This is a genomic window from Saprospiraceae bacterium, assembly GCA_026129545.1.
Classification (GTDB): Bacteria; Bacteroidota; Bacteroidia; order Chitinophagales; family Saprospiraceae; genus M3007.
This window is the reverse complement of record JAHCHX010000001.1, coordinates 1,400,425-1,515,767: the sequence shown is the minus strand read 5'-3', so window position 1 is coordinate 1,515,767 and position 115,343 is coordinate 1,400,425. Positions and strand designations below refer to the sequence as shown.

Genomic DNA, 115,343 nt, shown 5'->3' with positions numbered 1-115,343 from the left:
GTGGCAGGTGCACTCATTCAGGGGGATGCCCGCCGTGTCGTGTGCGTGTTGAATGAAAAAATGGAGTATCAGTGCGCGTTGCTGCCTAAGGGAGATGGTTCTTTTTTGATAATGGTCAACAAAAAGACCCGCGATAAATTGGGGCTGCAACCCGGTTCGATGGTACGCGTCAGCCTTCGCAAAGACGAGAGTGAGTATGGTTTGCCCATGCCCGAGGAATTGGCGGAGGTGCTGGCGCAGGATGAGGAGGGCAGCCGCTTGTTTCATGCGCTCACTCCCGGCAAAATACGCACCCTCCTCTACATCGTTGGCCAAGTGAAAGCCTCGGAAAAGCGCATTGAGCGGGCGCTCATCATTGTGGCGCACTTAAAAAGCAACGGTGGGAAAATCAATTATCGGCAATTGAACGAAGACATGAAAGGGCGTTAAGTGGAAAAGGCTCGTGCTCCCAACCGATGGTTGGGAGCACGAGCCGTGTGGGCACAACGTTCTTTTACTGCTTGGGCAAAGGCGCTCCGACGGGGGTGCCACACACATGACCCGGTTGGCCGTGAGGCGGGTTGGTGCCCGGCTCGACGGTCACGTTCGCGGCGGGTTGCGGTGTGGGAGCAGGGGGGGGCGCGGACGCGGGCTGGGGGGTAGCTGCTGGTTTGGCAGCGGCCGAGCCGTCCAACGGAGACCCAACAGGCACTCCGCACACATGGCCCGGTTGGCCGTGTGGCGGGTTTGTCTTTGGCGCGGCACCGCTGCCGCCAGTAGCGGCGGGTGCGGGTTGTTGCGTCGCAACTGCCGAGCCGGGAGCGGACAAGGTGGGCATGTTGCTCTCTGGAAGTGCAATTTGTGCGGCGTCTTCGGTAGCGATAGCATTGCCTGTAGCGGCGGCATCAGCCGGAGGTGTTGTCTCTTGTTTGGGGGAGTCGTTTTTGCACGACGCAAACGCAAGGGTGATTGCGATGATGGCGGATACGATTCTGATGGTCATTTTAAAAAAATTGAAAGTGGTGAAAACAAGCCGCAAAGTTAGTGTGCGCCGATTCAGGATTTTTCAAAAAGTTAGACTGACATCGGCTCCACTTTCTCACTCTCCACGCCGTATTTTTTCATAAATTCTAGCACGGCTTTTTCCGTCACCTTGCCTTGTTTTTGCAAAAGGCGCACCGCCGCGAAGGCGATGTATTTGGGCGAAATCTCGAAGTAATCGCGCAGGTTCTCGCGGCTGTCGGAAAGGCCGAAGCCGTCTGTGCCGAGCGCGGTGAAATCCTGTGGCATCCAGGGGGCGAGCTGGCCTGCTGTGAGTTTAATCCAGTCGTTGGCGCTGACGAACACGCCATGTTCGCCTTTCAAAGCCTGCTGTATGTACGGCACTTTTTCTTCCTTGCCGGGGTGCAGCATATTCCAACGGTCGCAAGAGACTGCATCGCGGTAAAGTTCTGTCCACGAGGTGGCGCTCCACACGTCGGTGCTGACTCCTTCGCTTTCGAGGATTTCAGCTGCTTTGAGTACCTGCTCCATGATGACGCCTGAACCCAAGAGGTGTGCCTTTGCGCCGTCTTTTGCGGGTTTTTTATCGGATTTTTTGTAACGATAAAGCCCTCGTTTGATGCCTTCCTCGACCCCTTTTGGCATGGGCGGCATCAGGAGGTTTTCGTTGTATAGCGTGATATAGTAGATTTTATGCTCGTTCTCCACAAACATCCGCCGCAGGCCGTCGTGTATGATGACCGCTAGTTCGTAGGCAAATGCCGGGTCGTACGGAATGACGGAAGGAACCGTCTGGGCGATTAGCACCGAGTGGCCGTCTTCGTGCTGCAAACCCTCGCCATTGAGCGTGGTGCGGCCAGCGGTGGCGCCGAGCAAAAAGCCTTTGGCCATCATGTCGGCAGCCGCCCATACCATGTCGCCCACGCGCTGGAAGCCGAACATGGAGTAGTAGATGTAGAAAGGCACCATCGGCAACCCATGCAAGGAGTAGGCTGTGCCAGCAGCAGTGAAAGAGGCTGTCGCGCCGTCCTCGTTGATGCCTTCTTGGAGCACTTGCCCTGTTTTGGACTCTTTGTATTTGATGACCGAAATGCCGATTTCGAGCGGGGTGTAGAGTTGGCCTTTTTGATTCCAGATTTGTAAGGAATTGAACAGTGACTCCATGCCGAAGGTCTGTGCCTCGTCGGGCACGATTGGCACGATGTATTTGCCAACTTCCTGATTTCGAGCCAACTGAAGCATGATGTCCACCATTGCGCCAGTAGTGGAAAATGTTTTGCCAGAATCGCTGCCTTTCAGCTGTTTGTCAAAAAAATCGAGCGACGGCAGGTTGAATTTTTCAAAGGTTTCGGAGCGTTCCGGCAAAAAACCGCCTAATGCCTTGCGGCGTTCCAACAGGTATTTTGTCTCTGGCGCATTGGCATCTGGATACCAAAACTTGGCGGCCTTTGCTTCCTCGTCGGAGAGCGGGATGCCGTAGCGGTTTTTGGTCTCCACGCGGCTGTCGTCGCTGAGGTCTTTGGTTTGGTGCGCCTTGTTTTTGCCTTCGGCGGCTTTTCCCATGCCGTAGCCTTTGACGGTTTTGACGATGATGGCGACAGGCTTGTTGGATTTCACGGCGCGGTCGTAGGCTGCGTATATTTTTTCCGCATCGTGGCCGCCGCGCCGCATTTTGGCCAGCTGCTCGTCGGAGATGTCGGACAGCAGGGCACTAATCTGCTCGCTCAGTTCGTCACTGCCGATGAGCATTTTGCGCGTCAGTGCGCCGTCGTTGGCAGAAGCCATTTCCTGAAATTGGCCATCCACGAGGCGCTCAAAGCGCGTGAGCAAGATGCCTTCCTCGTCTTTTGCCAACAATTCATCCCAATCGCTGCTCCAAATCACTTTGATGACTTCCCATCCCGCGCCAAAGAAATGGCGCTCCACTTCTTGAATGACTTTTCCGTTGCCGCGCACGGGGCCATCGAGGCGTTGCAAATTGCAGTGAACCACAAATATCACGTTGTCCAGATGTTCGCGGCTGGCCAGGCCGATGGTTCCGTACACTTCGGGTTCGTCAATTTCGCCGTCGCCAATGAAATGCCATACTTTGCCGCCGTTTTGGGGTTTCAATCCTCTGTTTTCCAAGTATTTGTAAAAACGCGCCTGATAAAGCGCGGTCATGGGGCCAAGCCCCATGCTGACGGTGGGTGCTTGCCAAAATTGGGGCATACGGCGCGGGTGGGGATAACTCGACACGCCGCCAATTGTCTCTTGCCGGAAATCGGCAATCGCCTGCAAGGGCAAGCGGCCTTCCCACACGGCGCGGGCATAGATGCCGGGCGAAGCGTGGCCTTGAAACATGAAGAGGTCGCCGCCATAGTCTGCCGAGCGTTTGCGCAGGAAGTGGTGAAACAGCACCTCCGTCATGGTGGCGGAGGCCGCATAAGTGGCAATGTGACCTCCCAATGCAAGGTCTTTGTCCTGTGCTTGCAACACCATTGCTTGGGCATTCCAGCGGATGACGTTCTCGATGCGTTGTTCGAGCGCGAGGTCGCCGGGGTATGCGGGTTGGTCGTCGGGCGCAATTGTGTTGAGGTATGGTGTGTTCAAGGCAGGGCCGCCGTTGGCCACGCCCCTGCGGGCAATGAGGTGACGAAGGCGTTGAAAGAGCTCTTCCGTGCGGCCTTTGCCCTGATTTTCAAGGACTTCCTCGATGGCTTCGAGCCACTCTTCCTGTTCAAGTTTCCAGTCGTCAAGTTGTATATCTCCCATAGGTGTAGAGCGATGAGCAATGAGTGCGAATGAAAAAAATCTTGTGAAATGGTGTTTGGGTCGTGTTGATTAAGATGGGGCGAAAGTAGGTGTTTTTGCCAAAATAAGAAGGGCGAAACCAGTGATGGCATCGCCCCAGATGGGTGAAAAAGGTGTAAAAACTTAGGCAGGTCAGCGGACATTCAATTTTTGACAGGATTTACAAGATTTACAGGATATGATGAAGTGGCTTAGCCGCCAAAAATCCTGTAAATCTTGTAAATCCTGTAAATCCTGTCAAAAACCTATAAGCCTGTCAACCGAGTCCTCTGCGCTTGAAGGCTGACCAAGTTTTTACAAAAAGGTTATGCACTTTGTTTTCCAAGCCAGCATAGTTACACCTTCCACAATCTCAAAAACAACACTTCCAGTGCCAAAAACAGCAGGGCAAACATGACGCACCAGCGCCACAGCACGATGCCGCGTTCGCGCTCGTCCACCACTTGCCCAAAATTGGCTTCGGCGGTTTCCGCAATCAATTTTATGTTTTTAGGCAGGTTCTCCGCGAGTTTTTCATTGGTCAAATAGCGGAGGTCGCTTTCTTTTCTGTCATAATTGAACGCGAACACCGCAAGTGTGCTGTCGCCCCGCAGACGGAGCCGATACCAGCCGGCATCGCGCATCTGTGTGCCGGGGGTAAGCAGCACTTTAGAGCCGAGAATGCGTTGTTCGGGAATGAACTCTTCCGTAGTGGCTGGCGCGACATTTGGGTCGGATGTTGGGGTGTTTTCCGCTACTCTTTGCAGTTTGTATATGCTCTCGCCGCTTATGGAGACTTGGTGCTTCGATTCCAACACTTCGTCTTTGCCGATGGTGTAGGCGACTTGACGGCCTTTGGTGCCAGCAATCGCCATTTTGAACAGCATGGGCACGAAAATTTCTCCGTTGCGGACAAGGTCGTTCAGCTGTTCATTGAGCGGTGCGGCATTGAGGTAGAGCGCCCCTTCTCCTTGCGTGTATTTGGCTAGCATCGCGGAGCCATCGCGATAGGTCAAAATGTATTCGCCACGAGCGGGGGCGATTTTGAAATTGCCTTGCGTGATGGGCAGGCGCAGGTTGGAGCCTTTGTTCAGAAACACGTCTTTGAACACGAACTCTTCGGTGTTGATGTCGCTGGCTTGCCGGGGGGTGGGTTCGTATGCGCCGAGATTGCCAGCGTCGAAGTTTTGGAGAAAGGCATTGTACGAATTGAGGTCGGCAGTCTGGCTTGGAAATACCAACACATTGCCGCCGTTCTGAACAAAATTCTTCAATTCGTTGGCCAAACCTGACGACACGACACCCAGCTCGTTGAGCACGATGAGTTGGTAGTCGGAGAATTTGGAATAATCCAAGGCACCCGCGCTGACGTTGTTCAGTAGAAAGTATCGAGCGCCCAAAAAGGCGTTTTCCAGATACTTGTTGGGTTGCAAGCCGTTGATGGACAACACGTTGATTCGCTCGGCGACATGAAAGGCAAGATAGTAGTTGTCGTCGAATTGGATGGGGTAGTCCGTTACCGAGATTTTGGCCTCATGCCAGCCGGAGCGCAGGATGTTGAAACTCACTGTGTCAATTTTGCTGCCGCGCGCTGGGATATTGAGGGAACCGACGGGCTTCGACTGGCCGTCGTGCTGGAGGCTGAGCCGAAGTTCGGTCGCTTCACCTTCGCTGCGGTTGCTGAGTTTTACGAGCAGGTTCGCGGGTTGATTGAGGATTTGGACCGGGCTTTCAAACCACACACTATCCACCGACACGTTTCGCTCTTGCACTGCCCGCATGGGCACGAGATTGACCTCTATCAAAGTGTCGCGGAAATCGGCGACATCGGCGATGTTGGCTTGAAAGTCACTGACGACGTAGGCTGTTTTGTTTTCTTGTTTGCCAGAGTTGAGGCATTGTTGTTGGCGGATGAGCACTTTTGAAATATCGCGCGATGCCGGGCTGGTGCGGATTTCCTCGATTCGGTCAAGTGCGTCCTCTTTGCTGATGAGGCGTTGGTCGCGTCCTTCAAAGTCGTTGGTCAGCACCTGAAAGCGGTCTTCCACGCCGTATGCGTTCACGATGTCGCGGGCGCGTTGTTTGGCCAATTCGAGCAGTGGCGCGTTTTTCGACAAGGCATTCATGCTGAACGAGTTGTCCACATATACGCTCACTGCTCGCTCACCCTTTTTCACGCCTGCGGACAAGGGGATGAATGGCTGCGCAAAAGCCAACACCATCGCGGCAATGGCTAGGCAACGCATGAGCAGCACGAGCAGGTTGCGCAGTTTCTGGCGATTGCTTGTCTCTTCCTTCACCTCTTTCAAAAAACGGACATTGGTGAAATACACTCTCTTGAATCGCCGGAAATAGAAAAGGTGGATGATAATCGGAACGGCTAAAACGGCAAGGGCGGCGAGAAACGCGGGAAAAACGAATTGCATACTTAGTAGGTCGCGGACTTTCTGGTTGCGAGGTTGGTAAATACGTTTTTTTGATAGAATTGTTTTTGTGGGGGCAAAAATGAGGCAAGTCTAACTTATTTCCACGAGTTCATCGCCGGATTGCAGGAATTGTGGCGCGATTGGCAGAAAGTACAGGATGTTCAAAGCGGCGAGCGACGTACGTCAGTGGTGATTCGCTTCAGCAAATCCTCTTGTTTCATGTCCAAAAAAAAATTTCCACAAAAATAAAGCAAACGGCCAATCAATAAGGGCTTCGGCAACTTTGTCTTTCGCTGCACCCATCAGTTTGCGAGCCTTCTAAAAATTAACATTAAACGACTCACGGTTTTTTTTTCTTTGCAAAAAAATTCACATGAAAAATCTTTTCTCAATCGCTGTGGCGCTTCTGTTTATGCTTCTTTTCTTGCAGTGCAAGGAGGAAAAGCCCGTGTTCACAAACGTTTTGCTTGAATTCCCTTCTCTGCGCCCTTTGGCTGAAGTGTCAGTCGTTATGCTTGGTTGCCGTCAAGATAATTTGCACCCTGACTCCACCTGCAAAGACCTTGCATCACTTGGCACTGCGGTTACTGACGCGGATGGGAGATTTATGAGTGCCGAAGAGGTGCATCGGGTTTGGATGGAAGATGATGGTTATCTTGACATAAAACACATCAATCGGAATGACCCTGCTCAGACCATTTTTTATGCGGGCAAACCGGGTTGGGTGCGCGTAGTCTTCGAGCCGCTTGTGCCCAACGATTCTTATTTTCAGGCAAGTGTTTTCCTTTCTCAAAAAGTCCCGGTTGATGCCACAGACAAGGATAGCACTCGGTTGAGCCCGAGTCAGGCAGGCACGGCTACCTACACCTCGCAGGGAAAAGTCAATGGCCAGTTTGTGGCCGGAGTTCCAGTAATGGTTAGTCTTTATTTCCAAAAGAAAGATAAGCCTACGGAAACGACTGTGTTATATGTGCCTTGCTACGAGGGCGACACCAATGTGGTAAAGTTGTTTTATTGACTTTTGGAGTTTTTCCCAGACTACAGCTATTCTCGGTTTGTAAGAGGTGTCATCTTTTGAGGAACGAAAAAGGTGACACCTCGGCCTGTCCTTGAGGTGTCACCCCTCCATTCTTCCGGGATGACACCTCAGAGCCCGACAAAGCGAGAATCGCTGAAATCAGGGAGGGCAATCATGAGCATCTGACAAATTCTAACGAATCAAGGTATAAGTTTGCCTTACCTTTGTAAGTGTTTAAAAATACGGATGTCATGCCCCGATTAAAGAGGAGTTGAACCTAGTTGGCGAGGCAGGTTCAATTCCTCCTTAATCGGGGTATGCGTTTGGAAACAGCCCAATCCGACACCTTGAGACTTTTGAAAGAATTGATGGATTTGCCGATGTGCCGTCTTTCAATTTAACAAGCGGCACAACTTCCGTACCCCTCCAATTTTTCAGATAAAGAAATGCAAGCCTACCACGACCTCCTCCGACACATTCTCCAGCACGGCACCCGAAAATCCGACCGCACTGGCACTGGCACCATTTCGGTGTTCGGCTACCAGATACGGTTCAACCTTGCCGAAGGTTTCCCGCTCGTGACGACCAAAAAAGTGCATCTCAAAAGCGTCATCCACGAACTTCTGTGGTTTTTGCAAGGCGAAACCAATATTCGGTATTTGAAAGAAAACGGCGTGAGCATCTGGGACGAGTGGGCCGATGCCAACGGCGACCTTGGTCCAGTGTATGGAAAACAGTGGCGCTCATGGGCTGCTCCCGATGGCAGGACAATTGACCAGATTTCGGAAGTCGTGAACACGCTGAAAAAAAATCCCGACAGCCGACGCATCATCGTGTCGGCGTGGAATCCGGCGGACATTCCCGACATGGCGCTGGCACCGTGTCATTGCTTGTTTCAATTTTATGTAGCCGACGAAAAGTTGAGTTGCCAACTCTACCAACGCAGCGCCGACGTGTTTCTCGGCGTACCGTTCAACATCGCTTCCTACGCGCTTTTGACCCTGATGCTCGCCCAAGTTTGCGCCTTCGAACCGGGCGATTTTGTCTGGACGGGCGGCGACACGCACCTCTACGTCAACCATTTGGAGCAGGTTGACCTGCAACTATCCCGCGAGCCGCGCCCCCTGCCGACCATGCGGCTCAATCCCGCCACACGCGATATTTTTTCTTTCCGATACGAGGATTTCGAGTTGTTGAACTACGACCCGTGGCCGGCGATAAAGGCACCAGTGGCAGTGTGAGGGACATTGGGATTTTAGATGGACGTGAAAAGATTGAGAAAGAACATGGAAAATCAGCCAATCTCAATCCAATACGACCCTCCATGCCGCTCCACATCTTTCAAGTTGGGATGTTCCCAGAGTGGCTTCACCATGTCGCTCAAGGTCTCATCCTCGGAGATGAAGTAGTTAGGCAAAATGGTCTTGTATCGCTTTGGGTTGGCCAATATGAACATCGCCAAGCCATACTGTTCGGAATAGAACCTATCGCACATGAACTGAGGGTAGTCGTAAGGCAAATAGATATCGTGGATGTGAACGAGTACCCCCTGTGGCAAGCGTGGGAGCACCTCCAAAAAAAACACCATCGCATCGGAGTTGGGCAAAATGCGGTGCGAGTTGTCAATAAACAATATATCCCCCGCCTTGAACTCGGCCAAAAAGGGTGCAAAATCAACATTTTCAAAGGGTTGTCGAATGATGCTGTTGGCCAGATGGTCAATTTCCGCTCGTGGGAAAGGGTCAATCGAGATAATTTCGGTGGGTAGGTTTTGCTCTTTTTTTGCCTTGAAAGCCACTTTGGTTGAGTTCCCGGAGCCGACTTCCACATAACGCGCAGGCCGATATTTGGCGAGCATGGTGTAGATGCCCGCGATGTCGAGGCCGGGCAAAAAGCCGTTGTTCCAACCCGGGTTGTCTGGGTTGTTTTCTCGTGCCATTGGTTTGATGGCCTGCAAATTTTCTTTGAAACTCAGCATCGTGCGCAGGTTCTCCACATATTCAGCGCGATTGGCTTGGATGATTTCGTAGAGTTCGCGGTGAGGCGGGCTGCCGTGTCCGTAGCGCGGCTTGAACGCCACGCGGTATTCCAAAAAAAGGGTTCTGAAACGCGGATGGAGGAAACGGTATATCTCTTTCAGCATAATATGGCAACGGTGCGGTGGCTCGGTTCTATTTTCTTTTTCGGCGCAAAGACACAGAACCCCGACAGGCTTTCATAATTTTGCCCCCGAATTTTAAGCGACACCATGTTTACTATCAATATCTATCTTCGTTTTGCCCTCATTGTGGGCGGCATTTTGGGCGGTGCCATCTTGTGGGCTGCTTACGGATTCTGGTATGGGTTCCCGTTTCTTTTGCTGGGCATCGTCATGCTGGCTGGTTACCTGATGCTCGGCACCATTCTATCCGCCAATCAGCTAATCGCCCAACAACGCCTCGATGAGGCAGAAAAAAGGCTCGGCCTTACTTTTTTCCCAAAAACATTGCTCGTTGGCTACAAAGGGGTCTATTACATGACTTATGGCGCACTGGCCATGCAACGCCGCGATTTCAATGCAGCGGAGGCGTGGGTGAAAAAATCGCTCGACGCAGGCCTGCCCTCCGAAAACGAAAGGGCGACCGCCTTGCTTCAACTGGTGATGATTTATGCAAACAAAAACAACTTGAAGCAGGCTCAAGCGCACTTCAGCGAAGTGAAAAAACTCCACGTCACCGAGTCCATGCTCAAGGAGCAAATCAAGGAAGTGGAAAAACAACTGAAAATGGCTGGCCAAGCCATGAGTCCTTCCATGATGGCCATGATGGGCGGTAAAGGATTTCGCCCCGGCGGCAAGCGCAGGCAGCCTAAAATGCGATAAATCAACGGGTTCATCGCTTTTTCCCTTCCGAGTCGTACACGATGACCTTTTCCCAAAGGTGTGCGTATTGCTCCACGAACTTCAAATGGGCTGGATGCTTTTGATAGACTTCCTCCGCTTCGAGCGTGTCGAAAAAAAGCAGCCAAGAAATGGCATACGAACGTTCTATCACGCTTCGGTTGGTAGAGGCAGGAGTGCCAATATGAGCCAAGCGAACGCTTGGTATCTTCACAAGCGTTTCGAGACCCTCCACCAACTTGTTTTTGTCGGCCTCGCTACTCGGATTTTTCAGCCAAAAGAAAACGTGATGCACGAATATGTTCTTCTTTTTCCCGCCTTCATTGGGTAGCGGAACCGCGACGGCGGCAGCGGCAAGGGATGTGTTTTTCATAAAACCACGTCTTGATACTTTTTTCATTGTCAGAAAGTTAGATTTTTTTTCAAAAAAAGGACTTGCCCTTGTCCGGCTTTCTCCATTTGAAGTTTTAACGTGTCGGCAGACAAAAACAGGATTTTCAAAGCGCGTTCTTTGGGTTGTTTTGCGGTCGTGTCGGTCAGAAACAAAAAACTGTCTGCCACCCTGAACGGCCCCGCCTCGCGGTAGAAACCTATGGTACGAAATTCGTTGCGGCTGTCTGCTAAAAAAGAAATAGCGATGGAATCGAGTGGCGCTGGCGCATCTTGGCCGTTTTCATAGAAAGCTATGGCCTGCCATTGCCCTTCCAACAGGTTGACATCCAAGCCGCAAGCGGCGAAGAGCAACGGCAACAAAGACAGGAGGTTTTTCATTCTATTGAGCCAAAAATCGACGGCGAAAATAGAAAAACCACCGACACCGAGAGTCGCTAAGAATTTTTCAAAAACTTTGCCCGTCCAACAAACTCACATACCTATGCCAAGAGTCCGATTTTTACTTTTCTTGTTCTTGATGTCTGGGCTTCACGCCTGTGTGAAACCCAAAGTGTACCAAGCCGAAATCGCCACCCGCGCCGCGGCGGAAGCCCGCGAAAAAGTGCTGGTAAAAGAATTGCTTGAGCGCAGGCAGGAAAATGCCAATCTGATAAAGCAGCTCGGCGAGCTCAACCGCACCATTGGCAATCAGGAAGAAGAAATCAAAGACTTAAACGCAGAACTATCCGCCCGCACCCAAAAATTGGGCGAATCGTCAAGCAAATTAGCTGGCGAGAAAGCGGCTGTCGAAAACGAATTGGCCTCCACGCGGGCCACCCTTGCCAAGCGCAACGCCTTGCTTGAGAGCGTTCAAAAAGCACAACAGGAGCGCAAGAAGGCATTGGAAGAACTTCGCGCACAGCTAACCAAGCAGTATGCTGGTCAAGCCGATGTCAGTGTGGTGGTGGAAGGAGAAGCCGTGCTGCTTTCTTTGCCCGACAAAACTTTGTTCGATGCGAAAAACGGTCAGGAAATCAGCAACTCCGGCAAGGCGTTGTTATCCCCTTTGGCCCAAATCCTGACGGAACGCCCGGAGGTGTCTGTAGAGGTCGTCAGCCACACCGACAACGCCCTGCCGAAGGACAAAACCCTGCTCGACACTTGGGATTGGAGCCTGCGGCGTGCCACCAATCTCGTGCGGCTCCTTGTGCGCGACTTCAACGTGAATGCCAACCAGCTCACGCCAGTCGGCAAAGGCGAATACTATCCGCTCACATCCAACGCCACTGCTGAGGGGCGCCAAAAAAATCGCCGGACAGTCGTGATGCTCAAGCCAGCGGTACCTGCCGTGCCAATGGTGGAGTGACAGGCTTTACATGTGTTGATTTTTCACAGCCACTATTTGCGCCATGATGCTTAGCGCGATTTCTTTCGCGGTGCGCGACCTGATGGGCAGGCCGACAGGCGCGTGTATGCGCCGAAACTCGTCCTCCGAAAATCCCGCGTCCAGCAATCGCTCGCGCCGGCGCTCGTTGGAGGCTTTGCTCGACAGCGCACCGATGTAGGCAGCGCGCGAACGAAGCAGCAAATGCAATGCTTGGTCGTCTATTTTAGGGTCATGTGCCATCACTACCGCAAACGAGTATTCATCAAGCGAATAATCGGGCAGCACCTCTGCTGGATATTCCTCCACGATTCGGTCTGGCGGCGTCGGGAAGTGGGTGTTGCGAGCAAAAGCCGCTCGCGGGTCTATCACAATGGTCTCGAAATCAAAATATCGGGCGAGATGCACCAGTTCCGCCGAAGCATGTGCGGCCCCGATGACGAAGAGTTGCAGTTTGCGCGGGAAGACCCGCAAAAACCACTGCTCATCGCTCTGTTGCACTGTTTGGCTTTTGCGCTCGCGCCAAGCACGACGCGCGTGCTCGTGCAAATCGAGCGGTGATTCGTGTGTGCTATTTGAGGAATCCGGCATGAAAAGGTGATGCGCCGCTGGCCCTTCCGAAATGCGGGTGGCCCACACGCAACTCTTGTTCTCGATCAGGCATTGACGCAATGTTTGCCAAAAAGCGGCATTGTCGCAGCCGGGAAATTTTTCCAAAAAAATCTCGATAGTGCCGCCGCAAGTCAATCCGACCGACCAAGCATCGTCGTCGCTGACACCAAATTTCAACAATCGCCCCGCTGCTCCGGCAGTCGTTTCTTCTGACGACCGCAACACGATTCCTTCCACACAACCGCCTGAAACGGAGCCGAGCATCTCCAAGGCTTCGCCGATAAACATGGTGGTGCCTACAGGTCGTGGCGCGCTGCCCCAAGTGTGGATGACGGTGGCAACGCTGAATGGCTTGCCCCCGGCGAGCCATTGGTCTAATTCGTTCAGATATTCCCTCATCGAATGGGTTGGCGGGTTAAGTATACTTCGCTCTGCCAGGTTTTGGGCATGGCAAAAAGCGCAATTTGTTCAAAATCAGGGAGAGCAATCATGGTCATCTGACAAGTTCTAGCGAGTCAAGGTATAATTGGCGGGTTTGCGGGGTTGGCGGGACTTGGATGAAAAACCATGCGGGGCATAATTTGTTTCGTGAGCAAAATTATCAATTTGAAATGCAGCCTCAGTTAATGAGCCTCGCAAACTCGTCAACTCACCATGCCAATCTCCATCTTTTGGTTTCGCCGCGATTTGCGCCTCGATGATAACGCGGGGTTGTATCACGCATTGAAAGGCAAGAACCCCGTGTTGCCAGTCTTCATTTTTGACCGCCACATTCTCGATGATTTGCCTCGAAAAGATGCGCGTGTGGAGTTTATCCATCAAGCCGTGTCGGGTTTGAAAAAGAGACTGGAGGAGTTGGGCAGCACCCTTTTGGTTTTTTACGGCCATCCAGAAACCGCATGGTCACAACTGTTGGCCAACTACGATATTGAAGCGGTATATACCAACCGCGACTACGAGCCTTATGCGTTGGAGCGCGATGCCGCTGTGAGGGCTTTGCTTGCCGAACGCGATGTCGCGTTCAACACCTTCAAAGACCATGTTATTTTTGAAAAAGACGAGATACTGAAATCGGATGGCACGCCTTACACGGTATTCACTCCATATAGCAAAAGGTGGTTGGAGAAATTGCAAACCAAGTGGATGCTCACCACGAATGAACATGACGAGGAGGAGCGCAATTCGTTTTATCTCAGTTCCTACCCCAGCGCCAGATATTTTGCCCAATTCCAAAAAACTTCGCCGTACCCGATGCCCACGCTGGAAGAAATGGGCTTTGAGCCAGCTGATGTGCCCTTCCCTCCCGCGACGGTGGCGCGAGGACTTATCAAACAGTATGACCAAACGCGCAACTTTCCCGCGCTACATGGCACCTCTCGATTGGGGGTGCATTTCCGTTTTGGCACCATCAGTATTCGGGAAAAAGCCCGCCATGCGCAAAAACTCAACGCGACGTATCTCAACGAGTTGGTCTGGAGAGATTTTTACAGCCAAATTTTGGCACATTTCCCGCACGTCGTCCATCGCCCTTTTCAACTAAAATATGAGCGAGTGGAATGGCGAGACTCGCCTGAAGATTTTGAAAAGTGGCGGGAAGGGAAAACGGGCTATCCCATCGTGGACGCGGGTATGCGCGAGCTGAATCTCACAGGCTATATGCACAATCGCGTGCGCATGATAGTCGCCAGTTTTTTGGCCAAGCACCTATTGCTCGATTGGCGACTTGGAGAGGCGTATTTTGCCCAAAAATTACTCGACTTCGACCTTGCCAGCAATTCTGGCGGTTGGCAATGGGCAGCGGGCTGCGGCACCGATGCCGCGCCGTATTTTCGCATTTTCAACCCCGCCGAGCAGGCCAAAAAGTTCGATTCGGAAAACAAATACATCCGCAAATGGGTGCCGGAGTTCGGCACTTCTGCCTACCCGCCTCCTATGGTCGAGCACACGTTTGCGCGGGAAAGGTGTCTGGCAGCTTACAAGAAAGCTTTGGGATAAGGCTTGGTTGGCAAGCTCGATTGATTTCAACGCCCGATTCGCGCGAGTCCGTTACAAATACCACCCATGCGGGTAGTTTTTCGGTTGCACCGTGTGAAACGCCTCTGTTTGCTTGAGCATCCGCTGACGCAGGTATGCGAGGCGCGGGGGGGGCAACACGGGATGACCTTTCACCAACACGGGCTGGTAAAGATTTTGGAAGCGGTTCATGCGGAGCTCGGTCGGTTGGCCCGTGTTTTCGTCCATGAAACGAACACTGGTCTTGCTCACGCTGGCTTCTTCCTCCTGACTTTGCGTGAGCCACACGTCGCCCAATGGCTGATTGCCCTTGAACAGTCGGCGAATCTGCACCATTGGCTCGCCTGTTTCGTGTTGGATTTTTATCAAGCCCTCTCCCGGTAGCGTCTCTCGGATGTGCTTGCGCACGTTTTTCAGGATTTCGTCAGCCGAAGCCCCTCCGATATATGCCGCTCGGATTTTCCAGCCCTCTGGATTGAAGGGGTAGGGCGGTGGAGAAGGGGTGTCCTCTTCCGTCCATTCGCCGCGCTTCCACCTAGCCATGGCCGCCATGGTTGCCCAATGTGTTGATTCCCATAGCAACAGCCGGAAAGCCGAGGCCATCAATTGGATTTGCGCCCAGGGGCCTTGCACGACCAAGATGGGTTCTCCGGGCATCAGGAGGGCACCTTCCGGCGCGATATTTACCTGCACCCGTAGGCGTAGCCGCTGCAAATAGTTCAAGAAGCTTTCCCGGAATACCGAGCGGCCATGTTCATCTGTCACTTGACCGAGATGCTGTATCACCTCTGCCGAAAATCGGAATCGTCGAATATGCTCGGCCAGCAACCCCGCGCCGCAGGATATGGCAAAGGCACCCTCTGATTTATACATCAGGTGAAAAAGTGCCTCTCGATTGTAGGAGCCGTCAAGCCACGACGCTTGGGCGGCAAAAGCAGGTTGGAGGTCTGAGAGCCAATCGAATGGAGCGGGTGAAAAGTTGGATTTAATCATGCTGAACTACAAGGTGTTGCCAAAGATATTGACACCTAATGCGAGGTAAAACATATCGCCGCGCAAGGCATCGTTTTTCTTGTCCCAATTCAACCAATTATAGCCGATTCGGATGCGGGCGCTGAGGTAAGAAGCGTCCTGCACCCTGTCGTCGTAGCTGCTGAAGTATTTCAGTTTGATGTCTGCGGTGAGGGCTGCGCCGAGATAACCTTTCGTGTAAACAAAGTTGGAGTAGTAGTCTGGCAGCGGGTCGTCCTCCTCTTCGTCGGGGCTGGGGGGCTTCAGTATGCTGAGACCCGCCACGACCGAGGGGTAAACCCTTAGTTTCTTATTGTTTAAAACATCGTACCCTACTTCCAACGCAGGCATGATGAGCGAGCTGGGGTCGTTTTTCGGCCACTCGAAGTTGCCCTCGAAGATGGGGCGATTGAGTTTTTGCCAACTGAAATTGCAGCGCAAGCCAAAGTTCCATCGCTTGAGCCAATAGTTGAGGCCGATATCGAAACCATAAGGTGAGCGGAGGGTTCGCTCCAACTCATCGCGCCAGCGACCACTTGTGAACAGAAAGTCTATCCCAAATCCTTGATTTCTGTTGACCTGAGAACTTTGGGTTTTGTCTGATTCTGGTTTAGGGGTGTATAGGTTGGCTTGAATGTAGTTTTTGAAAGGCGATTCGGGATGCAGTGCCAAAAAAGCATCAAGGCGTTTGTTCCATTCGCCCGCCTCTACCTCATCCTGATTCAAGCGAAGCAAATAGTCAAACAGAATAAGGGCAAACTGCTTCTCCTCCGCTGTCAAAAAACCTCGACTGATGTTTTCATAGACTTGAAAACGATTTTCATAGAGGATATAGTCCAGCCATTCAAACAAGCTGTCTTTAGGAGGCGGGGTTTTGAGTGCCAGCTGCCGCCGGGTTGCCGCGTCGAGGCGCGGCACTTCGTCGAACAAGTTGCCGTAAGCCTCTTCCCAGTAATAGAGAAGCCAGCGTTCATCCCACACCAACGCGACGCGGACACTATCTTCCAAGCGCATGAGCGAGTCTCGCCAGAGCGAGGTGGCAGCGGGGTCGTTGTTGAGGAAAGATGCGAGGAGCTCTTGCCGAGTTGCTGCAATGCGCTGCGGCTTGGGTACTGGCAAGCTGTCGTTTTGCGCTTGCAGCGCGTTTGAGAGCAGGATGAGGCTAAACAGTAGAAGCTTTGCCATTGATGGGTTGTTTTTGTTTCAAGATGTTGGAAATGAATGTTTGCGCTATGGATACTTCACTTCGTCAAATTTTCAGCGTGGTTGAAATCGCAATTCGTTTAAAATCAAGGGCATCAATCATGGTCGTCTGAAAATCTTGACGAATCACAGTAGGATTTCGCCCTCGAACACGCGCTCGGCTGGCCCGCAGAGCCATACGTCCGAAAAAGAGCCATCGTTGTTTGCTTTGAACCGCACGGCCAAGTCGCCACCTCGTGCGTGTACTTGTATGTCGGCTGCCCCGGCGCTCGGCGTACGGAACAAGAACGAGGCAATGGCTGCTGCCGTGACACCTGTGCCACAAGCGAGTGTCTCATCCTCGACACCACGTTCGTAAGTGCGGATGTCGAGACTTCCGTCGCTGTTTAATTGGACGAGGTTCACGTTGATTCCTTGCTCCTTGAATCGCTCCGAATATCGGATGGCGCGGCCTTCTTGCACCATGTCGGCATTTTGCAAGTTTTCTTCAAAACGCACATAGTGCGGCGAGCCTGTATCAAGCACAAAGATGTTCCCCGCGCGCTCGACGTTTCGCACATCCGACATTTTGAGCTCTACCCAGTTGCCCCGCCCCATTTTTACCTCATGCTCGCCATCAATGGCAAGAAATCGCCCAAACTCCTCTATGATACCCAGATGTTTGGCAAATGCCGCGATGCAGCGTCCGCCGTTGCCACACAAGGTGCTTTCGCGCCCGTCGGCATTGAAATAAATCATCTCGAAGTCGAAGCCGGGGCGATTTTCCAGCAAAATTAACCCATCCGCTCCGATGCCGAATCGGCGGTGGCAGAGATGGGCGATTTTGTCTTTACTATCGCGTGTGAGCCATCGGCGATGCCGTTGGTCGAGCATCACGAAGTCGTTGCCAGCGCCTTGGTATTTCCAGAACTTCATTTTTGTCAAATTTTCACCACAAACGAATGGTGTATATTCCTTGTTTCCAACTTTTTCGGCAGAGAAATTGTCCATCCAAACTAAAAACCAATGCACTGCGTTTTCGTTTAAATTTGCAATGCCCATCAAAACAACTGGCTAAGTTCTATGAGAAAGTACCTGCCATTTATCCTCATCTCGCTCAGCAGTTCCTTGCTGTCCGTTGCTTTTTACAGCCATTTTGTGCGCCCCAACCGAGTTGTATGGAACAACAACGACGGAGAGGTGCGCTATACGGGGCTGGTTGACAAATTGTTCAACGCTCGCTCCAACGGCAATTTCTATTCTGCCGCTCCCAATCATTTCACCGATGCGGCTGAGGTTGCTACGCCTGCGGTGGTGAACATACGCGCGCTGTTGGAAACGGGTGGCGGTATTTGGGGAGGGGGCACACTTACTGGCTCTTCCGGGTCGGGGGTTATTCTTTCGCCCGACGGTTACATCGTGACGAACCACCATGTCGTGGAGCGCAGCACCGACATCAAGGTGACGTTGGCCGACAAGCGTGTTTACAAAGCCAAGCTGGTTGGCTCCGACCCTTCCACCGACATTGCACTATTGAAAATTGATGAGGTGGAATTACCTTTTCTTTTGTTTGGCAATAGCGATTCTATTCGCATTGGTGAGTGGGTGTTGGCCGTTGGCAACCCTTTCAACTTGGAAAGTACGGTCACTGCGGGCATTATCAGTGCCAAAGGGCGCAACATCAACATTTTAGGCGGGGCGAGCATCGAGTCTTTCATTCAAACGGATGCGGCAGTCAATCCCGGCAACAGTGGGGGCGCTTTGGTCAACACTGCTGGCGAATTGATTGGTATCAACACGGCCATCATCACGGAGTCGGGAAGCTATGAGGGCTATTCGTTTGCGGTGCCTTCCAATTTAGCTCAAAAAGTTATTCGCGATTTGCGCGAGTTCGGAGAGGTGCAACGAGCTTACTTGGGGGTCGGTATCCAGGACTTGGATGGTGAGACTGCGCGCGATATTGGTTTGCCCAATGCTCAAGGGGTGCTCATCAACCGCATTGCCCTCAATGGCGCAGCTGCGGATGCGGGCATGAAGGTGGGCGATGTGGTGACGGGCATCAACAATACGCGGGTGAAGAGCACGTCCGAATTGCAGGAATATGTTGGCCGATTCCGCCCCGGCGACCAAGTGAGCATTGAGTATTGGCGAACTGGCAAGAAATCGCGCATCCGGGTGATATTGAAGGATTTGAACAACTCAACCTCGTTGGCGCGGGTGCGCGGCGATGAATTGGAGGGACAGTTGGGCTTTGAGCTGCGCGACCTTTCGCGCGATGAGGAGCAGCGGCTGCGCTTGAAGGGGGCTATGGTGACGAGCGTGCGGCGGGGCAGTATTGTTTTTATGACCAATATGCAACCGGGCTTCGTGATTTCGAGCGTCAATGGGGACCGGGTCAACAATGCCGCAGAGGCAATTGATGCCATCAGAAACGCTTACAATAGTCTTGTGCTTGATGGCTACTACGAAGGCGAGACGGATTTGTATTCATATCGTTTCAAAAAAGAGGAGTGATTGGGCCGTTATCGTCATATCCATATTTTAGGGGCGCCCGGCTCGGGTGTCACGACGTTGGGGAAGGCCTTAGCCGAGCGGCTGGGCTTTTTTCATTTTGATACTGATGACTACGTTTGGTTCACCGACGACGATTTGCCTTTTCGGAGAAAAAGAAATGTGGAACATCGCAGGAAACTTATGGGGAGAGATTTGGCAGATTCGGATGCTTGGGTGCTTTCCGGTGCCGTGTGTGGTTGGGGCGATGTGTTTGCCTCGCGTTTTGATTTGGTCGTGCATCTCGGTTTGCCAATGACGGTGCGGCTTGCTCGCATCCAAGAACGCGAAGTCCGTCGCTATGGGCGGGAAAGGCTGTCGGAAGGAGGTGATTTACATTTGGTTTATGAGAAGTTTCTGACGTGGGCCAAAAGGTATGATTTTGAAAATGACAACCTAAGAAACCGGGCAAGTGAGTTGCGATGGTTGGAACAACTTGCCTGCCCGGTTTTAAAATTCGAGGAGGATGCGCCTGTGGAGAATTGGGTGGAGACCATCCTGCAATTCATGGACTTATGAGACAGATATCACTCCTTCTTCTTCAATTTTTCTGTCTCTTCCTTTAGCCTGCGCAACTCGTCTTCTGCCTTTTTCACCTCTGCTTGGAGCTGTGTCAATTTCTGTGCTTCGGTGGCGTGTTTTTTCTGCGCCTCCTCCGCTTTTTGACTTTCGGCTGCTTGGCGTTGCTTGGCTTCCTCCGCTTTTTTGTTTTCGGCAGCTATGATTTGCGCGGTTTCATTTTTGACCTTGGCCACCTCAGCTGCGCTTTGGGACTTTATGCTTGCTATTTCCTTGGCTTCATTCTCACGGGTTTGCGCGATGGTAGCCGCTGATTCTTGCCTTGCCTTCTGCACGGCGTCGGCGGTTTCTTTTTGCACGGCTGCAATTTCCTCGGTGGTGCGTTTGCGGGCTTCGGCTGCTTCGGCTGCGTATTGCTTGCGCTTGTCTTCGGCATCTTTGCGTGCCTCGGCCACGGCGGCGGCGGCTTGTGTTCGTGCTTCGTTCACTTCTTTGCGCGAGCGTTCTTGAGCATCCATCACTTCTTTGGCATAAGCCGCTTTTTTTTCATCGGCATCTTTTTTGGCGGCTGCTATGGCCTCGATGGACTGTTGCTTGATAGTGGCCACTTCCTTGGCTGCGTTTTCGCGGGTTGAGGCGATTTGTTCGGCGGCTTCTTGCTTGGCTTTGCCGACTGCTTCTGCGCTGAGTTGTTTCTCGCGTGCCGCATTTTCACGCGCTGTTTTCACTTCGTTGGCTGCTTGTTGGTTGGCCGCTGCTATCTCGGAGGCTGCTTTTTGGCGAGCCTCTGCTACCTCGTTGGCAAGGCTTTGGCGTTGGGCGGCGCTGCTTTCGCGGGCTACCCGGATACTGTCGGCTTCGGCAGTTTTCACGGCGAGGATAGCTTGCGCGCTTTGTCGTTTTGCCTCGGCGACGGCGTTGCTGCTTTCCTGTTGCGCTCTCACTTGTGCCTCGCGGGCGGCGGCGATTTCCTGCGCTGCTTTCTCTTTGGCTGCTGCTATTTCTGCCGCGGCTTTTTCGCGCGAGCTCGCCACTTCGCTAGCGGAGGCGGTCATGGTTTCCTGCTGTTTCTTTTTGGCCTCCGCTACTGCTGCGGCGGCTTCGGCTTGGATTTGTTTGATGCGCTCTTCCGCTGTCTGCTTGGAGCTTGCTACTTCGTCGGCATAAAGTTTTTGTGCTTGGTCTGCTTTGGTGTTGGCTTCCTGCACTTTGGCGCGGGCTTCTTCTTGGGCTTTGATGGCTTCCTGCGCGCTGCGCTCTCGTGCTTTTTGCACTTCTTCGGCGCTTTGCTGTTTGATTTTGTTTTCCTGTTCTTTGGCGGCTGCGATGGCCTTGTTCAATTCTTCTTGGATGCGTGCAATTTCTTCATCTGCTTTCTTCTTGGAGACGGCGACTTGGGTAGCGATGGAGTCGCGTTGTGCTTTGCTGCGTGCCTGTGCATCCGCGATGGCCTTTCGCTCCTCATCTTGCACTTGTTGGATGGTTTGAGCCGCTTTTTGCTTGCTGTCCGACACCTGTTTGGCAATGTCGGCTTTTTCATCTTCTGCGGCTTTTTGTTGGTTGGCCACCTCGCTGCGGATGCGGCCTACTTCTTCTGCGGCGCGTTTGCGCGCCTCTGCCACTTCGGTGGCGGAGGCTTCTTTTTGCTTGGCCACGTTCTCTTTGATTTCGGCCAGTTCATTGGCGGAGTTTTGCTGCACGAGCGCCTTTTCTTCGGCGGCTTTGCGGCGGCTTTCGGCGAGCTCGGCTGCGAGCCGTTGTTTTTCGAGCACGGTGTTTTCTCGTGTCTTGGCTATTTCATTGGCGGTTTCCTCGCGTATTTTGAGGATTTGTTCTGCTGCGGTTTTTTTGCTCGTCACCACATCCTCTGTGGTTTTGTCTTGCTCGGTTTTGGCTCGTTCGCGGGCCTCGGTGATGGCGCGGGTGTTTTCTGCTCGGATGCGCTTGAGTTCTTCATCTGCATTGCCGCGGGCGGTGGCGATTTCGTCGGCATACTGGAGTTTGGCTTGTTCGAGTTTTTCCTTGACGGAGGCGATTTCTTTGGCTGCGTTTTCACGCGCTTTTTGCACTTCTTCGGCAGAGGCGAGCCTTGCTTTTTGTATTTCCTCGCCAGCGTTGCGGCGAGCCTCTTCCACATTTGCGGTGATTTTGGTGACTTCGGTCTCTGCTTTGGAGCGTGTTTGAGCGATGTAGGACTGCGCCTCGGCTTTCGCTTTTTCTATCTCGGCAAGGCTGTTTTTGCGGGCTTCGAGTACCTCGTTGGAGTATTCCAGTTTTTTCTGGTTGGCTGCTTCGCGTGCTGCGGCCACTTCTTGTTGCAATTGGGCCTTGATGGCCTCTGCGCGTTCTTTTTCCAATTGGATTTCTTTGCGCAGCGTCTCTTTGGTCTTTTCCAGTTCGGCCCGCAGGTTGGTCACTTCGTTATCGCTGGCGGGTGCGCCGCTTCCTGTGGTGGCGGCAGTTTTTGCACCAGGCTTGCCGGTTCCTGTGGTGGATGCTCCTGATTCGGCTGTTTTGCCGGGTGGTACGATAGCTGCTCCGGGGGTGTCTTTCACCGAGCCTTGGTCAAGGGCGGTCAAGAAGCATGAGGCAAGTGTTTTTAGTTCTGATTGGCGATTGGGGTTGATGGTAAACTTGTACTTCTGGCGATCCACGAAGTTGATGAAGTTGATGCCTGTGATGGTTGTGCCTGCAATCCATCGGAGGGCATCGAGGTCGAGGCGCAGATTGTTTCGGTGGGTAGGGACGGTGCCTGTGACCACTTCATCCATTCCAATGAATTTGTAAATCTGCTCTTTGCCGTTGGCATCAACGAATGCGACTTGGTCGTCTTGATTGAACTCGATGCCGCCCACAGAGGTGAAACGAGCAAAGATGCCTTTTTCGTCGGTGAAGAATTCGATGCCATAGTTGTAACTGCCACGCACGACGACGGTCAGCGAAGAGGTGCGAGCTAGCTGAACACCCGATATTTTTTTGTTTTCGATAATCAGGCTGGCGCAGTCTTGTGCGAAAGCGATATGTGAGAAAAGAGAGAGGAGTATGGGGAGTAGTGTGCGGATGGAAACTTGCATAAAACTAAAATAGGGCTTGGACGACAATGCGTTGTGAAAGTTGGCGCGGCAATTTATATTTTTTCCAGCAAGAAAAAAAAGATGCCTCGTTGAATGGCGGGTTTCCCCAAACTTTTGGCCTTTAAAGGTCGGCTTTGACAATATATTTTTCGGAGTGCAAATTTTATGTTTTTGAAAACACATCAAGTGTTTCAATGTTTTTTCTGATAAATCTCGACCCACACTGAGGCTGCTGTCCAACTTTTTCGCAGCGTCCAATCGCGTTGCAGGATGTGAAAATCCTCGTCGGAAATGTCGTTGAAGACATTGGATGCGAAAACATATTGATTGCGCACAAAGTCTTTCCCTGAAAAACGTCGTGGGTCGCCATTGAGTAACAGGTGCTCTCCGGTGTTCAGATTGGGGAAATATGAGCCGACGAGCGCAAAATCAATGGATTCTTGTTCTAGAAATGAAACGGCCTCTGCCCGCAGCCGATGGTAAGGTATGTGCGCCAAGGTAGCATCCCAACCCACAGAGATACCGCGAGGATAGACCCATAAGTTGCTCAAGGCAAAGAGGATGATGAGGGTCGTCAGCAAATGATTTGGTCGAATTTTCTTGAATCTGATGGTGGCAACTAATTGAAAAACAAGCAAATGCAGCGCGATAAACCCCGGCAAAAAATAACGATGCGCAGATACGTTGGCGAAGAGCAACGCAGATGGTGACAAAAATGCAACGAGGCACAACAACAATAAGACGAAATGGCGGGCGGTATGGTTGCTCTTTATCTGTGGCCAGTATCTCCAGCCAAGCCATGCCAAAAGGAGCCATTCGAACAATCGGCCAAAGTCGAGCCAGCGCCAGCCAACGACCATTAGGTTTCGGAAAAGCATCGCGTCCTTCGCAGGCTCGAAAGTGGGTGCCCAAGGCGAGTTCGGATGCATGCCTATCCATCCGGTGGCCGCTTGGTGCCACCCAAAAAACCAGGCGGCGAAGGCAAAGCCCGGCAAAAAGGGGGCTGCGCCCCCGACGAGCTTGCTCAAATTACGTCCATGCAGTATTGCCTGCCACATGAACAAAGCGCCAGCGGTCATCATGCCGCGCAGGCTAATCATACAGAGCATGAGAATGCCGAACACGACAAATGTTCGGTGTTTGTCCAATATGCCATTGAGGGCGAACAAGAAGCCGCACGTTAGCACTATGTCTGGACTGACAAGGGTGCTTTGGCTGGCCACCACGGGGTCTAAGAGGACGAGGGGAAGCAGCCAAAAGGCCCAACGGCCATCGCCTATTTGCTGCCCCAAACGATAGAGCAGCCACACATTTAGCAACAAAAAAGGCAGCATGGCCCAATGACTGACGGGCAGAGTTTTGCCGAAAAACGACCACGCGCAGGCCAGATAATAGCCAAAAGTGGGTGGGTGGCCACTGTCAATGTCTTCGGGGAGGGGCAGCCACAGCAGGTCGTTTTCGTAAAAGTGATGGGCGTGTTTGGAGGCTAACTGCACCGTGTCCCAGAAAAAAGGGTCGTGTTGTGCGGAGCCGACGAAGGCAATGACGCAAGCAAAAAATGGGAGCAGTTGGAAAAAAGGCTTAGAGATGGCTACCGTGATTTTGGGGCGAAATTAGTGGAGTTTCGCGCCAATCAAACGAAGAAACTCGCTTCTTGTCTCTTCGTTTCTAAATTCGCCAGTGAAGGCTGAGGTGGTGGTCACGGAGTTTTGTTTCTGCACCCCGCGCATCATCATGCACAGGTGCTGGGCTTCCACTACCACAGCCACGCCGAGCGGTTGGAGGGTTTCTTGAATCACATCCCTTACTTCAAGGGTAAGCCGTTCCTGTACTTGCAGGCGTCGTGCAAACACATCCACCACGCGCGGGATTTTGCTCAGACCAACAATATAGCCATTCGGAATGTAGGCAACGTGAGCTTTCCCAAAAAATGGCAGGATATGATGTTCGCACAAGGAGTACAGCTCAATGTCTTTCACGATGACCATCTCGCTGTAATCCTCCTTAAACATGGCGGAGCGGATAATCTGGGCCGCATCCTGCTTGTAGCCTTGTGTCAGGAATTGCATGGCCTTGGCGGCTCGTTCGGGTGTTTTCAGGATGCCTTCCCTGGAAACATCCTCGCCTAAGCCAGCCAGCATTTCGTGGTAGCCATTTTTGAGGAGATTGGTGAGCGAATCGTCGTAATGGTCTGATTTCCGGTAAGCCATGCGGTCGTTGAGTTGTGGCGCGTTCAGATCGAGAGACTCGGCAGGAACGTTCTGTCAATGAGGAATTTGCGAAAGGCGCATCTGCATTTTTCCCAATCGGCGTTTCCGCTTTATTCCCCGTAATACTCTGCGTAAATAGTCTCTGTTTCCCAAAGTTTAAGGGCGTGTAATTGGCAGGGGAAAGGCTCAATGGCCTTAGCCAAGCGTTGCCAAATCACCATAACAAGGTTCTCCGTGGTTGGTTGCATCCCCTTGGGGATAAAATCAACGTCGAGATTGAGGTTGCTGTGGTCAAGATGCTCAATGACGTGCGATTTGATGAGGTCGCTCAATTTCTTCACGTCCATGATAAACCCTGTGACGGGGTCGGGGCGACCTTTCACCGTGACGTGGAGCGTGTAGTTATGGCCGTGCCAGTTTTTGTTGGAGCATTTGCCGAACACTTCGCGATTCTGTTCTTCTGTCCAGTCGTCCACCCAGAGTTTGTGGGCGGCATTGAATCTTTCGATTCTTGTGATGTAAACCATTGGAAAATCCCTTCTTTTTTCGGGCACAAATGTATGTCTAAAACCGCTTTCATGCCTTTAGTCGTTGATGCCGTTTGGAAGTCACGAAACCGCTGCTTCATCCGCATGGTTTCCCGTTTTATCTAAAAATAAAAACCACGCGACACGTCAGCGGTTTTTTTGCAGTCAACTGTCACAAACCACCGACCACCATTCCTCTGAACGGTATGAGAACCCGTCAGCTGCTCGACAATATCTATCGCTTCCTCAACAGGCGACCTGTCTATCACGGGTTGTTCTGGCTGATGTTGTTCAGCATCATGCTCTGGTCGAATTACCTCAAAAACGGCGACCTCCAAATGGCCATGATAGACGAGGCCATTCACCTGCTGTTCTATGCTTTTTTGGTCTATGCGAACCTGCTGTACTTGATTCCCAATTATTTGGCCAAACACGGATTTGTCTATTTTGGATTGGTCATCGCGCTCTGCGCCATCGTCACGCCCATCATGGTGTTGGTTTTTTACCTGAAATACTTCGATGAGCCAACATATCGCGTCAATCTCATAGAAGGGCAGTTCTTGCTTTTCTTGGGCAACCTCTTTGTCACGCTGCTTTCCACCGTCCTGCGGGTCATCATGGATTGGTGGCACTATCAGACCGAAAAACAAGTGCTGCTCACGCAGAGCATGCAATCCGAGCTGCGTTTTCTGAAAAGCCAAATCAACCCCCATTTTTTGTTCAACACGCTCAACAACCTATATGCCCTCACGCTCAAAAAGAGCGACAAAGCGCCAGAAATCGTGCTGAAGCTCAGTGAAATCATGCGTTATATGCTCTACGAGTGCAACGAGCGGCGCGTGCTTTTGAGCAAGGAAATTCAGTACATCCACAATTATCTCGACCTTGAGCGCCTGCGCCAGCCAAAAGAGGCCGACATCCGCTTTGTCACCGAGGGCCACATCAGCGACCAAATGGTTGCTCCGCTCTTGTTTGTGCCCTTTTTGGAAAATAGTTTCAAGCACGGCCTCAATCATCACGTTCAGGGCGGAGGGTTCGTGCGGCTGCGATTGCGCGTGTCAGGCGAAGACCTCGAGTTTTTTATCGAAAACAGCAAAGCCGCCGAAAGCGTGCCGCGACAAAATCACCCTCGAAGCGGCGGCATCGGGCTGGCCAATGTTCGTCAGCGCCTACAGCTGCTCTACCCCGAAAACCACACGCTCAGCGTGCAAGACGAGCCACACCGATACGCCGTGACCTTGTACCTGAAAATGATTTAGCAAAAAAATCCTTTCCCAATATGTTTTCTTGAAAGTTGTAAATTTGACCCTGCTCAAATCACAATCACCGTTTTCAGAAACCGAAGACAAGACCGAAAACCCTGCTGCTCATGCTAAACGTACTCATCGTTGACGACGAACCCCTTGCACTTGACGTGCTCGAAACTTACATCGGCCAGATGTCCGAACTCAACCTCGTGAAGCGCTGCACCAATGCTCTTGAAGCAAACGATGCACTCAAAAACAACGACATAGACCTCATGTTCCTCGATATTCAGATGCCGCAACTCACCGGCATTGATTTCGTGAAGACGCTCACCAAGCCTCCCATGATAGTGTTCACGACAGCTTATCCCAATTATGCCATTCAGGGTTTTGACCTCAACGCGCTCGATTATTTGCTCAAGCCCATCTCGTTGGAGCGATTCGTGAAAGCGGTGAACAAGGCAGTGGAACACGCGGACATGGCCGTTCGAGATAGCACCCCCGTTCAGCACCACGACGGGCAGGAGTTTTTCTTCGTGAAAGCCGACAAAAAGCTTGTCAAGGTCAATTTCGACGACATCATCTACATCGAAGGGCTGAAAGATTACGTCATCATTCGGCTGCTCAATGGGCGCGTCATCACGCTGCAAACCATGAAAAGCTTGGAAGACAAGTTGCCACAAGGGCGCTTTAAGCGCATCCACCGCTCCTACATCGTGGCGATGGACAAAATAGCGGCCATCGAAGGCAACATGGTGGAGGTGCAGGAGAAAGACAAGCCAAAACTTTTGCCCATCGGCAAAAACTACCGCGAAGACCTCTTGGAACTCATTGACAGGAACAGGTTGTGATGTTGCGCGACCATCCACAGCCCACCCCTCAAAACTTATTACTCGACCGAGCGACTTTATGCAATTTGGAACCCATCAATCGCAAGCACCGCAAGAAAGCGGGGAATTCAAACGCTGGAAATTCCGCGAATTGAAGATATACGCCTCCACCGAATGGCTGGCCGACAACAAGAAGAAGTATCGCCAAGTATTCGACCGCTTGGAGACCACCTATATATACGCCGAGCTCTCGTTTTACAACAAATACTTCGACATCGAGGATTGGGAAGTAAACGTAGAGATTCGCTGCTACTCGGTGAAAAAACAACGCAAGGAAATCTGCAACCTGCCTTTCCGCCGCAAAGTGAGTAAATACGACCCAGTGGGCTACATCCGCGAAGGGTGGGGCAACAAGCAAGAAGGCGTTTTTTGGAAAAAAGGAACCTACTATTGGGAGGCTTGGATTGAGGGAGAGAAAGTCGCCACCAAGTATTTCTACATCGAGGACGCAGGTCGCCAGCTTACCAAGACGGAGAATCCATATTGCCAAATCACCTCTCTGCGAATGTACGAAGGGCCTTACGACGACACGCCCGAGTTCGAACGTGCCTACATGAAGCGATTTCACAGCGAGGACACGCGCTACATATACGCCGAAGTGGCGCTCAAAAACCTACTGCCGAGCAAGCAATGGCAGTGCGAGCTGTTTATCAAATTTTACAACGATGCTCGCGAGTTGAAGGGGCAAGTGGTGCGGCTTCATCGAGTGGAAAAAAGCGATGACACTCTAAAAATCACCGCCGGATGGGGGAGCAACGTGAAAGGTTCGTGGCGTAATGACCGCTACACCGCCGAAATCGTATTCATGGACCAACTGCTTGCCATCATGCCATTTGAAGTGGGGCTGGACTGGGAAGAAGGTGTGAACAGCGTGTGGCTGCCCGACAAAGGCCAACATATTTTCTTGCAACCCGAAGTGGAAGACACCGAGACATTCGAAGAAGTGTTGCAAAAATTGGACGCGCTTATCGGCCTCTCCGAAATAAAAATGAAAGTCCGCGAACACGCGCAATACATTCAATTCCTGCAACTTAGAAAGGAAAAAGGCTTCGAGGAGAAAGATGGCATCAACGTGCATTCCGTGTTCATCGGCAATCCGGGAACGGGCAAAACCACCGTCGCCAAAATGATGGGCCGCCTCTACAAAAAAATGGGGCTGCTTACCAAGGGCCACGTCCATGAAGTGGACCGCACCGATTTGGTGGGAGAGTACATTGGCCAGACCGCACCTAAAGTGAAAGATGCGATTGAGATGGCACGGGGCGGCGTACTGTTCATTGACGAAGCCTACGCGCTGGCACGCAGCACCGAGGATTCCAAGGATTTTGGACGCGAAGTTGTTGAGATTTTGGTGAAAGAACTCTCCAACGGCCCCGGCGACATTGCCATCATCGTGGCAGGCTATCCGAAAGAAATGAAAACTTTCTTGGACAGCAACCCTGGCCTCCGCAGCCGTTTCAAGCTCACCTTCGAGTTCCCCGACTACCTGCCGCAGGAACTCAGCCAAATCGCCGAATACGCCGCCCGCGAAAAAGAAGTCACCCTTTCCAAAGAGGCCAAGGAATTGGTGGATGAACTTATCACTGAGGCATTCCGCAGCCGCGACCGCGCTTTTGGCAACGCCCGTTTTGTGCACGACCTTATTGACAAAGCCAAAATACAACTCGGCTTGCGCATCATGGCCCATCCAGAGGTGCGCGATTTGCCGCCAGAAGCACTGCGGGTGATACTCAGCGACGACGTGGACAAGGTGCGTGTGGCACGCAAACGCATCCTGCCGCACATCCCGGTGGATGAAAACCTGCTCATCAAGGCACTGCACGAACTCGACAGCCTCATCGGGATGCAGAATGTCAAAAAAGACATTCGTGAACTTGTCCATCTGGTGCGCTACTACCGCGAAACAGGGCGCGACGTGCTCGGGCGCTTCTACCTCCACACCGTATTTGTGGGCAACCCCGGCACCGGCAAAACCACGGTCGCCCGCATACTTGCCAAGATATACAAGGCGCTTGGAGTGCTGGAGCGTGGCCACACTGTCGAAACCGACCGTCAGGGACTGGTAGCGGGCTTTGTGGGCCAGACGGCTATCAAGACCGCCGAGCGTGTGGACGAGGCAATGGGCGGTGTGCTTTTCATAGACGAGGCATATTCCCTGACCACCCCCAGTCGCGGCTCGCATGGTGGCGACTTTGGCGACGAGGCTATCCAGACCTTGCTCAAACGCATGGAAGACAAGCGCGGCGAGTTCTTCGTGTTTGTGGCCGGCTATCCCGAAAGCATGGACAACTTCCTAAAGGCAAACCCGGGATTGGCCAGCCGATTCGACAAAGTGCTGCGCTTCGAAGACTATAGCCCAGAGGAATTGCTCGAAATCGCCCTGTTCATGTTCCAGCAAGAAAATTACCGCGTGGAAGAAGAGGCCCGCGAACACTTGGGCAAATACATGGCCTTCCTCCACCAATTCCGCGACAAATACTTTGGCAATGCTCGCACCGTGCGCCAAGTCGTGTTGGAGGCCATCAAAAACCAAAATCTCCGTGTCGCAGCAGCCAAAATCAAGGAAGAGCCACTGACCCACACCATCTCGTTGGACGATGTGGCAACGTTCACCTTCGACAAGGATAAATTGAACCTGTTTGTGCGCAGAGGAATAGGGTTTGGAAAGTAGCGCCCCCCCCTCCCAATTCTATTACTGAACAGAAGCACCCAACCAAACGCGGGGGATATGCCGTCTTTTTCCCAAAAACAATGCGCGATGAAAAAAATATCTCTCCTGTTGTTGCTCTTGCTGATTCTTGGCTGCAAAAAAGACACTACTTCTCCCATAGACCTTGACAAACTCGACTACTTCATCTTTGGAAGGGCTTCTGGTTTTTGTGTGGGTAGCAGCTGCGTGATGCTGTACAAATTAGAGAACCAGCAACTTTTCCCTGATGCCGACATCACCTACACTCAATTTTCGACGGGCAACATCGCCTTCGGCACCACGAGCCTTCCTACCGATAAAGTCCTCGTTGCACAGGCGCTCTTGTCCGAGTTTCCCTCAATTTTACTTAACGAACCCAACGGCACACTTGGATGCCCCGACTGCGCTGACCAAGGTGTCTATTACATCAAAATGAAATCAGGCAAAACTGTGCGTGAGTGGCAAATAGACCCTTTTCTAGACCAATACCATCCATATTGCAATGCCATATCAATCACGTTGAGTCAACTAAAATAGAGGCGATGATTCAGTAAAACCTCACTTGATAATCTCCGCCCAATCCACCGTGTCATTGTGCGAGTGAGTGAAGCCCATTGCCCGCTCTTCGGCGATGGTGTTGGCATCGCGGAAAGCCATGACATAAGTTTTGCGCCATGCGTCGGTGTAGTTGCCTCCGGAGCCGTGCACAATGCGCTCATCGTGGATGGTGACGCTGCCGCGCTTGACGGGCAGGAAAATGATTTTATCGTCGGGTTTCATTTCAATGACGAGGGTGTGAGAGTCGTCGCGGCTGACTTCGCCTTCTTGCTGGTAACCATAATCTTTGGGGCGGTGGGGGCGCAGTTCAGGCTCGCGGTTCGAGCCGGGCACGACTTGGAGACAGCCGTTTTCCGTCGTCGCGTCGTTGAGCGCGAGGGAAAAAGTCGCCGTCCAGGTGTTTTTCGTTTTCGGCCAGTAGCCCAAGTCTTGGTGCATGGCAAATTCCGCTTGTGCCTTGTTGGGTTTTTTCGCCAAAAACTGCTCGTAATCCATCGCTGCCTCGCCTTCGTGGTAGAGTTGGTCGGCAATACTTTGCGCCACTTGGTGGAAAATGTTGTTCTTGAATTCCGGGCGATAGACGCTCGGCAGCATAGCATTGACGAGGCGAAATTCCTCCACCGGCGTGCCGTAAGGCTGGCTCATGTCGCAAAAATCCCGGCCCATGTTTGGCTCTTTGCCCGTGATAAAATGCTCGAACCACGGGTCGAGCGTCGCCATTTCTTCCTCTGTCAGCACGTCGTGCAGCACGAGGTAGCCTTGCTCGCGGTATTGGCGGATTTCTTCGGGGCTGAGGCGGTAGGTGGTGAAGTGGCGGCGGGACATGGTGATGCGGTTTATTTTTTCTAAAATCCTCTGTGCCGTTGTCGTGCGTCTCGCCGACAACATTGCGCGTGAGAGGCCAAGCGCATCTGAGTTTCAGGTTTGGCCGCTGACTCCGCCGCTTGTTGTTGGCGGGACGCCAACAACGGCAAAAAAAATTTTTTTCTGTATCTCTGTGCCGTTGTCGTGCGTCTCGCCGACAACACCGTGCGAGCGATGCCAAGTGCATCTGAGTTTCAGGTTTGGCCGCTGACTCCGCCGCTTGTTGTTGGCGGGACGCCGATAACAAACGGCGGAGTCAGCGACCAAACTCAGCGAACCCAAATCGCACCTCCAACTCAACCCAATGTCACGAAATCCCAATAAGGCTGTCCGTCCACTAAGTACGCCGAAGAATACTTGTACAGTTCAGGTGATTCAGCCAATCGCCATTTCTCCGTGCAGGGATTCCAATGAATATACTGCACCTTCTGCCAAAACACTTCGTCGTGGTAAATCGCTACCGACAAAGGGTTTCTCTCCCAAAACTGATAAGTTCGGTCTGACAAATCTACTCGGTATCGCTCTAATTCTGTCGGGTTTTCAGCCAATAAAATTTTTCTGAACTGGTGCGCAGTGAAGGAGAGCAGCGAGGCTTTTACATTTGTCAATGTGTGTTCTTCAGGGATGTGCCACACCAAATGGATGTGGTTGGGCATGATGACAAATGCGTACACGACCGCTCGTTTCTCTTTCACCAAAAACCGCAAGGAGTTGATTATCAAATCCTTCATGGCATTTTGCCGAAGCAGGTGTTTCCATTCGAGAATGGTGGCGGTGGTGAAATAGATGTCGTAGTAGCGGTGGTACATCTGTTCGCTTTCGCATGGATTTTTATTCAAGTTTCAGGTTTGGCCGCTCACTCCGCCGTTTGTTGTTGGCGGGACGCCAACAACGGCAAGAAAATCCTCTGTGCCGTTGTCGTGCGTCTCGCCGACAACACCGTGCGAGCGATGCCAAGTGCATCTGAGTTTCAGGTTTGGCCGCTCACTCCGCCGCTTGTTGTTGGCGGGACGCCAACAACGGCAAAAAACGATAAGGTCTGGCTCGTAGGCGATTTTTTGCCGTTGTCGTGCGTCTCGCCGACAACACCGTGCGAGCGATGCCAAGCGCATCTGAGTTTCAGGTTTGGCCGCTCACTCCGCCGCTTGTTGTTGGCGGGACGCCAACAACGGCAAAAGTCGTACATCGAAGGTCACAACTCCTTCAACTCTCCCACTAACTTCTGCAAAGTATCCTTCGCGTCGCCGAAGAGCATCTTGGTTTTGGGCAGGAAAAATAGTTCGTTTTCGATGCCCGCGTAGCCTGCGCGCATACTGCGTTTGAGCACGATGGTGCTTTTCGCATCCCACACTTTCAGCACAGGCATCCCGTAAATCGGGCTGCCGGGGTCGTTTTCGGCGGCTGGGTTCACCACGTCGTTCGCGCCGACCACGATAACTACGTCGGTCGAAGGCATTTGCGGGTTGGCGTCTTCCATTTCCACGAGTTTCGGGTACGGCACGTCGGCTTCGGCAAGCAACACGTTCATGTGCCCCGGCATCCGGCCTGCCACCGGGTGGATGGCGTAATAGACTTCCACGCCTTTTTCTTCGAGTTTTTTCTCCAGTTCATGGCATATATGCTGCGCCTGCGCCACCGCGAGGCCGTAGCCCGGCACGATGGCGACTTTGCTGGCATACGCGCAAGTGATGGCCGCGTCGGTCAGGTTGATTTCTTTGGCGACTTGTTCGCCCGATGCGCCTTTCGCGCCTGCTGCGCCACCGCCGCCGAAGGAGCCGATGATGACATTCAGCAAGGAACGGTTCATCGCTTTGCACATCAAAACCGTCAGAATCGTACCCGCCGAGCCGACCAGAATACCGCCCGTGAGCATGACCTGGTTGTTGTACAAAAAGCCGCCGAAGGCCGCCGCCATACCCGTGAACGAGTTGAGCAGCGAAATGACGACCGGCATATCCGCGCCGCCGATGGGCATGACGAACAACACGCCGTAGAGCAGTGACAAGGCCAGCAAAATCCATACAACAGTGTGGCCGAAGGTCGCCGCCGAGAATATCGCCACGCCCAGCACGATAAAAATCAATGCCAACAAAGCGAGATTCAGGTAGGTCAGGTAAGAGGCGTTGATGTCTTTTATTTTTTCGTCCAACTTGCCATAGGCCACTATGCTGCCGCTAAACGACACGCTGCCGATGACCAGGCCGAGGAACACGGTGAGCAGGTAGCCCGCCGACCCTTCGGGGTGCGCGTTGTATTCGACGATGGAAATAATCGCCGCACACGCGCCGCCCATACCGTTGAAAAACGAAACCATTTGCGGCATGGCGGTCATTTTTACTTTCATCGCCATGAGCCAGCCGATGACCGTGCCGATGACTATGGCCGCCAGTATCCAAGGGATGTTGCCAATAGGTTGGCCGTCTTTTTCATGAAAAAAAATCGTCGCGACGATGGCGATAAGCATCCCGGCTGCCGCTACGAGATTTCCCTTGCGGGCACTGTCGGGATGGCTCAACATTTTAAGCCCCACAATGAAGGTGATGGAGCCGATGAGGTAGGAGAATTCGAGTAAGAATTTTGACATTTTCGGTAGGTTGATGAGGGTTGATGAGGGTTGATAAGGGTTGATAAGGGTTGATAATAAACCTTCATAAACCTTTATCAACCTTCATCAACCCTTCTTTTTCTTAAACATTTCCAGCATCCGGTTGGTGACGACGAAGCCGCCGACCACGTTGAGCGTGCCGAGCAAAACGGCGAGAAAACCCAACGTGAGCGCGAGATAATCGTCACTCGAGGCGTGGCCCATCACGATGATGGCACCGATGATGACGACGCCGTGAATAGCATTCGCGCCCGACATGAGCGGCGTGTGCAGGATGGCCGGCACGTTGGAAATCACCTCGATACCCAAAAGGATGGACAGGATGACGATGTAGATAAGGGATTGATTTTCAAGAAAAAATTCTGACATTGGACGTTTTATTTTTTTGTCATTCTGTAAGAATCTACCCAAGATTCATTCATCGAATCATCCGAAAAGTGATTGTCTGGTAGATTCTTGCAGAATGACAAACGTAGAGTGTTCGTAGAGCGGACAGTTCCTTACAGGATGACAAACGTAGAGTGTTCGAAGATACAAAAATGACGCAATGGCTTCAATGACTACAAAGGACGAATTACGCAGTCGCCATCACCTGCTTCAACCTTTCACTTAATATCTCGCCCTTGTGCGCCACGCAAGTCGCCGCCACGATGTCGTCCTCGAAATTGAGGCTCAACTCGCCTTTGAGCATGATGAGTTTGAGGAAGTTGATGATGTTTTTGCCGTACATCACGCTCGCGTCTTTCGGAATTGAAGCCGGAAGATTCGAGTCGCCGATGATGGTCACGTTGTTGTGGCGAATCGTTTTCCCGTTCTCCGTCACCTCGCAGTTGCCGCCGGTGGAGGCTGCCAAATCCACGATGACCGCGCCGGATTTCATGGCGGCGACGGTGTCTTTGCGAAGCAAGAGCGGCGCTTTGCGACCCGGAATCTGCGCCGTGCAAATCACCACGTCGGCTGCAACGGCGTGGTCGTGAATGAGTTGCGCCTGTTTTTGTTTGAATTCTTCGGTTTGCTCCACTGCATAGCCGCCTGCCGATTTGTCGTCCACCGCGCCTTCCACTTCCACGAATTTGGCGCCGAGGCTCAGCACCTCTTCTTTCGCGGCAGCCCGCACGTCGAAGGCTTCCACCACTGCGCCGAGGCGTTTGGCCGTCGCGATGGCTTGGAGGCCTGCCACGCCCGCGCCGAGGATGAGCACTTTGGCGGGTTTAATCGTGCCTGCGGCAGTCATGAACATCGGGAAAAAAGTCGGGAGGTGGTTGGCCGCCGTCAACACGGCTTTGTAGCCCGCCACCGTCGCCATCGAGGAAAGCACGTCGAGCGCCTGAGCGCGGGTGGTGCGCGGCGCGAGGTCGAGGCTGAAAGCCGAAATGCCTGATTTCAGCAGGTCGTCCACCACTTCTTTTTGCACGAGCGGGTTGAACTGGCCGATGAGAATTTGACCTGCGGAGAGTTTGCCGAGTGCAGCTTTCGGGAGCGGATGGATTTTGACCAAAAGGTTCGATTCTTTCAGAACCGTCGCTGTGTCAGCGATTTGCGCGCCTTGTTTGGTGTAACTTGCGTCGTCGAAAAAAGCCGTGTCGCCCGCGCCGCTTTCAACCAGAATTTTTTGAAAACCTAATTTTAACAAGGTCGGAACCGCATCGGGCGTGACGGCCACACGCTGCTCGCCGTCGCCTTCTTTCAAAATGCCAAGCGTCATTTTCGTTGTTTGTTGTTCGTTGAAAGTTGTTCGTTGCGCTGCCGATAGATTTCACCATCATTTCTTTGGTGGACCGCCAACGAATTGTAGCGCCGAAAGTAGGAGTTTTCTGAAAAGTGAATAATCGAATGAAGTGACTTATTTTTGAAAAATAAAATTTTGCCAATGGGAATCATTTTCACCACCGTCGCCACACCTGATGAAGTGCGACAAATTCTCGATTTGCAGGCGCAAAACCTGCCGACCTCGCTTTCTGCCGAAACGATGGCGAGCCAAGGGTTCGTCACCGTGCGCCACGACCCTGCGGTGTTGCAGCGCATGAACGAGGTCGCCCCCGCTGTCATCGCCAAAGACGGTGAGCAAGTGGTTGGCTATGCGCTCGTGATGCCGCGCGAATTCGCACCGCAGGTGCCGATTTTAGAGCCGATGTTTGAAATGCTGAATGGTTTGTCCTGGAAAAATAAGTCTTTGAAAGATAACCCGCGCTGGTTTGTGATGGGTCAAATCTGTGTCGCCGAAGGGTATCGCGGCATGGGCATTTTCGATGGTTTATACCACAAAATGAAGGCGGAGTATCGCCTGCGCTACGATTTTACGGTGACGGAAGTGGCCGAGCGAAACACCCGTTCCATGCGCGCGCACGAGCGGGTGGGGTTTCAGACTTTGCACATTTATCCTGACGCGACGACGGGTGAAGTTTGGCGGGTGATTGTGTTGGAGTTTTGAGGTTGGAAGGTTGGAAGGTTTGAGGTTCATAAGCGCACAACCATCAAACCTTCCAACCAGAAACCTTCAAACCCACTATTCCTCATTCTCAAAATACACCTTATAATATTTCTTCCCCTTCTCCTCGTCGAAACCGCGCTCGATGAGGTCGCGCCGCCCGTGGACGTAGATGTGGAAGTTTTTGTCCAATTTCAAAACGCTCTTGAACACCTTGAATTCCTTTTTCACCGCCTGACCGCTGATGTCGAATTTGTCCTCCAATGGCACGGCGTAAGCCTTCGCGTACTGGTCGCGGAATTCGCGGAATGCCTCCTGCTGCTCTTCTTCCGGGAACAGGCTTCCGGCAAAGTCGTTCAACTCAAATTGCTCATTGTCTTTGAAATAGTCGCCCGAACGGTTGAGCAAGTCAATCGTGTCCGTGCGGTCGAGACCGAATTTGAACGGCGCTTTTTGGGTGATAAATTCGCTCGACAGGCTGATGTAGTGCCGCGTGTTGAAGTAGTTGTCCTCGATGGGGCGCAGGCGCAAAAACTCGTCTTTCCAGAACGAGCGCTCGTCTTTTTTCGACACCGTGTCGAGGGCACAAATTCGATAACCTTCCGCTTCGTCGAGGCTGAAAATCAGCGCCGCGACTTCGGGCTTGCCCGTCACAGGGATTCCCTCCAACACATTGAGCGCGAAGGACTCGGCGGTGCGCTCAGTCTTTAAATACGGGTCTTTCGATTGGATTTTCCAAAGGCCGATGGCGTTCACCGGCTCGCCTTGCAAGAGCAAGTCTTCAAAGTAAGCGACGAACAATTCGCCGCCTTGCACCTTCGGGTTATCGCAATGCTCATAGAGCATCTGAGCGAGTTTGCCCGCTTGTTCCGACAGCGATTCGGGGTCTTGAAAGACCGACATACACGCTTGATAAACAAGGTGATTGCTCACATCCTCCTCGTGGTGGAAGTAGAAGAACTCCTCCGTTTTTTCAAAGGGTTTGAGAAATGCCGAGATGAGCATTTCTTCGGCCACGTCGTGCAGGGGGACGAGGGTTTGTTTCGGGATGACCACGCCTTCGTAGCGGTTTTTGTTGCCGACCCAAGTGGCGGCGAAGCGAGAGAGCCGGGCTGCGGAAAAATCGAGCATCAGGGGAAAATGAGGAATGATGAATTATGAATGAGGAATTTTGCGGCGGCAAATGTAGCAAAGCCGCAGAGGGATGGGGGCAGGATTTTCAAGTCCAGTAAAAATATGTGTCAAGTTGCCACTCCTATCATTTTGCCATAACTTCTGAGCGCCAAAGAACTCTTTTTAAAATACTGGAAAAATGAACAAGGTTGTGCTAATCAATGAAATAGAATCGCTGCCCGTCGAACTGCAAAAACAGGTTGCCGATTTCGTCGCTTTTTTAAAACCCAAAAACCTTCGCCAACAGCAAGCGGATGATTTTGAATTTACGGAAGAAGAATTGGCCGAACTGGAACGCCGTTGGGAAGAGTGCAATGATGAGCCTGAATCCGCGATGGACGCAGGAAGTTTCAGAAATTTGATGTAATACTGGCGTTATATTCTTTGAACGTAGTGCTTGCACAGTTGAAAAAATATTACGTCAGACTTTGTCAACATATAATTTGTTTGTTTATTTGTCCGGTTTCACATTCACTCTTCACTAAAATTTCAAACTTATGAAAAACATTTTGTTTGAAAATGGGGGGGGCAATCCAAACTTACTGCCCTTTTTCATTTAGGCTTCCACGGCCTTTCGCTTACCTTAGTTTTGTCCTGTGCGGCTTTCAAGGCAAATGCCCAAACTTCCACTTCTTTTCTCAATCCTGTTTATCTAACTGATGCGCAGTTGACCTCCACACAGTTGGCTGTCAAACAAAAGTATCAAAACTCTCCGCACGCCGAATCGCTTCAACTCGTACAGTTGGGGAGTCTTCCACAAATTCAGACAAACGGCATTATGGCAATTCAGATTCCTGGCGACTCTAAGCTCTACGAGTTCAGAGCAAAACACGTCGAATCATACACCAGCGGCGATTTTGTCTGGATGGGAGAAATCATTGCCCGAGACACATGTGGGGAGATAATCACCGACGACGAATGTTACTCTGGTTACTTGCGTGTCCTGAAAGAAAGCGATAGAGTATATGGCGAAGTGCAAATTGACACAAACTACTACGATATCAAGTATCTTTCACGCTCAAATTTGAAATTGGCATGAAAACGTTATGCACCTTGGCGTGCTTCCTGATACTGTTTTATTCCTGTAAAAAAGAGCCGCTTCCCTCCGAGCCTCAGGGGCCTTGGTGGGGGGATGCGGCTGCTTCAAAAGACAACATTATTTGGGAAGCGCGTCCTTATGCCGTAGTGAGCAAGAATTTTCCTGACAGAGTGAGTATTTTGATTGATTCACTTGATAGAAACAATTTTCTTAGAGAAAGACTGTCATTTTACAGAGTTCCACCAATTAAAGGCACCTACCCCGTACTGGATGCCCCGTCTGGAGTGGAAGACTCGCTGGTCAGGAGCAAATTCTTCTATGTGGATGTTGACATACTATACGGTGTCTATAAGATACTGGAAGCCGACAGTTCGAGTTTCATCACGGTCACATCCTACGACACGGTCTCGAAGGAGTTGAAAGGTACCTTTGATGTCACGTTCATCACGGAAATCAAACCTTACGCAGGAGCACCAGACACTATTCGGTTGCGAAACGGCTCGTTTCACACAAAAGTGATTAAGTGAGATACTTTGAGCCAAACCTTAACGGGATTTTCAGCGCCATCCTCCACAAAAAGGGGATGGCGCTTTGGTTTTGCGTTACTTTTGCCCGCCATTTCGTGATGCTCGGATTTGTTTTGTCATCTATCGTCAAGCACTTGAAAATCGCCCTCAACACCCGATTCCTCCTGCCCGGCCAACTCGAAGGCTTCGGCTGGTACACGCACGAAATCGCGCGGCGAATGGCGGTGCAACACCCTGAAGATGAGTTCTTTTTCCTGTTCGACCGACCTTTCGACGCGCAGTTTGTCTATGGGAAAAATGTCACGCCCGTCGTGCTGCCGCCTCGCGCGCGGTTTGCCCCGCAATTCTATTTTTGGTTCGAATGGGCGGTGCCGAAAGCCTTGAAAGCAATCGGCGCCGATGTGTTTTTCTCCCCCGATGCCATGTGCAGCCTTTCGACCAAAACGCCGAGCGTGATGACTTGCCACGACCTCGTGCCGCTGCATTACCCCGCACAAATTCCCTTGATTCACCGCCACTACCTCCTTCATTTTTTGCCCAAACACCTGCGCCGCGCCGACCGGGTTTTGACCGTTTCAGACTATGTTCGCCAAGATATTTTTCAAACTTGCGGCATCCCGTTGGAAAAAATCACGACGGTACACAACGGCTGCCGCGAAGGTTTTTATCCCCTTCAAGATTTTGAAAAACAACAAATTCGGAATGAATACGCCAACGGACAAGCCTTCTTTTTTTATGTCGGTGCCATTCACCCGCGCAAGAACATTCCCCACCTGATTCGTGCTTTTGATTTGTTTATCAACAAAACCGCCGCGCCGGTGAAACTCTTGCTCGCGGGGCGCTTCGCGTGGGAAACCGGCGAGGTGAAAACGGCCTTCGAGCAGGCGAACAGCCGCGCCAACATTCGTTTTCTCGGCCACCTTGAAAATGAAAAATTGCCGAAACTCATGGCCTCGGCGCTGGCGTTGACCTACGTTTCCATCAGCGAGGGGTTCGGCCTGCCGGTGCTCGAAGCGATGAACACGGACACGCCGGTGCTGACCGCCAACACGACTTCGCTGCCCGAGGTGGCCGGCGATGCGGCTTTGCTCGTTGACCCTTTTTCCGAAATTGCCATTGCCGAGGGCTTGGAAAAACTTTGGCGCGACGAAAATTTGAGACAGAAATTGATTGAGAAAGGGCGCGTGCAGCGCCAAAAATTCAGTTGGGATGTGGCGGCGCAGCGGATTTATCAAATTCTAAAAGAAACGGCAGCAAAATGAGAGTGCTCCACTTGTTCGACATTTATTTGCCGTCCACGCTCAGTTGGGTGGCGCAACTGCTCGATTCGCTGCAAGAGGTCGAAGTGGAAATCGGCTCGCCGTGGATGGTTCGCAACCAATTTTTCAACCCCAAGTTCAAGCACCACATCTTTCCGCCGCAGCGCCTCCTTGTACGCCGGAACAGCGTTCCGACGAGGGCGCTGCCGGAACAGCGTTCCGGCGTACATTTGCCTGCCACCGAGTTCGATTTTCCTTTTTGGCAAAAACTTTTCACCGCCTCGCAGCGCCGCCTGCCGATGTATCCTTTTTTTCTCGAAAAAAACCTGCAAAACGCTCCGCCCGACCTTCTGCACGCACATTTCGGTCCAACGGGGTGCCTCTATTTGCCGTTGGCAAAAAAATTGAACCGCCCGCTCGTCGTCACGTTTTACGGCTTCGATTATTCCAAACTTCCCAACTTGCGACCCGTTTTTCGGGAAAAATATCGGCAACTTTTTGCGGAGGTGGCCAAAGTGGTGGCGGCAAGCGAGGCAGGTTGCGAAAAACTGAAAAGCATGGGTTGCCCGGCGGAAAAACTCGCCATCGTGCCGCCCAGCCCCCGTATCGAAGCGTTTCCTTTTTTTGAAAGAAAAAAAACGGCGAGGCAATTGCGTCTCGTGCAAGTCGCCACTTTTACCCCCAAAAAAGGCCACCTGACCACGCTCGAAGCCTTCCGCCTCGCTTTGAAGGATTGTCCCGACCTGCATTTGACTTTGGCGGGCGAACAACAAGACAAGGCGCTGGTCAGCAGGTTGCGCGACTACATTGCGACGCATCGTTTGGAAGGCAACATCACTTGGCTCGACTTCATCGGTCACCACGACATGGCTGGCTTTCTTCGGCAATTCGATGCCTTCATCCATCCCAGTTGCCATGCGCCCGATGGCGACCACGAGGCCACGCCCGTCGTGTTGCTGGAAGCGCAGGCCACCGGGCTGCCGGTGCTGGCGACCGACCATTTTGACCTGCCCAACGAGGTGCTGCACGAGCGCACTGGCCTGCTCGCTCCCGAAGGCGACGCGCAGGTTTTGGCCGCCTACATCCGCCGCTTCTACTTCATGGAAAATGCGGAATACCGGCAGTTTAGCCAAAATGCCCGCCACCACGTAGAGCAAAATTTCGACGTAAAAAACAGCGCCCAAAAACTCCGCGCTCTCTACGAAACCCTCACGCCTCGCTCCTCACACCTCACACCTTGAAACTACTCATCGTCACGGCTTGGTATCGCCCTTTCGTCCATCCGCGCGCGCATCGCTGGACGGCGCTGGCGGAGCACTGGGCGGCGGCGGGGCACGAGGTTCATGTGGTCACGGCTCGGCACCGTGATTGCCCCGACGAGGCGATTGTCAACGGAGTTCACGTCCGTCGCTCAGGTTTTGATTCTTTGAAGGAAGTGGCGTATTATTATTTTAGAAGCAAAAACGCGCGGGGCAGGGTAGGGGTGTTGCCAAAAAAGCCGGGCGCATTCACTGGTCTGGCGACTTGGCTTTACAACGCCGTTTGGAAAAAAATTTATTTCCCCGACGATGCCTGCCTGTGGTACTTTCCGGCAAAAAAGAAGGCGCGAAAACTGCTCGAACAAGAAAAATTCGATGCGCTGATTACGGTGTCGCTGCCGTTTACGGGGCATCTCATCGGGCTGCGTTTACGAAACTTTCAAAGTTTCGTAAACGGACAAACAGTATGGTTAGCCGACATCGGCGACCCTTTCAGTATTCAGGCCAAACCGTTGAACAACAATTTCTTGTATGGAAAAACAAGCCGTCGCCTCGAGCAAAAAGTCCTCGAAAGTGCCGATGCCGCAATTGTGACGACTGTCTTCACTCTGAAAAAATACCGCGAGCAATTTGGAGAAAAAGCCGTAGCGAAAATGCACGTCATTCCTCCACTGTTACACCCTGCACCCAACCCTCAAACCCTCAAACCTTCAAACCTTCAAACCCTCAGACTCGCCTACTTCGGCGCTCTCTACGCCCCCGTCCGCACACCCGACGCTTTTTTGGATTTGCTGGAAAAAACGTTTTCTATTCGACCAGATTTGAAAGGAAAAATCGAAGTCCATTTTTATGGAGAGGTTTTCCCTGAATTTTTTGAAAAGCTGGCCGCGCAACCAGCCATTCGCCTACATGGGCTTCGCTCGCGCGAGGAAGTGCAAAAGGCTTTATACGACATAGATATTTTGCTGAACATCGGCAACACGACCGATTTTCAACTGCCGAGCAAAGCGGTCGAGTACTTGGCGGCAGGCAGGCCGATTCTCAATTTGTCCTACACCGACGACGACCCTTTTGCCGCGTTTTTCGGAGGCGACGATTTGGTTTTCAGTTTAAAAATAAAAAACGGGAGGGTGGGAGAGGAGGAGGTACGGCGCTGGCTGGCGTGGCAGGAAGGAGAGAAAAAATTGCCGAGCGAAGCCGATTTGGAGCGGGCGATTTCGCCGTACAGGGTGGAAGCAATTGCGAGGCGCTATCTCGATTTGTTGGCGGGGTAGAGCACTTCCCGAATGAGTTGAAGATACTGCGGCAACACGACGCGGTTGCTGAATTCGGTCTCCACTTTCTGGCGGCTGTGCAGCCCCATGGCCAATTGCTGGTCGGGCGGGAGCGATAAGTAACGGAGCATGGCTTCGGCGAGGGCTTCAGCATTTTCAGAAGGGACGATGAAGCCGTTGTGTCCTTCGTCCACCGTTTCGCGGCAGCCCACGCTGTCGGTCGTGATGACGGGCTTGCCCATCGCCATGCCTTCGAGCAGGGCGCGTGGCATCCCTTCGCGGTACGACGGCAGCACCACGACGCTGGCGCGGGCGATAGACGGGCGCACATCGTCGCTTTGTCCCAAGTACTCCACGCGCTGGTTTTCTACCCAATGCGCCAGTTCTCCCTGCTCGATGGAGGCTGGGTTTCCGATGTCCACGCTGCCGAGAATTTGGAAGCGGGACCAGGGGGCTACCTCTTTCACCTGCTTGGCCGCTTGCACAAATTCGCGGATGCCTTTGTCGCTCAAGAGCCGCCCGATGAACAAGAAGACAGATTCCGTCGCGGCGTTTTTTTCAGGATAAAAATAAGTCGTGTCAATGCCTGTTCCTTTGACGACCAAGGTTTTGTCGGCAGGCACTGCGTGGTGAGAAAGAAATTCGGAGCGGTCGTCGTGATTGAGGAAAACGACTTTTTCGACAAAACGAAAAGCGAAGCGATAGAGGGTGAAAATGATTTTTCTGAAAAAAGGTGAGGCAGTGGCTGCGTAACCCAGCCCTTCCACTGTCGCAATGGCGGGCGTATCTGTCAATCGGGCGGCCAAGGCACCGAATATGTTGGGCTTAATTGTATAAAAAATGGCAAGGTCGGGGTGCTCGTGGCGCAGCAGCCGGGCGAGCTCGGTGAGGGTTTGTAGGTTGCTCAAAGGTGACAGGCTTTTTCGGGACAACTTATTGAGGGGGACAAACCGAACACCTGTCAAGGCTGATATTTTCTTCGAATAGTCATCTTCGGGTGCTATGCAAATAACTTGAAATCCTTCGCGCACCAATAGCTCAATAAGCGAACGCCGAAAATTCCAGAGGTTCCAAGCCGTGTTGGCGACAAGAGCGATGGTGTGTGGTGACTTTTTGGTCATATAAAAAAATCGCTCCGAACCGACCCTATGAAGGGCCAATTCGGAGCATATTTTTTCAACGGAAACAAATGACGAGTCGCTTAGGTTAAGCGCGGCCGCCCACCACATCGGGGCGATTGAGCGGGCCTGTCACAAGTGATTTGATTTGGTCAACGGTGTAATGCTGCTTCACAAGGTCGTGTACTTCTATGGCTTGGTCGCGTGTGATGGAAGGGAATTCTTCCAGAAACTCGCTGACACTGACACCAATTCGCATGAAATCATAGAAGGTTTCTATTCGAATGCGCGTACCGCTGAATACGGGGGCTCCATCCTGAATTTCGGGGTGGACTGAGATTGCGGTGAAGTTTCTCATCCGGACTGCCGTTTGTGTGTAAGTGAACAAAATAAACCAAATCAGGCCGGGACTTTTACAAATTCAACGGAGTAAAAAAAGCGGATTAAAGTGTTAAGAGCAACGGACGAGGCAACAAAATATTCGTTGGTTTGCCCGTAAAACAATTACAGGGGCTAATGTATGCAAGTTTTTGATTGCCAAAAATTTTGCAAGGAAATTTTTTTTAAATTGTGTTAACAGACGCTTGGCAAGTGTTTCACAGATAGGTTTCGCCAAACTTTTCCTTGACTATGGCGGTCACTTGTTTGATTTCCTGCTCCTTGGATTTTGGATAGACAAGCAGCGCGTCGCCTTCATCCACGACGATGTAATCGCGCAAATCTTTCAACACCACAAGCTTTCCTTTTGGGGTGCGCACCAAGCAATCCGCGATATCCATTGCCAAGATGTGGTCGCCTTGCAGCACGTTGCCGCGCTCGTCTTTCGGGCATTCGGCGTAGAGGCTCGCCCAAGTGCCGAGGTCCGACCAACCGAATTCGGCGGGCACGGTGAAGACGTTTTTTGCTTTTTCCATGATAGCGAAATCCACCGAGATGTTGGGCGTGGTAGGGTAGTTTTTATCAATAAAATCCTGCTCGTGCGGGGTGTTCCAAAGGCCGTCGCCTTGTTGCAAAATATTGAAAATGTCAGGCGACAGGTTTTCAAAAGCAGAGAGGATGGAGCGCACGCTCCAGACGAAAATGCCCGCGTTCCAGAGGTATTCGCCGGAAGTGACGAATTGTTTGGCGGTCTCCAAATCTGGTTTTTCGGCAAACCTTTTCACTTTAAAGATGCCAGTCGCGGACTCATTTTCCATTTGAATGTAGCCGTAACCCGTGTCGGGGCGGGAAGGCTGAATGCCGAGCGTGACGAGGGCGTCGTTTGCTGCTGCGAAGTCGAGCGCGAGTTGAATTTTTTCGAGAAATGCTTGCTCTTTCAACACGATATGGTCGCTTGGCGCGATGACGAAATTGGCTTCCGGGTCGAGCGCGGCAAGTTTGAACGAAGTGTAAGCCACGCAAGGGCCAGTATTATTTCGGCTCGGCTCGCAGAGGATTTGGTTATCCGTTATTTCAGGAATTTGCTCCTTAATCAGCGCCTTATACGCCACATTCGTGACGATAAAAATATTGGAAGCGGGGCAAATCGGCAGGAAACGCTCGAAGGTGAGGCGCAGCAGGCTCTTGCCCACGCCGAGCATATCGAGGAATTGTTTGGGACGCGCCTCCCGGCTGCCCGGCCAAAAACGGCTTCCGACGCCGCCGGCCATGATGGCGACGTAGGTGTGGTTGGTGTTTTTCATAAATTTAAACAGGAAAGATTAAGGCTTGGCAAGTGCCTCGAAGTTGAGCAAATCCATGTAGTCCCACTCGCGGTAGGCCATCATGTAGATACCTTCTTGAGTGCCGACCTCTATCAAATCTTCTTCAAAACGGAGGCTTGAAAAGACGGGGGTGAGTTGCAAGTGGTGGTATTCGGGGAAAAGTTGGCGAAAGCGAGGGATGACCTCGTTTTTGAAAGTGGATATTTGTTCCTTCTTGGGGCTGCTTTTGGTTTCAATCAAAAAAACACGGGAAGCCGATGCAGCGATGACATCGAATTCGCCTCGGAGATTTTGAGCCTTGTCTTTTTTCCGAACATTGACAGCCAAATAAGTTACCTCTTCCTTGAAGTATTGTTCCATTACCGGACGCACGGCTGGCGCGATGATGTCTTCCACCAAGGTGCCCATTTTGTTGGCCAATTCGCCCCATTGTTTCTTCATTTCCCGAAACTCTTGACGCGATTCTTCCTTGTAACCTTTCATTTCATCTTTGAACTCTTTCATTTCCTTGGACAACTGCTCCAAAGCGCGTTCGAGCCTGAGCTGACTGCGGTTGGTCGTGATGATATACTCAGCCAAGGCTGCCTCCACCGTCGTGAATCTTTCTTCTATTTCCGGGCTTGTCATGTGCAAGAGAATTTTACGACACAAAAATACATTTTATTCTGGGATTTGGTTCCTTTACAATTGCTCTTTCACGTTGTCGTACACGGCACTTATGCCCTCTGCCAGTCCAATTTTTGCCTTCCAGCCAAGTGCGTTCAATTTGGCGACATCTAAAAGTTTGCGCGGCGCGCCATCGGGCTTTGAGGTGTCACGGCGTATTTCGCCCTCGTAGCCCACGACGCGCTGCACCAACTGTGCCAGTTCCAAAATAGCGATATCCTCTCCCGTTCCGACATTGATGAACCCCGGCTCATCGAAGTGTTGCATTAGGAAATAGCAAGCGTCGGCGAGGTCGTCCACGTGAAGCAGTTCGCGGCGCTGATTGCCTGTGCCCCAGATGGTGACGAAAGGCTCGCCCTTCATTTTTGCCTCGTGAAATTTGCGAAGCAAGCCCGGTACCACATGGCTGTTTTCAGGGTGAAAATTGTCGTTCGGGCCGTACAAATTAGTGGGGGTCAGGGAGATAAAATTGCAGCCGTATTGGGCGCGGTAGGTGTCGCAAAGTTTGATGCCTGCGATTTTGGCGATGGCATACGGCTCGTGGGTCGGCTCCAAAAGACCGGTCAGGAGGTACTCTTCTTTCATTGGTTGGGGCGCCAATTTTGGGTAAATCGTGGAAGAGCCGAGTCTCAAGAGTTTTTTCACGCCATTTTGCCGAGCCGCCTCGACGACGTTGGCTTCAATCATCAAATTGTCGTATAAAAATTCGGCGCGGAAGGTGTTGTTGGCGAGGATGCCGCCCACTTTGGCGGCAGCGAGGAAGACGTAGTCGGGTTTTTCTTTTCTGAAAAACTCGTTGGTCTCCAATTGGTTGCGCAAATCGAGTTGCCGCGAATTGGCGAGCGCAAAATGCTCGAAACCCTCTCGTTGCAGTTTTCTCAAAATCGCCGAGCCGACCATCCCTTTGTGCCCTGCGATGTAAATTTTGTCGTGCCTGTTCATGTTGCGTTGTTCGCCGCAAAGAACGTCAATTCGACCAAAACAATGTCATTCAGGCTATTTCAATTGGTCCACCAAAGATTGCAGGTTCAGGGTGTGTCCCATGACTTCCACGTTTTCGTGCCAGTTGACTGTGAGCCAAGGCCCCTCGTTTTTCGCCGAAGTGATTTTGCGCGGGTCGGTAAAAACCCATACGACTTGTTCCACCCCAAAGTCGAGCAGGCGCTGGGTTTTGCGCTGATAATAATTTGGAATGGTAAATTCCGGCTGATGGGCTTTGGTATCTACTTCGATGATGACCTTCGGCGGGAAGTCGAAGTATTTGTTTTCCAACTTGTCAAAAGACAACTTGGCTTTCTCATAAATCGCTATATCAAGCGAAAGATTAGTGCGGTGGGAAAGATGGATGCCGCCTTCGCCTTGCAACAGAATTAAGTCATTGCTTAAAAGCGGACGGAGATAATCGGCGATTAGGGTCAACAAAACCCATTGTTTGCTTCCGTAACCTATGATATCGTCAAGCGTTTTTTTGTTTTTCAAAACCTGCTCATAGCCCGCATAGTAAAGGGGGATGCCGTCCAATACCTCGTAGATGAGGTATTCCGGCACCGCTTTGGGCTTGCGCGGTTTTTTCAACAAAGGCGCTTCGGCTGCTGTCGTCGTCATAATTCCTGATTTTGAGCGCAAGTTAGTTTTTTGAAAAAAATCTTGCTGAAAAGAAAAAGCCCGCTTTGCGAAGTTCCCCTTCACAAAGCGGGCAGACCCCTTACAGGGTGACGAATAATGAGGGACATCATTCAAACTGATTCTGAATCGCAAAACCGCCGCTTTTCAAATACTCTTCGCGCTCGAACAATTTCAAGTCCGACTGCACCATGTCCTGCACCAGTTCTTCCAGCGAGTGTTTTGCCGACCAGCCCAATTTTGCTTTCGCTTTCGAGGGGTCGCCGATGAGCAAATCCACCTCCGCTGGTCGGAAATAGCGCGGGTCAATGGCGACGACCTCTTGGCCGACGCTGACGTGAGGGCTTTTTGAAGAGACGACCATGCCTTTTTCGTTGATGCCTTCGCCGTAAAAATCCACTTCGATGCCAGCCTCACGGAAAGCCATGCGAACGAACTCGCGCACTTCGGTCGTCTTGCCGGTAGCGATGACGAAATCTTCGGCCACAGGCTGCTGGAGCATGAGCCACATGGCTTCCACATAGTCGCGGGCGTGGCCCCAGTCGCGCTTGGCATCGAGGTTGCCGAGCCAGAGTTTGTCTTGGAGGCCGAGCGAAATTTTGGCGACGGCACGGGTGATTTTACGGGTCACGAAGGTCTCGCCGCGAATCGGGCTTTCGTGGTTGAAGAGGATGCCGTTGCAGGCGAACATCCCGTAGGATTCGCGGTAGTTGACCGTAATCCAGTAGGCGTACAGTTTTGCTACCCCGTAAGGCGAGCGCGGGTAAAATGGTGTGGTCTCTTTTTGCGGCACTTCCTGCACGAGGCCGTAAAGTTCGGAGGTGGAGGCTTGGTAAAATTTTACTTTATCGGTCAGACCCAGCAGGCGAATGGCCTCCAACAGCCGCAAAGCGCCCACCGCGTCGGCGTTGGCGGTGTATTCGGGCGTGTCGAAACTGACTTGGACGTGGCTTTGCGCGCCGAGGTTGTAGATTTCGTCGGGTTGAACCTGCTGCACGATGCGAATCAGATTCGTCGAGTCGGTCAAGTCGCCGTAGTGCAGCACAAAGTTCCGGTGATTGACGTGCGGGTCTTGATAAAGGTGGTCAATGCGGTCGGTGTTGAACAAGGAGCTGCGGCGCTTGATGCCGTGCACTTCGTAGCCTTTTTGCAGGAGCAGTTCGGCGAGGTAAGCCCCGTCTTGCCCAGTGATGCCGGTGATTAAAGCTTTCTTCATCGAGTTGATTTTTTTGCTGCGGGCAGGCAAAAACCTTGCCCTTCAATCGGATTGAGGAGACAAATTTACCAGAATTTCCGCAATTCGTCGTCCGGCTTGCCCGTCCCAGAGCGGCGGCACGGCGCCGGGTTTCCATTGGCCTTCGAGGGCTTGGCGAATTTTTTTTCTGACGAGCTCTGCATCGGGTGTCGGCATTAGCTCGTTCGTTCCCAGTTCGATGGTCACGGGTCGTTCGGTCGTGGTGCGCAGGGTCAGGCAAGGAACGCCGAGAAAGGAGGTTTCGTCTTGCACGCCGCCCGAATCGGTGACGACGAGGGCTGCATTTTCCATGAGGTTCAAAAATTCGAGATACCCCTGCGGTTCGAGGAGTTGGAGGTTTTTCAATGATTTTAAGCGCCCTTTCAAACCAAATTTTTCCAAAGAAAATCGTGTGCGCGGATGCAGGGGAAAAATGACTGGAACTTCTTGGCAAACTGTTTCCACCATTTTTACGACGGCCTCCAAGCCTTCGGGGGTGTCCACGTTGGAAGGGCGGTGCAGGGTGACGAGGGCGTAGTTTTTTGCCTGCAAACCAAGTTGTTGAAACGTCGAAGTGGCGGTGGCTTTTTCCCGAAAACGCACGAGCGTGTCGAGCATGCAGTTGCCGGTGAAAAATATTTTCGGCATCGAACTTTCCGAAAGTTGCGTTCTGAGATTGTCCAACCCTGCCTGTTCCGTCACGAACAAATAGTCCGCCACGTTGTCAATCAAAATTCGGTTGATTTCCTCTGGCATCGCGCGGTCGCCGCTGCGCAAACCCGCCTCGACGTGGGCGAGGGTGATTTGCATTTTTGAAGCGGCCAGAGCGCCAGCGAGCGCCGAGTTGGTGTCGCCGACGACGATGACGAGCGCGGGTTTTTCTTTTTCAAAAATGGGTTCGAGGCCGAGGAGCATTTGCGCCAACTGGCGGGCGGGGGTGTCGCTGCCCACGCCGAGGCAATGGGCGGGTTCGGGGATTTCGAGTTGTTGGAAAAAAATTCGGTCGAGCGCCGCGTCGTAGTGCTGACCTGTGTGAATGATGTCAAGATTGAGTTCCGAGTATTCGCGGAAGGCTTGCCACAGCGCAGCCGCTTTGACGAAATTGGGGCGAGCGCCGACGATAAGGTGGATTTTCAAGGGTTAAAATTCTTGCTCCAAGACCTTGATTTTCTTGGCAGTTTCGACACGTTTTTTTACAAAATCAAGGTCGCGCAGGTAGAGCGTGTTCCCGTCGTTTGGCCCCGAAAGCGGCGAGATTTTTCGGGAAAAAGGCTCGTACTCGAAAGGGCGAAAATTTTGCTCGACCAATAATTGATGCACCTCGTCGCTGTTGTGGCCATAGCGATTGGAGGCGCTGTTGATTTCAATGATGAGCGCCTTCAGCGACGGGTTCGCCAATGTTTTGACTGTTCCTTTCAGGACGGACATTTCGAAGCCTTCCACATCAATTTTGATGAGTTGCGGCGCTTCCGGCAGGGTCTCGTCGAGCGTTTGCACGGGTACTTCGAGGGTGTCGGTTTCGCCCTCCATTGCGACGTGGTTGGTCGTGTCGAGCGATTTTGTAAAAGGCAACACGCCGTTTTTTTCGCCGAGGCCGATGTTTTTCAAAATGACTTTTTCGGCTAAATAGTTGATTGCCACATTCTCCGCGAGTATTTTAAAAGTGTCGGGCAAGGGTTCTGCGGCGAGGGTCTTGCTTCCGCAAACGCCGGCAGCCAGCACGGTGTAACTGCCCACGTTCGCCCCGATGTCGGCGAAAAAATCTTTTTCACGGAGAAAATGAAGTAGAAACGCCATGTCCTCGAACTCGTGCAGTCCTGCGTAAATGTTGCCCGTGACGCCTGTCAATCCTTTCCACGCCAGCAGTTTGGTGTCGCCGACGAAGGGATAAGCGACGGGGTGGGGGTTCAAGCGGGCATTGATTTGCCATTTGATGAAACGACTGAACGCCGCAGGGCGATTGCGGCGAGCGAGCGGGTGGGTGAGCAGGAATCGAAGCGTGTTGGCGAGCGACATTACAGGTATTGCGGGATTTTCAGGAGCGGTTTGAGGTAGAGCGTGTAGAATTTGGGGCGCAGGCCGTTCATTTTCCAAGCCCGGCGGTCTTCGAGGTTTGCTCGAAAGCGGTTGCGCCAATTGGCGTTGCTGGCACCGCCCGCCCGCATCCGCACGATGACTTCGGGGAGGTAGCACGTCGAGACATTGTTTTTTAACAAAAAACGGAGCATCAATTCGTAGTCTGCCGAGAAGCGGAGGGAGATGTCAAAGAGGCCGAATCGTTCGTACAAATGCCGTCGCACGAAGAAGGTAGGGTGGGGGGGCATCCAACCGCGTTGAAAATTTTTGGGGTGAAATGCTCCCGCTTTCCAATGCCGCACTACGCGGCTCGTGTTTTCGGGGTGAACGTACTCCAAATCAGCGTACAAAGTATCTGCGTTGGTCTCCCGAAATTTGGCTGCCACGCGGCTAAGCACCTGCGAATGGGCGTAAAAATCATCGGAATTCAAAACCACCACCACCTCGCCGGTTGCCATGCTCACCCCCTTGTTCATGGCATCGTAAAGCCCTCTGTCGGGTTCGCTGATGATTTTACTGACGCGGGGAAATTCGGCTGCAATTTTGAGGGTGTCGTCCGTCGAGCCGCCGTCCACGATGATGTGCTCCAAGTTTGGAAAATCTTGCTTTTCAATACTCTCCAGCGTGTCGCGGATGGTCGCGGCGCTGTTGAAGGCGGGGGTGACGATGGAGAGTTTCAAGTTTTTGTTTTTTAAACACAGAGACACGGAGGCACAGAGTTTTTTTATTGTGTTTGTAAAAATTTGCTCTGTGCCTCTGTGTTCCTTAGATGGTTAAACACAGAGACACGGAGGCACAGAGTTTTTTTATTGTGTTTGTAAAAGTTTGCTCCGTGCCTCTGTGCCTCTGTGTTCCTTAGATGGTTAAACACAGAGACACGGAGGCACAGAGTTTTTTTATTGTGTTTGTAAAAGTTTGCTCCGTGCCTCTGTGCCTCTGTGTTCCTTAGATGATTAAACACAGAGACACGGAGGCACAGAGTTTTTTTATTGTGTTTGTAAAAGTTTGCTCCGTGCCTCTGTGCCTCTGTGTTCTTTATCTTCTCACCACCCAATTTTCCAAAACGAGCATATCCATTTTCGTGCGCAGGAAACATTCCAGCGCGTGTTCGGGCGTGTTCACAATCGGCTCGTTTTCGTTGAAAGAAGTATTGAGCAAAATCGGCACGCCTGTTTTTTCAAAAAAACGATGAATGAGGGCGTGATAGCGCGGATTGTCTTGTTGCTCGACGGTTTGAAGGCGCCCTGTGCCGTCCACGTGGGTCACGGCGGGAATGCTCAGGCGTTTTTCGGGTTTGATTAAAAACACCTTTTCCATGAATGGCACACTGTCTTCCTGCTCGAAATATTCGGCGGCAAACTCTCTCAAAATGGAAGGCGCGAAAGGGCGAAAACTCTCGCGGCGCTTGATTTTGGCGTTGAGCAAATCTTTGGCATCGGCGCGGCGGGGGTCGGCGAGGATGGAGCGGTTGCCAAGCGCGCGCGGACCGAATTCCGCCCGACCTTGAAACCAGCCGACCACGCCTCCGCCGAGCAGGCAATCGGTCGCGGCGTCAAAAAGTTGCGCATCGTCGAGGCGTTCGAAGGCGATGTTGCGGCTGCGCAGGCATGCTTCGATTTGCTCGTTGGAAAATTGCGCGCCCGTGTAGGCTTGGTGGCGAAATGGCGAGCGCGGATTGCCCAGCATTTGATGATAAAAATACAAACCCGCGCCCACCGCCGTGCCCGCGTCGTGGCCTGCCGGAGGGACGAAAAGGCGCTCGAAGGAGGTGTTCTGCACGATTTTGCCGTTGGCCACCGAGTTTTGCGCCACGCCACCCGCGAGGCAGAGGGCTTTCAAACCCGTGCGGTGTTGCAGGTCGTTGGCAAGGTGAAAAATCACCTCTTCGCAGACTTTTTGCACCGAGGCGGCCAAGTCGCGGTGGTGGTCGTCGAGGGGTTCGTCTTTTTGCCGCGCCGCGCCGAATTTTTTGACAAACTCATTTGAAAAAAGCGGCTCTATGTGCGGCGCTCCCCCTTCCCAACTCATGTTCACGCCTTCGCGGAAATGGCGGAAATAGCGGGGGGAGAGTTCAAACAACCCGTTTTTTTTCAAAAAAATAGTCTCTCGAACCTGCTCTACGAGCGAGGGTTTCCCGTAAGGCGCCAAGCCCATGACTTTGTACTCGTCGCCATAGTGCGGGAAGCCGAGGTACTGCGTGAAAGCCGTGTAAAAAATGCCGAGTGAATGGGGGTACGACACGCTGTCGAGCACTTCGATGCGGTTGCCGCGACCGACGGCACGCATGGTGCTGCTGAAATCGCCGAAACCGTCAACGGAGAGCAGCGCGGCCTCTTCAAAAGGCGACACGAAGAATGCCGAGGCGAGGTGGCTGCGGTGGTGTTCGATGAAATGAGTGGGGGAAGATTTAGAGGATTTAGAATTATTGAGGGCGGCAGCCAAGTCTTGGGTGATTGACCTGATTTTTAGCGAATTGGCGGCGCGGCTGCGAAGGGCGCCGAAGGCCGTGCCGCTTTTGAGGGCGTAGATTATTTTTTCCAAAAACTTTGCTTTCGGGTCGCGGGAGACGGTGATGAAATCTACTTCATCCAGCGAAATACCAGCCTCCTGCAAGCAAAATCGAGCGGCTTCGACGGGCAGGCCTGCCCAGTGTTTCACGCGGCGGATGCGCTCTTCTTCGGTGGCAGCGATGAGTTCGCCGTTTTTAAAAATGGCGGCTGAGGCGTCGCCGTGGTAGGCGTTGAGGGAGAGGATGAACATGAAAAAGTGAGGGGGCGAGGATTACTCGTTAGGGAGTTTTATTTCAAAATTCTCAGTCAAAACTTGCCGTACGCTCTTGCCTTGTTTTTTTGCCAAATACTTGATTTGGTAAATTTTGGCATCCACCAGAAACTGGAACCAGAAGCCTTGCAGGACGTGCCAAATCAACCCCGGCTTGCCTTCGAGGAAGCCAAGGCGCAGGAAATAGCGATAGAAAAAGTAGAGAAAAGGTCGGACAAACAAGGGCAGCCGCGTGTACAACTGTTTGTGCCACTTGGTTTTGCTGTCGCTCGTTTCGCCCGGCGCTTTTTCCAAAAAATGGTGCTGTGCGTTCAGCCGCTCCACTGCTTCGCGGGTGGCGTAGGCATTGTGCTTGGCCGTCCACCAAGTCAGGTTGTTGAGGTTGTGGTCGGCCATGTCGTATTGCAGCACTTCCATTCGTCCGTGTTTCAATCGGATGTGTTCGTCCATCCACTTTTGCTCGATGTAGGCCGCTCCGTTGCGCCACACGCGGAGCAGCACCATGGGGTAGTAGCCGCGCCGTATCCATTTGTCCATAAAAAAAACGCGGCGCTTGATGCCGAGGCCGGTCGTTTCGGGGGGGAGTTGCGAGAGCCGGGCGGCAAGTTCATCGGCCAGTTCGGGGAAAATATACTCGTCGGCATCCATGCGCATCACCCATTCGGAGCTGACGGGGATGTTGTCCAATGCCCATTGGAATTGCTGCGCCTGATGGACGAACGGGTTTTGAAACACCTCGGCGCCAAGCGATTGCGCGATTTCCAAAGTTCCGTCGGTCGAATAAGAATCTACGATGACGATGCGCTCTGCCACCGGCTGCACGCTGCGGATGCAGCGTTCGAGGTGCAATTCCTCATTGTAGGTGAGGATGATGACGGTGAGGGAAAGTTTCAATTTTTCAAATGTTCTGCCAGTCGAAACCCCAACGCGATAGCCGCCAGACTTGGGTTGGAATGTCCGCCGGAAGGGAAAACGGAACTTCCCGCTATGTAAAGATTCTCAGTGCCGAACACCTTGCAGTTGGTGTCCACCACTCCCTCTGAGTCGGAAGCGGCCATGCGAGTTGTGCCGATGTGGTGAAAAGCGTCGCCCAATTGTTTGCGCCAAGTGTCCTGTGGCTCATTTAGCCAGTCGTCAAGTTCCACTTTGCAAAGCCCGGTTTTTTCCAATTCCTCTTTTGCTGCGCGGCTGAAATGTTTTAGCGTGCGGAGTGTCAAATCACTTGGTTTCCAATTGATTGCAGTCTTAGCCTGTCTCAGCGCGTCCAATTTTTCAGACAAATAAATTCGACTTTCAGGGTCAGGTTCTTGCTCCATGATGACCGCCAATCGGTATTCTGAGCCGGGCAAATAAACCCGTTGGCTCAACAGATAATCGGCTGCGGTAGCGGCAGCGGCGGGCAACTGTAAAGCGGCTTTCCATGCGTGGGCGAACAGTGAAGTGTCGAACTGCCGCCGGCTGATTTTTCTGAAAATGCTCCGCAATTGTTCGGCAGCATTTTCCGACGGCACGATGAACTGAATGGTAGAAGATGCGCTTAAGAGACGGTGTTTCTTCTGGTATTTATCGCTCAAAGAGAGGCGTGGCAAGAGGCGAGTTGTGTTCAAAAAACGGGCATTGAAGTAGGCTTGAACTCGGTCTTTCTCCAATGGTTTCAGCGTAGCAATTTGAACGGTGGGATGGTCTTGAAAAAAACGTCCGACCAAATCGCGTTGATTACCTATGCCTTCGGGCAGTTGTTTGTTCGATAGCAGCAGCAAGCGAGCGTTTTCGATGCCGCCACAACAGAGGATAAATCGTTTGGCCGATGCTTCACCATTTTTCCCTTCCAAGGATCGCAAACTCGCTCGACAAACTGTTTTTAAATCTTTGGCTAATTCCAAATTTGTCACGTTGGCGTGCAGCACGACCCGAACGTTGGGTGAGGCGGTGAGTTGATTGAGATATTCTCTCCCCAAGTTGGGGCGCGGGCTCCATTTAGAGAAATGATATTGCAAAACCTGCTCATCGAGATTCAGATTTGGCAACTTGAACTTGGCAAAATAATCTGTCTCGAAGGGCAGGGGGGCAAGTCCCAAATATCGTTCAGCCATCGGATAAAAAGGCTCAATATCAGAGTGTTGAATCGGCCAGCCGCTGTGTTGGATCCAGTCTCGTTCTTCAAAAATTATCTCCGGTAACGGAAGTGCTTGGCCACCCCAGCGGTTGGAACTTCCGCCGAACATCCTGAACCGACCTTCCAGATGCCCGCTGAACGGTTGTCCGGTGATGTCGGCATCGTAGAGCGATTGGTAAGAGCCATTTTGCTCCATGTCGCCGGATTCGAGCAAGAGAATTTGTTTGCCTGTTTTTTGCAACTCCAGCGAGATTGCTAACCCGACGACCCCACTGCCGACGATGCAATAATCGGCTTCCAAATGGGCGGGAAGGGCAGTATCATTGAAGTCAATTATCACTTGTAGGCTGCTAAGTGGGAAGCGTCTATCCAATTTTGCTGCTTGAAACCGCAGGATTTCAACAACTCCATGATTCGCTTTGGAGCGCCGTCGTCACCATTGGCCGCCAAGATGGAAAAATGAACTTCACAGACGACAGCTTTACAGGCGAGGTCAGCGAGTGTGTCTTTCAAGCCCAGCAACACATTTTCTTCTTGACCCTCTACGTCAACTTTAATCATATTCGGTACTGAGAGTTGGTTCGCAGCACGAAACTCATCGCCTGACCAAACCTCTACTTGCTGTACGTTTTCTTTTTTCTCCGAATGCCCCGAAGTCACCAAACGGTGAGTGCCAGCACTTGCGGCGGTCGCCAGTTCCAAATCAAATTGACCCTTTTCTCGACCTAATGCGACTGGAAATACGCGAATATTTTTCAGTTCGTTCAAGGCAATATTTGCCAGCAGTTTTTCCCGCGAGCGGTTTTCAGGCTCAAAACTCACCACTTGCCCACCCACTCCGACGGCTTTTCCAAACAAAGCGGAATACAACCCGATGCTTGCCCCGATGTCCCAGCAATTGTCGCCGGGTCGCAACTGCCGCATAGCTGCGCTGATGATGTGCTGGTCGTCGTGGAAAGATTGTGCGCGCATCCATTCATAGAGATTTTCCGTGCGCATCTGGACGGACAAATTATCGAAACCGACGATTGCCACAGTAGGTTTTGTGCGTTCGTATTCGAATTTGCGCTGTGAGCGTTTCCAATGGCTGGGCAACGATAGCAGCCAAACCAAGCCGGTTTGTCTGGCAAAATTGCGCAAAGGAGCGATTTTTGAATAGTCAATGCTCATGTTTCAAATTAGACTTCGCCAAATGCGAGCATTGTGGCGAATGTGCTCAATGTTGGTGGAACTGAAGAGAGTAATACCGTTGGGGTTGCTGCTGCGGGCATATTCGAGCGCGGTGTCGGGGTCTTTGCTTTGGCTGGTGTTGAACACCCCGTGCGTTATCAGCAGGCGCTCATCGCGGTTGGCGAACTGCTGAATCGCGTTTTGCTGTATGTTGTTTTCAAGCTGAATGACTGAATATTCGGATGCGATGTCGTGAAAATCAATCGGTAAATTGCGCCAATGCGTGCCGAGGCCGGACAGTCGGATTTTGCCTGCTTGAACGGCGGAGTCTAAGAATTTCAATATCTCTGGTTGATTGGCATCTTCCAGCGAACACTCGTGCAACAGCAAAATATCCACATAATCGGTTTGCAGTTCTCGCAGGCTTGTGTTCAAACTTTCCTCTGCTTCTTTTGCTGAAAAACGACCTCGAACAGGCGAAAAGGCAGCCGAATCTACAACTTTGTTTTTGAGCGAAGGTATTTTGGAGACAACTCGCCGCGCCAGATTGAGCAAACGCAAATTGAAAAAAGGCAGCCGAGGGGGGTGGAGGCCGAACTTGGTCGTCACTGTCACCTGACTTCTTTTGTCCCGGATAAAACGCCCCAACATTCCTTCCGCTTGGCCAAACCCGTAGAGCCGAGCCACATCGAAATGTCGTATGCCCTCCTCAAAGGCGACTTCCAATGTTCGCCGCGCAGCCTGTTCGCTGTCGTGTGCTGTCAATTTTGCGCAGCCGAAGCCAAGAGAGCTGGTGGAGAAGTTTTTGAAATTGGCAGGTTTCATTTCGCGCTGTTTATCAACTTCTCGTAAGCCTCAATCCAGATGTGGATGTTTTCGTAAATGTTATACTCCTGCGTGGCTAATTGAAAAGCATTTCTCCGATATTGTTTATATTCTTCTTCATTCATTTCAATAGCGCGTTCAATTTGGCGACTCAATTCAGCAGGCTCGTTGCCGCACCAAAAACCTGCTTTTTTTTCTTCTAATTTTTTCCATGGCGTACCAGTTGAGGCGATGACCGGCGTCCCTTGCGCCAGTGATTCGATAACGACGTTTCCAAAATTCTCCGTGTGCGAAGGCATCAGGGTGAAGTGCGCGCCCGCATAGAGCTCCTGTTTTTCCAGGCCTTCCACATGGCCGATGAATTTGACATTATGGGTAATGTTCAACGATTCAGCCATTGCTTTTAGGCTATCGGCGTATTCGTTTTTGTCGTTGCCCGCAATCCACAAGCTGAAACCGGAGGCTGTAAATTTCTTTGATAGTCCGATGGCTCGTATTAGGTTATCCACCGCTTTTATAGGGTGAATTCTGCCTATGAATAAGATATATCTCTCGCTGGACTTTGTGCAACGTTTTTCGGGAAGTTCCATATAGTTTGGGATTTCGATGATTTGTACTTTATCGCCCATTACATTTTTTATATCAAACCACTCCATTGGACTTGTCGCATGAAAAAACACCTTTTTGGCAAACACTCTTTTTACTAACCACAACACCCATTTCTTTTTGTGAAAACTATAAATTAATGCTTCTTTGTCGAATTCTCCTCTTGGTGACCAAACAAGGGGCTTTCCGACAAGAGTGCTGCAAAAAGCCATGAACAACGACCCAGTGTTGAACACAGAAGTAAGATGCACTGCATCGCAGTGGAACAGTTTTTTGAACGACTCCCACATCATCCGAACGGCGAACATTGCATGGCGAGTGCTGCAATAAATTACCTCACCATAGTCTGTGGAGAGCCATTTATCTCGCGGCACGCCTTGTGTTAGTATGTCAGTCGTCACGCAAGTCACCTCAATACCCGCTTTCACCAGCGCCTTCGCCAGCCAATATACCGTGTTGCTGGGGCCGCCTTGCTGCGAGGGGTAGAGTGTTCCGATGGGGAAAAGGATTTTCAAGCGACGACGTCGTTGCGTTCGAGCCAGTCCTCCAAAACAGCCATTTGAAAGACCTGCACCCATGTTTTGCCGTTGGAGGTTTGGAAAAAATGGCGGCTAAGTTGTTGGATTTCATCGGCGTTGAACTCCGAGCGTTGGCAGAGGTTGTCCAATTTTTCTTTGCACCAGCCGCTCAATTCATTGCGCAGCCAATACTTCCATGGCATGGAAAAACCCTTTTTGGGACGGTGGACAATTTCGTTGGGCAGGAGCGGCGACATGGATTCCACCAACAGGCTTTTCGGGTAATGCGGATATTTGAGCGCGTCGGGTATTTGCAACACATACTCCACGAGTTTGTAGTCGAAAAACGGCTCGCGCACTTCGAGCGCAGAGGCCATGCTCATTTGGTCGGTGTCTTTGAGCAGCACATTGAACGTGTAGCCGAGCAGCTCGGCAGCGGAATATTGGCTCAATAAAGGCAAACGATGCAATGCTTCACGACGGGCTTGAAGGATGCTTTGCAAAGGGTCCTCGATATGCTCCACGTTGCGCATCAATTTCATTGCCTGATGGGGTGCCAAAACCTGCCGCATAGAGGGGTAAATATGCTCGATGTCGGGCGATTTCGCGGAAGCAATATCGCTCAGGCGCATCATGCGGGCGGTGCGACTGTATTGGTGCAGCGTTTGCCCGACGAGTGTGCGCAGCCCGGCAGGCAAATACCACCACCATTGCCGGTGAATGCGCAGCCAATACAAGAACGTCGTATATCCGGCGAACAACTCATCGCCACCAATGCCGGAGAGCGCCACGGTGATGCCTGCTTTTTTGGTGATTTTAGCAACCAAATAGGAATTGAAACCATCGGCGCTGGGGCTGTCCAAGGCGGCCAAAGCTTCGGGCAAGGTTTCCAAAAAGTCGTTGGCGCGAAGCAAGAGGGGTGTGTGATGCGTCTTGAACCGCTTGGCAATCAAGGAGGAATACTTCGATTCGTCGAACTCTCGCTCTGCAAAATTGATGGAAAATGTATTCACGGGTTGCGCCGAACATTCCGCCATCAAACCTACCACCGTGCTCGAATCTATGCCGCCCGACAAAAAAGCGCCCAACGGCACGTCGCTCACCATGCGCCGTTCCACCGATTCGGTCAGCAAGCGGCGGATTTGTTTGCCTACCCTCGCAGGGTCGTCGTCCACATTAGTCTCACCAGAGTGCTCTATTTGCCAATACAACCGCTTGTTGAATTCTCCATTTTTGAAAATGCCACATTCGCCCGGCAACACACGAAACACGCCTTCCACAATCGTCAGGGGAGCGCACACCGATTGATACATGAAATAGTTGCAAGTGGCGGCGGGGTCAAGTCTTGCTCGGATGAGACCTGAGGCGAGCAAAGAGCGTATTTCAGATGAAAAAGCAAAAACACCGCCATCGTGGAAATAGTATAATGGCTTCACGCCGAGGCGGTCGCGGGCGACGAAGAGTTCTTGCTGCTTCCTGTCCCATATAGCGAAGGCAAACATCCCGTTGAAATGTTGGAGGCAATCGGCGCCCCATCGGGAATATGCGGCGAGGATAACTTCCGAATCGGAATGGGTGCGGAAGGGATAGTCGGGCAGCAAGGCTTTTACCTCGCGGTAATTGTAGATTTCGCCATTGAAAACCAGCACGTAACGCCCGCTCGCATCGAACATCGGTTGATTGGAATCGTCGGAAAGGTCAATAATGGAAAGGCGGCGATGCCCCAGCGCGGTTTCGTTTTCAATGAAAAAGCCTTCCGCATCGGGGCCTCGGTGGGCAAGCCGTTGTGTCATGCGCCGGATGCGCGCTTGCTTGCCGTCAATCGGCTCTGAGCCGATTATTCCGGTTATTCCGCACATACTGCGGATTTGAGGGTGGGTTATACGATTGGGTAGGTTTCCCTGACGGTTTTTGGGGCTTTGGGGTATAAATTATCGTACACCTCGGCGTATTGGCTGGCAATCTGCTCGACCGAAAATCGTTGCACGTTTTCCAACCCCTGCCGAATAAGTTTTTCCCGAAAATCGGCATCATACAACACCTTGAGCATCCCGGTGCGAATGGATTGCACGTCTGTCGGGTTGACGAAGCAAGCGCCACCCTCGCCAGCCACCCACGTCATCGGCTCGATGTTGCTCGTCACCACAGGCCGCCCGGTGGCTTGAGCCTCGATGATGGGCATTCCGAAGCCCTCATACAAGGAGGCAAATACTACCAAATCGGCGGCGCGGTAGCGTTTGGCCAGCGTTTCGAGGCTCAGGTTGAAGCGATTTTCGTAGCGAACACCCGAAGCGGCGAGCATGGCCTGTTGTTCCGTGTTCAATTGGCCTACGATTTCCAACACGCAGTTAATCCCTTTCAAAGCAGCGACGACGCGGGGCAGGTTTTTGTGCGGCGCGGTCCCGATGTGCAGAATGCGTGGGACATCTGCTCCAAATGGCTGCGGCGAATAGCGATATATCGGGTTTACACAGTTTGGGATGACTTTTATTTTTTCAGGCGAGCAGCCCGTGTAGCGCACTATTTCTTCTTTGGATTTTTCAGAAATGGCGGTGATGACATCGGCCTTCCGAATCGGCCATTTGTACCAAAGCCATTTATACAAGTGGTATTTGAGGTTATGGCGGGGCGTACGCGCCAGCAGGACGCAGTCATGCACTGTCAGCACCGTTCGTCCTCGATTGATGCCCAGCACGACATAGTGCGCATCGCCGGTGATGTGGTTCACGCCATGTATGGCGTTGCGGCGCGCAGATGCAAGGTTGCCCAACAAATTCCAGATGCTGTTGGTAGGGTAGGGAAGCTCCAATTCGGTCACCAGCCTTTGTTCGGCCAATGCTTTTGCAAGGCTCTCGAAAATCTGGCCGATGCTGAAAGCTCCTTTGGTCTTTTTGCGGGAAAAAAATGCAAGTTCAGTCATGGCGAAGGAGGAAGATTTAAAAGATTAGGGAAGGGGATTATCAACCATTCTCGGTTTGTAAGAGGTGTCATCTTTTGAGTAACGAAAAAGGTGACACCTCGACCTGTTTTTGAGATGTCACCCCTCCATTCTTCCGGGATGACACCTCAGAATCCGCCAAAGCGATAATGGCCAGTGGATTATAGCGATATTTTGAAAAGCAAGTTTGCCGACTTAAACATGACAAAAACAAAAAAGGCGCTTTTGACGAACGAGTTTAAAAAACTGAGCACATCGTTTTCCATTGTAAAAAAACTGATGAACAACAGCGGAAACCACAGGATGAGCGAAGGCGTGTTTCTGGCAATCAACAATGCCTTCTTGAATAAAAAGTTGAACAAGATGCCGTAAAAAAACATGAAAACACAGCCGCCTATTTTGCCAAAATTGATATATGCCTCTCCGATTGGGCCAACATTGTAGCTGATGCCGCGCAGGACTGATTCGCAGTCTCCCACATAACGACACACCATGTCCGCTCCACCAGCCCGTGGTTTGTCGGGCCACAAAAAACGAGGCGCCAAAGAGGCCGTCACAGCGTCGAGTACGGTGCGCCCTTGCGCAAACGGCTCGAACTTGGGCACATAGTTCATCACTTTGGAGACAATATTGCCCTGATTGGCCCTAACGGCCATGTTGAAAATGCGTTCGGGCTGGAAGATTTCCGAGGGGTTGGTGAGGCGCTGCCAAATCAACTGCCCGAACAATGAAGGGTCTGCGCTTCTTTCCAAACCTGACCAAGTGCCGGCTCTATATTCAAATTTGATAGATTGAATAAGAAATATCAAGAAGACCCCACCTCCCAACACAAGTGTTTTTGTGCGCCATTTGATTTTTTTCCCTGCCAACAGGATGAGCGTGCTAATGACCGTCATAAAAATCAATTGGCCATACATTCCCGAGCTGATGGATTGTGCCAAAGTAAGCCCCACACAAAATAACACGACTTTGGTTTTATGCTTAAAAGGCGAGTAGAGCACATAAAACATCCCCACATAAGTGAGCAGCGCAAAATTCTGGACGATGTTCCTAAGTGACTCTGGTGTTACTCTTATCAAAAAAGTAGCCGCGATACCGATGGCTATTAAATAGATGCCTATGTAGGATTTGCCGGCAAGATAGCTTTTTAATCGCGCGTTGTAATGCGGCATTTTCCAAATGCCTCCCATCAAAGGCATTTTTAACCCTAAAACAAACAACAAGGTAGCCGGAAGCGAATATGAGAAGTATTCGGGGGCCGGGGTCGGCATGAATGTTATCCAAAGTTTTGCCAGCGCATCGTACTCATTGAAAATTTCATAGGCCACTACGGGCATGGCTACCCAAGTCAGGAATGCAATGGCCACCACTATCTCCAAAAAAGGCATTTTTCTGCCGATTGAATCAATTAAATCGAGCAAGAAATACAGCGACAGCGCCAATGCAATCGCTTCATACCAAACAATATGTGCGACAAGGAAAATGAACAGGACGGCAGATATGAATGACCTGAAAATCATTTCCAAATGAGCCTTGGTTTGGGCAAAGTCAAAGTCTGTCGCACAAAATCAAGTGCTGGCTGCTGTAGCCAACCGAGACTTGTCCGCAACACTATCAACGAAAACACGACATCGGACAAAATCAGCAAAATCGGCAAGATGCTAAGACCCATGGAACCCACACACAGATATGCCGATACAAGCACAAAGAGGCTCGTCATCAAATAGTATCGAGTGATTTTCTGGTGGCGATTGCAGCCCAGCAGCAATGTCCAACTGCCGAGCCAAAGGCTGTTGACCAGTATGTAACAAAGATAAAGCGTGAAAAAAGGCTCTTCCGCCGTCACCTGCCCTTTGGTCCAAAAGTCAAGTATGAACGGGCCGAAGATTTTAAGGCCTAACACGGAGAGCAAAGTAAGCCCCACGATGGCCTGCACCGAACGGGCGTGCAAGCGGCGCAGCGCATCGAAATCTTGCTTGCCGAGGCTGAGCGCATATTCCGAAAAAACCGAGAGATTGATAATGCCGATGACCTGTTTGGCAAAGTTGCACAATGTGCGCACGGTGGAAAAAAGCACCACGCTTGCCGCCCCGAGGGTGATGCCGAGAATGGTGACCAGTCCTTGTGTCAAAAAATTTTGCCCCATGTAAACAGTCATCATCGAAAGCGACGGAGGCAACAAACGACGTACGATTGGCCATTCAAAATCAATTTTTTCGACACGAAGCCACCCCGCCAAGCGTCGAATGTCGAACCAGATAACACTTGCGTACATGATGCGGGCTGCCAAGAAAGCGCCTGCCGCCGCAACTACTCCTGCTCCTGATATTACTGCAGTCAACAAAGCCACAAATTCCAACAATCTGAACAAATTGGAGATTACCTGCCCGCGTGCATAGCGCCCGACGGTTCGATAAGCGCCTAACAGCAACGTGAGAAAAATGGCAAAAAAAATATACCATGTCAACAGAAGCATGGTCAAATTGAGTTCGGCAGGGGCGACTTGTTGAAGTTTGAGCCAATCGTGCCACGGCAAGGCAAAAATGAGGATTGAAAATGTCGCACAAACCGTCAGCCCGATTCCCACGATGCTCAGGAATGCCCCGCGAAAAATGCGTTTGGCCTGCTCATAGTCTTGTTTCGCTGCGCACATGGACATTTCGGTGGTCGCCACCGTGCCAAGCCCCAAATCGCTCATGCCCAGATAGCCGGGTATTGTGAAAATCAGTAGCCATTCGCCGTAGTATTGCATTCCCCAATAATGGAGCATGAGCGGCACACCGGCCAACTGCACACATACCGTGACGAATTGGCCGAACACATTCGCCGAGATGCCGGCGAGGATTCTGCTTTTGCGGCTGCCGTGAATCATGTGAGGACGCGCGTGGTGAGTAAAGAGTCGGTTGGGGCGCAGTTAGAGCGAGGCGAGATTCTTGATGGCAACAGAATATGAATACTCTGCTATTACCTCGTGAGAGACTTGACGGGCTTTCAGCCGCCATTCATCGTTTTGTAGGATATAGAGTAGTTTTTCGGCCAGTTGCTCCACATCGCCGGTGGGGACGACAAACCCGTTTAGCCCTTCCTTCACCAAGTCATCGGTACAACCAACCGCGTCGGAGACAATGACAGGCAAGCCAAAATTCATGGCCTCGTTGACGGCAAGCCCCCACGCCTCGCTCGAAGAACACAGCACCAAAACATCTGAAACGGCATAGAATTGAGCAATTTTGGATTGGTTGACGAAGCCGAACAGGCGTACCTTGTCATCTAAACTGTATGCTGCGATTTTGGCTTCTATTTCCTGTTTCATTTCTCCATCACCCACTATCGCCAACACCGCATTGGCATCATTGGCGATGGTTTTAAAGGCCATTATCAAATCAAGTGGACGCTTGATGGGTATGAGTTTTCCTACAAACAAAATTACTTTTTTGTCAGGAGGAAAGCCAAGTTCTTGTTTAAGGGATTGTTTGTTTTTCAGTAAATCGGTGGCTTGTCGGTGAAAGCGTTCATTGTCAACCGCGTATGGTGAGTTTGCTAATTTTGATTCAGGCACGCCATAACGTTGATAGAAAAGTTTGTTTTGCTTGCCTATGTAAAGGAAATGGTCAATGAGCGGGAACAGCAAGTGTTGCAGCAATTTTCTTTGAAATCGGGACATAAAGCCCCTACGCAGTTTTTCTCTTAAAAATGGGGTATCGCAGCGAATCATTACTGCCTGACCACTTAATTTGCAAGCCATGACGGCTGCGAGGTAGGTGAAGTTGTTCCAGCCGAACAACACGACGGCGCTTTTGCGGGGGAGCCGAAATATCTCCTTGAAGATGCTTGGATTGATAATTCCCCAAATGCTGTATAGAGATGGTTTGGGAGCATGGTTTTTGAGAAATTTATGTGGATAACCTTCCAAAATTGGGATATCCCACTTCACTGCTTTCCCAAATTGCTTGTCAACTTCGGCGTTTAATCCATGTCTCGTACAGTACCAGACTTCAAAATCGAACACTTTTTTAGCAGCCATTTCCTGGTACATGGGGGCGAAATACTGAATAGGATGGGTGTTCAAAAAAACAATCTTACGATAGTTCATATTCAGGTTTCGCTTGTGGCACCCTCCAAGATTTCAGGATTCGCTTAAGTCCTTCTTCCAATGGAAGCAAATCTCTCTTTATTATGCTCCTCATTTTGGAAATATCGGGTTGCCTTCGGGTCATGTCGCCTTCTTTCAACGGCGGGAGATAGACTATTTTCGATGTTGAGTTTGTGACTCGTACAATGATTTCGGCCAGTTCGGCAATCGAGTATTGTTGGTCATTGCCAACATTTACGACCTCGTTGATACAAAGATTTTCCTCCAATATCTTTCTCGTAAATTCCACATTATCTTCTATGTAACAAAAAGTGCGGGACTGGCTTCCATCGCCATATATCGTGATGTCTCTATCTTCCAAAGCTGCCCTGATGAATTTGGATATGACGAAATCGTCGCTTTGTTTTTCTCCGTAGGTGTTGAAAAAGCGGAATATCGTGTAATCCAAGCCAAATGCTTGATGATAGGCCCTACAAAAGGATTCGCCCAAGTTTTTGACAACGGCATAAGGCAGCCTCGAATTCAATGGAGTTGTCTCTTCGTGTTGAGGCGTGTTTACCGGTTCTCCATACACTTCCGAGGAGGAGGAAAAGAACACTCGCTGCACACCTGTTTTCCTGCATAGTTCCAAGACGTTTTTAATGCCGTCTATGTCTTGAAGCACCATAATTGGATTGTCCAATGTGCGCTGTACTCCCACTACGGCGGCATAATGAAAAACATAGTCGAATTTATTACGGAGCATGATTTTTTCCATTGCTCCGTATTCATTCACATCTGCTTTTATGAATGTCACGTTTTCTTTGTGGGGGATGTTTTTTTCTTTTCCCGTTAGCAAGTTGTCAACCAATACAATCTGGTTTACACTGTTTTTTTGAAGTTCATCGGCCAGCGAACTGCCAATAAATCCTGCCCCTCCGGTGATGAGTATTCGTTTCATGTCGTTGTTTGCAAGAACAAATCAATGATGCTTTGTGCGCGATGCAAGTAGGTGTTTTTGTCAACCGTAATCTGATAACCGGATTTTCTAATCGCCAGACACCTTTTCTCATTAGACAATGCACTTTCTATTTTCGTGCATAAGTCTTCCTCGTTGTTGAAGTAGAGCAAATGTTTGGAATCAATATACTCGTCTTCCCACTCCGGGCATTTGCTCGATAGTTGCAGCGATTTCGCCACGCAGGCTTCAAAGAAGCGCATATTCGCTGCCGGATAATTCGTGTCATCTATGATATTCATAGCAATGCGCGACTGGTTCATCAGTCTTGCAAACTCATTTCCAAACAAATGTCTGCTCACGATGTGTGGTTTCAACTCGTTGGAGTTGCTTTTAGCCCATTCCGCGCCGTATATCCCCAACTTCAATGTTGGAAAATTTTTTGAAATGGACTCAAGTGCCTTAATCCTTTCGGGGCGCGGGTTGCCGATAAAAATCACATCGTGTTCAAAATGTTGGGGCAAATCAAATCCACCGTGCAAAGCTTCATCGGCAGCCAATGGCACCCAATGAACATTGGAAAACCCCATTTGCTTGAATACTGGAATAGCATCCCGACTATAAGAGGCCAAACCATCATAAAGCGGCGCGGCGGTTGCTACATGGGCGCTGATGTTGAACAGTGTGTCAGGCCACAACAAGATAATTTTTCCCTTGATGATTGATTTCAAAAATGCCAGTGCGTTGACATGAATGGGCGCGTTGCAAAACACTATAACCAAGTCGGGGTCTATGGACTTTACTTGAACAACAAATTCTCGTTGCATTTTCTTAATCCACGCATTGATGCCAATAAAGCTGTTTATGTATTGTCCAACTTTTCCTAACCGAACATACTTTTGCTGAGTGGCAACGGTATCGAACCAATGCACTTCAAAGCCTAAACGCTGGAATGCTCTCCTGTATGAGGCTTCCAAACAATAGTCATTTATTGATGAACCAGCAAAAACAACTTTTTTCATGAAGTCCCTCTTTTTTCGTCGCGGCTTTTTATATCTACGTTCTTGAACATCTGCATACCGACTATGTAAATGATAGCGATGAGTAGTCCAATGCCCAAGCCCAATGCCAGCGCCACTTTTTTCGATGCGTTGACGGGTTTTATCGGTGCCAATGGCCTGTCAATTTCCATAAAAACAGGCGTGGCGTTTTTCAGCAGGAAAGAAGCCGTTTCAAGGTTTTTGATAGCCTCTGCGTACATGAGGTTGAGGATTTGTATATCGGCGCCGAGGCGCTTTTGCGGCACTTTGTCTTCTTTCAGAAGCAATCCCAATGTGCGGTCTTCGGTGCGGGCGAGCGTCGTTTCGGCGGTTGTCAGCACTGCGCGGATGGAGTCGCGGCGGAGTTCGAGATTGCGCACGGTCTGGCGCGACTGGGCGGTACTTTGTTCTATGTAAAACTGGCTCAAATGACGGTAAAGCGATTCGACCAACGCGATGGAGAGGTCTTCTCTACGGGCATACGCGGTGATGTTCAAAATGCTGGTTTGCTTGGAATAGCCAGCTTTGACAAAGGCGGTTTTTTCGCCGACCATGTATTGATGCAGGTGCTTGAGCGCCTTGTTTTCCCTTCTGTCAAACTGCTCCACATTGCCATGCGCGAATCGAAAATCTCGCAGCAACTTGTCGTCGCTCCATTTTCTGTGGAAATTATAGGTCTCGATGATGTGGTTGGCCAGATAATCGGATTTCTCTTGAATGGTGGCCGAGTCGAAAAGGGCGGCTTGCAGGATATGGCGCGACTTAGCCAATTCGGTGATTTTGTCAAGGTTGAGGTCTCCGCTACTGCCGCTCCCAAAGCCAAACTGGCCGAGCAAGTTCGCCACGCTGCTCAAGCCATTCTTCGAATCTTCGCGCACCATGAAAGTCAGTTGTGCGGGATACTTGGGAGGGGTCAGCAAGGCAATGAGCAGGAATGTGCCCGAAAAGAGAGAAACGGAAAGCAACACAAGTTTCCACTGTGCCCGGAGCATTCTATAAATGTCAATAACCTTGGCGACCAAATCGCGCAGCGTCATTTCCTGCTCTTCCTCAGGGCTGTCTTGTCGCTTTGTTGTTTCCTCGTTCATGGATTAGTAAGTGCAATGGACGTGGCTTTTCGCTGGTTCTAATTTCTCCTAATGGCCGCCACCGCCACCACCACCGTTGCCAACGTGGCCGCTGTGGAAAGTATCTGCGTGAAGGCTTTGTCCCAATCAAAGGGCTTTTTCTCTCCGGCGGCTTTTTTCTGCTTCACGGGTTTGCTGCCGACGGTGATGATGGAGCCGGGTGTCACTTTGGGATAACTTTTAAATAAGAGGTGGTTGCGCGTGTGATTGATTTTGCCGTTGGGTTGCTCCACCGTCACGCGGGAGCGTCTGGCGTTTTGGCCAAACCCCGCGGCGTATTGGTGCACATACCAATCGGCGCGTTTGCGAGGGGTGTAAGCCGAATTTATCAAGCCATTGGCAATGAGTGGCGCGGAGATGATTTCGGCTGCCCTGGTATTGATGGTGCGTATGCTCACGAGGTCTTCGCGTTTGGGGACGGTGATGATGTCGCCTTCTTTGAGGATATGATTGTGCAAAGAGCGTCGGTTGCGCATGGCTTCGGCAAGGTCGGTCACGACGTATCCCTTCTCTCCTTCTGTCCGAAAGAGCGATGCGCCTTCCGCGAAAGCCTCCGAAGTGAGGCTGCCCGCGCGGAGTATCACGTCGGAGAGGGTCTCGTTGTCGCCCAACAAGGCATAACGACCGGGATAACGCACTTCGCCTTGCACCTCCACGAAGCGTTGAAAATCAAATTCCGGCGCTGTGCGCACCACAATTTCGTCGTAAGGAAAAATAGCGAACCCGCCCGGCGTGACGAAGTTGTTGTCCACTTGCAAAGTAGCCACAATGACGCGGGTGGGCTGATTGTCCCGAATTTGAACCCTAAAAACATCCACGCGATTTCGAGCCGCTTCGAGCTTAAGGCCACCCGCCAGCAGTAGCGCCTCTCGCAAGCTCATGTTGTTGCCATAAACAAATTCCCCCGGCCTGCGCACGGCACCACTTACTTTGATGGTAGCGGTATCTGTAAATGTTGAGCGCGACATGACTTCCAAGCGGTCGAAGGGTTGCAACAAGATATTGGCAGGCGATTCGGGGGCATCGAATGCTGCGGCAATATCCACTTCCAAATACTCCAATTCTCTGACGCTGTTCAGGTTGCTCCGAGTTATCAGCCCCATGCCGTTCGCGTCGGGTCGCAAGCCCCCTGCGAGCAAGATGGCGCGCTGAAGCGTCAGGGAGGAATCTCGCGTGTACGGGTAATTCACCACCGAATCGCGCACGGCGCCGACAATGCTTATGCTGCTCAAGTCGGTGTATCGCCCCTTTGAATAAATGGTGAGCACGTCTTTGGGTTGTAGCAGCAAGTCCTTATCCGTACCCGGAGCGGCAAGCACTTCTGCAAGGTCGAGTTGGAGCAGTTGGGTCGTGTTGTCGGTGTGCGTGCGCAACAGAAAGGCGGCGTCGGTGCGAGCCTCCGGGCGCAGCACGCCTCTTTTCACCAAATCGCTCAGACGAACAGCCTCGGTCACGGCATATTTGCCGGGCAACTCCACCGCACCTTCGATGGAAACCGTGTTTTCGATAGGGGAGGGGATGGTCCGAATCTCCACTATGTCGCCGTTGAGTAGCGCGAAGTCCTGCTTTTTTTCCAAAATCTCTTTCAAATTCACATCGAGCAACACTTGTCGGTCGTTCACAAAACGTTGTACCTGAATCACCTCGCGATAAGCATTGGCGTTCAGCCCCCCCGCAAAATCGAGCAATTTGACCAATTGTTCCGCGCCTGCCAATTCGTAGCGGAACGGGCGCCGCACAGCCCCGCGAATGGAGACCACACGTTCCGCCACCGGGACGTGGATGATGTCGTTGTCTTCCAAAAAAAAGTCGAATTGAACGGCGGGGTTGTTCATGAACTCGTAAATGTCGAGCCGTTTGGATTCGCGCCCGCGAATGACTTTGATGTTGCGCACTGTGCCCAAATCGCTGGGGCCGCCAGCGGCGACCAGCGCGTTGAATGCCGTGTTAATTGCCGACATGGAAAAGCTCCCATAGTTGACGGTCTCTCCAAAGATATTGACCGTGATGCTGCGGGCGGTGGTGAGGCTGACGGCGAATTGCTCTGGCGCAAACCGGTAAAATTGGGCGAAGCGGCTTCGCAACAATTCCCTTGCTTGCCCCAATCGCACCCCCTTCAGGAAAATCTTGGGCATTCCGCTTGGCGCGATGTTGCCGTCCTTGCTTATTTCAAACTGGCTGTCGAACTGCGAGGCGCCGAATATGCTAATGGTGATGATGTCGCCCGAGCTCAGCACATAGCTATCGGGTGGTTTCACCTCGTTGGTGGTGCGGAACACCGAGAGGGATTTTTCGCGGAAAAGATGTTGGCCATACACCACCGCAGGGGGCAGGCTGTCGGTAGCCAACGCGGCAGCCATTTCCTCCGCTATGGCCTCCTCGATGCTCACCCCTTGCTTCACTTTTTGCTGAATGGCCTCTGCGCGTTCGCGGGCGATGCGGGTTGTGCGGTCTTCGCTTGGCTTGGGCGATTCAGGCGGTTTGGTACCAGTACCAGTGTCGGTAGTTGGGGGTTTTGCGGTGGGCGCTTGCTCTTTTTGGGTTTGAGATGCTTTTTCAGCCTCCAGTTCTTTTATGACTTCCTCGATGGTGTTCTGCAATTGTGGCAATTGTTCGGGCGTCACTTTGTCCATGTCAATGCCGCGCTGGAGCAAACGGGCACGCACCTCGTTCTCGTCAAGACCCCGCCGCTGGATTTCCCGCTTGGCCTGCTCCTGCATGGCAGGCGAGGGGACCGAGGGGCTTTGCGCCGAAAGGCAGAGCGAAAAAATCAAGAAAAACAACAAGCTCATGCCGCGAAGTCGCTTGTCGCGAGAAGCATTATGAAAGAACGGGCCGATTTCATGGTGGAATCGAGCAAAAGAAAAGGGCATTCTGAATCGGTTTTGTAGCATATCAAGGGGGGAGGATTATCGGTTGGGGGCAGTTTTATTTTTCAAAAAAAGCCCGCACCGTGCCAGTTATTTTTTTCAAAATTTCCTCCGTCATTTCTGTGTGCATGGGCAGTGAGAACACAGCGTCGCATAGATGTTCAGTCGCGGGTAACGTTTGTCCGCCCCAATACTGCTTGAAAGCTTCTTGTTTGTAGAGCGGAACGGGGTAGTAAATCATGCAAGGGATGCCTTGCTCGCTCAAAAACATTTTTAGTTCATCGCGGGTTGCGCTGGGGTTGGGTGTCTTGATTTGCAGGGTGTATTGGTGAAAAACGTGCGTAGAGTGTGCGCTTCTTGTCGGGGTTTTCAATTGGGGGATGGCTGAAAAAACAGCATCGTAGTAATCGGCGGCGCGGCGGCGAGCATTGCAGTACTCATCCAGATATTTGAGTTTGACATCCAAAATGGCGGCCTGAATGGCATCCAAGCGGGAGTTCACGCCGATTTTGTCGTGATAATACTGTTTGGATTGCCCGTGGTTGGCAATCATGCGTGCGGCATCGGCCAAGGCCGGGTCATTGGTCATCAACGCGCCGCCGTCGCCATAGCAGCCGAGATTTTTGGAGGGGAAAAACGAGGTGCAGCCGAAGTGTCCGATGGTTCCGGTTTTTTTAGTGTGTGGGTGACTTGTGGCTCCCCCCTCACTGTTGTAGTCAGCCCCGATTGCCTGCGCGTTGTCTTCAATGACAAACAGGTTGTGCTTTTTGGCCAATGCCATGATTGGCTCCATGTCAACGCTTTGGCCAAAAAGATGCACCGGGACGATTGCCTTGGTGCGCGGGGTGATGGCTGCTTCGACGTGGTCGGCGCGGATATTGAAAGTGTCGGGGTCAACATCGGTCATGACCGGGGTAAGCCCCAGCAGGCCGATGACCTCTGCGGTGGCGACGTAGGTGAAGGCTGGCACGATGACCTCGTCGCCGGGTTTCAGCCCCAATGCCATCATCGCTATCTGGAGCGCGTCCGTACCGTTGGCACAGGGGATGACGTGTGTCACGCCGAGGTATTTTTCCAAGTTTTCTTTAAAAGAGATGACTTTAGGCCCACCGATATATTGTGTGGACTCAATCACACCCAAAACCGCTTGGTCTATTTCTTCCTTGATGCGGTGATACTGGGTTTTGAGGTCAACCATTTGAATTGTCATGTGCTCAGTAGTTGAATTTGTCTATTGGGTGATTTGTTGATTTGAAAACCGTGCATCGCTAAAATGGCTTCGCCATTCATAAGTTGCGGGGGACTTATGGCACTTGATTGGCAAAAAATTGATTTACAAGACATTTTCTCCAATGATGAATGATAAATGACGAATTTGTGCCGCGCTCGACATTCATCGTTTCTCATTCATCATTACTTAAAGTCGCCAATAGTGAATATCGGCATCCACCTTGTCGTATAGCGCCTTTAGGTCCATCAGGATGGGGTGCCCCTTAGTGATTGACTTGAAGTAGGCGCTGTCATACTGTCTGTATTCATGATGTGCTACGGCTACGACAATGGCATCATAGTCGTCAGAAATGTTGTCCACCAGCGTGAGCTTGTACTCGTGAGCCACCTCGTTGGGCGACGCATGCGGGTCAGCGACGTGCACGTTGATGGAGTAGTCCTGAAGCTCATGCACGAGAGCGGCCACTTTGGAGTTGCGAATGTCGGCCACATCTTCCTTGAAAGTGATACCGAGCACCAATACTTTTGATTTGCCGGGGCTTTTGTCTTTTTGGATGAGCAGCTGAACGAGCTTTTTCGCTATCCAAGCGGGCATCCCGTCATTGATGCGCCGTCCGCTGAGAATTACTTGGGGTTCGTAGCCAAGCTCCACGGATTTATGCAGCAAATAATAGGGGTCAACGCCGATGCAATGGCCGCCGACGAGACCCGGATACAGTTTGATGAAATTCCACTTGGTGCTGGCTGCTTTGATGACTTCGTAAGTGTCTATGCCCATGCGGTCGAAAATCATCGCCAGCTCGTTCATCAAAGAGATGTTGAGGTCGCGCTGTGTGTTTTCGATGACCTTGGCGGCCTCAGCGACTTTGATGCTGCTGGCTTTATAGACACCAGCTTCTATGATGTGGCCGTAGGTTTGGGCGATTTCCTCCAATGCCTCGTCGTCGGAGCCGCTCACTATTTTGAGTATTTTGGTCAATGGGCGTGATTTGTCGCCGGGATTGATGCGCTCTGGGGAATACCCTAGTTTGAAGTCGCGCCCCATTTTCAAGCCGGACACTTCTTCCAAGATAGGCAGGCAGTCTTCTTCCGTGCAGCCTGGGTATACCGTTGACTCATAGATGACGTAGTCACCTTTCTTGAGGGCTTTGCCCACGCTGGCTGAGGCTTTTTTTAGTGGGTTGAGGTCGGGCACTTTGTGTTCATCGATGTCCGTTGGCACGGCTATGACGAAAAAATGAGCCTTTCGGAGTACTTCTATCTCGTCGGTGAACGTGATGTCGGTGTTGTGAAATGCTTCCGGGTCGAGTTCTCTGGAAGGGTCTTCGCCCCGGCGCATCATTTCGATGCGGGCCTTGTTGATGTCGAAGCCGATGACGCGAAAGTGGCGGGCAAATTCCAAAGCGATGGGTAGGCCGACATAGCCGAGGCCAACTACTGCGATGGTTTTCTGTTTGTCTTTAAGTGCTTGATACATTTTGCTGAGGATGAAAATCTTGCATTCAGTAATTCAAAAGAAGGGGAGTGCTTAGAATTGGGTACGCTTCAAATTGTCGTAACCAAATCGGAGCGGTGTTCCGATAAATGCCGAACAGCGTTGCGGCGTACAAAAGCAACAATTTGAAATGCACGTCTTAGAATTTTTAAACCTTGTTTTCGCTCCAAATCAAGAGGGGTTCTGGGTTGTGTTTTTTCCAGTCAATCATCGCCGCCTCCTCGCTGTCGTAAATCAAATAGCGGATTTTTCGCCCGATGATTTTCTCCGCTTTTTCAACCAATGAGGTCAAGTAGGTTTTGTCAAAATCGCCGACAAACACCAAGTCAATCACTTGGCTGTCCATGCCTTTTGAAAAATCGCCGACAAGATACACGCGCTGCACTTGCCCAAGTCTTTGAATGACGTTTTCAATGACTTGGTCGAGGCCGACGTGTTTCATCACAATGTTGTGAATCTCGTTGAACAGCGGATGGGATGTGTTGGCACGGAAGATTTTTTTGTTGCCTTCGCTTTCGGAAGTAAGCAGGCCTGCGCCTTCCAATCGGTTGAGCTCCACGCGGATGCCGTTGGAGGATTCGCCGAACTCACTCTCCAAACTGCGCAGGTACGCGGTGGCGTGGCTGTTGAGAAAAAATTTCAACAATAGCTTGATGCGTGTTTTGGAAGAGATGAGTGCGTCAATCATACTCAAAATTGAGCAGCAAAATTACTCAAAATTGAAAAGGTGCACCTGCCGCTCGACAAATTTAATGCCGACTTCACGGGTCGTAATTCAACACGGGCATCAGCCAACGCTCTGCCTCGGCGAGGCTCATGCCTTTGCGTCGTGCGTAATCCTCCGTTTGGTCTTTGCCGATTTGCCCCAGCCCAAAGTATTTGGAATCGGGATGGCTAAAATACCAGCCGCTCACCGAAGCGGTCGGGTACATGGCGCAGCTTTCGGTCAGCTGTATGCCTGACCGTTCTTCGGGCTGGAGCAACTGCCACAGCGTTCGTTTTTCAGTGTGTTCGGGGCAAGCGGGATAGCCGGGCGCTGGCCGAATGCCTTGGTATTTTTCGGTGATGAGCGAGTCGTTGTCGAGGTTTTCGGCGGCAGCATACCCCCAGAATTCTTTGCGCACCCGTTCGTGCATTCGTTCGGCAAATGCCTCCGCCAAACGGTCGGCGAGCGCCTTGAGCATGATGGCGGCGTAATCGTCGTGGGTGGCTTCAAATCGTTTGACGTGCTTCTCGATACCGATGCCTGCGGTGACTGCGAATGCGCCGAGGTAGTCGGCCTTGCCTGTTGCGGCTGGGGCGACAAAGTCGGAGAGGCAGAAGTTGGCTTGTCCCGCTGCTTTCACATTTTGCTGCCTTAGGTTGCGCAGCGTGGTCAGCACGGTGGTTCGGCTTTCGTCCGTGTAGAGGTGGATGTCGTCGTCGTCAATGGCGTTGGCTGGGAAAATCCCAATTACTGCCCGCGCTGTAAGCCACTGCCCGTCAATGATTTGACGCAGCATGGATTGCGCATCGTGGTACAGTTTTTTTGCTTCCACGCCTACCACTTCGTCGTCGAGAATCGCCGGGAATTTGCCTGCCAACTGCCAGCTTTGGAAGAAGGGTGTCCAGTCAATGTAGTCCGAAATCTCTTCGAGCGAATAGTTGTCGAAGGTTTTTATGCCCACAAAATTGGGTTTGGGAGGTGTGTAGTTGCGCCAATCCAATTCCAGCTTATTGGCGCGGGCTTGTTCAAGCGTCAGATATTGTTTTGACGATTGGCGGTTGGCGCGCTGAACGCGTATTTGCTCGTATTCGACCTGTACGCCTTGCACGAAGGCCTTGTGCTCTGTTTCGTTTTTGGTGAGCAGCGAGCTGACCACGGCGACCGAACGGCTGGCATCGAGCACATGGACAACGGGCGCGTTGCTGTATTGTGGTTCCACTTTGACGGCGGTGTGGGTCTTGGAAGTGGTGGCTCCTCCTATGAGTAAGGGGATGTTGAAATTGAGGCGTTGCATCTCTTTGGCGACGTGCACCATCTCGTCGAGCGAAGGGGTAATCAGTCCTGACAGGCCGATGACATCTACTTTTTCCTCGATGGCCGTTTTTAGTATTTTTTCGGCAGGCACCATCACGCCCAAATCCACGATGTCGTAATTGTTACAGCCCAGTACCACCCCGACAATGTTTTTGCCGATGTCGTGCACATCACCTTTCACGGTCGCCAAGAGGATTTTGCCTTTCGCTGCGAAGGTCGCGCCTTTTTCAGCCTGAATAAATGGCTCCAAATAGGCCACTGCTTTTTTCATCACACGGGCGCTCTTGACCACTTGTGGCAAGAACATCTTTCCGGCTCCAAACAAGTCACCCACCACGTTCATGCCGTCCATCAACGGCCCTTCGATGACCTGCAACGGGGCAGGGAACAGGCGACGGGCTTCCTCCGTGTCTTCCTCGATAAACTTGTCGAGACCTTTCACCAGCGCGTGCGTGATGCGCTCTTTCACACTGCCTTCTCGCCACGAGAGGTCTTCTGTCAGTGTTTTTCCGCCTGTGGACTTGAAGGATTCCGCCAGTTTGACCAATTCCTCGGTAGCGTCGGGGTGGCGGTTGAAGAGCACATCCTCGATGCGTTGGAGCAATTCTTTGGGTATTTCCTCGTACACCTCAATCATGCCGGCGTTCACGATGCCCATGTCCATACCGGCCTGAATGGCATGGTAGAGGAAGGCAGAGTGCATTGCCTCTCGCACCACATTGTTTCCCCTAAATGAAAAGGAAAGGTTGCTCACGCCTCCCGATATTTTGGCACCTGGGCAGGTGGCTTTTATGATGCGTGTGGCTTCTATAAAGTTGATGGCGTATTCGTTGTGTTCTTCTATGCCTGTTGCGACGGCGAAGATGTTGGGGTCGAAAATGATGTCGGTGGGGTCGAACCCAACTTGCTCCGTCAGTATTTTGTAGGCACGTTGGCAGATTTCCACCTTGCGTTGGGTGGTGTCAGCTTGGCCTTGCTCGTCAAATGCCATTACGACCACTGCTGCGCCGAAGCGGCGGCAGATATTGGCTTGTCGGACAAACTCGGCTTCGCCTTCCTTCATCGAAATTGAGTTGACGATGCTTTTTCCCTGCAAACATTTCAAGCCAGCCTCGATGACTCGAAATTTGGAGGAATCTACCATCACGGGCAGTTTGGCGATGTCGGGTTCGGCGGACATGAGGTTGAGGAACTTGACCATCGCGGCTTCCGAGTCGAGCAGCCCCTCGTCCATGTTCACGTCAATGATTTGGGCGCCGCCCTCTACCTGTTGACGTGCCACACTGAGCGCCTCTGCGTAATTGCCCGACTTGATGAGTTGTGCGAACTTGGCGGAGCCGGTCACGTTGGTGCGTTCGCCGATGTTGACAAAATTGGTCTCCGGGCGAATGATGAGCGGTTCGAGACCCGCGAGCATGGTGAAGCCCGGCTGAGCCTTACCATTGGTGGAAGGGGAGGGCTCGTTCCGCAGCCCTGCAAAGGAACTGTGGGGCGGCACGCGCGGCGGATATTTGCTGACGTGTTCCGCGATATGCCGAATGTGTTCGGGGGTGGTGCCGCAGCAGCCGCCGAGGATGTTCACAAAACCTGAGCGGGCGAAGTCTTCCATCAGAACGCACATTTCGTGGGCGCTTTGGTCGTATTCGCCAAATTCGTTGGGAAGGCCTGCATTGGGATAGGCGCTGATGAAGCAATCCGCGATTTGGGAAAGTGTTTCCAGGTGTGGCCGCATTTCGGCGGCGCCGAGTGCGCAATTGAGACCCACGGCAAAAGGCTTCGCGTGTTTCACCGAAATCCAGAACGCTTCCACCGTTTGGCCGCTCAATGTGCGTCCAGAGGCATCGGTGATGGTGCCAGATATGATGACGGGCAGGCGCGTGTTTTTTTCCTCAAAAACTTCCTCTACTGCGTAAATGGCTGCTTTGCAGTTGAGCACATCAAAGATGGTTTCAATCAGGATGAGGTGGGCGCCCCCGTCCACAAGGCCCCGCATCTGCTCCGCGTAGGCATCCTTAGCCTCGTCGAACGTGAGTGCCCGGAAGCCGGGGGCGTTCACGTCGGGCGAGAGCGAAAGGGTTTTGTTGAGCGGGCCGACGGCACCTGCCACCCAGCGTGGTCTGGATGGTTCGGCGGCGGTGTAGTCATCTGCGGCGCGGCGAGCGATTTGTGCGGCAGCAAAGTTGATATCGTAGCAAACACCCGCTGGCATATCAAACTCGGCCTGCGAGATGGCGGTGGCGTTGAAGGTGTTGGTCTCTATAATGTCTGCGCCCGCGTCGAGGTAGGCGCGGTGGATACCCTCTATGATGTCAGGCTTGGTAAGGCACAGCACATCGAAGTTGCCTTTGAGGTCTCTGTGGTGCTGTGCGAAGCGTTCGCCGCGAAAATCGGCCTCATCCAATTTGTACGATTGTAGGAAGACGCCCATGGAGCCGTCTATGATGAGAATGCGCTCGCGAGCAGCCGAGTGCAGGGAGGCGAGCATGTGGTCGAAGTTTGTGTCCAATGTTGCAGCGGAAATTTGACGCAAAGAAACGAAAGTGGCAGGGAAAAGTTTTTTGCGTTGAGTTTTGAGGGCTTGGGTGTTTTTCATGAGCGCGATGCCTGTGAAAGCTGCCCCCAAAAGCCAATTTTATGCCAAACAAAAAAGAAAAAACAAACTCTCTGCCGTTCGTCAAAACACAGTTCAAAAAAATCTGATGCTCTTGGCAGCGTTTGTCGGGATGCGCTCGTTTTTTGTGCGTTCATAAGGAAGAATACCCAACCTCGATACACCACACGGAGCATAAAGCAGGTTTTTTAGTTGGTTTTGTTTGTTGCAAAGGGTACGCCAGCGGCGTACCTTTTGTATTTTTGAGCGATTTTTTGAAAAACACTCAAGATATGCATAAATCGCTTGCATTCGTTGCTTGCACCCTGCTTGCCAACACGCTCTCTTCCCAAACACCCAACCAAGCACCCCTGATTTCCAACTTTGTTGCTTCGGCGGACTGGCCCAACAATACGCTTACCTTGACGTACGACCTCTTCGACGAGGAAAACGACCCAGTGGAAATATCGCTCGCCTTTTCCAGCGATGGCGGCCAGACCTACAATCTCACCCCCCTGGTGTCTGCTTCGGGCGATTGGGGTTTTCCTGTGGCAACCGGAACGAATCGCGCCATAGTGTGCGACATCAGTGCGTTGGCACCCATGCAGAGCGCGGCATTTACCGTTCGTCTGGTGGCCGACGACAAGCAAAATTTTGATATTCAGGCTTTGGTGGAAGAGGTGGATAGCCTGCGCTTGCGCGACGACCTCGCATTTGTGGAGGGTATCCGGCACCGGGTCACGGGATTGACCCACCTCAACGCTGTGAGGGATGAATTGCGCCAACATTTCGACCAGTTAGGGCTGGCCTTGAGCGAGCAGACATTTACATACTTAGGAGCGACTGGACGCAACATCATCGGCACGCTATCTGGTACCGGCACTTCAGAGAAGGTTGTCATCGTGGATGCGCACTACGACACGGTCAACAACTCGCCCGGAGCCGACGACAATGGCAGCGGTGTGGCTGGAGTCATGGAAGTAGCCCGTATATTGAGCCGCTACCCATCCAAAAAGACGCTGCGCTACATCGGTTTTGATATGGAAGAAGATGGCTTGCGGGGTAGCCTGGCTTACGTCGGAAGTCTTCCGCTTAATGAGCAGGTGGAGGGTGTGTTCAATTTTGAAATGATTGGATACTACTCTGAAGAGCCCAACACTCAAGATATACCGCCGGGCTTCAACCTCATTTTTCCCGACGCGACGGCCCAAATCAATGCCAACCAACGAAGAGGCGATTTTATTACCAACGTGGCCAACGCCAATTGCGAGCCGTTGGCACTTCTGTTCAGCAGCGCGGCAGCAGAGTTTGTGCCTGACTTGAAAGTTGTCACGCTCATATCGCCGGGCAATGGCACGCTGGTGGCGGATTTGCTGCGCAGCGACCACGCGCCTTTTTGGTTCGGCAACAAACCCGCGCTGATGCTCACCGATGGTGCCGATTATCGCAACGACTGTTACCATACCCCACAAGACATGGCGGATGACAAACTCAACTTCACGTTCATGGCCAATGTGGTGAAAGCCACCGTTGCCGCAGTCGCCCAATTGGCCGAAATCCAGCACGGCGATTGGGCCACCACGACTTTTCAAGGCACCACCCAAACTTGGAACCCATCCGAGTGCTCCGTCGCAATTTGGCATCACACAAGCAATACCGATGTCCTGAGCCTCACAGTGTCCAATTGCCTATTCACTTCCGCCAACGTGGAAATCATGGATGAAAACGGCAGGTTGCTGCACAGCGAGGTTTTGCGCCTCAACGGGCACGAACAACAACACAGCATGCATTTCCCGCGACTGCCTTCGGGCATATATTTTGCTAAAATCACTTGGCCGAGTGGCATGCGTACCCAGAAATTTGTGGTCGCCCGTTGACCAGCCCAAAACTCCACGAACCCAGTTTCCCCATCCTATCTTTGCGCCCATGCGGGTTTTCACCGATTTATCTCAATTGCCTTCCTTTCAAAATGCCGTCGTCACCATTGGTTCGTTCGATGGGGTGCACGCCGGTCATCGGCGCATCTTGGAACAGGTGCAAACACATGCCCGCTCCTGCGGGGGTGAGAGCGTGGTCGTCACTTTCGACCCGCACCCGCGCACGGTGCTCCAGCCGGGCGACGGGTCATTCAAACTGCTGACAACAACCGACGAAAAAATCACGCTGCTTCGAGGATGCGGCATTGACAATGTGGTCGTGGTGCCTTTTTCGACAGATTTTGCGCGTCAGGATGCTCGCAAATACGTCGAGGATTTTTTGGTGAAAAAATTCACCCCGCGCTACATCGTGATTGGATACGACCATCGCTTTGGCGCTGGCCGCGAGGGCGATATTTCTTTTTTGAAAAAATATGAGGCGAGCGCGGGTTTTGAAGTGCTGGAAATACCTGCCCAAGAGGTGGATGAAATCGCGGTGAGTTCCACCAAAATTCGCCGCGCCCTCGATGCTTCCGATATTGCGTTGGCCAACAAGCTGTTGGGGCATCCCTTCTTCTTCACGGGTAGGGTGGTGGAAGGTCAGAAAATAGGCCGCACACTTGGGTTCCCCACCGCCAACTTGGACATAGAAGACCTCTATAAATTGGTGTTGCCTGCGGGAATATATGCTGCGCAGGTGCGCATCAACGACGCAGTGTTCCCTTCTATGCTTTATATCGGCTCGCGCCCCACGCTCAACGACACGCGACCCCAAACCATCGAACTGAACATCCTTGACTATGAGGGCGACCTCTACGGACAAATACTTACAGTAGAAGTCCTTGATTTTATTCGTCCCGACAAAAAACTGGAAGACTTGAAAGCATTGAAGCATCAAATAGAGCAGGACAGAGTAGAGATACAGCGGCGATTCGGCAGCGCGGCCCAACCGTCGAAGGATGCGCTGCCTGCCCACCATTTATCAGGTGTGGCGGTCGTCATTCTCAACTACAACACTCGACGGCATTTGGAGCAATTTCTGCCCTCGGTGGTGGCCAATAGCCCCGGCACACGCATCGTGGTGGCCGACAACGGCTCGCCAGATGACTCGGTTGATTTTTTGCGCCGACATTATCCTGATGTCGAATTGCTCGATTTGCAGCACAACTATGGATTTGCCGAAGGCTACAACCGGGCACTCAAACAGGTGCAGGCGGATATTTATGTCATTCTCAATTCGGATGTGGAAGTGACCCCCGGCTGGATGGCTCCTGTGCTTGAAGCCATGCGGCGGGACAGCACCATCGCCATAGCACAGCCTAAAATTCTGGCGTGGAGCGAGCGGCATCGCTTTGAATATGCGGGCGCTGCGGGAGGGTGGCTCGATGCGCTTGGCTACCCGTTTTGCAGGGGGCGCATTTTTAGCAAGCGTGAGGAGGATGAGGGGCAATACGACGCGCCGCAAGAGTGCTTTTGGGCGGCAGGTGCGGCGTTTTTTGTGCGGGCCGAGTTGTACCACGCATTCGGCGGTTTCGATGGAGACTATTTTGCCCACAATGAGGAAATAGACCTTTGTTGGCGGCTCAAGCGAGCGGGTTACTCCGTGTGGTGCATTCCTCAATCGGTGGTATATCATCTGGGAGGCGGCACTTTGGAGTATGAAAACCCACGCAAAGTATTTCTCAACTTTCGCAACAGTCTCTTTTCGTTGCTGAAAAACGAGCCAGCCAGAAAATTGCTTTGGCTCGTTCCCGCCCGGCTGTTGTTGGATGGTTTGGCGGCTGCACGATTTGCGGCGAAGGGGCAGTTTTTGGCGATTTGGGCGATATTGCGGGCGCATTTTTCATTTTACAAGAATTTCAACAACACGGTTCGCAAGCGCCGAGAAGCCGTGGAAGTCATTGATAAACATAAGTTTAGACCGCAAAACAGAAACGGTATCTATCCCGGCAGCGTCATCGTGGCGTATTATCTGCGTCGCGTGCGGAAGTTTTCAAAATTGATAAAAAATGGGTAGAGGGTAGGATGAGTCCCGCCCTCTACCCTCCACCCTCCATCATGCACTACGCGCTATTGTACGAAGACGAACACTTTTTGGTGGTCAGCAAACCCGCCGGGATGCTCACTATCCCCGACCGTTTTGGCAACAAGGAAAGTTTGCAGGCGGTGCTGGAGCGAAAATATGGCAAAATCTTCGTCGTGCATCGGCTCGACCGCGAAACGAGTGGTGTCATCTGTTTCGCTCGCAACGAGGCGGCGCACCGACACCTGTCGCTCCAATTCGAGCATCACACGGCGGACAAGTTTTATCTTGCTTTGCTGGATGGGGTGCTGCATCACGACGAGGGCGAGATTGACAAACCCATCGGCGAGCACCCAGTGGTGGCGGGCAAAATGGCTATTGTCTCATCTGGCAAGCCATCGCTTACTTTCTACCGCGCTTTGGAGCGTTTCAAACGGTTCACTTTGGCCGAGGCGCTTATCAAAACCGGGCGAACGCACCAGATTCGGGTGCATTTTCAAAGCATCGGCTATTCCCTCGCGGTGGATGCTTTGTATGGCCGCCGTGCCGCCTTTTATTTATCGGAATTAAAAGGAAAGTCGTACAAGATAGGCAAGCACGCCGAAGAGGAGCGCCCTATGATGGAGCGTACCTCGCTTCATTCGTCGCGGCTCCGATTGGAGCACCCGGTCACGGGCGAGCGCATGGAGTTTTTGGCTCCGCTGCCCAAGGATTTTGCCGCGTTGCTCAACCAACTCCGAAAATGGGGCAGCGAGCCAGCTTAGTAGCCGCTCCGCAAATTCACGCGCAGGCCATTGGCCTCCGGCGCTTCAAACATAGCCCTTCTGGCGGCGATAGCCGTGCGGTCGCGCTCGTCGAGGCAAGCAAAATCGGCGGCCAGTATCTCTTCCATCTCTTTCAAAATCGAGGTAGCGGGCTGCCAGTACACCGTGTTTTTGCCCAAAATATCTTCCAGCAATGATTCTTTGAAGGCGACGAGCTCTGGTTGGAAAAGCGAGCCGGTTTTGAGCGCCGAATCTATCTGACGCAGCATCCGAACGTGTGTGTTGGTGCCAAGTTGACTGGCTGCTTCGTGTTCGGAAAGTTGAAATTTCCATGCGGGAAAAAAAGATTCGATGCTATCGGAAGGGAAAGCGAGAAGGCAGGTTTTGACGAATGCGTCGTCCTGCGACCCATCAGTCGTGGCGGCGATTTTTTGGAAAAAGCGAAAATCGGCAAACAAGTACGGCTGCGTGCCATCGGCTACCCACTGGAACACAAAACCCTGCAAGACATCGCGCATCCAGAAAAAATCGGGTTTGCTGCTGGCTTCGTTGGGGTCGGGCCGGCGAGCCAAGAGCAAGACGAACGTGTCGCGCAAGGCCATTGCCTCCCGATAATGGGCCGCAAATGCTGATTCGCTGGTGATTTGCCTATCTGTTGCAAATTGGTGGTAACGAGCGGTGAGAGCCTTGCCAAAATAACAATGAAGACGTTTGTCCAACAGCCATGAGTCTGTCTCGGCAAGGCTTGGCTGCCAATATCCCGCAAACACCCAGCCTTTTTCGCCCTTGCTGGTTTCTACTTTTATCCACGGAGCAAAGAGCAGGGTGTCGTCGAACAGCAGTGGGGTTTCGAAGGGGCTTACATCTCGCAAATCCAGCGCATTTTCCCCTGCTTTGAGCGGGCGAATTTCACGTCCGCGCTCACCCGGTGCCTCGCGAAGGGGCTGCTCGCGGGTGGAGACCAATTGATTCGGCGGGGTTTCGTTTTTGCAAAAAAGAAAAATCGAGAGGAGTAATAACAGCAAGTACCGCATTTGAAATAAGTTTACGCAGAAAACTAACACAACGACCCAAAAGCAATTTCAGCATGACCTTCCTTCGCCTTTTGTTGCCATCAACCGCCAAAATATTGGTGCTGGCGGCGCTGCTTTTCCCGCCCTCGCTCGGCGCCCAAATTTTCGACGATTTCTCGGATGGGGATTTCACCCAAAACCCGACTTGGGTGGGCGATGTGTCCAATTTTGTCGTCAACGCCTCCGGCGAACTGCAACTCAACGCGCCAGAAGCAGGCTCCTCGATGCTAGCAGTGCAAGGCGACATCCCCGACAACGCAGAATGGAACCTCCGGTTTCGCCTCGACTTCGCGCCCTCCAATTCCAACCTGTTGCGTATATACCTACAAGCCGACCAGCCCAATCTCGCCACCGCCAATGGCTATTTCATAGAAATCGGCGAAACGGGTAGCCTCGATGCCTTGCGACTTTTTCGCCAAAGTGGTGCCGTCAGAACCCTGCTGGCATCGGGGATTCCGGGCTTTGTGGCGACCAACCCAGATGTTCGGCTGCGCGTGACGCGCACCAGCACGGGCATCTGGGAGGCGACGGCTGCGGCTGGCACGGGCGCTTTCGAGCCTCAATTCACTGCCACCGATGCCACGCACGATGGCGGCGCAAATCGCTTTTTTGGCCTTCAATGCGTTTACACCGTGACCAATCGGACAAGGTTCTTCTTTGACGACATCGCCATTGTCAACGGGCCTCCCGACACGGTACCGCCCGTGCTGCTCCTCGCAAATGCGGACGATGCACAAACCGTTCGCGCCGTTTTTGACGAAAAATTGGACTCCGCATCGGCGCTCGACCCTGCTCGCTACACCGTCAGCAGTGGGGTAGGGCCGCCAGTTTCCGTCGTGTTCGGCAACAATCAAAAAACGGTGCTGCTGTCGTTGCCCAATGCGCTTCCGAATGGTAGCCACTCGTTGCAAGTTTCAGGCGTGAAAGATGTTTTTGGAAACACAAGCATGACGCAGACGGCTGATTTTCAGTTTTTAAAAATAGATGTGGCAATCGAGTTCGACATTTTAATCAATGAAATAATGGCCGACCCCTCGCCCTCTGCGGGCTTGCCGGAGGTGGAGTGGTTCGAGTTGTTCAACCGCTCCAACAAGACGTTTGACTTGGCGGCGTTGCGCGTGCAAGACGCGACAAGTGCGCCCGTGTCATTGCCATCTTTTATCCTAAAACCGGGAGAATACGTCGTGCTGACAGCCAATGCCAACGCCGCGACCCTGCAAGCAGTGTCCGCTGGCCCGGTACTGGGCATCTCCATCAGTGCTTCTCTGCTCAACAACGACGGCGACGTGCTCACACTCACACGACAGAATGGGGAGGTGATAGACAGGGTGGATTATTCCGTCGCATGGCACACCATCACTGCAAAACGCGACGGCGGTTGGTCGCTCGAACGCATCAATCCAAACCTTCCCTGCCTCAATGCGGAGAATTGGCAGTCGTGTCCCATCGCGCCGGGCGGCACCCCGGGTGCGCAAAACGCTTCTTTTCAGAACACACCGGACACAGAGGCGCCGCGCCTGCTGTCGGCATTTCCCGAATCGGCCACCTCCCTGCTGCTCGTTTTTTCGGAAGGTCTGGATAAAAATGCCGCCCAAGACCCCGGCGCATACCGCATAGAGCCGTTGCTTGATATCGCTTCCGCCGGTGTGTTGACTGACGACCGCAGCCGAACACGCCTCACCTTGTCCACCCCTTTGCAACCGGGCATCATCTATGAAGTGTCGGCAGAGCCGGATGTGTTGGATTGCAGTGGAAATGCCGCCGTCACGGATAACGTGATGCGCGTTGGTTTGCCGGAAAAGCCTGCTCAGCAAGACATTGTGGTGAACGAAATGATGTTCAACCCCGGCACGGGCAACAGTCGCTACATCGAGTTTTACAACCGCAGCGAGAAAATCTTCGACTGGTCCGAATTTTTCATCGCCAACTTCGCGCGCACTACCGGAACCATCACCACGCCAATTACCCACAAGCGCCTGTTTTTTCCGGGTCAATATGATGTGTTCACACCTAGTCCCGACAACATTCGGAGTGTTTTTTCCAATATCAACAGCGAGAACGTGCTGCAAAACACACTCCCTTCTTTCGACAACAACAGCGGCAACGTGACTCTTTTCTGGTCAAAGGCCGGGGAAACCGTCAGCGTGGACTCGTTCAACTACACACGGGATTGGCACAACGCCTTGCTCACCATCAGCCAACGAACGGGGGTGGCTTTGGAACGTATTGACACAGAGGCGCTTACCAACCAAGCCTCCAACTGGACTTCCGCCTCCTCTGTCGTGACGGGAGCACCCGGCACACCTACCTTGCCCAACTCCCAACAACGCCCCGCCCTGCCTGCGGGCAACGATTGGATACAAGTCCCTCGCGCCCGTCTTTCACCCGATGGCGACAGTTATGAGGATTTCCTCGAGGTGTTTTATGCGCTGCCTCGTGAGGGATTTTTTGCCACGACGACCATTTTTGACTCGGAAGGTATCCCAGTGAAACGCTTGGTGCGCCAAGAATTGCTCGGCACCGAAGGAACCCTGCGCTGGGATGGAGACCTCGATGACGGCACTCGCGCCAAACCCGGTATTTATGTGCTTTTTGTCGAACTCTTTGCCCCCGACGGCACAACGCAGCGAACAAAGAAGGCCATCGCCGTAGTGACTCGTTTCTAACGAACAAAATCAACAACGAACAACTTCAAATGCCGCTGAGCTGACATTTGTTGGGATTATGTCCTTGCTTCAAAATAAGATACCTTGCCGCGCATTTATGATGTTATCTGCTCAACCTTCAATCTAATCCTTATGCTTATCAAACCGATATCCTGCCTTTTTCTCCTTTTTTGCTGCGCTCATGCAGCGATAGCCCAAGACCAACCCATCACTGCCGAAAGTCGCTTGTCGCGCTTTGTCGAGACAGGCAAATCGGACAACGAGCGCGCCACGCTCCATGTCTATATTCGCGAAGCCGATACCGCGGAGCCTATTCTCGGCGCCACTGTGCTGCTCCAACGACAGCATCCCGACCAAGTGCACGGCAAGGTGACTCAATGGGACGGTCGCTGCAAATTCAAGGTAGCGCCCAGCGACTATCACCTGAGGGTACAGCTGACTGGCATGGTCACTTTCGAGATGGCACATATTGAGTTGCTCGCGGGGCGGCAGTACGAGTTGGAGGTGGAAATGGCAAGATTGGGACAACCCGTGCCTAGCGCAAAACAGCAGGCGGGAAACAATTAAGGTCGCTTTTACATGACTCGAGAGGAGCTCCCAACAACCCCTCCCTACGAGAGCGCCTTCGACAAGATGTAGTTCAGGTAAACCTCGTCTTGATTGTGGATGCCCAGCCGGTTGTTGGTGAGGTGCAACAGACTGGGGAGAGCCTTGTCCAAATGTTCGCCCAGCTCGTCCAAAATCAGTTGATTGCCTCGCAGCCATCGCAGCCATTCGGGTTGCTGTTTGTCTATTTTCCCGTTTTCCAATGCCTTCCACAAAGCACCGAGTGCCTCGCGCAGGTGAGCGCGTTGGTTCTCGAAAATCTCCTCGAATCCCGCTGTTGCATCGGCGCGAATCGCAGCATTTTCGGCATCACTCGTGTTAGGGGCATAAAAAAAAAGCCCGAGCCATTGCTCACACAATTGAGCAAAATACCATGCTGCTCTATCCCGATTCAGGCCAGCGGCAAACGCTGTGATGGAGTGAAGTCGCAAAGCATCGTACAAAGCATCCCCGTAAGTATGTGTGGGCGATGCGATGCGCTCCAGCACCACTCGCGTGGAGACATGAAAATATTCCTCCGCCAAGAGCAATGCTTCTGGCCCACCAAAGCGGGCTTCTTCTCGCTGGTAGGTCACTTCGTGCCAATCGCCGCGCCCCTCAAACCAGCCCTTGATGGCAGGGCGAAGCGTCTCCGTCAGCCAGTCGGCATCTCCGCGCAGCCTCAGGCGGATATGTTCGCCACGCTCGTCGTCGTAGCGTATGAAAAACGCGCGTGCCCCTTGGCGTGGCCAAATATACTGCTCCAAAAATGGCTTGAGGGCGCGAGTAAGGAACACCTCTTGCGTCTCAATCGGATAAAAGTGAATGGAAAGCCATGTCATTTTTGCTGGTGTTTTGCCAATGGTGGATAATGGATGCAAATAAAAAAAGCCCTCGACTTAAAGTCAAGGGCCTTTTAGTGGCGGAGGCAGGACTTGAACCTACGTCCGCCTCCCGGCGGATATGCGCCCGACCTAAGCCCCATTGATTTTATTCCAGATGAAGGCTCTCCCTGCGGCAGTCTTCAGGGCTTTCTCCCGCCGGATGGCCTCCGTCTTGGTTTGGAATTGCTCGGTGAAAACCACTTCCCACGGGCGATATTTGAGGGTGTAGCCTTTGGTTCCGAGTTCGTTGTGAGAAATCAGGCGCTGCTTCAAATTGGAGGTGTAACCGATGTAGATTTTGTCGTGCTTCGCAGAATAAAGAACGTAAACAGTGAACATCAAAACAAAAGAGCCTCCTTGTGAGGCTCTTTCTTAGTGGCGGAGGCAGGACTTGAACCTACGACCTTCGGGTTATGAGCCCGACGAGCTACCAACTGCTCCACTCCGCGATTTAGCGGCTGCAAAGGTACGCAAAACCTTTGGGGATTTTAAAAGGGTATTTTCAAAAAAATAAAAAAAGCCGCTGCTGACTGGTTGCCAACAGAGGCCTTTCCCGCTCCATCACGCTGTGCTAAAACCTTCTCCTGATGTGGCCCGACAAGTCAAACGTGTTTTCCCTCTCCTGCCGGTGTGGAGTGCCGCTCGCGTGGCTCCACGCTTTCGGATAGATATTAAGGTGAATCAAAGAGTCTTCGCACACCAATGCTGCGCCACCAGACTGCTCGCCGTCGTAGCGCAGGTCTTCGCCTAAGCCAACTGGCTGAAACGGCGACTCGGCAGCATCGCTGAGCGAATGCAATATCTTGTGGGCTTCGATGGCTAAATCGGCAGCGTGGGGCACTTCCCCCGACACACGTTGAACCAAGGCTTCCATTGCAAAACTTTTCACGATTTTTTCGTGCAAATCGGCATAAGCCGTTGCTGATGAGAGGTAGTCCACGCCTACTGGCTGGCCGTTGAGCAGCACGACCAAGCCTTTCTGTCCCTCCTGTAAAGGAAATGCGGCAAGAAAGTCGCGCAGGTCGTCGTCGCGTTGAGCGAAAGCGTCGGCCATCGCGCCGGAGTTGGAGTGTGTGCCCAGCGACGCATGGTAGTGATGCACCTCTTTCCACACATCGCCCTGACCTGCGTCGTAGCCCCGGCTGGCATAAAGGCTGGCATAAACGCGGCTTGATTTGGCCATGCGCGAGCGGGCGGGCATGAGGTTGCCCGATTCTCGAAAATGACGGCTGTTGTAGTTCCAACGACCTTGTTCGGTGCAAGAGACGGGAATCACCGTCTCGCTGTGAGCTGCCAAAAGGATGGAAGTGTTCATCACGCGGTTTTGTTTGGCGCCCATCACCTCTTCGCCATCGAGCAACAGCACTGGCTTGTCGCCTTTGTTGATGACTTTCAGATTGGGCACCGCGCCGCCTTCGCTCACCTCGCCTATTTCAACAAAACCCCGCGCAAGGGCAGTTTTCATGGACAGGTACTCGAAAGGCGCTTCGGGACCTTTGAACAACGGCACGATGGCCAAATGCTTGAACACAAGCGGTTCGCCCAAGCGAAAGCCCTTAACGGCGGTGGATACAATGTCTCTCATGTGATTGCAATTTTTTGAAGGTGAAAAATTGATTTTAAAAATTTCAAAAGCAAAACGAAATAAACAAAAATTAAGTGCTGAAATTTTAATTTGATACAATAGTTCAAAAACGAGTCGCTTTTCAAAATAAAAACAAAGGCAGTGTTTTGCTCTTATCGAAGTCGTGCTGCGCAATAGTTTTGGAGAGCCTCGTTGAAAAAAAGTGTCGCCTTTCCCCAAAATGAGAACGTTTGGTCAGGTTTTCATGGAAAAATAAGATTTTTACCTCGAAAAAAATTCTTCCATGACTCGTTTGTTTCCCGCTCTGATTTTTCTCCTCTTTGTTTCAAAGTCTTTTTCCCAACTCAACCTTCAGCAAATCGGCCATCTGCCCTACGCCCCGCTCTCCTTGGCGGGTTGCAAGGCGCATGTGGACGCACAAGGAGGCGAATGGGCCTTGGTGGGCACCAGCGCGGGGCTGAGCATCGTGGACTTGAGCGACCCGACGCAGCCTGTGGAGCGGTTTGCCGTGCCGGGGCTGCCCAACAACTGGCGCGAGGTGCGGACGTGGAACGGGTTTGCCTATGTGGGTTCGGAAGCGGGCGGCAGCGGTATCACGATTGTGGATTTGCGCTACCTGCCCGACACGATTTACTGGAAGGTGTGGCTCGGCGACTTGGCCTTCGACAGTCTCGTGCAGCGCAGCCACACGGTGCAGGCGGTGGATGGCTACCTGTATATTTTTGGTGGGGGCAACGTGACGGCTGGCTGCACCATCGCCGATTTGAGCGACCCTTGGAACCCACACATCGTGGGCGCCTACACCTTAAACTATGTGCACGATGGCTTCATCCGTGGCGACACGCTGTGGACGAGCGAGATTTACGAAGGCCAGTTTGGCGTGGTGGATATCTCGGACAAAACCAAACCTCAACTCTTGCGCACCCAACTCACACCCGGAAAGTTCAACCACAACTCCGAACTCTCCGACGACAACAAACTGCTCTTCACCACCGATGAGGTGTTCGGCGCCCCGATGGGCGCTTTCGACGTGTCGGACTTGGACAACATCCGCTTGCTCGATGTGTACTATCCCAGCCAGTTCCCCAATGCGCCTGTGCACAACGTGCGGGTGAAGGGCGATTTCATCGTCAATCCCTCCTATGGCGGACAGCTGACCATCGTGGATGCCTCGCGCCCCGACAATCTCATCGAAACGGCCTGGGCGCTCATGGGCACCTCGCTTGTCTGGGACGCCGATCCTTACTTGCCGTCGGGTATCCTATTCGCCACCGCCAAAAACGAGGGGCTTTTCGTGTTCCAGCCGACCTACCAACACGCCTGCTGGCTCGAAGGCACGGTGCGCGACAGCGCTACCGGGTGGCCGCTCAACAAGGCACGGGTGTTCGTGCTCGACACGCCCAACGCGGACACCACGCTCCCGACGGGCATTTTTAAAACCGGCACGGCCTTGCCCGGCTCCTACACCGTGTTTGTGGAAAAAGACGGATACGAGAGCTTGACCATCACGGACGTGGCCTTGCAATCGGGGAGCGTGACGACACTCGACCTCGCGCTGCAACCCATACCCGTCCGCACCGACGACGGCCCCGCCTCAACGCCCGACGTGCGGGTGTCGCCCTCGCCGTTCGCGGATTGGCTGGCGGTGGACATCGCGCCGGGAAGCCCTTTTGCACAAGGAGGTATCCTTGTCCGACTGAGCGATGTCGCTGGGAAAACGCTCGTGGAAAAAAACGCCAGTGGCACCCGAATCATGCTCGAGGGCTTGCGACACCTGCCGACGGGCGCGTATTTCTTGACTTTGCAGCAAGAGAAAGGGAGAAGTCGGACGTTTCGGGTGATGAGGTGAGGGCGGCCACTGCCTACTCCACTCCGACCATCCCGTCGGCGAGCATGAAGCGAAGTTTGAGGTAGAGGCCGTTGTTGGGGCCTTTGATGAAGCGCACGAAAGCCAGCTCGCCTTCTATGTGTTGGCGAAAGCGATTGAGCGCCTCTGCCGAAAAAATCTCTTGCGCAATCATCTTGTCGGAAGTAAGCTGCTTGTAGGTCTTGATGTCTGCTTTCAGGTCCTTCACAAACATATTGCTCAGGTCGGGCTTGCCGTCTTCTTTCAGTGCCAGCCCGCACACCTCCGGCTCGTCCTCTATCCGATGTTGCTGTGTTTTTTCGTAGTTGAGCACAAAATCGTTGCCCTCGATTTGTTGCCGTATGATTTCCACGCTTTCGTTGGAGAAGCGTTTGGCGCCGGAGAAGGTCATGTCGTCGGCGTAGCGCGTGTAGGTCCAGCCATGGTCGCGCGAGAGCTTGTCGAGCAGGTGGTCGAGTTCGAAGCATATCAGGTTGCTCAGCACGGGGGAGGTGGGCGCGCCCATAGGCAGGCGGTTTTTGGAGGTGACGAGGCGGGCCACCACCTGCGCCGTGTCCTCCGGGTATTCGAAGGGGATGCGCATGAACAGTTCCTTGATGCGATGGGCCGAGATGCTGTGGAAAAAGTCTTTCAGGTCGAGCTGGAGTATCCATTTCGACTTGCAGTGCCGCAGCGCGTTGGTGTAGATGTTGCACGGCGAGGTCTCGTCGGCGGTGGAGGGGACGAAAGCGTAGGAGGCGCGTGGGCGGATGCCGTAATAGACGCCCTGCAACATATCCGCCAATGCCCGTTGAAACTCCTTGAGCTTCGGGTGCGGGTTCTCGATGAGGCGGAACGTGCCGTTCGCCTTGGGCGCTTGGAAAGCGTAGTATTGCGGGTTGACCGCTTGTTCGCGCATCCAAGCTTCTTCCGTCATGGTGAGCGCGGCGATGGCCTTCACCGTGCGGGCTTTCACGAGCAACTGGCCCTTGGCCAGCACTTGCTGGGAGGTGAGTTTTTTGAACGACTGACGAAAGTATTGCATGACGTATTGAATTTGAGTGAAAAAAATGGTAAAAACTTAGGAAGGAGAGCAGACATTGAATTTTTGACAGGATTTACAGGATTTTTGGCGGCGAAGCCCCTCCATCTATCTTGTAAATCCTGTCAAAAACCTATAAGCCTGTCAACCGAGTCTTATACGCTTGGGGCTGCCTAAGTTTTTGCAAAAAATGAATGAAATGGCATGGTCGCTGGCAAGGATGCCAGCAACAGCAGCAATCGAGTCGCCAGATTTTTTAATTATTGAAAAAACCTCAACTTGTTATCGTTCACTACACTGGCTAGTGGCGGCAAAGCGCCGGACTGGAGAATGCGTCCAAAATGTTCGTTGCTCATCGGCATCACGAATAGCCTATCGGTGCGCTGGTTGATAGTGTTGGATAGTTCGCTGTTCAGCACCTTTATTTGCTTGCTCTTCAACCTTCCCAAAAACACGGACTTCTGCACCCGCGTCAGACCATAAAACTTGCAGCGTTTGGCCACGCGGTTTCTCACCTTGTTTTTACGTATGTCGTAGATAACCCAAGTATACATCTTTTGCAGCGTTTTGAGGCGCTTTAGGCCGTATGTGTTCCGTTCTCTTTTTCCAAAGCGGCCAGTTGGAGCAAGCGGCGGGCGAAACGCACTGCCGTCTGGCGCAAAAAGTATATGCGGCTGACTGTTTTTCCGTCGAGTGTCTCTTTTTTCTCCTCGTAAAATTCCCGAATACCCTCGGTGAGCAATTTTTTGCCTTCTTTGTTGAGTTGAAGCCCTCCTTCTATTGCCTCTGTGTGTTTCGACGTGATTTTTTTGCCGGAAAAAAGCCGGTACACGACGCGGTCAATCCACACGCGATATGGCTCCATGAAGTCGAACACCATGCTCTTCTGTCGGTAGTCGTCGCGATGCAGGAACCCGATATAGGGGCTGATGCCGGCCAGCAACAGCGCCCGCTCGACATCGGCTTGCAGCACAGCATACCCGTAGTTGAGAAAGCAATTGAAAGGGTCGCGGGCTGGCATACGGGAGCGCGTGTTGAACCGATATTCAATCGGCAGCAAATCGCTCAATGTCTTAAAGTACGTCTGCCCCGCAGCCCCTTCCAGCCCCCGCAAACTGTCGGCGATGTCGCTCACGCGCTTGCCATCGAGTGCCAGCACCTCCTTGCGCTTTTTCAGGATTTCTTGCGCGCCTTTGCCGAGCATCTCCCCCTTGCTTTCGTCGCGCCGGTTTTTGAGCTTTTCGAGAAAAGCCGATTGGTTTTCTAGTTTTTGCGCCGTCCAGTTTTTCACGAGCGCCACCGCTTGATGGCTGACACTGACAATGACCTGCGATTTCTGAACGGCAGGAGTGCTGTGGAGATCGAACCCGTAGCAGCGTCCCTTGGGCATCCCGTGCAAGTCGGCCACCAGCACGTCAACGTCGTGTTGGAGCGCCAGCAGCAGCGCCGCCGTGGTGACGACCACGCCATCTTGCAAGAGAATGGTCTTGACGGAGAGCGGCGAATGTGATTCTTGCTGCCGATTTTGTTGCTCGTCGAACCACGAGACCTCGAACATCTCGTCCTTAACGGAAACTTTTGAGCCATAACGCGTTACATGGATTTCCATAATTAAAAATTTTTGTGAACGATATACAATCCCGAGTGGCAACACGTCTCGCATTGCCGCTTGTCGGATTGTTTGTTTTCGGATGAGAATGTCTGCTTATTGGCCAAAGGATACAGGGATTCACGCTCGTCTCGGCCACTATATTGCCGTCAAGTGGATTGGATTCGGTGAGCTGTGCAAAATTGTTTCCCCTTTGTAAAGGGAGCTTGCTCGACTGTGGCGGTGAGAGGTCATAACCGATGCGTCATCGTGCCTCGAACGTCGGGAAAAAACTTTTCCGAGTGTAGATTAACGGCCTGCTTTCATTTATTATGAGACAAATGTATCGTCGGGTTGCAGACTTTGCAAAAGTTGATGCGCACTAAATGTCGCTGACGCGGAAAATTGTATACGGCTACGCGGTCGCTTCTGTACTCTTTATGCGGGTATTTTTTTCGCGCAATACCTGCGCAACAAAGAGATTGCAAAAAAATTATGCATATCGTTTGTTTTTGCTGTGTTGGGGGAATATATGTTGGCGAGAGCGGTGTTTGGGTGACAAAAATTCTTTCGGGACGCGGAAAATTTATGGCTTTTTCTCCTTGCATACGCACGCAAAATGGCTTATCTTGAAGCTGATTTGGAAAGAAAGGAGGGCTGGCACATGAAATAATCGTTATGTATAACTTGCGAGAAAAGCCCGTTTACAAATCCCTTTTTTGAAAACGCCTTCGAAAAACCGTTCAACACATTGCTTGTCAGACTATTATGACGCGGAAAACGCATCGTGACCGTTCGCATATATTGAAGATGAATTGTTATTTTGAAAAAAGCGCACATTTTTTTGCAAAAAAACTTGCAACGACGCGGGGGATTTTTCTACCTTTCACCTTGAATTACAAAATGCTTATTTCATTAGACCCGCTTCCAACCACTCTCCACTCAAATAGGGATTGCGACTGCAAGTAGGACACATAGGCTGAAAAAATTTGGTCTTCCAACCACTCTCCACTCAAATAGGGATTGCGACTTGCTGATGCTTCGCAGCCACTTGGCGTAGTTACCTTCCAACCACTCTCCACTCAAATAGGGATTGCGACGCGTAACCGAGTATGAAAACAATTAATTCCATAAACTTCCAACCACTCTCCACTCAAATAGGGATTGCGACTTGCTGTTGTCGTAGTTCGTGATGTACGTCCCCAACTTCCAACCACTCTCCACTCAAATAGGGATTGCGACAGGTTAACGCGTATTGGTAAACGTCGACAATTGCTTCCAACCACTCTCCACTCAAATAGGGATTGCGACCTCTTCGTCGAACACTTTTCCTTGAGGGTCGAGCACTTCCAACCACTCTCCACTCAAATAGGGATTGCGACTTGAGCAAGGGCACAATCATTTTATCCCTTTAACTTCCAACCACTCTCCACTCAAATAGGGATTGCGACTTCTTGCTTTGTTCGTACTGATACTTGCCAAACTCCTTCCAACCACTCTCCACTCAAATAGGGATTGCGACGCTGTGATGTTTTGGGTGATGGTTGTGCCGGTTTGCTTCCAACCACTCTCCACTCAAATAGGGATTGCGACCAAAATGCAGGGTTGCGCCAGTATACCCGAAACCCCTTCCAACCACTCTCCACTCAAATAGGGGTGAGATATATTTTCAACCAACAGAAAGTTGAAAAAAAATCACGCCGTCCCCCTGTTTTTTGTCTCGAAGCCGTTGTCGAACATGGATTCGTTCATGACTACTCCCAGACCTTGCGCAGTGGTTTGTGCGCCACTGCGATGAGGACAACTTTTGGCGGTTTACCCTTGTTTCTGAGTTTTTTTCGCAGTTCTATGCGAGATTTTTCCGCGCATTCGGTCGGGCTATATGGCTGTTTGTCCGCTCTTTTGCCTTTCTCTTCGCTGACAACGAGCATTTTTTGCTTCGAGGGGCAATTGTGTGACGCTTGAGGCATATCGGGTTTGTAAACCAGATACGCCTCGCGCATCGGGCTATCTGCTTGGTTGGGGGGGGGCGCTTGGGCGCGCCAACTAAAAGTTGGCGTTACTTTGTCCATGGATAGTGTCGGCGTGTTCGGTTTTTGGGGTGCCCCTACTAATGTTTATGTGTCTGTATTGATGTGTCAGCCGCCAGAAACCACCTCTATTTCATCCCCTCAAAGCCCCAATTTTTTCCATAAACGCTGTGAGAAATCGCCGTACACTTGCGGGCGCAAACCAAAATCGAGAGACAATCATGGCCGCCCATCTTCGACTGCTGTCCGTCGCTTTCGACACCCCTATCCACCCGTGGGAACTGCCCGCCTTTCGGGGCGCCGTGGCCGCCAAAGCCGGCTACGAGCACGAACTTTTCCACAACCACAACAACGAGACCGGGGGCTACCACTACCGCTTCCCGCTCATCCAGTACAAGCACAACCACGGCCGCCCCATGCTGGTGTGCCTCAACGAGGGCATCGAGGAGTTGCACCATTTTTTCTCGCAACCCGACTGGACGCTCAACCTCAACGGCCGCGCCACGCCCGTGCGCATCCACAGCCTCGACGTGCGCCAATGCTCGCTCGAGGTGCGCGAACGGCACGCCCGCTACCACATCCGCCAATGGCTCGCCCTCAACGAGGAAAACTACGGCCTCTACACGCGCTTGCCGGGGCTGCCGGAGCGCCTCATGCTGCTCCAACAGATTTTGCAAAACCAGTTGGTGAGCTTGCTCCACCAACTCGGCTGCGAAAAAGACGGCAGGGTAGAGGTGCGGGTGCAGCATCTCAAGGACGAGCGCTGGGTGAGCTACAAGGGGGTGAAAGTGCTGGCCTTTTCGCTGGAATTCACCTGCAACGTGGGTTTGCCCGATTTTGTGGGCATCGGCAAGGGGTGCAGCATCGGGTGGGGCGTGGTGCGTCGGCTGAGGGATGCGGCGGGGATTCCTCCCACATGACAACAAATGCGCGAGGTGTTGTTGGCAGGATGCCAACAACGGCAACAAATGCGCGAGGTGTTGTTGGCAGGATGCCAACAACGGCAACAAGGTGTTGTTGGCAGGACGCCAACATCGGCAACAACAAATGCGCGAGGTGTTGTTGGCGGGACGCCAACAACGGCAACAAGGGCGCTCGCTCTACCCATGTTTGATTGTGTTCGACTACTTTGTTCCGTTCAAGATGCGGTACTTTGCGCCATGCTGAACCTATGGTCAAAAAATCAACCCTTCCCCGAGCCTTTTCCCAGAGGCATGGTCATATTGGTGGACAAGCCTTTGGGGTGGACTTCCTTCGATGTGGTGGGCAAGGCGCGCTGGGCGCTCTCGCGGCGGCTTGGCACAAGAAAACTCAAAATCGGTCACGCCGGCACCCTCGACCCTTTGGCGACGGGCCTGCTCATCCTGTGCGTGGGCGAATACACCAAAAAAATAGAGACGTTTCAGGCGATGCCAAAGGCATACACCGGCACGTTCACGCTGGGGGGCACCACCGCTTCTTTCGACTTGGAAAAACCGGTGGATGCCATTTTCCCGACGGGGCACCTTGACGACGCGCTGCTGCAAGAAGCGGCGAAGCAATTCGTCGGCGACATCATGCAGTTGCCTCCCATGTTCTCCGCCGTGAAGGTGGATGGCAGGCGGCTCTACCAGAACGCCCGCACGGGCGAGACGGTGGAATTGCCCCAGCGTCCCGTTCGCATCGAGTCGTTTGAAATTGGTCCGCTGCGCCCCGTGCCGCCTGCCGAGCGCCGAGCGCCGTCCAGCGTTGGGAAAATCATGCTTCACGCCGACTATGCCGATGGCGTGCAGGTAGATTTTCGCGTGGTGTGTGGCAAGGGCACCTACATCCGCTCTTTGGCGCACGACTTTGGTCAATCCGTCGGCAGCGGGGCCTACCTCAGCAGCCTGCGACGCACGGACACGGGCGGCTTCTCGGTGGAAGCGGCGTGGGACATGGAGACGCTGGTGAAGACCTTGAGCGGCTCCCGATGAAATCTGTCCGTATTTGTCCAAAAACCAACTTTCCTATGCCGCTGAATGTCAGAGCCTTGCTACCTTGCTGCGGCAAATATCGGCTACATGAAACACCCCGTTTTTCTACTCCTTTTTTTGTGTGGCTTGTTTCCACTCGCCGCCCAGACGTTCCACCCCATCCCCGAGGCGCTTTTGGAGCAGGAAGTCGCCTTTGAGCAGGCCAATGAATGTTTTATTTATTTTGACAATCCCTCTGGCGACACGCTGCAATTGCGCTGGCGCCGCTTCGAGGTGAGCGTGCCGGAGGGCTGGGTGATTGATATTTGCGACTACGGCCTTTGTTATGCGGGCATTCCGCCCAACGGCACCATGAATCCCGTGCACGACACCATTCGCCCCTACCTGAAACTCGTCGTGCAGCCCGGCGTCACCGCTGGCTCGGCGTGGCTCTGGTTCAGGGTGTTTGAAAAGGACAACGATACCAATTTTGCCGATGTGTATTTCAGCCTTCACACGCCGGGCACCACATCCATTCCCGAGACCAAGCAACCGAGCTATCGTGTTTTTCCCAACCCGGCCTTCGATGTTTTATTTGTTGAAAACACTGGCAAGGGCAGAGATGGCGGCTGGCCCAGCATCATCAATCATGCAGGCCAAGCGGTGTGGTCGCGTCCGCTGGGGCAGGGCGAGCAACAGAGCATAGACATCAGCACTTGGCCTTCCGGCATTTATTATTTGAAGCAGGAGAGGCTCGTTCAGAAAATATTGGTGTATAAATGATGCGAAAAATGGGTTTATACCTTGATTCGCTAGGATTTGTTAGATTAACGTGATTGATGTTCTTGATTTTGAACAGATTGCGATTGCCGCTATGCCCAAAACCTAACGGCGCGAAGTATAAATCACTAAATAAACAAATCACCAAGCAGCCAAATCACCGACTTCTGAGATAGCCTCCCCTCAAACAACTCAAGCAACTCACTAAAATTTCGCTCGCTTTCGCAAACAGTTTCCAACATGAAGAATTTGATTGCCTTCTTGCTTTCTTGCCTCTCGCTGTCGGGTGTCGTCGCTCAGGTGGTGAACGAGACACAAGTCCGCGTCGTTTCCAAATCGGCTACCGAGACGATGCTGACGCTCACGCTGACCGGTGCCGACAAACACGCCGTCGGCACGCCACAAGGCGAGGCCTACACCATCTCCATTCCTCACGGCACCCCGATGCTGCAACTTGGCAAACCCGATGTGCCCAAATTTGCCACCGCACTGATGATTCCGGCGACGGGCAACATGGCCATAGAGGTGCAGGCTACCGAGTACAACGACTACCCCAATGTGGAAATAGCCCCCTCGAAGGGCGATTTGAAACGCAATGTGAACCCCGACTCCATCCCATACAAATATGGGGAGGTGTATGAGCAAGATGCGTTTTTTCCCGGCCAACTGGCTGATTTGAAGCAGCCGTTCGTCATGCGCGACGTGCGCGGGCAAGCCCTGTGGATTTACCCCGTGCAATACAACCCCGTGCAGAAAACATTGCGGGTTTACTCCAAAATCACGCTGCGCGTTCATTACAAAGGCGGGCAAGGGGAAAACGAATTGTTGTCTGCTCCGACACGGGGGGCAAGCCCCACTTTTGAGCAGGTCTATCGGAAATTGTTTTTGAATTACGAGGAAAGAACGCAGGGGCGCAGCGGCTTTGCGGAGCCTGAAAAAATGCTCGTCATCGCCAAAGACGAACTGCTGCCCGAACTCGAGCCGCTTTTGGTGTGGAAACGCCAAATGGGCATTCACACCATCGTGATGCCCCTCTCGGAAATAGGCTCGTCGGAGGCGGCGACCATCTACAACGTGACCAAAAACCACTACGAAAATGAAGGAATCACTTACCTGCTGCTGGTAGGCGATGAGAACGCCATCAAGTCGCAGATGCGGCCCAGTGGTGGCACGCTTTACACTTGCGACAACTGTTTCGGCTATATGGAAGGCGACGACCACTTCGTGGAGGTACTGGTGGGGCGCTTGCACGCGAGAAACCTCGAGGACATGAGAATCATGGTCAATCGCAATTTGAACTATGAAAAAACACCCCTCGTGGATGTGGATGCAAATTGGTGCGCCACAGGCATGGCTTCCTGTTCGAACGAAGGCGCGGGCTTTGGCGATGACGGGCAAGCCGACTGGGAACACGGCAACGAATGGAAAATCAAGCACTTGGCCGATGGCTACGAAAAATACTGGGAATTCTATGACGGCTCTCAAGGCAGTTTCTCCCCAACTCCCGGTGACGAAACCGCCGACAAACCCGGCAACCCGGTGAACACGTCGTTGGTGAGCTTGATGAATGGCCGGGGCGTGAGCCTTTACAACTACACAGGTCATGGCTGGGAACAGGGCTTGGTCAGTGGCAATTTCAACAACGATGCGGTGGCTATGCTGCGCAACACGCATCGCTACCCGGTGCTTATCGCGGTGGCTTGTTGCGCGGGCAACTTTACCAACGGAGAATGTCTTGGCGAGGTGTGGCAACGCGCCGGCGACCCTGCCACAGGCGAGGCTTGGGGCGGCATCGCGGGTTTCTTTTCCAGCGATTTTCAGAGTTGGTCGCCGCCAATGGAAGGTCAGGACGGCATGAATCAATATCTTGTGGATGCCGACGGCATCACGCTCCGCCCTTCGATTTGTGGCATGCTGGCCTACGGCAACGCGCTGATGATAGCGGCTTATGGCAACGGCGGCGAGGTGATGGCCGATTTTTGGAATCCATTCGCGGAGCCATCCACCATGCCACGCACCAAACTGCCACAGGTCTTGGCTGCGTCGCATCAGCCCGCTGCATTTGTCGGTGCCAGCAATTTGGCGGTGTATTCTCCCGTGGAAGGCGCATTGGCAAGCCTCTACTGGCAGGGGCAGACCCTCGCGGTGGCTACTGTGGAAAACGGCGTGGCCAATCTGAGTTTTCCGGCCTTGAACAACGTGGGCGATTTGACCCTCACGCTCACGCAGTTCAATTACATCCCTTACCAAAGCACACTCACCGTCACGCCCGCGAGCGGAGCCTTTGTCGTGAATCAGGCCGTTGCGCTGGACGACGCGGCGGGCAACAACAACCAACTGGCTGATTATGGCGAGACCATCAAGATGAACGTCAAGTTGGCCAATCTTGGCGTGGAAGTGGCGCAATCCGCCTCGGCCACCCTGAGCGTGGCGGATGCGAACGTGGTCATCCTCGACGGTTCGGAGTCGTTTGGCGATATTGGGCCGGATGCCTCGGTGGAAAAATTGGCGGCTTTCTCCTTCAAAGTCAATGACTTCGTGAACGATGGCCAAGTCGTGACCTTTACCATGCAGGTCAAATTCAACGATACCGCTGTTTTTGAAACGGTGGTGCCCGTCAAGTTGCATGCTCCCAAACTTTCCATAGGCTCCATCAAAATAGACGACACGCAAGGCGGCAACGGCGACGGCTACCTGCAAAGCGGCGAGACGGCCACCATCATCATCACCAACCTAAACACGGGCAACAGCGTCAGCCCCAACGCGCTCGGCTTCCTCAACACGAATTCCCCGTGGCTCGTCGTGAATGGCACGGCCTCGGTAGGGCCTATCGCGGCGGTGAATGGCTCGAGCGCGGCGAGTTTTCAGGTGAGCGTGCTCAACGATGCGCCCAAAGTGGTTCCGGCACATTTCCAATATCAGTTGGAGGCTGGCAACTACGGGAAAGAAGCCACTTTTGGTGCGTTCATCATCAACCCGATTCTGGAGACTTTTGAAAGCAGCAATTTCAACACCTACAACTGGGTGATGAGCGGCAACAAGCCCTGGGTGATTTCTTCGGCCAACCCTTACTCGGGGCTGTACAGCGCCCGCTCTGGCATCATCTCGCACAATCAGAAATCGGTGATGGAGCTGTCGCTGAAAGTTTCGGAGGATGGCAACATCTCTTTTGCGCGACGCACGCACTGCGAGCAAGAGTTTGATTTCCTGCGCTTTTCCATAGACGGCGTGGAAATGGGTCGCTGGAGCGGTTTGCTGCCGTGGGAGGAGGTTTCATTTCCAGTGTCGCCCGGCTACCACACTTTTACTTGGAGCTACGAAAAGGATGGGTTCGTGTCCGAAGGTCAAGACCGCGTGTGGGTGGATGAAATTTTGCTGCCGCCGAATGAAATCATCGTCAGCACCGACCCGACTGCGCCGCAGCGCGGCTTTGAGTTGAGCGTGCAGCCCAACCCTACCGCAGGCCCAGCCATGTTGAACATACATCTGGCTCGCGAGCAGTTCATCACCGTCGAGGTTTTCGACTACTTGGGCCGACGTGTTCGCTCCGAGCAATCGGAAACGCGCTTCCCGATGGGCGGGTTTATGCGTCCGCTTGACCTCAGCGGCCTCGCTTCCGGTGTTTACATGGTGCAGGTGCGCACAGAAAACGAATCAAAAGTGGTGAAGGTAGTGAAAGAGTAAAGTGCTGCTTTTTCGCAAAAACTTAGATAGAGGGTATAAGGCGAAGAGAGGGCCGTGAAACCGATTTTGGGTTAGACACTGTTCAAATGAGAATGAAATCAGCCTTCTATACCTCGTGCCGCCAAGTTTTCAGCATCGTCTAGGGTAACGTTTACTAAACTTTTGAAGTTTAGTAAACGTGATCTCATCCTTCCAACCATGCTGAAAACTTGGCGGCGCGAGGTATATCTAAGTTTTTGTTTTCACAAAAAATATCCCAATTTGCTCATGGCGAACAAATTGGGATATATTAGGATGACCTAAAAGCAACTTATAGTGGTGCTGACAAAGGGGTGTCATCAGCCAAAGCATGAGGCTGGTGATACCCCTCCGTCTACAAGTGCTACGACCTATCACCGCGTCCGGTCAATATCCCGTGAAATGGTGGGGGGCAAATTTTCCTTCATCAGGCGTGGCACTAGTTAGGATTACAACAGGAATAGTATGCGCTACCACATGTAACAGAGCATCCAGGGTCTGTGGATGTGGCTCCAATGGAGCATGCCGTAGAGCCAGCCCCTCCAGATTCGCAATTCGGCGGATTTGTGGAAGTCACATCAACGCAGACGCAAGATGATGCTCTTACCATAAGTTCCTTTTCACTATTCAACCCCTTGTAGTCAGAAGGCCCTGTGTCCCTATTCCATCTAAATGATAATCCATAACCAATTCCTGACCAAGAAGAAGCTATTTTTTGGATTGTTTCATGTCCTTTTCCCTCTCCAATTGTGAAAGTATAAATTTCTCCTTCTTCAGTTTGAACGGCAATTGCTTCTCTGAGGTAAGCAACGGTCACACGACCCAACTCCTTCTGAACGCTTGATGATAACTGGATACCTTGCCCAAGAAAAATGTCATTAGTGGAAGCACCGTCTTTCCGAAGGAAAAACAGGACTTCTTTCGAGGGTAGCGTCATAATAGTCATATCTCCCTCTGTGAGAATTGCTTTTTCATGTTCGAGCACTTTTCCAGAGTTGTAACTAACCACCATTTTTTCTAGGGTAATTGCATCGGGAGTTGGAATTGCCTTCGAAGTCTCCTTAGTACAGGAAGGAAAGGTGTACGCTATAATATTCAGCATACACAAAGCTATAACGGTAATTCTTAATGCTCTCATAATTTTGAAATGTTTTTAAAAAATGATGAAAAATGTTGATACTGCAAAATTATAGGAAATAAAAAAAAAAACAAGTTTCTGGGTTTTTTCTATTATAATGCACCGCACCATCAAGTCTTCAGCATGGGGCTTTGTTGCATGAACATTATTCCTTTGGCAAAATAGCCTTTTGAGTGGAAATTGTTTATCGAAACGAGCATTTTTTTAGAATGATTTTTCAAAAATGCGCTATCGCCAAATTTAATTTATCCATGCAACAAAGCCTCAGCATGGTAAAAAATACAATCTACTAGAAATATACCTCGCGCCGTCAGGTTTTGTGCATTCGCTTGGCGACGTTTACTAAACTTTGAAAGTTAAGTAAACGTATTTTCGGTTTAGACCATGCACAAAACCTAGCAGCGCGAGGTATAAATGAGAGCAATAATGGCTATTTCAGCCTCGCTTGGTGTTACCCTCTGCCTCGCTTGTGTCTTTTGACCAAGCGCACTCGCGTGAGGTCTCCCGCCACCATTACCTCAACCAACCCAACTCCATCAACAACTCCGCTGTCTCCTACATCCCCCTCACTTATGGTCAACGCAAATCAGCCCCGTCCGCTTCACTTGGCTGGCCAAGCCCTCAAAATAGGTTCTGACAAGATGGTTTTGAACAAACGGCGCTCGCAATCCTTTGAAAATCATAAAAATCAATCAAGGCTATCCTAAAATCCTCTTTAATCTGGGTATAGCTTCCTGCTGGCAGCTTGTTTTCCCATCCTAATGTTGCGACAAACACTGCTGCCACCGCCAAGCATCTCTCAATGCTTCTTCCACTTCTCTTTTGGCCGACCAATCCAATTGTGTCCGAATTTTGCTCACGTCGGCATACACGGCAGCCACGTCGCCCGGCCGGCGCTCGCCGATGCGATAGTTGAGCGGCTTTCCGCTGACCATCTCGAAGGTTTTGACCAATTCCAACACGCTGACACCTCGCCCCATGCCTACGTTGAACACCTCGTAAATAGTTGGTTCATTTTGTTTTAGTAAATACTGCATGGCGGCGACGTGCGCCTCGGCCAAGTCCATGACGTGAATATAGTCGCGCAAGCAAGTACCGTCCGGGGTTGGGTAGTCCTGACCAAACACTGTCAGCATCGGGCGTATGCCGGCCGCCGTCTGCGTGATGAAAGGCACCAAATTGTTGGGCACACCTAAGGGCAGCTCCCCGATGTGGGCGGAAGGGTGCGCCCCAATGGGATTGAAGTAGCGCAGCGAGATGGCTTTCAGCGGCTTTTGGGCGGCTGCCACATCGCGCAGGATTTCCTCGCCAATCAACTTGGTGTGACCATAGACGGACGCAACTGGCTGTTCGGGGGTGTCTTCCGTGACGGGCAGTACTTTGGGTTGGCCATAGACGGTGGCAGAGGACGAAAAAATGAGGTTGGGGATGCCATGTTCGAGCATGGTCTGGAGCAGCACAATGAGCGAGCCGATGTTGTTGTCGTAGTATTTCAACGGCTCTTGCATGGATTCGCCCACTGACTTGAAAGCAGCGAAATGTATCACCCCATCAATTTTTTGCTCTCTAAAAACCCGCGACAACACGGACGGAGCGTGGCAGTTTTCTGCATAGCAGCGGGGTTGTTGTTTCAGAATTTTTTCCAAACCCTGCAAGACGCGGCGGTCAGAATTGGAAAAATCGTCGAGGATGATAGGGGTGAACCCGGCTTCGGCAAGTGCGACGACGGTATGCGAGCCAATGAATCCGGCTCCGCCGGTGACAAGAATGTTCATGTATGATACTCGTGTTTGTTGATAATCGGTTTTGCAATGACGGTTAGTCTAAGGGGATGGAGCAGTCGGGCGCAGGTTCCGGGCTTTGTAGTGTTCTTTGGGCAGCTCGCGCAAAATCGCCGCCGCTTTTTCTGGGCTGATGTCGCGTTGAGGTCCAGCCAGCATCTCGTAGCCTACCATGAATTTTTTGACCGTTGCCGAGCGCAGCAAGGGCGGATAAAAAACCATGTGCCAATGCCATGCCGGATGAGCGTGCTCATCCGTGGGAGCCTGATGAATCCCCGCCGAATAGGGGAACGATACCTCAAACAGGTTGTCATAGCAAACAGTAAGCCGTTTGTATGCTTCTGCAAATGATTCGCACTCGGCATCGTTCATGTCGGTGATGCGTGGCATGGCGCGTTTGGGTACCAACATCGCCTCGAACGGCCACACCGCCCAATAGGGCACCAGCGCGACAAAGTGCTGGTTTTCAAAAAGTATGCGCGTGCCCAAACTCAGTTCCTGACGCCAATAATCTTCCAACAATGTGCGCTCGTGTTTCCTGAAATAACGCGCCTGGTGCTGTTGCTTTTTCAGGGGTTCGTTGGGGATGTGTGCCTGTGCCCAAATCTGCCCGTGCGGGTGTGGGTTGGAGCAGCCCATTGTTTCGCCTTTGTTTTCAAAAATTTGCACATACCGGATGAACGATTTGGAGCCTAATTCCGCGTATTCCCGTCGCCATAAATCAATAACCCGGCGAATGGCTGGCAAATCCATTTCAGGGATGGTCAAATCGTGGCGCGGCGAAAAACAAACCACCCGACAGATGCCCCGTTCGGGCGCGGCACGCAAAAGCCCTTCGCGAGTGTCAAAGAGCGGGGTGGAAGAGGGAGCAGGCGACTCCAACAAGGCAGAGAAATCATTCGTAAAGGCGTGAACGTCTGTATAGTGAGGATTTCGCTGACCGTTGGCCCTGATATTGCCGGGGCAGAGATAGCACGATGGGTCGTGTGCGAGGCGGCGTGTATCGGGCAGTTTTTCCACTTGGCCTTGCCACGGGCGATTGGCTCGATGGGGCGACACAAGCACCCATTCGCCCGTGAGGGGATTGAAGCGCCGATGCGGAAAATCTGTGTTGAATAATACCTCATTCATATCTCTTCCCGAATAAGTGGCGTGGAATAGACCATTTCAACGCCATCTGTGATTTCGACGGGGTAAAATTTTAGGTTTTTTCCCCAGTGTTTCAAATAGGAAACCTGTATTTTTTCTTGAAAACCCACAACAGCATCTCGACGGACAAGGTTGAGCGTGCAACCGCCGAACCCGCCGCCCATCTGTCGGGCACCTAACACATCGGCTTCGCTGCGTGTTTCGTCCACCAAAAAATCGGTTTCCGGGCAGGTGACCTCGTAATCGTGCTGCAACCCTTCGTGCGACTGGTATAGCAAGTGGCCGAATAATTCCAAGTCGTTGTTTTTTAGGGCGTTGCAGGCTGAGATTACCCGCGTGTTTTCCTCGATGACAAATTTGCAGCGTTGAAACACGCCATCGCGCAGGCGTTTTTTTTCGGATAAAAGCATCGCCAGAGTCACGTTGCGCAGGCTGCGGATGTTTGGAAAAATAGTTGAGAGTGCTGTCACGCCTTCTTCACATTCGCTTCGGCGGGTATTGTACGCTGAATCCACGAGTTGGTGTTTTACGCCAGAGTCGCAAAGCACGAGCGCATGGTCGGGCATACGGATAGGGAAGTACTCGGCCTCGAGGCTGCGACAATCGAGTTTTATGGCGTGATTCGCCCGCCCCATGAGCGAGGCGAACATATCCATGATGCCGCAGTTCATGCCGACGAAATTGTTTTCGGCGCGTTGGGCAAGCCGGGCGAGGGCAGGGCGGTCTAGACCGAGACCAAAAAGTTCGTTGAGCGCAAACAGTATCCCGCTCTCCACCGCCGCTGAACTGGAAAGCCCTGCGCCAGTGGGTATGTTGCCGCCAAGCGTCGCATTCACCCCTCCCAATGTATGTCCGTCTTTCAACAGTTCATCAAAGGTGCCGAGCAAATAGTTGGGCCAATGTTGCTCGGTTTTTAGCAAGTGTCGGATAGTGCCTGAAAATGAATCCTGGAAATCGAGTGCCTGAAAGTGAAGCGCCTCGTCGCTGCGTGGCGATACCGCCAACCATACGGCCTTGTCAATAGCGGCTGGCAGCACGAAGCCTTCGTTGTAATCGGTATGTTCGCCGATGAGGTTGATGCGACCGGGAGCGCGGACGACGAGCGAGGGGGCGTGCCCAAAACAATGTCGGTGCGCTTGGAGGATGGATTCCAATGAAGTGATGCTGTTCATGTTCGGATGATGCAGGGCAAAGAAAGTCAATCAATCGTCAATGAATACTTAAAGATTCAGAGGCAAGTATGTTTTCATCTTTGTTTGTGTTCATTGTAAGTAGTATGGCGGATTTGCAAATCCGCCATACGCATTGGGAGCCAATTGTTTGTATCAAAAATAGGTTTGCTTAATTTTGGCGAAGCACTTATGTCCTAAGGTGTTTGAATTCAGAATGTAATTGTATGTGGAGCGATTTGATGGGCTGCCAAAAACAAATTTCATTGCGTACTTTCACCGCGAAGTAAAAGCATTTTTCAAAACAACTACCCAATCTTATGAGCCGATTGTTCGCCTTGTTATGCTATCTGCATCTGTCAACTTTCCTTTTTTCGCAGATTTCTGAACCTCCACTTCCGCTGCCCACGCCGGCCCAACTCGCGTGGCACGACACGGAGTTCTACCTCTTTTTTCATTTTGGGCCAAACACATTTACCAATCTCGAATGGGGGCACGGAACGGAGCCAGAAGACGTGTTCAATCCGACGGACTTGGATTGCGACCAATGGTGCCGCATCGCCAAACAAGCCGGTGCTCGCGGGGTCGTTATCACGGCCAAGCATCACGACGGATTTTGTCTGTGGCCATCAAAGTATTCCACGCACACGGTTCGAGAGAGCAAATGGCGCGACGGAAAGGGCGACGTGCTGCGCGAGCTCTCGGATGCCTGCCGCCGACACGGACTCAAGTTCGGAGTCTATCTCAGCCCATGGGACAGAAATCACCCGCAATACGGCACTCCCGAATACAATGATGTCTATGTCAACACGCTGACTGAATTGCTGACCAACTACGGCGAGTTGTTTGAGATTTGGTGGGACGGGGCGAATGGAGAAGGGCCAAACGGCAAAAAGCAGGAATACGATTTCCACCGTTTTGAGCGCGTGGCCGCACAATTGCAGCCCGACGCGGTGATATTTAGCGACATCGGCCCCGGCTGTCGCTGGGCTGGCAACGAGCGAGGGTTGATTTTGACCGAGACCAACTGGGCCACCCTCGATACGGCTGGATTCCAACGTGGCTTGGGCGCGCCACCGGAGGACACGCTCAATCAGGGCAACGTCAACGGCCAGCTTTGGCTGCCTGCGGAGTGCGATGTGAGCATCCGCCCCGGCTGGTTTTACCACCCCGAGGAAGATGATAAGGTGAAGACCCCGGAACAACTCTGGGATATCTATTTGAAATCAGTAGGAAGAGGAGCAAATTTGATACTCAATGTGCCGCCCGACCGGAGGGGGCGCATCCATGAGCGCGACTCGGCATCTTTGGTCGCTTTTGGACAAAAATTGAGGGAGGCTTTCCGTCACAATCTGGCTGAGGGGCGCCCCTGCCGTTTGGGCAATGGCCGCCATTGGTTCGATGCCGGCCTGACGGATGTCAACCAGAATACTTTTGCCGAGTTTGAAATCGTGCCGGGCGAATCCTTTCTCGAAATTGATTTGAAAAAGAAAAGGAAAATCAACACGCTGCTGCTCCGAGAAAAAATCAGCACACATGGCCAGCGCGTGGAAGCATTTAAAGTGGAGGTGTTTGAAAAAGGGGGCTGGAGAGAAGTGGCAAGCTCCACCACCATTGGCGTGCGAAAAATCCTCGTGTTCCCAGAAGTGAAAACTTCCAAAGTGAGGATTGCGATTTTGGCTGCCAAAGCGCCGCCTGTCATCAACGATGTGCGGATTTATCGCATAAAGTCTTGAAAAAGCGGGGGTTCTAAGGTTCTGTATCCGTAGGGCGGTCGTCAGAAAGTCCGTAGAAAGCAGTGATGGTGAGGGCAAGAAAAAGAATGAAATAGGTCGTCATCGCAGAGGGAGAGGGGAGGTGTAAACCGATAGTTGAGTGTGGATTGAAAAAACGAATGGTGAACTTTCGCCGTCCCTTATTTAGCATAAACTATGCCACAAGTAAGGTAGGCACATTCTGCCTGAAAAAGCGAGAGCCACCCCATGTAACGCTGGGATGGCTCTCGTGTTTGCCGCGTTTTCCCTTTTAAATTTGAAGTATAATTGGCGTTTGCCACAAAGCCTCGAAGAAAAAGTGCTCTTCAGCCCTTCGTGGCCTTTGCGACTTAGTGGCAAAATAATCAAGCCTTTGCAACTTTCTTGGAAGGCTTGGCTTTGTCTTCGGGCTTTGGCTCAGGAGCGACCACTTTGCCTTCGAGTGCCTGACCCTTTGTCAAATCCACCACCAAAGAGGATGCGACGAAAATGGAAGAGTATGTGCCGAACAAAATGCCCACCGTGATACCGAACGCAAAGCCTTTGATAGCGCCGCCGCCAAAGAAGAACAACAAGAACACCACGATAAAGATGGTGCCTGAGGTGATGATGGTGCGGCTCAGTGTGGTGTTGATGGCTTTGTTGAACACCTCTTCTTTCGGGCGGCCGGGATATAGGCCGAGGAATTCGCGGATTCGGTCATACACAATCACCGTGTCGTTCACCGAAAGACCAATCACCGTCAGAATACAGGCAATGATGGCTTGGTCAATTTCCAGAGAGAAGGGCACAAGACCGTGCAGCAAGGTGAAGAAAGTCAGCGTGATAAGCACGTCGTGCAACAAAGCCAAGACTGCGCCCAACGAGAATTGCCACTTGCGGAATCGAATGAGCAAGTAAAGAAAAATGAGCGCCAATGCCCATGCGCCTGCCTTGAAAGAGGAGTCGCGGATATCGTCGGCCACTGTCGGCCCGACTTGGCTGGACGAAGTAATGTGCGTGCCTGCTGCATCCGTCTTGATGAAATTGGAGTCGGTCCGAATGCCAGCCGCTTCGAGCCCCTCCCGGAGTTTGGCCACCACTCTGTCGTTCACATCCTTGCTTTGGTCATTGATGAGGTAGGATGTCGTGATGTTGTAGGTGTTCTGCGTATTGACGGCCTTTATGACGGGGTTGCCACCAAACGCCTGCGTGAGCGGGCCGCGCAATTGTTCTATTTCCACAGGCTGTTCAAACTGAACGTTGTAGGAGAAACCGCCCTTGAAATCAACGCCCAACTCGAAGCCGCGCATGATGAACGAAATGATACCAATGATGATGATGGCACTGGAGAACATATACGCATACTTGCGTTTGCCAATCCAGTCATAGTTGGCGCCCACCAGCCACTTTTCCGACCATGGGAAACTGTAAGCGAGGTCTTTGCCGCGCTCTATCCACCAATCGGTAATCATGCGCCCTACCAAGACTGCGGTGAACATGGAGCTAAAAATACCCACGATAAGCACCGTGCCGAACCCTTTGATGGGGCCGAGACCAAAATACATCAAGACAAAGGCAGTGAGCAGGGTGGTGGCGTTGGCGTCGATGATGGCGGGCAGCGCGCGCGAGAAGCCAGTTGCCACGGCTTTGGCCATTGTCAGCCCCGCCCGCAGTTCTTCTCGAATACGCTCGTAGATGATGACGTTTGCATCCACAGCAGTGGCCAATGTCAGCACGATACCGGCAATGCCCGGAAGGGTCAGTACCGTACCCATGGAGGCCAAAGTGCCGATGATGAAGAACAGGTTGGCCAACAACGCGATGACACTCACGATGCCTCCTTTGTTGTAGTAGGCTATCATGAAGACGCAGAGCAAAGCCACCGACAACAACATCGTTATCAAGGACTTATTGATATTGTCAGCACCCAAAGAGGGGCCTACCTGACTTTCTTGCACGATGCGGGTGCCTGCGGGCAACTTGCCCACTTGGAGAATGTTGGCCAAGTCTTTCGCTTCCTCTACCGTGAAATTGCCTGTAATGGAGGAGTTGCCACCCGTAATAGGGTTGATGACACGAGGGGCGCTCACCACTTCGTCATCAAGGACGATGGCGATTTCGCGGTTGCCAGCGTTGGCCGCTCTGGTCGTCATGTCTGCCCAAATACGCGCTCCGTCGTTGTTCATGGCCAAGCTGACAGTGACCTCGCCACTGCTGGGGTCGGGTTGTTCGCTTGCGCGGGTCACTACGGAACCATCCAAACGGGGCTTGTCGTCGTTGCCGACTTTCCGAATGCCATACAGCTCGTATTTGCCGATGGTGGTGCTGCCAAACCCCTTGTCCTCTTCCGCTTTCTGGCTCCACCGAAACTCAAGGCTGGCGGGGAACAGTTGTTTGATTTCGGGACGTTGGAGGTGTCTGTCAATGGTCGAGATTTTGTTTTTGTCGGCATAGCCCAACACGGCACCCGTGGTGTTGCTTCCCAAAGTCAGCAACGAGAGCAAGGGGCCGCCGCCTTCCTGCGAAGAGGGAGGAGCGTCCACGATGCGCATTTCAGGTGTCTGCGACGAATCTGGTTGGCCATCCGCGCCAGTTGGATACACATATAAGGTGTCCTTGCGTGCGCCCACTTGATTGGTAGTGTCGCCGGAAAGCAGCCTGCGCAGTTTAAGGTCGGCATCTATGAAGCGTTGCTGGAGGTTGTCGTCGGTGAGGCGATATGTTTCCCAAAACTCGAGCTTTGCGGAGCGTTGCAACATTTCGCGGGCACGCTGGGGGTTGTCAATGCCGGGCAATTCCACCAAAATCAAGTCGCGGGCAGCGTCGAGGCTGACGTTGGGTTGCACCACGCCCAATTTGTCAATCCGCTGTTTGAGGCGGTTGTAGGTTTCTTTCACCGTGTTGTTGGCGAGCTCACGAATGACGCGCACCACATCGGCATCGGGCGACTCGAAGTTGATTTGCCCTTTGAGCGCCTCGTTTCGGGCGAAGATAGAGGCAAGTGGCTTGCCGCCGCTGCTTTCTTTCCATGCTTGGGCAAACATGCTAATGAAATCGCCTTGCTGTGTGCGAAGCTGTTCGTCTGCCTTGCTGAGTGCCTGCGCAAATGCGGGGTCGCTTGTGTTTTGCGCAAGGCTTTTCAAAAAGTCGTTCAAATCCACTTGCAGCAGCACGCTCATGCCGCCTTTGAGGTCGAGGCCAAGCGCCAGCTGGCTTTTCTTCAGGTCAGCGTAGGTGAATTTTTTAATCAGTGGAATGCTGAATACCGGTTCGGAGGAAAGAGAATCCAGGTAGCCAGCGTAGCATTGACGCCAAGTGACGGCTTCGTTTTTGGAACAGTCATCAGCATAGCGTTCTGCCGCCTTCTCGATATTGTTGGTCGGAATGGTCAGCGAGAACTGGTACAGACACACTAAGGTCAGCGCAATGAGGAAGAATCGGACAACGCCTTTGCCTTGCATACTTTCGATGTAGTAATTTGCGAAAAATGTTTTTACGAATCTTTATTTTCGGCATGATGCCTTGAAGCATACCCTCCGAAAAAAGTGCGCAAATATAGGGACATTGCTCGAAACCAAAGGGGGCGACGGAAAAATCGTTCAGAATCTTGTGAAACTTGCGTGAATGTGGCACAACCGCTTCGAGCGCATTGACAAACCAACAATCCCGCAGGCGGTCATGTCCACATCTGCGCCGCGACGAGATTCAGGCAGGCCAGAAATACAATATCAGTGGCACCCCGAGCAGCAGTATCAGAATCTCCAAAGGCAGCCCCATGCGCCAGTAATCGGTGAATTTGTAGCCTCCCGGCCCCATTACCAAAGTGTTGGATTGGTGG

Annotated in this window: 93 protein-coding genes, 1 tRNA gene and 1 CRISPR repeat array (2 of these 95 only partly in view); of the genes, 30 read left to right on the top strand and 64 right to left on the bottom strand. The window is 52.2% G+C overall.

The window, feature by feature from the left end; all coding sequences use genetic code 11:
• A protein-coding gene (locus KIS77_05645; protein ID MCW5921807.1) for a DUF1905 domain-containing protein crosses the window boundary here: on the top strand, nt 1-429 show its 3' portion. It extends 90 nt beyond the left edge of the window; 429 of the gene's 519 nt are visible here — the last part of the coding sequence; the start codon falls outside the window, past its left edge; the stop codon is at nt 427-429.
• 64 nt (nt 430-493) lie between these two features.
• On the opposite strand, the gene KIS77_05640 is transcribed toward KIS77_05645, so the two are convergent.
• From KIS77_05640 to KIS77_05630, 3 genes are all read right to left on the bottom strand, one after another.
• Nucleotides 494-982, bottom strand: coding sequence for a hypothetical protein (locus tag KIS77_05640; GenBank protein MCW5921806.1), 489 nt, complete (start codon nt 980-982; stop codon nt 494-496).
• Nucleotides 983-1,053: 71 nt separating this feature from the next.
• A complete protein-coding gene (gene aceE / locus KIS77_05635; GenBank protein MCW5921805.1) occupies nt 1,054-3,735 on the bottom strand; it encodes a pyruvate dehydrogenase (acetyl-transferring), homodimeric type in 2,682 nt (893 codons plus the stop codon).
• 374 nt (nt 3,736-4,109) lie between these two features.
• Nucleotides 4,110-6,179 carry a BatA domain-containing protein gene (locus tag KIS77_05630; GenBank protein MCW5921804.1) on the bottom strand — a complete coding sequence of 690 codons (2,070 nt, stop codon included), beginning with the start codon at nt 6,177-6,179 and terminating at the stop codon, nt 4,110-4,112.
• A 373-nt stretch (nt 6,180-6,552) separates the two neighbouring features.
• Between KIS77_05630 and KIS77_05625 the strand changes: the two genes are divergently transcribed.
• The gene (locus KIS77_05625) at nt 6,553-7,197 is read left to right on the top strand and encodes a hypothetical protein (protein MCW5921803.1); all 645 of its coding nucleotides are present in this window, start codon (nt 6,553-6,555) and stop codon (nt 7,195-7,197) included.
• A 446-nt stretch (nt 7,198-7,643) separates the two neighbouring features.
• The gene (locus KIS77_05620) at nt 7,644-8,438 is read left to right on the top strand and encodes a thymidylate synthase (GenBank protein MCW5921802.1); all 795 of its coding nucleotides are present in this window, start codon (nt 7,644-7,646) and stop codon (nt 8,436-8,438) included.
• A gap of 53 nt (nt 8,439-8,491) precedes the next feature.
• Here KIS77_05620 and KIS77_05615 read toward each other — a convergent pair whose 3' ends face one another.
• The gene (locus tag KIS77_05615) at nt 8,492-9,340 is read right to left on the bottom strand and encodes a class I SAM-dependent methyltransferase (protein ID MCW5921801.1); all 849 of its coding nucleotides are present in this window, start codon (nt 9,338-9,340) and stop codon (nt 8,492-8,494) included.
• Nucleotides 9,341-9,445: 105 nt separating this feature from the next.
• On the opposite strand from KIS77_05615, the gene KIS77_05610 reads away from it, so the two are divergent.
• The gene (locus KIS77_05610) at nt 9,446-10,057 is read left to right on the top strand and encodes a hypothetical protein (GenBank protein MCW5921800.1); all 612 of its coding nucleotides are present in this window, start codon (nt 9,446-9,448) and stop codon (nt 10,055-10,057) included.
• Between the two features lie 10 nt (nt 10,058-10,067).
• Here the strand turns inward: KIS77_05610 and KIS77_05605 are convergent, their stop codons facing one another.
• Both KIS77_05605 and KIS77_05600 read right to left on the bottom strand, forming a co-directional pair.
• On the bottom strand, nt 10,068-10,448 hold the full coding sequence (locus KIS77_05605) for a Dabb family protein (protein ID MCW5921799.1): 381 nt from the start codon (nt 10,446-10,448) through the stop codon (nt 10,068-10,070).
• A gap of 29 nt (nt 10,449-10,477) precedes the next feature.
• A complete protein-coding gene (locus KIS77_05600) occupies nt 10,478-10,846 on the bottom strand; it encodes a hypothetical protein (GenBank protein MCW5921798.1) in 369 nt (122 codons plus the stop codon).
• 103 nt (nt 10,847-10,949) lie between these two features.
• Between KIS77_05600 and KIS77_05595 the strand changes: the two genes are divergently transcribed.
• On the top strand, nt 10,950-11,813 hold the full coding sequence (locus KIS77_05595; protein MCW5921797.1) for an OmpA family protein: 864 nt from the start codon (nt 10,950-10,952) through the stop codon (nt 11,811-11,813).
• 6 nt (nt 11,814-11,819) lie between these two features.
• On the opposite strand, the gene KIS77_05590 is transcribed toward KIS77_05595, so the two are convergent.
• Entirely contained in the window at nt 11,820-12,842 is a 1,023-nt protein-coding gene (locus KIS77_05590; protein ID MCW5921796.1) for an XdhC family protein, read from the bottom strand.
• 255 nt (nt 12,843-13,097) lie between these two features.
• Here KIS77_05590 and KIS77_05585 point away from each other — a divergent pair, with 255 nt between their 5' ends.
• Complete coding sequence (locus KIS77_05585; protein ID MCW5921795.1) at nt 13,098-14,438, top strand: deoxyribodipyrimidine photo-lyase; 1,341 nt, start codon at nt 13,098-13,100, stop codon at nt 14,436-14,438.
• 51 nt (nt 14,439-14,489) lie between these two features.
• On the opposite strand, the gene KIS77_05580 is transcribed toward KIS77_05585, so the two are convergent.
• The 3 genes from KIS77_05580 to KIS77_05570 all read right to left on the bottom strand — a co-directional run bounded on the left by KIS77_05580 (nt 14,490) and on the right by KIS77_05570 (nt 17,594).
• Nucleotides 14,490-15,449, bottom strand: a complete 960-nt coding sequence (locus KIS77_05580) for a hypothetical protein (protein ID MCW5921794.1) — start codon at nt 15,447-15,449, stop codon at nt 14,490-14,492.
• Nucleotides 15,450-15,455: 6 nt separating this feature from the next.
• The gene (locus KIS77_05575) at nt 15,456-16,652 is read right to left on the bottom strand and encodes a hypothetical protein (protein ID MCW5921793.1); all 1,197 of its coding nucleotides are present in this window, start codon (nt 16,650-16,652) and stop codon (nt 15,456-15,458) included.
• A gap of 144 nt (nt 16,653-16,796) precedes the next feature.
• On the bottom strand, nt 16,797-17,594 hold the full coding sequence (locus tag KIS77_05570; GenBank protein ID MCW5921792.1) for a diaminopimelate epimerase: 798 nt from the start codon (nt 17,592-17,594) through the stop codon (nt 16,797-16,799).
• A 138-nt stretch (nt 17,595-17,732) separates the two neighbouring features.
• On the opposite strand from KIS77_05570, the gene KIS77_05565 reads away from it, so the two are divergent.
• Both KIS77_05565 and KIS77_05560 read left to right on the top strand, forming a co-directional pair.
• Entirely contained in the window at nt 17,733-19,163 is a 1,431-nt protein-coding gene (locus KIS77_05565; GenBank protein MCW5921791.1) for a Do family serine endopeptidase, read from the top strand.
• Nucleotides 19,164-19,718: an AAA family ATPase gene (locus tag KIS77_05560; protein ID MCW5921790.1), complete on the top strand. Its 555-nt coding sequence runs from the start codon at nt 19,164-19,166 to the stop codon at nt 19,716-19,718. It abuts the gene before it with no gap.
• An 8-nt stretch (nt 19,719-19,726) separates the two neighbouring features.
• On the opposite strand, the gene KIS77_05555 is transcribed toward KIS77_05560, so the two are convergent.
• From KIS77_05555 to KIS77_05540, 4 genes are all read right to left on the bottom strand, one after another.
• Complete coding sequence (locus tag KIS77_05555; protein MCW5921789.1) at nt 19,727-22,792, bottom strand: hypothetical protein; 3,066 nt, start codon at nt 22,790-22,792, stop codon at nt 19,727-19,729.
• Between the two features lie 191 nt (nt 22,793-22,983).
• Entirely contained in the window at nt 22,984-24,288 is a 1,305-nt protein-coding gene (locus KIS77_05550) for a hypothetical protein (protein MCW5921788.1), read from the bottom strand.
• A 117-nt stretch (nt 24,289-24,405) separates the two neighbouring features.
• Nucleotides 24,406-25,002, bottom strand: a complete 597-nt coding sequence (gene folE / locus KIS77_05545; GenBank protein ID MCW5921787.1) for a GTP cyclohydrolase I FolE — start codon at nt 25,000-25,002, stop codon at nt 24,406-24,408.
• Between the two features lie 110 nt (nt 25,003-25,112).
• Entirely contained in the window at nt 25,113-25,529 is a 417-nt protein-coding gene (locus KIS77_05540; protein ID MCW5921786.1) for a 6-carboxytetrahydropterin synthase, read from the bottom strand.
• 206 nt (nt 25,530-25,735) lie between these two features.
• On the opposite strand from KIS77_05540, the gene KIS77_05535 reads away from it, so the two are divergent.
• From KIS77_05535 to KIS77_05520, 4 genes are all read left to right on the top strand, one after another.
• Nucleotides 25,736-26,788, top strand: a complete 1,053-nt coding sequence (locus KIS77_05535) for a histidine kinase (GenBank protein ID MCW5921785.1) — start codon at nt 25,736-25,738, stop codon at nt 26,786-26,788.
• Between the two features lie 110 nt (nt 26,789-26,898).
• Nucleotides 26,899-27,624 carry a response regulator transcription factor gene (locus KIS77_05530; protein ID MCW5921784.1) on the top strand — a complete coding sequence of 242 codons (726 nt, stop codon included), beginning with the start codon at nt 26,899-26,901 and terminating at the stop codon, nt 27,622-27,624.
• Nucleotides 27,625-27,682: 58 nt separating this feature from the next.
• Entirely contained in the window at nt 27,683-30,334 is a 2,652-nt protein-coding gene (locus KIS77_05525; protein ID MCW5921783.1) for an AAA family ATPase, read from the top strand.
• 87 nt (nt 30,335-30,421) lie between these two features.
• Nucleotides 30,422-30,889: a hypothetical protein gene (locus KIS77_05520; protein ID MCW5921782.1), complete on the top strand. Its 468-nt coding sequence runs from the start codon at nt 30,422-30,424 to the stop codon at nt 30,887-30,889.
• A gap of 21 nt (nt 30,890-30,910) precedes the next feature.
• On the opposite strand, the gene KIS77_05515 is transcribed toward KIS77_05520, so the two are convergent.
• The 5 genes from KIS77_05515 to KIS77_05495 form a co-directional block, all read right to left on the bottom strand.
• Entirely contained in the window at nt 30,911-31,735 is an 825-nt protein-coding gene (locus tag KIS77_05515) for a phytanoyl-CoA dioxygenase family protein (protein MCW5921781.1), read from the bottom strand.
• Between the two features lie 335 nt (nt 31,736-32,070).
• Nucleotides 32,071-32,613: a transposase gene (locus tag KIS77_05510; GenBank protein ID MCW5921780.1), complete on the bottom strand. Its 543-nt coding sequence runs from the start codon at nt 32,611-32,613 to the stop codon at nt 32,071-32,073.
• 353 nt (nt 32,614-32,966) lie between these two features.
• Nucleotides 32,967-34,358 (bottom strand): NAD(P)(+) transhydrogenase (Re/Si-specific) subunit beta, encoded by a 1,392-nt coding sequence (locus KIS77_05505; GenBank protein MCW5921779.1) that lies wholly within the window; start codon nt 34,356-34,358, stop codon nt 32,967-32,969.
• An 87-nt stretch (nt 34,359-34,445) separates the two neighbouring features.
• Nucleotides 34,446-34,748: an NAD(P) transhydrogenase subunit alpha gene (locus KIS77_05500; GenBank protein ID MCW5921778.1), complete on the bottom strand. Its 303-nt coding sequence runs from the start codon at nt 34,746-34,748 to the stop codon at nt 34,446-34,448.
• A gap of 205 nt (nt 34,749-34,953) precedes the next feature.
• Nucleotides 34,954-36,084, bottom strand: coding sequence for a Re/Si-specific NAD(P)(+) transhydrogenase subunit alpha (locus KIS77_05495; protein ID MCW5921777.1), 1,131 nt, complete (start codon nt 36,082-36,084; stop codon nt 34,954-34,956).
• A 165-nt stretch (nt 36,085-36,249) separates the two neighbouring features.
• Here KIS77_05495 and KIS77_05490 point away from each other — a divergent pair, with 165 nt between their 5' ends.
• Nucleotides 36,250-36,810, top strand: a complete 561-nt coding sequence (locus tag KIS77_05490; protein ID MCW5921776.1) for a GNAT family N-acetyltransferase — start codon at nt 36,250-36,252, stop codon at nt 36,808-36,810.
• A gap of 75 nt (nt 36,811-36,885) precedes the next feature.
• Here the strand turns inward: KIS77_05490 and KIS77_05485 are convergent, their stop codons facing one another.
• Nucleotides 36,886-37,938, bottom strand: a complete 1,053-nt coding sequence (locus tag KIS77_05485; GenBank protein ID MCW5921775.1) for a nucleoid-associated protein — start codon at nt 37,936-37,938, stop codon at nt 36,886-36,888.
• Nucleotides 37,939-38,119: 181 nt separating this feature from the next.
• Here KIS77_05485 and KIS77_05480 point away from each other — a divergent pair, with 181 nt between their 5' ends.
• The 6 genes from KIS77_05480 (at nt 38,120) to KIS77_05455 (ending at nt 43,338) form a co-directional block, all read left to right on the top strand.
• The gene (locus KIS77_05480) at nt 38,120-38,347 is read left to right on the top strand and encodes a hypothetical protein (protein MCW5921774.1); all 228 of its coding nucleotides are present in this window, start codon (nt 38,120-38,122) and stop codon (nt 38,345-38,347) included.
• Nucleotides 38,348-38,758: 411 nt separating this feature from the next.
• A complete protein-coding gene (locus tag KIS77_05475) occupies nt 38,759-39,019 on the top strand; it encodes a hypothetical protein (GenBank protein MCW5921773.1) in 261 nt (86 codons plus the stop codon).
• Nucleotides 39,016-39,546 carry a hypothetical protein gene (locus KIS77_05470; GenBank protein ID MCW5921772.1) on the top strand — a complete coding sequence of 177 codons (531 nt, stop codon included), beginning with the start codon at nt 39,016-39,018 and terminating at the stop codon, nt 39,544-39,546. The genes KIS77_05475 and KIS77_05470 overlap by 4 nt, the downstream gene beginning before the upstream one ends.
• A complete protein-coding gene (locus tag KIS77_05465) occupies nt 39,543-40,808 on the top strand; it encodes a glycosyltransferase family 4 protein (protein ID MCW5921771.1) in 1,266 nt (421 codons plus the stop codon). The genes KIS77_05470 and KIS77_05465 overlap by 4 nt, the downstream gene beginning before the upstream one ends.
• Nucleotides 40,805-42,046: a glycosyltransferase family 4 protein gene (locus KIS77_05460; protein ID MCW5921770.1), complete on the top strand. Its 1,242-nt coding sequence runs from the start codon at nt 40,805-40,807 to the stop codon at nt 42,044-42,046. Before KIS77_05465 ends, KIS77_05460 begins: the two co-directional genes overlap by 4 nt.
• Complete coding sequence (locus KIS77_05455) at nt 42,043-43,338, top strand: glycosyltransferase (protein MCW5921769.1); 1,296 nt, start codon at nt 42,043-42,045, stop codon at nt 43,336-43,338. Before KIS77_05460 ends, KIS77_05455 begins: the two co-directional genes overlap by 4 nt.
• Here KIS77_05455 and KIS77_05450 read toward each other — a convergent pair.
• The 29 genes from KIS77_05450 to metH all read right to left on the bottom strand — a co-directional run bounded on the left by KIS77_05450 (nt 43,314) and on the right by metH (nt 80,009).
• On the bottom strand, nt 43,314-44,459 hold the full coding sequence (locus tag KIS77_05450) for a glycosyltransferase family 4 protein (GenBank protein MCW5921768.1): 1,146 nt from the start codon (nt 44,457-44,459) through the stop codon (nt 43,314-43,316). The genes KIS77_05455 and KIS77_05450 overlap by 25 nt on opposite strands.
• 85 nt (nt 44,460-44,544) lie before the next feature.
• Nucleotides 44,545-44,814: a DUF433 domain-containing protein gene (locus KIS77_05445; GenBank protein ID MCW5921767.1), complete on the bottom strand. Its 270-nt coding sequence runs from the start codon at nt 44,812-44,814 to the stop codon at nt 44,545-44,547.
• 238 nt (nt 44,815-45,052) lie between these two features.
• Nucleotides 45,053-46,138 carry a mannose-1-phosphate guanylyltransferase gene (locus KIS77_05440; protein MCW5921766.1) on the bottom strand — a complete coding sequence of 362 codons (1,086 nt, stop codon included), beginning with the start codon at nt 46,136-46,138 and terminating at the stop codon, nt 45,053-45,055.
• A gap of 18 nt (nt 46,139-46,156) precedes the next feature.
• Nucleotides 46,157-46,786, bottom strand: a complete 630-nt coding sequence (locus tag KIS77_05435; GenBank protein MCW5921765.1) for a hypothetical protein — start codon at nt 46,784-46,786, stop codon at nt 46,157-46,159.
• A 54-nt stretch (nt 46,787-46,840) separates the two neighbouring features.
• Nucleotides 46,841-47,767, bottom strand: a complete 927-nt coding sequence (locus tag KIS77_05430; GenBank protein ID MCW5921764.1) for a GDP-L-fucose synthase — start codon at nt 47,765-47,767, stop codon at nt 46,841-46,843.
• A gap of 54 nt (nt 47,768-47,821) precedes the next feature.
• Nucleotides 47,822-48,430, bottom strand: a complete 609-nt coding sequence (locus tag KIS77_05425; protein MCW5921763.1) for a hypothetical protein — start codon at nt 48,428-48,430, stop codon at nt 47,822-47,824.
• A 127-nt stretch (nt 48,431-48,557) separates the two neighbouring features.
• A complete protein-coding gene (gene gmd / locus KIS77_05420; protein ID MCW5921762.1) occupies nt 48,558-49,664 on the bottom strand; it encodes a GDP-mannose 4,6-dehydratase in 1,107 nt (368 codons plus the stop codon).
• A 42-nt stretch (nt 49,665-49,706) separates the two neighbouring features.
• Nucleotides 49,707-50,819, bottom strand: coding sequence for a UDP-N-acetylglucosamine 2-epimerase (non-hydrolyzing) (wecB, locus tag KIS77_05415; GenBank protein MCW5921761.1), 1,113 nt, complete (start codon nt 50,817-50,819; stop codon nt 49,707-49,709).
• A gap of 3 nt (nt 50,820-50,822) precedes the next feature.
• Nucleotides 50,823-51,698, bottom strand: coding sequence for an FkbM family methyltransferase (locus tag KIS77_05410; protein ID MCW5921760.1), 876 nt, complete (start codon nt 51,696-51,698; stop codon nt 50,823-50,825).
• Nucleotides 51,698-52,438, bottom strand: coding sequence for a glycosyltransferase (locus tag KIS77_05405; protein ID MCW5921759.1), 741 nt, complete (start codon nt 52,436-52,438; stop codon nt 51,698-51,700). Before KIS77_05405 ends, KIS77_05410 begins: the two co-directional genes overlap by 1 nt.
• Nucleotides 52,439-52,793: 355 nt before the next feature.
• Entirely contained in the window at nt 52,794-54,518 is a 1,725-nt protein-coding gene (locus tag KIS77_05400; GenBank protein MCW5921758.1) for a carbamoyltransferase, read from the bottom strand.
• 21 nt (nt 54,519-54,539) lie between these two features.
• Entirely contained in the window at nt 54,540-55,433 is an 894-nt protein-coding gene (locus KIS77_05395; protein MCW5921757.1) for a glycosyltransferase family 2 protein, read from the bottom strand.
• On the bottom strand, nt 55,430-57,028 hold the full coding sequence (locus KIS77_05390) for a GMC family oxidoreductase (protein MCW5921756.1): 1,599 nt from the start codon (nt 57,026-57,028) through the stop codon (nt 55,430-55,432). Before KIS77_05390 ends, KIS77_05395 begins: the two co-directional genes overlap by 4 nt.
• Nucleotides 56,992-57,825, bottom strand: coding sequence for an FkbM family methyltransferase (locus KIS77_05385; GenBank protein ID MCW5921755.1), 834 nt, complete (start codon nt 57,823-57,825; stop codon nt 56,992-56,994). The genes KIS77_05390 and KIS77_05385 overlap by 37 nt, the downstream gene beginning before the upstream one ends.
• Nucleotides 57,826-57,828: 3 nt before the next feature.
• Entirely contained in the window at nt 57,829-58,650 is an 822-nt protein-coding gene (locus KIS77_05380) for an aldo/keto reductase (GenBank protein MCW5921754.1), read from the bottom strand.
• Nucleotides 58,647-59,834, bottom strand: a complete 1,188-nt coding sequence (locus tag KIS77_05375; GenBank protein MCW5921753.1) for a glycosyltransferase — start codon at nt 59,832-59,834, stop codon at nt 58,647-58,649. Before KIS77_05375 ends, KIS77_05380 begins: the two co-directional genes overlap by 4 nt.
• A complete protein-coding gene (gene asnB, locus KIS77_05370) occupies nt 59,768-61,633 on the bottom strand; it encodes an asparagine synthase (glutamine-hydrolyzing) (protein ID MCW5921752.1) in 1,866 nt (621 codons plus the stop codon). Before asnB ends, KIS77_05375 begins: the two co-directional genes overlap by 67 nt.
• A 20-nt stretch (nt 61,634-61,653) precedes the next feature.
• Nucleotides 61,654-62,694 carry a glycosyltransferase family 4 protein gene (locus tag KIS77_05365; GenBank protein MCW5921751.1) on the bottom strand — a complete coding sequence of 347 codons (1,041 nt, stop codon included), beginning with the start codon at nt 62,692-62,694 and terminating at the stop codon, nt 61,654-61,656.
• 179 nt (nt 62,695-62,873) lie between these two features.
• Nucleotides 62,874-64,232: a hypothetical protein gene (locus KIS77_05360; GenBank protein ID MCW5921750.1), complete on the bottom strand. Its 1,359-nt coding sequence runs from the start codon at nt 64,230-64,232 to the stop codon at nt 62,874-62,876.
• A complete protein-coding gene (locus KIS77_05355) occupies nt 64,229-65,584 on the bottom strand; it encodes a lipopolysaccharide biosynthesis protein (GenBank protein MCW5921749.1) in 1,356 nt (451 codons plus the stop codon). The genes KIS77_05360 and KIS77_05355 overlap by 4 nt, the downstream gene beginning before the upstream one ends.
• 42 nt (nt 65,585-65,626) lie before the next feature.
• Entirely contained in the window at nt 65,627-66,805 is a 1,179-nt protein-coding gene (locus KIS77_05350) for a glycosyltransferase family 4 protein (protein MCW5921748.1), read from the bottom strand.
• A complete protein-coding gene (locus tag KIS77_05345; protein ID MCW5921747.1) occupies nt 66,792-67,745 on the bottom strand; it encodes an NAD-dependent epimerase/dehydratase family protein in 954 nt (317 codons plus the stop codon). The genes KIS77_05350 and KIS77_05345 overlap by 14 nt, the downstream gene beginning before the upstream one ends.
• Nucleotides 67,742-68,764 (bottom strand): glycosyltransferase, encoded by a 1,023-nt coding sequence (locus KIS77_05340; GenBank protein ID MCW5921746.1) that lies wholly within the window; start codon nt 68,762-68,764, stop codon nt 67,742-67,744. The genes KIS77_05345 and KIS77_05340 overlap by 4 nt, the downstream gene beginning before the upstream one ends.
• The gene (locus KIS77_05335; protein MCW5921745.1) at nt 68,761-69,870 is read right to left on the bottom strand and encodes a hypothetical protein; all 1,110 of its coding nucleotides are present in this window, start codon (nt 69,868-69,870) and stop codon (nt 68,761-68,763) included. Before KIS77_05335 ends, KIS77_05340 begins: the two co-directional genes overlap by 4 nt.
• 38 nt (nt 69,871-69,908) lie before the next feature.
• The gene (locus KIS77_05330; GenBank protein ID MCW5921744.1) at nt 69,909-72,782 is read right to left on the bottom strand and encodes an SLBB domain-containing protein; all 2,874 of its coding nucleotides are present in this window, start codon (nt 72,780-72,782) and stop codon (nt 69,909-69,911) included.
• 55 nt (nt 72,783-72,837) lie between these two features.
• Nucleotides 72,838-73,989 (bottom strand): DegT/DnrJ/EryC1/StrS family aminotransferase, encoded by a 1,152-nt coding sequence (locus KIS77_05325; protein MCW5921743.1) that lies wholly within the window; start codon nt 73,987-73,989, stop codon nt 72,838-72,840.
• A gap of 207 nt (nt 73,990-74,196) precedes the next feature.
• Nucleotides 74,197-75,486 (bottom strand): nucleotide sugar dehydrogenase, encoded by a 1,290-nt coding sequence (locus KIS77_05320; GenBank protein ID MCW5921742.1) that lies wholly within the window; start codon nt 75,484-75,486, stop codon nt 74,197-74,199.
• A gap of 166 nt (nt 75,487-75,652) precedes the next feature.
• Entirely contained in the window at nt 75,653-76,192 is a 540-nt protein-coding gene (locus KIS77_05315) for a winged helix-turn-helix transcriptional regulator (protein ID MCW5921741.1), read from the bottom strand.
• Nucleotides 76,193-76,265: 73 nt separating this feature from the next.
• Nucleotides 76,266-80,009: a methionine synthase gene (gene metH, locus KIS77_05310; GenBank protein ID MCW5921740.1), complete on the bottom strand. Its 3,744-nt coding sequence runs from the start codon at nt 80,007-80,009 to the stop codon at nt 76,266-76,268.
• 398 nt (nt 80,010-80,407) lie between these two features.
• Between metH and KIS77_05305 the strand changes: the two genes are divergently transcribed.
• From KIS77_05305 to KIS77_05295, 3 genes are read left to right on the top strand one after another with little or no spacing between them, the layout of a single operon-like run.
• A complete protein-coding gene (locus KIS77_05305; GenBank protein MCW5921739.1) occupies nt 80,408-81,991 on the top strand; it encodes a M28 family peptidase in 1,584 nt (527 codons plus the stop codon).
• 49 nt (nt 81,992-82,040) lie between these two features.
• Nucleotides 82,041-84,047, top strand: coding sequence for a bifunctional riboflavin kinase/FAD synthetase (locus tag KIS77_05300; GenBank protein MCW5921738.1), 2,007 nt, complete (start codon nt 82,041-82,043; stop codon nt 84,045-84,047).
• A 41-nt stretch (nt 84,048-84,088) separates the two neighbouring features.
• Nucleotides 84,089-84,817 carry an RluA family pseudouridine synthase gene (locus tag KIS77_05295; GenBank protein ID MCW5921737.1) on the top strand — a complete coding sequence of 243 codons (729 nt, stop codon included), beginning with the start codon at nt 84,089-84,091 and terminating at the stop codon, nt 84,815-84,817.
• On the opposite strand, the gene KIS77_05290 is transcribed toward KIS77_05295, so the two are convergent.
• A complete protein-coding gene (locus KIS77_05290; GenBank protein MCW5921736.1) occupies nt 84,814-85,842 on the bottom strand; it encodes a hypothetical protein in 1,029 nt (342 codons plus the stop codon). The genes KIS77_05295 and KIS77_05290 overlap by 4 nt on opposite strands.
• 62 nt (nt 85,843-85,904) lie before the next feature.
• Between KIS77_05290 and KIS77_05285 the strand changes: the two genes are divergently transcribed.
• Together KIS77_05285 and KIS77_05280 are read left to right on the top strand one after the other, a co-directional pair.
• On the top strand, nt 85,905-88,556 hold the full coding sequence (locus KIS77_05285; GenBank protein MCW5921735.1) for a lamin tail domain-containing protein: 2,652 nt from the start codon (nt 85,905-85,907) through the stop codon (nt 88,554-88,556).
• Nucleotides 88,557-88,688: 132 nt separating this feature from the next.
• The gene (locus KIS77_05280; GenBank protein ID MCW5921734.1) at nt 88,689-89,123 is read left to right on the top strand and encodes a carboxypeptidase regulatory-like domain-containing protein; all 435 of its coding nucleotides are present in this window, start codon (nt 88,689-88,691) and stop codon (nt 89,121-89,123) included.
• Nucleotides 89,124-89,167: 44 nt separating this feature from the next.
• Here the strand turns inward: KIS77_05280 and KIS77_05275 are convergent, their stop codons facing one another.
• The 4 genes from KIS77_05275 to KIS77_05260 form a co-directional block, all read right to left on the bottom strand.
• Entirely contained in the window at nt 89,168-89,983 is an 816-nt protein-coding gene (locus KIS77_05275; protein ID MCW5921733.1) for a thiopeptide-type bacteriocin biosynthesis protein, read from the bottom strand.
• A gap of 132 nt (nt 89,984-90,115) precedes the next feature.
• Nucleotides 90,116-90,367, bottom strand: coding sequence for a GIY-YIG nuclease family protein (locus KIS77_05270; GenBank protein ID MCW5921732.1), 252 nt, complete (start codon nt 90,365-90,367; stop codon nt 90,116-90,118).
• 34 nt (nt 90,368-90,401) lie between these two features.
• Nucleotides 90,402-90,474 (bottom strand) — tRNA-Met (locus KIS77_05265).
• Nucleotides 90,475-90,596: 122 nt separating this feature from the next.
• Nucleotides 90,597-91,610 carry a hypothetical protein gene (locus tag KIS77_05260; GenBank protein MCW5921731.1) on the bottom strand — a complete coding sequence of 338 codons (1,014 nt, stop codon included), beginning with the start codon at nt 91,608-91,610 and terminating at the stop codon, nt 90,597-90,599.
• Nucleotides 91,611-91,893: 283 nt separating this feature from the next.
• Here KIS77_05260 and KIS77_05255 point away from each other — a divergent pair, with 283 nt between their 5' ends.
• Nucleotides 91,894-93,459: a choice-of-anchor B family protein gene (locus KIS77_05255; GenBank protein ID MCW5921730.1), complete on the top strand. Its 1,566-nt coding sequence runs from the start codon at nt 91,894-91,896 to the stop codon at nt 93,457-93,459.
• Nucleotides 93,460-93,472: 13 nt separating this feature from the next.
• On the opposite strand, the gene KIS77_05250 is transcribed toward KIS77_05255, so the two are convergent.
• From KIS77_05250 to KIS77_05235, 4 genes are all read right to left on the bottom strand, one after another.
• Nucleotides 93,473-94,501 carry an RNA-directed DNA polymerase gene (locus tag KIS77_05250; GenBank protein MCW5921729.1) on the bottom strand — a complete coding sequence of 343 codons (1,029 nt, stop codon included), beginning with the start codon at nt 94,499-94,501 and terminating at the stop codon, nt 93,473-93,475.
• A gap of 257 nt (nt 94,502-94,758) precedes the next feature.
• Nucleotides 94,759-95,052 (bottom strand): CRISPR-associated endonuclease Cas2, encoded by a 294-nt coding sequence (gene cas2 / locus KIS77_05245; GenBank protein ID MCW5921728.1) that lies wholly within the window; start codon nt 95,050-95,052, stop codon nt 94,759-94,761.
• A gap of 23 nt (nt 95,053-95,075) precedes the next feature.
• Nucleotides 95,076-96,107, bottom strand: a complete 1,032-nt coding sequence (gene cas1 / locus KIS77_05240; GenBank protein ID MCW5921727.1) for a CRISPR-associated endonuclease Cas1 — start codon at nt 96,105-96,107, stop codon at nt 95,076-95,078.
• Between the two features lie 903 nt (nt 96,108-97,010).
• Nucleotides 97,011-97,750: direct repeats of the CRISPR family, unit length 36 nt; unit sequence CTTCCAACCACTCTCCACTCAAATAGGGATTGCGAC.
• 90 nt (nt 97,751-97,840) lie between these two features.
• A complete protein-coding gene (locus KIS77_05235; protein MCW5921726.1) occupies nt 97,841-98,158 on the bottom strand; it encodes a hypothetical protein in 318 nt (105 codons plus the stop codon).
• A 179-nt stretch (nt 98,159-98,337) separates the two neighbouring features.
• On the opposite strand from KIS77_05235, the gene KIS77_05230 reads away from it, so the two are divergent.
• The 4 genes from KIS77_05230 (at nt 98,338) to KIS77_05215 (ending at nt 104,514) form a co-directional block, all read left to right on the top strand.
• Entirely contained in the window at nt 98,338-99,036 is a 699-nt protein-coding gene (locus tag KIS77_05230; GenBank protein MCW5921725.1) for a hypothetical protein, read from the top strand.
• A 240-nt stretch (nt 99,037-99,276) separates the two neighbouring features.
• Nucleotides 99,277-100,071 (top strand): tRNA pseudouridine(55) synthase TruB, encoded by a 795-nt coding sequence (gene truB / locus KIS77_05225; protein ID MCW5921724.1) that lies wholly within the window; start codon nt 99,277-99,279, stop codon nt 100,069-100,071.
• Nucleotides 100,072-100,158: 87 nt separating this feature from the next.
• Nucleotides 100,159-100,833: a T9SS type A sorting domain-containing protein gene (locus KIS77_05220; GenBank protein ID MCW5921723.1), complete on the top strand. Its 675-nt coding sequence runs from the start codon at nt 100,159-100,161 to the stop codon at nt 100,831-100,833.
• Between the two features lie 237 nt (nt 100,834-101,070).
• Nucleotides 101,071-104,514 (top strand): T9SS type A sorting domain-containing protein, encoded by a 3,444-nt coding sequence (locus tag KIS77_05215; protein ID MCW5921722.1) that lies wholly within the window; start codon nt 101,071-101,073, stop codon nt 104,512-104,514.
• 457 nt (nt 104,515-104,971) lie between these two features.
• Here the strand turns inward: KIS77_05215 and KIS77_05210 are convergent, their stop codons facing one another.
• From KIS77_05210 to galK, 4 genes are all read right to left on the bottom strand, one after another.
• Nucleotides 104,972-105,670: a hypothetical protein gene (locus KIS77_05210; GenBank protein MCW5921721.1), complete on the bottom strand. Its 699-nt coding sequence runs from the start codon at nt 105,668-105,670 to the stop codon at nt 104,972-104,974.
• Between the two features lie 758 nt (nt 105,671-106,428).
• Nucleotides 106,429-107,445, bottom strand: a complete 1,017-nt coding sequence (gene galE / locus KIS77_05205; protein ID MCW5921720.1) for a UDP-glucose 4-epimerase GalE — start codon at nt 107,443-107,445, stop codon at nt 106,429-106,431.
• Nucleotides 107,446-107,493: 48 nt separating this feature from the next.
• Nucleotides 107,494-108,582 (bottom strand): UDP-glucose--hexose-1-phosphate uridylyltransferase, encoded by a 1,089-nt coding sequence (locus KIS77_05200; GenBank protein ID MCW5921719.1) that lies wholly within the window; start codon nt 108,580-108,582, stop codon nt 107,494-107,496.
• Nucleotides 108,579-109,772 (bottom strand): galactokinase, encoded by a 1,194-nt coding sequence (galK, locus tag KIS77_05195; GenBank protein ID MCW5921718.1) that lies wholly within the window; start codon nt 109,770-109,772, stop codon nt 108,579-108,581. The genes KIS77_05200 and galK overlap by 4 nt, the downstream gene beginning before the upstream one ends.
• A 317-nt stretch (nt 109,773-110,089) precedes the next feature.
• Here galK and KIS77_05190 point away from each other — a divergent pair, with 317 nt between their 5' ends.
• Nucleotides 110,090-111,505 carry an alpha-L-fucosidase gene (locus KIS77_05190; protein MCW5921717.1) on the top strand — a complete coding sequence of 472 codons (1,416 nt, stop codon included), beginning with the start codon at nt 110,090-110,092 and terminating at the stop codon, nt 111,503-111,505.
• Nucleotides 111,506-111,888: 383 nt separating this feature from the next.
• On the opposite strand, the gene secDF is transcribed toward KIS77_05190, so the two are convergent.
• Nucleotides 111,889-114,966 (bottom strand): protein translocase subunit SecDF, encoded by a 3,078-nt coding sequence (gene secDF, locus KIS77_05185; GenBank protein MCW5921716.1) that lies wholly within the window; start codon nt 114,964-114,966, stop codon nt 111,889-111,891.
• 244 nt (nt 114,967-115,210) lie between these two features.
• Nucleotides 115,211-115,343: the 3' end of an SLC13 family permease gene (locus KIS77_05180; protein MCW5921715.1), read on the bottom strand. 1,640 nt of this gene lie beyond the right edge of the window; 133 of the gene's 1,773 nt are visible here — the last part of the coding sequence; its start codon lies off the right edge, out of view — the gene reads right to left on this strand; its stop codon occupies nt 115,211-115,213.

Coding starts and splice junctions, on each gene's coding strand:
- KIS77_05640 (MCW5921806.1), bottom strand. CDS start 982: ATGACCATCAGAATCGTATCCGCCATCATCGCAATCACCCTTGCGTTT.
- aceE (MCW5921805.1), bottom strand. CDS start 3,735: ATGGGAGATATACAACTTGACGACTGGAAACTTGAACAGGAAGAGTGG.
- KIS77_05630 (MCW5921804.1), bottom strand. CDS start 6,179: ATGCAATTCGTTTTTCCCGCGTTTCTCGCCGCCCTTGCCGTTTTAGCC.
- KIS77_05625 (MCW5921803.1), top strand. CDS start 6,553: ATGAAAAATCTTTTCTCAATCGCTGTGGCGCTTCTGTTTATGCTTCTT.
- KIS77_05620 (MCW5921802.1), top strand. CDS start 7,644: ATGCAAGCCTACCACGACCTCCTCCGACACATTCTCCAGCACGGCACC.
- KIS77_05615 (MCW5921801.1), bottom strand. CDS start 9,340: ATGCTGAAAGAGATATACCGTTTCCTCCATCCGCGTTTCAGAACCCTT.
- KIS77_05610 (MCW5921800.1), top strand. CDS start 9,446: ATGTTTACTATCAATATCTATCTTCGTTTTGCCCTCATTGTGGGCGGC.
- KIS77_05605 (MCW5921799.1), bottom strand. CDS start 10,448: ATGAAAAACACATCCCTTGCCGCTGCCGCCGTCGCGGTTCCGCTACCC.
- KIS77_05600 (MCW5921798.1), bottom strand. CDS start 10,846: ATGAAAAACCTCCTGTCTTTGTTGCCGTTGCTCTTCGCCGCTTGCGGC.
- KIS77_05595 (MCW5921797.1), top strand. CDS start 10,950: ATGCCAAGAGTCCGATTTTTACTTTTCTTGTTCTTGATGTCTGGGCTT.
- KIS77_05590 (MCW5921796.1), bottom strand. CDS start 12,842: ATGAGGGAATATCTGAACGAATTAGACCAATGGCTCGCCGGGGGCAAG.
- KIS77_05585 (MCW5921795.1), top strand. CDS start 13,098: ATGCCAATCTCCATCTTTTGGTTTCGCCGCGATTTGCGCCTCGATGAT.
- KIS77_05580 (MCW5921794.1), bottom strand. CDS start 15,449: ATGATTAAATCCAACTTTTCACCCGCTCCATTCGATTGGCTCTCAGAC.
- KIS77_05575 (MCW5921793.1), bottom strand. CDS start 16,652: ATGGCAAAGCTTCTACTGTTTAGCCTCATCCTGCTCTCAAACGCGCTG.
- KIS77_05565 (MCW5921791.1), top strand. CDS start 17,733: ATGAGAAAGTACCTGCCATTTATCCTCATCTCGCTCAGCAGTTCCTTG.
- KIS77_05555 (MCW5921789.1), bottom strand. CDS start 22,792: ATGCAAGTTTCCATCCGCACACTACTCCCCATACTCCTCTCTCTTTTC.
- folE (MCW5921787.1), bottom strand. CDS start 25,002: ATGGCTTACCGGAAATCAGACCATTACGACGATTCGCTCACCAATCTC.
- KIS77_05540 (MCW5921786.1), bottom strand. CDS start 25,529: ATGGTTTACATCACAAGAATCGAAAGATTCAATGCCGCCCACAAACTC.
- KIS77_05535 (MCW5921785.1), top strand. CDS start 25,736: ATGAGAACCCGTCAGCTGCTCGACAATATCTATCGCTTCCTCAACAGG.
- KIS77_05530 (MCW5921784.1), top strand. CDS start 26,899: ATGCTAAACGTACTCATCGTTGACGACGAACCCCTTGCACTTGACGTG.
- KIS77_05525 (MCW5921783.1), top strand. CDS start 27,683: ATGCAATTTGGAACCCATCAATCGCAAGCACCGCAAGAAAGCGGGGAA.
- KIS77_05520 (MCW5921782.1), top strand. CDS start 30,422: ATGAAAAAAATATCTCTCCTGTTGTTGCTCTTGCTGATTCTTGGCTGC.
- KIS77_05515 (MCW5921781.1), bottom strand. CDS start 31,735: ATGTCCCGCCGCCACTTCACCACCTACCGCCTCAGCCCCGAAGAAATC.
- KIS77_05505 (MCW5921779.1), bottom strand. CDS start 34,358: ATGTCAAAATTCTTACTCGAATTCTCCTACCTCATCGGCTCCATCACC.
- KIS77_05500 (MCW5921778.1), bottom strand. CDS start 34,748: ATGTCAGAATTTTTTCTTGAAAATCAATCCCTTATCTACATCGTCATC.
- KIS77_05495 (MCW5921777.1), bottom strand. CDS start 36,084: ATGACGCTTGGCATTTTGAAAGAAGGCGACGGCGAGCAGCGTGTGGCC.
- KIS77_05490 (MCW5921776.1), top strand. CDS start 36,250: ATGGGAATCATTTTCACCACCGTCGCCACACCTGATGAAGTGCGACAA.
- KIS77_05485 (MCW5921775.1), bottom strand. CDS start 37,938: ATGCTCGATTTTTCCGCAGCCCGGCTCTCTCGCTTCGCCGCCACTTGG.
- KIS77_05480 (MCW5921774.1), top strand. CDS start 38,120: ATGAACAAGGTTGTGCTAATCAATGAAATAGAATCGCTGCCCGTCGAA.
- KIS77_05475 (MCW5921773.1), top strand. CDS start 38,759: ATGGCAATTCAGATTCCTGGCGACTCTAAGCTCTACGAGTTCAGAGCA.
- KIS77_05470 (MCW5921772.1), top strand. CDS start 39,016: ATGAAAACGTTATGCACCTTGGCGTGCTTCCTGATACTGTTTTATTCC.
- KIS77_05460 (MCW5921770.1), top strand. CDS start 40,805: ATGAGAGTGCTCCACTTGTTCGACATTTATTTGCCGTCCACGCTCAGT.
- KIS77_05450 (MCW5921768.1), bottom strand. CDS start 44,459: ATGACCAAAAAGTCACCACACACCATCGCTCTTGTCGCCAACACGGCT.
- KIS77_05445 (MCW5921767.1), bottom strand. CDS start 44,814: ATGAGAAACTTCACCGCAATCTCAGTCCACCCCGAAATTCAGGATGGA.
- KIS77_05440 (MCW5921766.1), bottom strand. CDS start 46,138: ATGAAAAACACCAACCACACCTACGTCGCCATCATGGCCGGCGGCGTC.
- KIS77_05435 (MCW5921765.1), bottom strand. CDS start 46,786: ATGACAAGCCCGGAAATAGAAGAAAGATTCACGACGGTGGAGGCAGCC.
- KIS77_05430 (MCW5921764.1), bottom strand. CDS start 47,767: ATGAACAGGCACGACAAAATTTACATCGCAGGGCACAAAGGGATGGTC.
- KIS77_05425 (MCW5921763.1), bottom strand. CDS start 48,430: ATGACGACGACAGCAGCCGAAGCGCCTTTGTTGAAAAAACCGCGCAAG.
- gmd (MCW5921762.1), bottom strand. CDS start 49,664: ATGAAGAAAGCTTTAATCACCGGCATCACTGGGCAAGACGGGGCTTAC.
- KIS77_05410 (MCW5921760.1), bottom strand. CDS start 51,698: ATGTCGCTCGCCAACACGCTTCGATTCCTGCTCACCCACCCGCTCGCT.
- KIS77_05400 (MCW5921758.1), bottom strand. CDS start 54,518: ATGTTCATCCTCTCCCTCAACGCCTACCACGGCGACGCCTCAGCCGCC.
- KIS77_05385 (MCW5921755.1), bottom strand. CDS start 57,825: ATGAGCATTGACTATTCAAAAATCGCTCCTTTGCGCAATTTTGCCAGA.
- KIS77_05380 (MCW5921754.1), bottom strand. CDS start 58,650: ATGAAACCTGCCAATTTCAAAAACTTCTCCACCAGCTCTCTTGGCTTC.
- KIS77_05375 (MCW5921753.1), bottom strand. CDS start 59,834: ATGGGTGCAGGTCTTTCAAATGGCTGTTTTGGAGGACTGGCTCGAACG.
- asnB (MCW5921752.1), bottom strand. CDS start 61,633: ATGTGCGGAATAACCGGAATAATCGGCTCAGAGCCGATTGACGGCAAG.
- KIS77_05365 (MCW5921751.1), bottom strand. CDS start 62,694: ATGACTGAACTTGCATTTTTTTCCCGCAAAAAGACCAAAGGAGCTTTC.
- KIS77_05360 (MCW5921750.1), bottom strand. CDS start 64,232: ATGATTTTCAGGTCATTCATATCTGCCGTCCTGTTCATTTTCCTTGTC.
- KIS77_05355 (MCW5921749.1), bottom strand. CDS start 65,584: ATGATTCACGGCAGCCGCAAAAGCAGAATCCTCGCCGGCATCTCGGCG.
- KIS77_05350 (MCW5921748.1), bottom strand. CDS start 66,805: ATGAACTATCGTAAGATTGTTTTTTTGAACACCCATCCTATTCAGTAT.
- KIS77_05345 (MCW5921747.1), bottom strand. CDS start 67,745: ATGAAACGAATACTCATCACCGGAGGGGCAGGATTTATTGGCAGTTCG.
- KIS77_05340 (MCW5921746.1), bottom strand. CDS start 68,764: ATGAAAAAAGTTGTTTTTGCTGGTTCATCAATAAATGACTATTGTTTG.
- KIS77_05335 (MCW5921745.1), bottom strand. CDS start 69,870: ATGAACGAGGAAACAACAAAGCGACAAGACAGCCCTGAGGAAGAGCAG.
- KIS77_05330 (MCW5921744.1), bottom strand. CDS start 72,782: ATGCCCTTTTCTTTTGCTCGATTCCACCATGAAATCGGCCCGTTCTTT.
- KIS77_05325 (MCW5921743.1), bottom strand. CDS start 73,989: ATGACAATTCAAATGGTTGACCTCAAAACCCAGTATCACCGCATCAAG.
- KIS77_05320 (MCW5921742.1), bottom strand. CDS start 75,486: ATGTATCAAGCACTTAAAGACAAACAGAAAACCATCGCAGTAGTTGGC.
- KIS77_05315 (MCW5921741.1), bottom strand. CDS start 76,192: ATGATTGACGCACTCATCTCTTCCAAAACACGCATCAAGCTATTGTTG.
- metH (MCW5921740.1), bottom strand. CDS start 80,009: ATGCTCGCCTCCCTGCACTCGGCTGCTCGCGAGCGCATTCTCATCATA.
- KIS77_05305 (MCW5921739.1), top strand. CDS start 80,408: ATGCATAAATCGCTTGCATTCGTTGCTTGCACCCTGCTTGCCAACACG.
- KIS77_05300 (MCW5921738.1), top strand. CDS start 82,041: ATGCGGGTTTTCACCGATTTATCTCAATTGCCTTCCTTTCAAAATGCC.
- KIS77_05295 (MCW5921737.1), top strand. CDS start 84,089: ATGCACTACGCGCTATTGTACGAAGACGAACACTTTTTGGTGGTCAGC.
- KIS77_05285 (MCW5921735.1), top strand. CDS start 85,905: ATGACCTTCCTTCGCCTTTTGTTGCCATCAACCGCCAAAATATTGGTG.
- KIS77_05280 (MCW5921734.1), top strand. CDS start 88,689: ATGCTTATCAAACCGATATCCTGCCTTTTTCTCCTTTTTTGCTGCGCT.
- KIS77_05275 (MCW5921733.1), bottom strand. CDS start 89,983: ATGACATGGCTTTCCATTCACTTTTATCCGATTGAGACGCAAGAGGTG.
- KIS77_05260 (MCW5921731.1), bottom strand. CDS start 91,610: ATGAGAGACATTGTATCCACCGCCGTTAAGGGCTTTCGCTTGGGCGAA.
- KIS77_05255 (MCW5921730.1), top strand. CDS start 91,894: ATGACTCGTTTGTTTCCCGCTCTGATTTTTCTCCTCTTTGTTTCAAAG.
- KIS77_05250 (MCW5921729.1), bottom strand. CDS start 94,501: ATGCAATACTTTCGTCAGTCGTTCAAAAAACTCACCTCCCAGCAAGTG.
- cas2 (MCW5921728.1), bottom strand. CDS start 95,052: ATGTATACTTGGGTTATCTACGACATACGTAAAAACAAGGTGAGAAAC.
- cas1 (MCW5921727.1), bottom strand. CDS start 96,107: ATGGAAATCCATGTAACGCGTTATGGCTCAAAAGTTTCCGTTAAGGAC.
- KIS77_05235 (MCW5921726.1), bottom strand. CDS start 98,158: ATGGACAAAGTAACGCCAACTTTTAGTTGGCGCGCCCAAGCGCCCCCC.
- KIS77_05230 (MCW5921725.1), top strand. CDS start 98,338: ATGGCCGCCCATCTTCGACTGCTGTCCGTCGCTTTCGACACCCCTATC.
- truB (MCW5921724.1), top strand. CDS start 99,277: ATGCTGAACCTATGGTCAAAAAATCAACCCTTCCCCGAGCCTTTTCCC.
- KIS77_05220 (MCW5921723.1), top strand. CDS start 100,159: ATGAAACACCCCGTTTTTCTACTCCTTTTTTTGTGTGGCTTGTTTCCA.
- KIS77_05215 (MCW5921722.1), top strand. CDS start 101,071: ATGAAGAATTTGATTGCCTTCTTGCTTTCTTGCCTCTCGCTGTCGGGT.
- KIS77_05210 (MCW5921721.1), bottom strand. CDS start 105,670: ATGAGAGCATTAAGAATTACCGTTATAGCTTTGTGTATGCTGAATATT.
- galE (MCW5921720.1), bottom strand. CDS start 107,445: ATGAACATTCTTGTCACCGGCGGAGCCGGATTCATTGGCTCGCATACC.
- KIS77_05200 (MCW5921719.1), bottom strand. CDS start 108,582: ATGAATGAGGTATTATTCAACACAGATTTTCCGCATCGGCGCTTCAAT.
- galK (MCW5921718.1), bottom strand. CDS start 109,772: ATGAACAGCATCACTTCATTGGAATCCATCCTCCAAGCGCACCGACAT.
- KIS77_05190 (MCW5921717.1), top strand. CDS start 110,090: ATGAGCCGATTGTTCGCCTTGTTATGCTATCTGCATCTGTCAACTTTC.
- secDF (MCW5921716.1), bottom strand. CDS start 114,966: ATGCAAGGCAAAGGCGTTGTCCGATTCTTCCTCATTGCGCTGACCTTA.